Source organism: Amycolatopsis sp. NPDC104863 (genome assembly GCF_055582965.1).
The window spans coordinates 1-85,594 of record NZ_JBVJOW010000008.1 but is presented as its reverse complement, the minus strand read 5'-3'; the positions used below and the strand labels follow the sequence as shown (position 1 = coordinate 85,594).

Here is an 85,594-nt window from a genome sequence, read left to right as displayed (position 1 = left end):
TGACCCGGGTTTTTTTTTTTTTTTTTTCCCCCCCCCCCCCCAACCCCGGTGCCCCCCCTCGCCTCCCCCCTTTGTGCGGTGTCGCCCTGTTCCCCCCCCGCCGCGCTGGTCATCACGATCAGCGGCCGGATCACCGCCTGGCAGACCAACCCGCAGTGACCGCCGCTAGCGCGCCGCCGTCAGGCCGCCGTCGATGGTGACGATCGTTCCGCTGATATAGCCGGCCCGCTCGGACGCGAGGAACGCGACCAGGTCCGCGACCTCACCGGGCTCGGCGACCCGCCCCGAAGGCAGCGCGGCGAACTGGGCGTCGACGTCGGTGTTCGCGGCCCGCATGGCCGCGATCCGCTCGGTGGCCACGGGGCCGGGGTTCACGCCGACCACGCGTACGCCGTGACGCGGGCCTTCGCCGCCGAGCGCCTTGGTGAAGGCCATCAGCGCCGCGTTGCCCGCGCCACCGGCGATGTAGCCGGCGGTCGGCTGCTCACCGCCGGTGCCGATGACGTTGACGATCACCCCGCGGCCCCGGTCGCGCAGCCGCGGGTACACGAGCCGGAAGAGGTCGATGTAGCCGAAGACCTTGAGGTCCCACGCGTGCCGCCACCGCTCGGGCCCGACGTCCTCGAGCGTGCCGGCGGGGATGTCACCGGCGTTGTTGACGAGGACGTCGACGGCGCCGACCGCTTCGGCGAGCCGCGCGAGGTCGGCGGCGACCCGCAGGTCGACGGCGTGGGTGGTCACTTCGACACCGTGGTCCGCGCGCAGCGCCCGGGCGCGCTCTTCCAGCGCCTCGCCGTTGCGCGCGGCCAGCTGCAAAGCACAGCCTTCGGCGGCCAACGCCTCGGCGATCGCCGCGCCGATGCCTTTCGACGCGCCGGTGACCAGCGCTCGTTTGCCCGTGAGGTGGAGATCCATCCGGTCAGTCTGCTCGCCTGAACCGTCAGCTGTCTTCGCGGTAGAGAACCAGGTGCTCGTGATAGAGCACACCGTCGCGGATGTCGCCGGTTGCGGTGAAGCCGGTGTCGTCCACGTAGTCGAGGTGGGTGCCCGTGACCGTGTACCTGCCGGTGTAGGCGCTCTTCCGGGTGCCGCGCGCTTCGTCGTAGCGGCCGTCCGGGAGCAGTTCCTGGCGGATGTGGCCGTCAGCCGTCACCCACATTCCGACGACGGGAGTTCCTTCGTTGTCCATGCCTCCAGCGTCGCCGGTCCGCCGCGGGCGAACCAGGGAGAGCTACTCCCAGGTTCACTCCCCTCGACCGGGCCGCAGCGTCCCGGTCGCGGTCTGCCGTCCGTGGCGGTCGCGGACCGACGTCGTGGCGCCGTCGGCGCGGGCGATCAGGCCCTGGTGGTCGAACAGCGGTGCCACGAGCCGGTATTCGAAGTCCAGGTCGCCGGTGGCGCCCTTCGCCCGGGCCGCTTCCGCCATGGCGAGGGCCTGGAGCGGGCCGTGGGTGAGCAGGCCGGGGTAACCCTCGACGTCGCGGCTGTAGTCACGGTCGTAGTGGATGCGGTGCGCGTTGTACGTCAACGCCGAGAAGCGGAACAGCAGCGTCGGCGTCACGTCGATTGCCCACTCGCCCTCGGCGGGCGGGACCTCCGGGCCCTCGTCGGAGGCGGCCAAGGCACTCGACTCATCGCGGTAGACGACGTCCTGCCGCTCGTCGACCACAACCTGGCCGCGCTGCCGGATCCGGTGGGCGACCACAACGAATGTCAGCGCGCCCGACCGGCCGTGCTTCTCCGTCGCGGAAAGGACTTCCGAGTGCCGGGTGGCAGGCTCACCGCACCGCAGTGCCCCAGTCGTCCGGACCCGGCCGCCCGCCCACATGCGTCGCCGGCCCGGTCCCGGCGGGGCCAGGACGGTGCCCCGCACCGGATGGCCGTCCGGGCCGAGGTTCGCCTGCGCGGGCCGGTCGAGCAGGTACAGCCAGTGCCACAGCAGGGGAAGGCCCGCTTCGACGTCGGGCATCGGCACGCCGAGCAGCGCGGCGAGCGCCTCGGCGGGCTCGGGCTGGATCAGCTCCATGCTTGTCCTTCCGGCTCAGGACGGAATCGGGTGGCGTTTGACCAGCTGGCGCGCGATCACGGTCCGCTGGATCTCGTTCGTGCCCTCCCCGACGATCATCAGGGGCGCGTCGCGGAAGTACCGCTCGACGTCGAACTCCGTGGAGTAGCCGTAGCCGCCGTGGATCCGCACGGCGTCGAGCGCGATCTGCATCGCCGTCTCGGACGCGAAGAGCTTCGCCATGCCGGCCTCCAGGTCGGCGCGCTCGCCGGAGTCGTACCGGCGGGCGGCGTGGTGCACCAGCTGGCGCGCGGCCTCGAGCTTCGTGGCCATGTCGGCGAGCAGGTTGCCGACCGACTGGTGCTGCCAGATCGGCTTGCCGAAGCTCTCCCGTTCCTGGGCGTAACGCAGGGAATCTTCGAGAGCGGCACGCCCGACGCCCAGCGCACGGCAGGCGACCTGGATGCGGCCGATCTCGAGCCCGCGCATCATCTGTGTGAACCCGTGGCCCTCTTCCGCGCCGAGCAACGCCGTCGCCGGGACACGGAAGTCGTCGAAGGCCAGCTCGCAGCTCTCGACGCCCTTGTAGCCGAGCTTCGGCAGGTCGCGCGAGACGTGGAAGCCGGGGCCGGGCTCGGCGAGCAGGATGCTGATGCCGCCGTGCGCGGGTTCCGCGGCGGGATCGGTCTTGCACAGCAACGCGATCAGCTGCGACCGGCGGGCGTTCGTGATCCACGTCTTCGAGCCGTTGACGACGTAGGTGTCGCCGTCGCGGCGGGCCGTGGTGCGCAGGGCCTGCAGGTCGGAGCCGCCGCCGGGTTCGGTCAGGGCCATCGTCGCGCGGATCTCGCCGGTCGCCATCTTCGGCAGGTAGGCGTCTTTCTGTTCGGGTGTGCCGTGGTCGAGCAGGAGCTTCGCGACGACGGTGTGCCCGCCCATCGCCCCGGCGAGGCTCATCCAGCCGCGCGACAGCTCCTCGGTGACGGCGGCGTAGCACCGCGCGGAGACGTGCGCCTCACCCCACGGCTCGGGGATCGCGAGGCCGAAGATGCCCATCTCCTTCATCTGGCCGATGAGCTTCTCCGGGTAGACGTCGCCGTGGTCGAGCTCCTGCGCGACAGGCCGCACCTCCCGGTCGACAAACGCCCCCACCACGGCGACGATCGCCTCTTCCTCTTCGGTGAGCCCGTCCATGACGACTTCCTCTCTGCGGCCGGCCGGTCTGCTCACCCCATCATCGCCGGTGAACGACGCCGGCCCTCCGCGCAGCTCCAGACGCGGAGGGCCGATCCCACCTGACGAACGCCGTCGCTCAGGCCGGGCAGAACGTGTCGTGCGCCGGGCGCTTGCCGGTGGCCAGGTAGTCGCTCACCGCGGTGTTGCCGCACTGGTTCGCGCCGTTGAGGTACGCCACGTGGCCGCCCTGGTCAGCCGTCACCAAGCGGGCGCGGTCGCCGAACGCCGCGCGGAGACGCAATGCGCCGGGCATCGGCGTCGCCGGGTCGCGGAGGTTCTGCAGCATCAGCACGTTCGCCGGGCCGTGATCGGTGATCCGCACCCGCGGCTCGGCCGGTGACGGCCAGAACGCACACGGCCGGATGTTCGCCGCGTACGGGCCGTACATCGGGTAGCGGATCCGGTCGACCTCGACGTTGCGCTGGTAGGTCGCCACCGACTGCGGCCACCGCGAATCACCGCAGACCACCGCGAGGTACCCCGACGCGAAGTTGTCGGTATCCGCGGCGGCCGCCGTGGACGGCGACGTCCCGGTCCCGTCGAACTTGTGCCAGAACTTCGCGATGGCGGGCAACGTGACGTCCGCGCGGAGCAGGGCCGCGGTGAGCGTGCGGAACGTCGTGCCGTCGTACCCCTGCTCCGGCGCCCGGTCCAGGCGCTCGGCGAGCTCGAAATACTTCGCCTTCACGCCCGCCGGGCTCGTGCCCAGGCCGTACTGGCCCGGGTCGGCCGCGGCGATCTTCGCGAACTCCGGGAAGCGGGTTTCGAAGCCGAGACCCTGGCTCCGCAGCGCTTCGACGTCGTAGCCCTCCGGCCCGAGGCTGCTGTCCAGCACGATCCGGTCGCTGCGCTCGGGGAACAGCGTCGTGTACACCGCACCGAGGTACGTCCCGTAGGAATCGCCGTAGTACGACAGCTTCGGCTCACCCAGCGCCGTCCGGATCCGGTCCATGTCGCGCGCGGTGTTCGCGGTGGTGACGAACGGCAGCATGGACGCCGTTTTCGACGTCAGACACTGCTGAGCGACGGTTTTGGCGGCCTCGGCCGCCTTCGCGACGTCCGCCGGGCCGTGCGGGAAGGGCGGGTTCACGCTCGTCGTGCGCTGCTCGGGCGTCAGGTCGCAGGTCACCGGGGTGCTGTGGCCGATCCCGCGTGGGTCGAACCCGATCACGTCGTAGGCGTCGCGCACCTGCTGCGGCAGTCCCGATGCCACGAGCGTGCCCGGGAAGCTCAGGCCGTCGAGGCCGGGGCCACCCTGGTTGACCAGCAGGACACCGCGGCGCTGGGCGGGCTTCGCGCTCGCCAGCCGTGAGATCGCGACGCTGATCTTTCGCCCGTCCGGGTGACGGTAGTCCAGGGGCACGTCGAGGTTCGCGCACTGCAGGCCGGGCTTCGCGACGTCGGCCGGACACGGCCCCCACGCCACCGGAGCCGCGCTTGTCGCGTCCGCTGCGGACACACCCGAAACCACCGCGGCGACGGCGAGCGCCGCCGGCAAGATCTTCGTTTTCATCACCATGGTTTCACCGCACCACCGCGCGGCCGGAGCGCCCCGTGCCATCTGTCATAGGGCGTTCGCGGCCGGTCCTGCCTAGGGTGACGGGGTGAGCGAGCGTGATCCCGGCCGGTTTTCCGTGCGGCAGTGGCCGGACTGGAGTTTCTGGGCGAACCGGCGGCGCCGGGTCGCCCCCGTCGTGGTGAACGGTCTCGCGCTGCTGGTGCTGATCCCCCGGGTTTCGATGATCGTCCACGGATCGCACGGTACGGCGCGCACGGTGCTCGCGCTCGCCGCGATCACCTGTTACGGCGCCGACTACGTCTTCGCGCTGTGGACCGGGCCGGCGGCGCCCCGGCGGCAGCGGACGGTCCTGGTGGCCGTGGTGTTCGGCTTCGGCCTCACCCCCGCCCTGCTCCTCGGGTCGCCCGAGTACCTGACGGATCTGACCTTCGCCGTCGCGCTCGGCCTGATGCTGCTGCCGCTGTGCTACTCGGTCCCGCTCGGGTTCGCGACGGCGGCGGCCCAGCTCGTCTGGATGCGAGCCGGGCCGGGGCACGTGACCTGGAGCCAGGTCGCCGCGCTCGGCGGGGTCACCGCGGCGCTCGGGGTGGTCTTCGCGCTGACGTTCACCGCCGGGCACCTGCGGGTCGCCCGGGCGCAGATCCGGCGGCTGGCCGTGGACGCCGAACGCGAACGGGTCGCGCGTGAGCTGCACGACATCCTCGGCCACAACCTTTCGACGATGGCCGTCAAGCTCGGGCTCGCCCGGCGGATCCTGGAGTCCGCCGCCGACCCCGAGCTCGCGCTGAGCGAGGTCCGCGACCTGGAAACCCTGTGCCACCAGTCGCTCGCCGACGTCCGCGCCACCGTCTCGGGGTATCGGGAGGTGTCGCTCGCCGCCGAGCTCTCCGGCGCCCGCCTGGCCTTGCGGGCCGCGGGTGTCCAGGCCGAGCTGCCGTCGTCGGCCGACGACGTCGAACCCGAGTTGCGGGGCGTTTTCGGTTACGTCGTCAGGGAAGCGGTCACCAACGTGCTGCGCCACTCCGACGCCGGGCACTGCCGCGTCCGGCTCGGCCCCGGCTGGGTCGAGGTCACCGACGACGGCACGGTCACCACCGAACCGGCGGCCGGGCACGGCCTGACCGGGCTCGCCGAACGGCTGGCCGCGATCTCGGGCCGGCTCGAACACGGCCGCGGCCCGCGCGGCGGCTACCGGGTCTTCGCCGAGGCGGGCGCCGCGTGATCCGCGTCCTGCTGGCCGACGACCAGGCCCTCGTCCGCGGCGCGCTGGTGTCCATGCTCCGCCTGGAACCGGACATCGAGGTCGTCGCCGAGGTCGGCTCGGGCACCGAGGTCCTCCCGGCGGCCCAGCGCACGCAGCCCGACCTGGCCCTGCTCGACGTGCAGATGCCCGGTCGCGACGGCCTCGCCGTCACCGCCGAGCTCCGGCACGCGCTGCCGGCGTGCCGCGTCCTGATCTGCACGACCTTCAGCCGACCCGGGTACCTCGCCCGCGCGATGTCCGCGGGCGCGGCCGGGTTCGTCGTCAAGGATTCGCGGCCGGAGCAGCTGCTCAACGCGATCCGCCGGGTCCACGCCGGACTGCGCTTCATCGACCCGGCGCTCGCGGCCGAGTCCCTGGCCATCGGCACGAGCCCGCTGACGGACCGCGAAGCCGACGTCCTGCGCGCAACGGCCGAGGGCGGCACGGTGGCGGACATCGCGAAGACGCTCGGCCTCACCGCCGGAACGGTCCGCAACCACCTCTCCTCGGCGATCGGCAAGACCGAAGCCCGCACCCGCGCCGAAGCCGCCCGCCTCGCTGAGACCAACGGCTGGCTCTGAGCCCGGCTCAGGACAGGCGCCGCTCCGCGGAGACCGAATAGGCCTGGGGCCGGAACGCCGGCACCGGGTCGTCCGAGGCCGCGACGCCGTCCGGCAGGCGCATCGGGTCGAAGACCTCCCGCTCCCAGCGGTCCTGGTCCTCGGCCGGGGCCGTGACGACCACGCGGCCGGCCGGGACCAGCTGGCGGCTCTCCGGCCACGCCTTCGCCGGGTCGTCGGTCGGGTCGCCGGGCTCGGCGAACTGGAACGCCAAGGTGAACTCCACCGGCGCCGCGCGCAGCCGGTCGCGGAGATCGTCGGTCAGGAAGTGCGGGCCCAGCTCACGGGCCTGGTCCGCGGTCAGGTCCAGCTCCCCCAGCTGCGGCAGCAGCCGGTACCGGAACGCCGTCCGCTTCCCCTCGGCGTCGACCAGGTGGAACGCGTGCAGGCCGTCGTAGCGGCAGCGTGCGAAGCCCGCCGGGGCCTGGCGCTTCACGAAGGCCAGGAGCGGGCCGCGGCTCTCGGGGTGACGGCGCAGCAGTGACAGCAGCGTGCGGAGCGCCCCGGCGCGCGCGGCGGGTGGGCCGGCCAGCCCGGAGATGATCTCCACCAGCTCGACGAACCCCTCCGGGTCGCGGCTGGGGAACACCCGGAAGTTGGCCGCGACCAGGTCGGCGACGCCGGTGTCGCCGTCGAGGAACTTCACCGCCATGCCGCGGGCGCGGTCGTCGGCGTCCCGGCTGCCCGAACCGTTGGAGAAGCGCACCACCGCCTTCGTCCGTTCACGCAGGTGCTTCGCCGTGGTCAGCGCGGACACCAGCCCCGAGGGCTCGAAGACCGCGTTGTACACCTCGCCGCGGGCGTGCAGGCGCCGGTCGTGCGGGGCCGGGTGCACCGCGGCCTCGATCCGGTCGACGGCTTCCGCGGGAGTCGGGTTCATCTGTTCTCCAGGTGTGGTCAGCGGCGGGCGGCGGCTTCGAGCGCGCTCCCGAGGACCCGCAGCGCCCGTCCCGCGTCCGCGCGCTGGCGGTCCGTCAGAGCTTGGACGACTTCGGCCTCCAGCGCGAGCCGCCGCGGCATGGCGTCGTCGACCGCGGCCGCGCCCGCGTCGCTGATCGTGACCAGGAAACTGCGCTTGTCCGCGGGGTTGGCCACCCGTTCCACCAGGCCGCGCCGCTCCAGTTTGGTCAGTGCCTTGCTCAGCGCGGCCGCGGACTTGCCCATCGTCAGCGCCAGCCGGCGGGCGATCACCGGCTCCGGCGCGTGCCGGAGGTGGAAGAGCAGGTCGAACTCCGACGAGCTGATCGGCGAGGTCTCGAACACCGGCTCGAGCAGGAGCTCCAGCATGGCGTGCGCGTGGATGAGGCCGCCGAACAACGCCATCGACGCCAGGTCGAGATCGGGCCGTTCGGCTCGCCACTGCTCCCAGGCGACTGCGGCGCCCTCGCCGTCGGCCATGCTCTCCCCCGCTTCGTCAACCGGTGTACTACGGTTCACTCTATCGCGGGGTGAAGGTGTAGACGACCGTTTCGGCCGCGAAGCCCAGCCGGCCGTTGAGCCCGTTCGACACGACCAGCCGCCGGCCACCGTCGGGTCCGGTGACTTCGGCGACGTCGGTGCCGCCGGACGTGGCGAACTCGGCGACGACGCGGAAGGCGCCGTCTTCGACCCGGTAGATCAGCGACTTCAGCAGCGGATGCGGGTCCCGCGGGCCACCGGTGATGAAGTTGACCCGCACGAGGAACAGCCCTTCCGGCGTGTCGACGACCCGCAGCTCGCGTCCCCCGGTGCCGCCGTCCAAGACGGCGTGGCCGGCGAACCGCTCGCCGTCCCAGCGCAGGACGACCGAGTCGGCCTCGATGGTCGCGACCGCCAGGTAGTGGTCGCCGCCCGAGGTGAACGTCGCGAAGGCGCGGCCGCCGGCCGGCACCAGGTTCTGGTGCGGGACGAACTTGCCCTCCTCCCACCGGTACAGGTGTGACGGCAGGAGGTGGTCGGCGTGCGCGAGGAACGTGGTGCCGTCGACCTCGAAGGCGTGGAAGTTGTACCCGATGCGGGACGGGATGTCCTGCAGGTGCTCGAACTCGCTCCCGGTCCACCGGTACACGACCGAGGCCAGGTCCCGTTCCCCCGGCCGGCCCTGCGCGAGGGCGAGGTGGTGTTCGCCGTCGACGACGAAGTGCCGCCACTGCTTCGCCGCGTGGCCGAGCACCGTCTGGAACGGCTGCCACGCCTGCCCGTCCCAGCGGTAGATCGGCTGCCCGACGGAGAAGTTGTACGGGCCGCTGCCCATCCGGATGCAGGCACACGCGAGGAACGGCGTGCCGTCGATCTCGAAGTACTCGACGTCCTCGGCGCCGGTGCCGGGCAGCCGCCCGGCCGGGACGTACTCCCCGGCGTCGCTGCGGAACAGGAGGATGTCGGTGTTGGAGTTGCCGCCGTTCATGCCTTCCGGCGAGTCCGGCGCGTCGTAGGCCAGCTGGGGAATCGCCAGCCAGTCGGTGCCGCCGACGCTGAACGCCGCGACGCCGCGCGCGCCGGACGTCGGGATTCGCTGGACTTCACGGAGGTGTTCGGCGGCCACGGATCCGACGCTACCGCCGCCGGCGGGCCCGGCGCGTCAAAGATCCGGGCAGCCGGCGACGCCGGTGCTTACGGCCGGTCGAGGCCGAGCAGGCGGGTGATGCCGTAGTCGAACCGGGCGTCGAAGGTGTCGTCGAGCATCATCTCGGTGCCCACCTTCGCCAGGCCCGGGTACGCGCCGGTCGCCAGCAGCTCGGCGAACTGGTCCTGAGGTTTCCCCGCGGGCGTCTGCTGCTCCTGGGTCAGGCCGAGGGTGAAGTAGACGATCGACCAGCACAGCCGGACGGCGTCGGCTTCGGAGAACCCGGCCTCGAGAAGGCTGCCGACGATGACGTCGGCGACGCGCAGGGTCTTGCCGGTGCCGGTGAACGTGCCGGCGACCAGGCGCCCGCCGTCGCGGTGGGCGAGCATCGCCGTGCGGTAGCGGGTGGCGACGACCTGCACCCGGCGCAGCGGGTCGGCGGGCAGGTCGGCGGTGCCGACCGAGCCGACGATGAAGTCGGCCATCGTGTCGATCAGCGCCTGCTTGGTCTTGACCTGCCAGGAGACCGAGTTGAGGTGCGCGCCGAGCGTGCGCGCGACGCCGCGGAGGGAGAGCTTCTCCAGGCCTTCCTGCTCCAGCGTGGTGAAGGCGGCCTCGATGACGGCGTCCTGGGTCAGGCGCACCGGGCTCTCCCTTCCGCGGCGGTCGTTCGTGTCATCGTACGAGTCAGGCGCCGAAGGCGGCGCGCGAGACCTCGTCCCACGCCTCCCACTCCGCGAGGCGCCCGGCGTACTCCTTCTTGATGACCTCCAGCGGTCCCTGCCCGAAGAAGATCCGCAGCGGCGGCTCGTCGGCGTCGACGACCCGCAGGATCGCCTCCCGGGTGGCGGCCGGTTCGCCGCGCTTGCCGGCCGGGCGCGCCATCGCGTCGCGGAAGGCGTCGTAGACCGGCGAACGTTCCGCCTGCACCGCCGACGGCCCGGCCCAGTCGGTGGCGTACCCGGCCGGCTCGACGAGGGTGACCTTGACGCCGAAGTCCTTCACCTCGGCGGCCAAGCTGGCGGTGAAGCCTTCCAGCCCGAACTTCGACGCGTGGTAGAGGCCGAGGCCGGGCAGCGAGAACACCCCGGCGATGGACGACACCTGGACGATGTGCCCGCCGCCCTGGGCGCGCAGGTGCGGCAGCGCGGCCTGGGTGACCCAAAGCGGCCCGAACAGGTTGACCTCGATCTGGTCGCGCGCCTGCTGTTCGGTCACCTCTTCGACCATGCCGAAGAGGCCGTAACCGGCGTTGTTGACCACGACGTCGAGCCGGCCGAAGTGCTCGGCGGCCCGGTCGACGGCGGCGGTGACCGCGGCCCGGTCGGTGACGTCGACGGCCAGCGGCAGGACGTCGTCGCCGTACTTGGCGGCCAGGTCGTCGAAGGCGCCGGGGGTCCGGCTGAGCGCGGCGACGCGGTCACCCCGGTCGAGGGCGGCCTCCGTCCATTCGCGACCGAAGCCCTTCGACGCGCCGGTGATGAACCAGGTTTTTCCGGACATGGTGTGCTCCTGGGGTTGTGCCGGGGTGACGGTCACACCCGGCTGCGTTCGAACGGGGTGTAGTCGGGCAGGGTGACGGCGTTGGACATCCGGATCTGGTCGCGCAGCAGCACCGCGCTCAGCGGCAAGTGCTCCTGAAGCTGCACGACCCGGCGCCGGAACTCGATGCCCAGCGCGGTCTTCGGGGTCATGGACTTGCCGTTGCCCTGGCCGAAGCGCTGGATGCGCTCGATCCACGGCCGCAGGCGGGCTTCGTAGGCTCGCAGGCCCGCCGGGACGTCGCCCGCCGCGCGGGCCAGTTCGCCGGCGAGGACGTACGCCCCGACGAGGGCGATCGTCGTGCCGTGGCCGGACAGCGGGGACGCGCAGAACGCCGCGTCACCCACCAGGGCGATCCGCCCGCTCGACCACCGTGGCAGGAGGACCTGGCTGCACGAGTCGAAGTAGAAGTCGGGCGCCGCGTCGAGCTGGGCGACCAGATCCCCGGCCTGCCAGCCCATCCCGGCGGCCCGGGCGCGGACGACCGTCTTGAGCGCGTTCGTGTCCCGGTGGTCGAAGGCGAACTCCGGGGAGAGGAAGGAGAAGAACGCCATCACGGCCGTGCTGTCCCGGATCGCCCGCACGCCGATCGTCCGGCCGGGTTCGGAGTACGCCTCGGTCCAGTCCTTTACCCCGGCGGTGTTCTCGGCCGTCCAGAACGACAGGTAGGTGCCGAGGTGCCGCAGCTGCGCGGCGGCGGAGCCGAAGGCCAGGTCGCGGACGCCCGAGTGCAGGCCGTCGGCGCCGACGACCGCGTCGAACACCGCCGCCGGCGCGGTTTCGAACGTGACGTGGACACCGTCGGCGCGCTCCTCGAGCGCGGTGACGCGGTCGCCGAAGACGTACTCGGCGGTGTCGCCGGTCGCGTCGTGGAGGATCTTCGACAGGGCGCCGCGCAGGATCTCGATCTCGGTGACCGGCCCGTCGCCTCCGAACCCCTCGGTGCGCATGGTGGCCTGCCGCCGGCCTCGGGTGTCCACGAAGGACAACCCGTCGGCCGCGGTCCGCGCCGCCCGTACGGCTTCGGCGAGGCCGGTCCGGTCGAGCACAGCGCGGGCGGTCCCCCGGACGTCGACGAGCTGGCCGCCCGAGCGCAGGGCCGGCGCGGTCTCCACCACCGTCACCTCGGCGCCGTAGGGAGCCAGGCACACGGCCAGCGCGGGGCCGGCGATCCCGGCCCCGGCGATCAGCACTTTCACGGCGTGCCACCTCTCTTGTTCAGTGACCAAGTTCGCCATTCAGTTAACTTGGTCGGCGACCAAGTGTCAACCCCGGCCGTGCCGAGTACCACAGGCGGAGGCGACACCACCGTGCTATCGTCCAAATAGTTAACCGGTTGACAATCAATCAACCATCGGGAGGCAGACCGTGAAAGCAACCAGGGCATCCTTGGCCGTGCTGGCCGTCGTGAGCGCGCTCGTCGTGGCGGGGTGCTCGGACGCCTCGACCTCGGCCGCGCCGCCGGCCACTCCGGCGACCGCCTGTCCGAGCAGTCCCGCCCCCGCGGGCGGGCAGCCACCCGGGGGCGCGGCGATGCCCGCCGGGAAGCTGGCGGTGCCGGTGGACACCAGAACCAGCACCGTGCTCAAGGCCGACCAGGCCCCGAAGATCCAGTGTGGACAGACGCAGGTCGACACGAAGACCGATATCGCTTACGCCACACCGAAGCTCGCCAACGGCCAGACCAAGCAGCTCCTGATGGACGTCCAGGTGCCGCGGACACCGGAGCCGAAACCGCTGCTGGTCTACGTGCCCGGCGGCGGGTTCGTGCAGTCCGCGAAGGAGGGCAACCTGCCGCTGCGCACCTTCGCGGCGGACGCCGGGTATGTCGTGGCGAGCATCCAGTACCGCGTCCAGCCCGACGGCGCGACCTACACCGACAGCGTCGCCGACGTGAAGTCCGCCATCCGGTACCTGCGCGCGAACGCCGCCACCTACCAGATCGCCCCGGGCAAGGTCGGCGTCTGGGGCGACTCGGCCGGCGGCTACCTGGTCGCGATGGTCGGCGTGACCAACGGCGACAAGCAGTTCGACGTCGGGGACAACCTCGGCCAGAGCAGCGCGGTCCAGGCCGTCGTGGACAAGTTCGGCGCGTCCGACCTCTCCCGGCTCGGGTCGGACTACGACACCGCGTCGCAGCAGGCGATGGCCGGCTTGACCGCCCTCGTCACGAAGTACGTGGGCGCCGCCGGGTTCGCGGCGGCGAACCCGATCACCCACATCAAGGCCGACGACCCGCCGTTCGTGATCTTCCACGGCAGCGCCGACACGCTGATCTCGCCGAGCCAGACCCTCAACCTGCACAACGCGTTGCGCGCGGCCGGCGTCGACAGCACCCGCTACGTCGTCGAGGGTGGCGGCCACGGCGACCTGGCCTTCACCGGCGACACCAAGGCCGCCGCGGTCTGGACGACCACCACCGTCGCGGACCCGCTGGTCGACTTCCTGAACAAGACCCTCAAGAGCTGACGCGGCGGACCGGCAGGCGCACCGACGAGCCTGGGCACTCGACCAGGTAACGGCTCGCCTGCCGGTTGCGTTCGTAACGCGGGTACGCCCCGCCCGAGACCTGGAGCCGGATCCGGTGCCCCGCGCGGAACCGGTGCGCGCACGGGCTGCTGTCCAGGTCGACGGCCCCCGCGGCCACGCGGAACACCTCCGAGACGTTCCACGACCGGCCCTTCGGGTCGACGTCGCAGATGCGCACGAAGACCCCGCGTTCCCCGGCGGGCGCCAGGTCCAGCCGGACCCGGGGCGAGCCGAAGACCTCCAGGCCGGCGGGCAGCGGGTCCGAGGTGAAGGTGACGACGTCGGCACGCGCCTCCAGCTTCCGGTTGTCCCGGCTGCCCGCGCCGGGTGACATGTCGTGGCCGCCGACCACCGGCGTCGGGTCCTCGGGGTCGTAGCGGAACTCGACCCGGCCCTCGCCCGCGGACTCGGCCAGGCGTCCGCTCTCGTCCGGGTGGAGCGTCCAGTCCGCCGTTTTCGGTGGCCAGCTCGGCAGGTCGCGCCACTCGCCCGCGCCGGTCACGTGGACCCGCACGCCGGGCTGGTCGCCGCGGCCGCCGAGCTGCCGGTCGAACCACGCGAGCGCCTGCGTGTCGACCACTTTGGACGCTTTGAGCGCGGTGTCGAGGTGGGTCCAGGGGCCGATGGTCAGCGCGACTTCGGGGTTGTGCGCCGACAGCGCGTGGTACTGCTCGATCGTCTGCTCGACGAAGACGTCCCGCCAGCCGCCGATCAGCAGCGTCGGGACGTCGGTGCGCAGGGCGGCCGACGCGTTGTACGGCGCCCAGAACGGGTCTTCGAGGTCGTCGTGGTCGAGCCAGTCCTGGAACCACGCGCCCCGGCCGTTCAGCGCGTCCGCCGGCGGCAGGCGCTTCTCGAGCACCGAGGCCGTCCTTTTCCGTGCGGCGATCAGCTGCCGGATCCCGCGGTCTTCGACGGTCGCGCTCCAGCCCAGGAAGTCGGCCAAGGCCGGCGAGCCAGTGCCGCGGATCGCGCGGCCGAAGTCGTGCGGGCCCACCACGATCACGCTCGCCTTCAGCTCGGGCGGCGGGTCCCGCAGCAGCGCCCACTGCGCCCAGCCGAGGTAGGACCCGCCCAGCGTCGCGAGACGGCCGTCGAACCAGGGCTGCCCGCGCAGCCAGGCGACGGTGTCCTGGCCGTCCGCCGCCTCCTGCACGATGGGCCGGAACTCACCGGTCGAGCCGCCGGTGCCGCGGACGCTCTGCACGAGCACGTGGTAGCCGCGGGCCGCCAGCATCCGGCCGTGGAAAAGGCTTTCGGGGAACCCGCGGCCGTACGGACTCCGGACGAGGACAGTCCCCAGCGCGCCGGTCACCGGGGCGTAGTGGTCGGTGAGAAGGACAGTGCCGTCGCGGGTGGGCACGCGGAGGCCGCGCTCGACGGTGTGCCGGTTGCGCGCCGGGGGCAGGCCGAAGATCCGGCTCTGGAGGCGGTCGAGGACGGACATGGGTGCTCCTTGTGTCAGGCGGGTTGCCGGACTTCGGCCGTCCGGCGCGGATACAGGACGGCCGCGACGACGGCCGCGGCCAGCAGCGAGGCCGCGGCGCCCCAGAACGCCGCGTGGTACCCCACGATCTCACCACCGTCCCGGCCGGCCGACAGCGAAAGGCCGGTCAGTACGGCGATTCCGACGGAGCCGCCGACCTGCTGGGTGGTGTTCACCGCCGCGGACGCGACCCCCGACTGCGCGGGCGGCACCCCCGCGGCGGCCGAGCTCATCGCCGAACCGAACACGACGCCCAGGCCGAGCCCGGCGGCCACCAGCCCGGGCAGCACGGAACCGGCGTACCGGTCGGTGGCGCCGACCCCGGTGAGGAGGGCGAACCCGGCGGCCGCGACCGCCGACCCGGCGGCGACGGTGAGCCGCAGCCCGAACCGGGGGATCAGCACGGTGCCGGACGCGGTCGAGCCGACGGCCACGCAGACCGCCATCGGCAGGAACGCCACCCCGGCGAGCACCGGCGAGTAGTGCAGCGTCCGCTGCAGGTAGTACGCGAGGAAGAGGTAGATGGTGAACATCCCGGCCGCGGCCAGGAGCATGACCAGGCAGGACGTGCCCCGCGTGCGCGAGCGCAGGATGGACAGCGGCAGCAGCGGGTCGCGCACCCGGGCCTCGACGAGGACGAACAGGACCAGCAGCAGCACCCCGCCGAGCGTGCCCAGGGGCGCCGACTGCCCCAGGCCCAGGACGACCGCGGACACCCCGGCGACGACCAGGAGCGCACCGCCGACGTCGGCCCGCTGCCGGGACCGTTCGCCACCCCGCGGCAGCGCCACCACGGCGCCGGCGACCACGGCCGCGGCGATGACGACGTTGACGAACAGGCACCAGCGCCAGGAGGCGTAACCGGTCAGCAGGCCGCCGAGCAGCAGCCCGACGGCTCCCCCGCCGCCGGCGACCGCGCCGTAGACGCCGAACGCGCGGCCTTGGTCCTTGGTGCCCCGGAAGGTCAGCGACAGCACCGAAAGCGCCGCGGGGGCCAGCAGGGCACCGAACGCTCCTTGGACGGCGCGGGCGACGACCAGGACGGTGAACCCGGGGGCCCAGCCACCGACCGCCGAAGCGGCGGCGAAGCCGACGAGACCCACGATGAACCCGGCCCGCGCGCCGAACCGGTCGTTGAGCCGCCCGCCGATCAGCAGCAGGCAGCCGACGGCGACGGAGTAGGCGGTGACGACCCACTGCCGCTCGGCGTCCCCGAAGCCGAGCTCGGCCTGCGCGGCGGGCAGGGCGATGTTCACGATCGTCGCGTCCAGCACGACCATGAGCTGCGCCAGAGCGACGACGGCGAGGACCAGCCAGCGGCGAGAACCCATGTGCACCTCCGGATCCGGGTCATCGTTCAGCCGATAGTATACCGGTTAACGATCTGTCGGGCGGTGAACTTCGTCGATCGGGCGCGGAACAGCAGAAAGGGGCGCCTCGAGGTAGCAGGCCACCAAGCCGATCGCGGCCGCGGTCCCGAGCGGCCGGCGGCGCCGGCTCGGACGCGGCGAGCCACCGGATCCGCCCGCCCGGGAATCCCACGGCAGAGCGGAAGCGGACGACGTCCACAACAGACCCGGATCAGTCCGCGTAGAACAGCCGCCGCGGCGCCTCCACCAGGATCTGCCGCCGGTCCTCCTCCCGCGGCGCCCAATCCGCCAGCACGTCGAGCAGCTCCCCCGTGTCGCGCTGCCCGTTCGGCAGGTGCGGCCAGTCCGACCCCCACACGAGCCGGTCCGGCTGGGCCTCGACCAGCGCGCGGCCGAGATGCGCCACCGTCGACAGCGGTTCGTCCCCCGCGATCCGGTACGGCCCGGACAGCTTGACGTACCCGCTGCCGCCGCGCAGAACACCGAGCAGCGCGGCAAAATCTCCCTCGGTCAAGCCGTCCGACGCCTTCATGTACCCCATGTGGTCGATCACGAACGGGTCTTCGAGATCGGCCAGGAAGGGCAGCAGCGCGCGGACCACCGTGCCGGGGCTGTAGAACTGCAGGTGCCAGCCGCGCGGGCGGGCCACGTCCGCCATCACCCGGACGTAGCCGATCAGGTCCTCGACCGGCCAGTCCGCCCGGGCGAACAGGTCGAGCCGCACCGCGCGGACCCCCGCCTCGTGCAGCTGGTCCAGCGAAGCGCCCGAGGCGTCCGGATCGATCCGCGCGACGCCCCGGCAGCGCGGGCCGATCTTCCGCAGCGCGTCGAGGAGCAGGCTGTTGTCGGTGCCGTAGTAGGTCGGCTGGACCAGCACCATCCGGGAGATCCCGAGCCGCTCGGCGGCCGCCAGGTACGCCTCGATCGTGGCGTCGGGGAACGTGTAGAGCGGCTTCGGCACCGCGGGATACCCCGGCTCGAACACGTGGAAGTGCGTGTCGCAGACGTCCTCGGGGAGCCGGTACCGGGGCCGGGTGAGCGTGGCGGCCGGGCGCATGGGCAGGGTGTGCGCGAACTTCGGAGGCATGACGTCGTCCTAGGGGGCGAGGGCTTCGGTGAGCTGGGCCGCCCGGCGGGCGGCGGCGTCGTGGAGCAAGCCGTGGTCGTTGCCGGTCATCACCAGCGGGCAGGCGCCGAGCGCCATGAGCTGCCGTTGCCGGCCCGGGTCGCCGACCCCGCCGACCATCAGCAGCTTTCCGTGGCCGCGGCACGCTTCGGCGAGCGTGCGCACCGCGTCGTCGACCCGCGGGTCCGCGTACTGGCCGGGAACACCCAGCTCCGCGGTGAAGTCGTTGGCGCCGAACGCGATCAGGTCGACCCCGTCGACGGCGGCGATCTCCGCCGCGTTGGCCACCCCGGCCGGCGTCTCGACCAGGATCTGGACGACCACGCGCGCGTCCAGCGTTCCGTTGAGCTCCCGGGCGGGCACGGGCCGCATGCCGGTCTGCGGGACCATCGTGGTCGCCGAACGCTGCCCCCGCGGCGGGAACCGGCACGCCCGCGCGACGTCCCGCGCCTGCGCCGCCGTTTCGATGCGGGGCGCGACGATCCCGTTCGCACCGCCGTCCAGGAGCCGGCCGATCATGCCGTACTCCCGTTCGGGCACCCGGACGAAGTCCATCAGCCCGGCCAGGGCGGCGGTGCGGCAGAGCTCCGCCGCGGTGTCCACGGACATCGTCGAGTGCTCGAGGTCGACCATGACGCAGTGGTGCCCGGTCGACGCGGCGATCAGCACCGCCTCGCCCGTGCGCGCGCCGCGCAGGGCCAGCATCAGGGTCAGCTCACCGGCCCTGAGCCGGCCGAGGAAGTCGTTGGCCGCCATGGCTCCTTCAGAGATCGGTCGGGTAGGTGACCCCGGTGAGCCCGGGGACGTCGACGCGCCGGGGGTCCCAGCCCGCCGCCGCCAACGCCTCGACGGCGACGTCGATGACCGCGCCCGACAGCAGCTGCCGGGGGTCCTCCATGACGATCCGCAGCCGCGTGACCAGGGCCCGCATGTCGGCGGCGGACGCCACAACCGGCATTTCGCCGATCTCGGTCACCGCCGGGTCGGTCACGTCGGGGAACACCACGCCCGCCGGGCTGTAGCGCGGGTAGCCGTCGAACATCAGGCCGCCGAGCTCGACGGTCGCCCGGGTGGCGCACCACATGCTCCGCAACGGTTCTTCGAGGGCGACCACTTCGGACAGGTCGCCGTCGACCGGCGTCGCGAACGTGGGGGCGTGCGGCGCGAGGTACATCCGCTCCAGCGGCAGCCGGTGCTCGGACGCGCCGAGGATCATCGTCGCCACGCTGCTGGTGGTCCACGTGACACCCGCGGTCGCGCGGCCCTGCCGCCCGGCGATGACCACCATCGCCTCGGCCCAGTCGATCCGCTGCGCGCGCAGCCAGCGGGAGATGCGGAAGCTGATGTCGAGCCCGGCCAGGAAGAACGTCGCCACCATCATGTGGTTGACCGGCACCGGCAGCTCGACGTCCCCGCCGCCCTCGAGGTAGTCCGTCCGCAGGGTGTCCCAGGTGAGGTAGTCCTCGTCGGCGAGCGCGGTGGCGAGATAGCGGGCGGTCACCGCGCACGAGTAGTCGACCAGGTCGGCGATCTCCTGTTCGCGGCCCTGGTAGGCCTCGACGGCGAGGTGGTCGCGCCACAGCCCGGCGGTGTTGGCCGCGCGGGTGTTCTTGGTCTCGGCGAGCAGCCGCTCGGCTTCGGACCGCCAGGCGGCGTCGCCGAGGACCGTGCGCAGGTAGACCAGGCTGGCCACCGCCGGGCCCAGGTGCGAAACCGCGGTCAGCTCCTTGAACCCGCGCGGGGACAACCGATAACCCTCCACCACCGGCGGCCGCCCGCCGCCCGGGTACAGCGCGAAGTCCGCCCCGGTCGCGACGACCAGCGGGGTGTCGCGGGTGTGCTCGGCGAAGGACCGCGCGAGGCGCCGGCCGATGCCGTCCGGGTGGGAGGTGTAGGTGGTGAACAGCCTGACCAGTTCAGGACTCTGCCGCGCGGTCATCCGGCGGCCACGGCACTGACGGTTGCCACATCAACCTCCCGAGGAGAATTCCCTTTCCGAATCCCTATCGAAGTCCCGTTTCCGGGGTGAAGCAAGTAAGGTGCCGTTACCATTCGCCGTTGTCACCGTCAGCAATCGTGACACCGGCGAGGGGAGGCCGCCGCACGGCGGGTAACTTTGGCGGCATGGCCGCTGGACTCACCGCCGACGAGACCCACATCTGGCGCTCGCTGCTCCGGCTCTCCGACCTGCTCCGGTTCCGCGTCTCGACGGACATGCGCGAGGCGTCCGACCTCTCCCCGGCCGACCACAGCGTGCTGCTGCACCTCGCCGAGGTCGGCGGCCGGCTGCTGCAGCAGGAGCTGGCGTCGGCGATGTACTGGTCCAAGAGCCGGCTGTCGCACCAGCTGGCCCGGATGGCGGACCGGGGCCTGGTGACCCGCGCGCCGGACCCGGCGTCGCGCCAGGTCGCGGTCTCGATCACCGAAGCGGGCCGGGCGGCGAACGAGGCCGTGGCGGCGGTGCACGCCGACGCCGTCCGGCGGCACTTCCTCCAGCGCGCGACCCCGGAAGAGCTGACCGTGCTGGTGCGGCTGGCCCAGCGGATCAAGGACGACGTCGAGGCCGGCGTCCCCTACTGACGACCTTCGCGCTCGAGGCGGCTGCTCGCGGCGCGCACGGCCGACACCACGGCGGCGATGGCGGGTGAGTCCTCATCTCCGTCCCGCATCAGCAGCACGCTGTGCCGGAACGCGTCCACGTCCCGCAGCGCCACCCGGCTGAGCCCGTCCGGACCCCGGCCCGTCGGGGTCAGCTCGGGCGCGATCGTGATCCCCCAGTCCGCCTCGACCAGCCCGAGCGCCGCCGCGACATCATGGACCGTCGCGCCGATCGACGGCTGGAAGCCGGCGCTCGAGCACAGGCCCAGCGTGAGGCGGCCCAGCGGCGTGGTCGGGCTGATGATCCACGACTCGGCCGCGAGGTCCGCGATCCGGCAAGCCGGCTCCGCGGCCAGCCGGTGGCGCGGGGACACGCAGAGCCGCAGCGGGTCGCGGCCGAGCACGCACTGGCGCAGCCCCGGCTCGGCCGCGCCGGGCACCGGCCCGAACTTCGAGACCATCACCAGGTCCAGCGCGCCGCGGCGAACCTCCTCCGCGCCCGTTCCGTCGGTCGTCGACGCGAGGGTCAGCTCGAGCTTCGGGTGCCGCTGCCGGACCCGCGTCAGCGCGCTGCTCATCAGCGGCGGCCCCTCGCGGAACGGCACGCCGACCCGCAGCTCGCCGGCGATCTCCCCGGCCCTGCGTTGCAAGGTCGCCTGCGCGGCGCGCAGCTCGACGAGGATCCGCTCGGTGTGGTCGAGCAGGGACCGGCCCACCGGCGTCACCGTGACGCTGTTGCCGCTGCGCAGCAGCAGCGTTGTGCCCGCCGCCCGTTCCAGCGCCGAAACCTGCTGGGAAACCGCTGAGCGCGTGTAGCCCAGCTCGCGCGCGGCGGCGGCGATGGTCCCGTGCGCGGCGACCGCACGCAAGGCGAGGAGCTTCTCGACGTCGAGCATGCGTCACATCCATTTACGGCGGTTGACGTAAAGCGTCACGCGAGTTTACTTGTCAACCAAACTCGCGTCGAGTTGAGTCTCAGCCAATGGCCGACGTCGCTCAGGAGGAGTCCGCACATGGCACGGAAAATCATTCGGCTCCGCGCCGCCGCGGCGGCGGTGGCCGCCCTTCTGCTCACGTCCGCGTGCGGCCTTTCCGGTGAGTCGTCGTCGGCCACCGGCCCGCTGGTCATCGGCATGTCGCTGCCGCTGACCGGCCCGGTGGCCGACCGCTCGAAGCCCGGCATGGAGGGGTACCAGTACTGGGCCGACGAGCTCAACGCCGCCGGCGGGCTGCTCGGCCGGCAGGTGCAGCTGAAGGTGCTCGACGACTCCTTCGACCAGCAGACCGCCATCTCCGACTACAACCGGCTCATCTCCCAGGACAAGGTCGACCTCCTGCTGGGCACGTTCTCCTCCGACCTCAACGTCGCCGTCGCGCCGGTCGCCGAGCGGTACAAGTACCTCTACGTCCAGCCTTCCGGCGGCGCCGACGAGATCTTCGAACGCAACTTCACCCACCTCTTCTTCGCCCAGCCCGCGACGACGCAGCGGCTGCCCAACCAGTTCGTCGACCTGGTCGCGAAGATGTCCGCCACCGAGCGGCCGAAGACCGTCGCGCTCGTCCAGGTCGACGACCCCAACACGACCCAGGCCGCCGGGATCTTCGAAAGCCGGCTCGCCGCGCTCGGCGTCAAGAGCGTCTACAACCAGACGTATTCGCCGGACACGAACAACTTCGACACCATCGCCAACTCGATCAAGCAGGCCGCACCGGACCTGGTGATCAGCGGGGCGGTGGCCGCCGACGGCTCGGCGCTCGTGCGCGCGTTCCAGAAGATCGGGTTCTCGCCGAAGATGCTGTACCAGGAGAACTCGCCGACCGAGCCGTCGTACCCGCAGACCGTCGGCGCGGCCAACACCGAGGGCATCCTGACCCCGATCGCCTACAGCACCGAGGCCGGCTTCCCGGGCAACAAGTCCTTCGTGGACGGTTATACGCGCAAGTACGGCGCGCCACCCGTCGAGGACGCCGCGAACTCCTACACCGCCGGTCAGGTGCTCGCCGCCGCGGTCAAGGCCGTGGGCCGGATCGACCAGGACGCGCTGGCGAGCTGGCTGCACGGCAACGCCGTCCCGACGATCTCCGGCGAGCTGCGCTGGGACGCGACCGGCCGCCCGCAGGGCGAGCTGCTGCTCGGGCAGTTCCAGGGCGGCGCGATCAAGATCGTCGCCCCCGTCCAGGCCGCGACCGCGCAACCGCTGCTCGCCAAGCCCGGCTGGCGCTGAAGGGACCACCGTGATCCTCCTCGTCCAGACGCTCGTGCTCGGCCTGCTGGCCGGCGGGGTGTACGCGCTGATGTCCTCGGGCTTCACCCTGATCTTCGGGGTGATGAAGGTGCTCAACCTCGCCCACGCCGCGACGATCGTGCTCGCCGCGTTCCTCACCTGGTGGGTGTGGCAGCGCACCGGTCTCGACCCGCTGCTCGTCGGCGTCTTCGTCGGGCCGGTGATGTACGGCGTCGGCTGGCTGCTCTACCGCGGGGTGGTCGCCCGGGTCCAGCGGATCGACCACGAGCTGACCCTCGTCGCCTCCTTCGGCGTGGCGACCGCCCTCGGCGGGGTCATGGCCCTGGTGTGGGGCACCGACGCGCGAGCGGCGACACCGTCCTACTTCACCAGCTCGTTCCACCTGGGACAGGTCGTGGTGCCGACCGCGCAGCTGTACGCCTGCGCCGGCGCGGTGGTGCTCCTGCTCGGCCTGTACGCCCTGCTGCGCGGGACGTTCGTGGGCAAGGCGATCCGCGCCTGCGCCGTCAACCGCGACGGCGCGGCGCTCGTGGGCATCGACGTGGAGCGCACCATGACACGGATGTTCGCGATCGGCGTCGCGACGACCGGGTTCGCCGGCGCCGCGTTGTCGGTGCTCTACCAGTTCGTCCCGGACTCGCACTACGTCTGGATCGGCCGCATCCTGTGCGTCGTCATCCTCGGCGGCCTCGGCAGCTTCGCGGGCGCCGCCCTCGGCGCGGCGATCCTCGGCGTGAGCGAAGCGCTGACGGCGTCCTATGTGGACACCCGGTGGGCGACGACGGTGCCGTACCTGCTGATCGTCGTGCTGCTCCTGGTCCGGCCGCAGGGCCTGCTGGGCGGGCGCACGCGCGCGGACGGGGCACTGGCGTGACCGGCCAGCTCCGCGGGCTGCTGCTCGCCGCGGCGATCCTGCTCGTCGCCCTCGTCCCGCTGCTCACCCCGGACGCGTATGTCCACAACGTCCTCATCCTGACGTTCCTGGTCGCGGTCGTCGCGTCCGGCTGGAACATCATGGCCGGGCTGACCGGCTACATCAGCCTCGGCCACGGGATGTTCGTCGGCGTCGGCGCCTACACCGGCGGCATCCTCGCCACCACCTGGGACGTCTCGCCGTTCCTGGTGGCGCCGCTCGGCGGGGTGACGGCGGCCCTGCTGGCCGTCGCGCTGGGCCTGGTCACCCGCCGCACGCGCGGGCCGGCGTTCGTCATCGTCAGCTTCGCGGTGCTGGAGCTGCTCGGCCTGCTCACCCGGAACTGGGTCTCGGTCACCGGCGGCAGCCAGGGCCTCCCGATGCCGCTGCCGACCTGGGACGTCCGGTTCCACAACTGGCCGTTCTACTACGCCCTGTTCGCGCTCGTGCTGCTGAGTGTCGGGCTGACCGTCGCCATCCGGCGCTCGAAGCTCGGGCTCGGCCTGTTGGCCATCAAGGACGACGAGGACAAAGCGGCCGGCATCGGCATCGTCACACCTGTCTACAAAGGACTCGCGTTCGTGGCGAGCGCGGCCTTCGTCGGGGTCGCGGGCGCGGTCTACGGTTACTACGTCAGCTCCCTTTCGGTGAACACGATGTTCGACGTCGTGCTCAGCATGCAGGTCGTGCTGGCCGCGCTCCTCGGCGAGCGCGGCACCGTCTGGGGTCCCGTGCTCGGCGCGTTCCTCGTGGTGCCGCTGACCGAGCTGACGAACACGACCCTGGGCGGCGCCGACGCGGGCGCGATCCGGCTCATCCTGTTCGGCGGGCTCGTGCTCGGCGTCGCCCTGCTGCTCCCCCGCGGCATCCTGCCGACCGTGCGGGACGCGCTCGCCCGGCGGCGCGGCGGTACCGGCCTGACCGGCGCACGCCCGGAAGACACGCCGATCCCCGACGCGCCACCGCGCCGGCGGCCGCCGTCGACCACCCCGGACGCCTTGCGCGTCTCCGGCGTCACGATGCGGTTCGGCGGCCTGAACGCGGTCGACGCCGTGACGCTGACCGTCCCGCGCGACTCGACCACGGCTCTGATCGGCCCCAACGGCTCCGGGAAGACCACCCTGTTCAACGTGGTCGACGGGACCTACGCGCCGACCTCGGGAGACGTCGAACTCGGCGGGGTGCCGATCACGCGGGCCGGGCGGCCGCGGCGGGCGTTCCTCGGCCTCGGTCGCACCTACCAGCTGCCGCGCCTGTTCGGCGGGCTGACGGTGTTGGAAAACGTGGCCGCGGCCTGCGGCGAGTTCCGGCTCCGGCGGCTCGCCCGCAGCGCGATCTCGGGCTCGGAAGCGGCGCGGGCGCGGGAGCTGCTGGAGTTCGTCGGGCTCGGCCGGTACGCCGACGCGAAGGCCACCGACCTGTCCTACGGGCAGCGCAAGCTCGTCGAGCTGGCCCAGGTGCTGATGCTCGACCCGGACGTCATCCTGCTGGACGAGCCGGCCGCGGGCATCAACCCGACCCTGCTGCGCCGGCTCGCCGGCCTGGTCCGGGCGCTGAACGCTTCGGGGAGGACCTTCGTGATCGTCGAACACGACATGCAGTTCGTGCTTTCGCTCGCCGACCGGGCCGTGGTGCTGGCTCGCGGCCGGGTGCTCGCCACCGGGTCACCCGCCGACGTCAGCGCCGACCCGGCGGTGCTGGAGGCCTACCTCGGGGACGACTTCGTCCTCGAAGCGGACGTGACGGGAGCCGGCCGGTGATCCGCCTGGAGTCGGTCTACGCGGGTTACGGCGGCGGCGACGTCCTGCGGGGCACCGACCTCGAGATCCGGCCGGGTGCCATCACCTGCGTCGTCGGCCCCAACGGCGCCGGCAAGTCGACGGTCCTGCGCACGATCAGCGGGCTGCTGGCCCCGCGAGAAGGCCGGATCCGCCTCGGCGACCGGACGCTGAGCGGGCGCAGCCCGGCGGCGGTCATCGAGGCCGGCGTCGTGCAGGTGCCCCAGCAGGGCGGCCTGTTCGGGCGGCTTTCGGTGCGCGACAACCTGTTGCTGGGCGGGTACCCGATCCGGCGGGACAAGGCCCGGCTGCGCCGTCGCCTCGCCGAGCTGGGCGAGGCTTTCCCGATCGTCGGGGAACGCGCGCGGGACAAGGCCGCCGACCTCTCCGGCGGCCAGCGGCGGATCGTCGAGTTCGCCCGCGCGCTGGTGACCGAGCCCCGGGTGGTCCTGCTCGACGAGCCGACGCTCGGCCTCGACCCGAAAACGTGCGAGACGGTGTTCGACACGACCCGGCTGCTGCGCGAGCTGGGTGTCACGGTGCTGATGGTCGAGCAGAACGTCCGGTTCGGCCTGCGGCTGGCCGACGACGGGATCGTGCTGGAGAGCGGGCGGGTCCTGCTCGCCGAGCCCGCCGCGGACCTGCTGGCCCGGCCCGACATGGCCGAGCTGTTCTTCGGCTCCGGACCCCGCACGGCGGCCGGATGAGCGGACCCACGACGGTTCTCGTCGTCGACGACCACCCGGTGGTGCGCGACGGCGTCCGGCTGCTGCTGCGCTCGGACCCGACGCTGTGCGTGACGGCGTCGGCGGAGTCCGGCCGCGCGGCGATCACCCGCGTGCGCGAGCTGAACCCCGACCTCGTCCTGCTGGACCTGCGGCTGCCGGACCTGCGGGCGGCGGAGGTGATCACCCGGATCCGCCAGGTCTCCACCACCACGCGGATCGTGGTCTTCACCGCCTACCCCGACCACGTCGCGCTGAAGAGCGCCCTGGACGCGGGCGCCGACGGCGCGCTGCTCAAGGACATCGCCGGGATCGGCCTGTCGTCGGCGCTGCGGCGCATCCTGCGGGGCGAGCGGGTCGTCGACCCGCGGATCACCGACGCCGCGGCGCGCCGGACGAGCGCGATGGCACGGCTGGGGCTGACCCGGCGCGAGTGCGAGGTGCTGCGCGTGGCCGCCGAAGGCAAGACGAACCCCGAGATCGCCGAGGCCACCGGGCTGACCCGCAACACCGTCAAGACCTACCTGCAGTCGGCGTTGCACAAGCTCGGCGCCCGCAACCGCGTCGAGGCGATCACCAAGGCGAGTGAGGTGGGTTTGTGGTGACCGGCCGGTGGAAGCCTGCGCACGAGCGCGTCCAGGAGCAGTTCACCGCCCTCGACGCGCTGGTGCGCGAACGCGGCGGCCTGCTCGCGGTGCTGGACCGCATCGCGGTGCTGCACGGCACCGCCCGGCTCGTCCGCGTCGAGGTGGGCGCCAGCTCGGGGTTCGTGGCCGGCCTCGAAGTGCCCGGCCGCGCGGTGGTCCGCTGGATGTCGGGCGCGCGCACCGGGCAGCTGCGCGACCTGATCGTCCCGCTCGGCCACGGCATCGGCGGCAAGGCGATGGCGCTCGGGAACGTCGTGCGGGTCAACGACTACCTCGCGTCGCCGTCGATCACCCACCACTTCGACGCCCAGGTCCGCGACGAAGGCCTCGGCGCGATGCTCGCGGCCCCGGTCGTGGACCGCAGCGGCCCGGAGCCCCGCACGATCGCGATCGCCTACGCCGGCATGCACGACTCGGGGCCGTTCGGTGACATCGCCGTCGACCGGATGCGCTCGGTGGCCGAACACGCGGCGGAGGCGGTCCGGATCGCGGACGCGGCAGAACTGTCCAAAACGGACGCGGTGGCCGCGGAACGACAGCGCGTCCAGGACGCCCTGCACGACTCGGTGGGCGCGATGCTCTTCTCCATCGGCGCGCGGGTCCAAGCCCTCCAGGACGCGCTGGCCGGCCGGCCGGACCTGGCGAAAAGCCTGCGGCACCTCGAATCCGACGTCTCCGCGGCCTGTTCGGCGTTGCGCGAGTCCATTCTCGCGCTGGCGGACGCGACACCGCGGCGTGCGCTGCAGATCGAGATCAGGGAGCACACGCGGTCGTTCGAACGCCGGACCGGCGTGTCCGCGCGGTTCGTCGAGCTGTGCGACGTGGCACCGCTCGATCCGGAACGCTCGGCGCTGCTGCTGGCGGTGGTCCGGGAAGGACTCGTCAACGTCGAGAAGCACGCCGAGGCCCACTCGGTGATCGTGACGCTCGGCGCGTCGGACGACGGTGTCCACCTCGCGATCGCCGACGACGGAACGGGTTCCGGCGAGCCGGGGACCCGGCTGGGCCTGCGGTCGCTCGCGCGGCGCGCCGCGCGGGTCGGCGCCGAAGTGCAGTTGCTGCACAACGAAGACGAAGGCCGTACCCTGCGCGCCTGGCTCCCGGAAGCCGGGCTCGTTGACTCTCCATCCGGAGATGTCCGCGCCACTCGCGCACGCCCATAATCGCCGGGACGGCACGGTGTTCCGATTCTCTGCTGAGGACAAGGGAGTTCGCATGGGGAAAGCCACGTCCGCCCGCCGTTCGCGACGGCCGAGGCCCGGCCGGATCCTGGCGGCCGCGGTGCTCGCGCTGGCCGCCGTCACCGCCGGCCCGGCGCCGGCCGAGGCGAGCTGGCTGCCTTCGCCCGCCCCCGCCACCTACGGCCGCAGTCAGCCGGTGGCCGCCTCCGTCACGATGGACGACGGTGCCGTCCTGTCCGTGCAAGTGGTTTACCCGGCCGATCTCGCGACGGGCGCGCGGGCGGCCGGGACGTTCCCCGTCCTGCTCACCCAGAACCCCTACGGCGCCTTCCGGGACCCGACCGCCGCCGGGACCTACTTCGTCGAGCGCGGATACATCTACGTCGCCGCGTCGATCCGGGGGACCGGGGCTTCGGGCGGTCAGACCGACTGGTTCGGCGCGCGGCAGGGCCGGGACGGCGCCACCCTCGTCGACTGGGCCGCGCACGCCCTTTCCGGCTCCGACGGCAAAGTGGGCCTCGACGGCTGCTCCTACCTCGGCGTCGACCAGTGGTACACCGCCGCCGAGGTCGGGCCGCGCTCGGCGTTGAAGGCCATCGCGCCGTTCTGCACCGACTCCGATATGTACAACGACCTCGCGACCGTCGGCGGGGTGCCGACCACCTTCGTCCCGTCGATCGCCCAGGCCCTCCCCCGCGGCCCGCAGGACGACCCGCTGACCGATCCCCTTTCCGTCACGGTCAACGACCTGAAGAACGGCGGCGCCCGGTCGTACGACAACGCCTACTGGCACGGGATCGACGTCCAGGAGCTGATGCCGCGCATCGTCGCGAACGGCGTCCCGGCGCTCAGCGAAGCGGGCTGGAAGGACCTGTTCCCCGGCGGCAACCTCGGCGCCTACACGGCCGCGCAGAACGTCTACGCGGGCCGCCCGGTGACCGCGCCCGTCGTGGCGGGCCAGCGGGTGACCGGCCGGTACCAGGCGATCGTGGGCCCGTGGACGCACGGCGCGCACGTGAACGAAGACGTCCTGGCGAACATCCGCAAGGAATGGTTCGACACGTGGCTGAAGGGCCGCCCGACCGGGATGGCCGACACCACCCGGCCCTTGCACGTCTTCCAGAACGGCGGTGACCGCTGGGTCGACACCGCCGCCTGGCCGCCGTCGACGACCACCGGCACGTACTACCTGGGCACGGCGGGCACTTTGACGGAAACGCCGCCCACTGCCGCCGGAACCGACACGGCCGACCCCACGCTGGGCCTCACCTACACGACCGCGCCGCTGACCCGGGCGAGCGTGCTCGACGGCCCGATCAACGTCAGCCTCTCCCTGAAGTCGACAACGCGCGACGCGTACGTGGCCGCGACCGTGAACCTCGTCTCGCCGACCGGGGCGACGACCAAGCTCTCCGACGGCGGGCTCCTCGCGAGCCTGCGCCGGCTCGACCCGGCGCAGAGCTGGTACGGCCGCGGCAACGCCCTGATCAAGCCGAGCCACCTGTTCACCCAGGCGAGCCAACGCCTTCTCACACCGGGGGAAACCGTCCGGCTGGACATCGCCGCGCTGCCGAACTTCACCCTCGTCCCGGCCGGCTACCGGCTCCAGGTCGTGCTGACCGGCCACGCGCCGGCGAACTTCCACCTCGCGCTCGCCCCGACCCCGCAGCAGGCCAGCAACCTGAGCGGGGGGACGTTCAGCGTCGACCACGCACCGCGGGCGGTTTCGTCGATCACCCTGCCGCTGGCCGCACCCGGCTCGTTCACGACCAGCCCCGTCGACTGGGGGCCGTCGTCCTGAGCCCGTCCCACCCCACCCGCACGCGAAACCCGAGAAGGACCACGATGACAACTCGCCCCGCCGCCACCCCGCCCGCGCTGAGACCCGGCGACCACGACCGCCGTCTGCGCCGCGTCGTCTCCGCCAGCCTCGTCGGCACGACCATCGAGTGGTACGACTTCTTCGTCTACGCCTCGGCCGCCGGCCTGGTGTTCGGTTCGCAGTTCTTTCCGGCGCTGGACGGCGCGAACGCGCTCCTGGCGTCGTTCGCCACCCTCGGCGTCAGTTTTGTCGCCCGGCCGATCGGCGGGGTGGTCGCGGGCCACCTCGGCGACCGCTTCGGCCGCAAGGCAGTCCTGGTGGCCACGCTCATCCTGATGGGCGTCTCCACGGTCGGCGTCGGCCTGCTCCCGGGGTACGGCTCGATCGGCGTCGCCGCCCCGATCCTGCTCGTGGTGCTGCGGCTCCTGCAGGGGTTTTCGGCCGGCGGCGAGTGGGGCGGCGCGGCGCTGATGTCCGTCGAGCACGCCCCTCCCGGCCGCCGTGGCTACTTCGGCTCGTTCCCGCAGATCGGGGTGCCGATCGGGTTGCTGCTGGCCAACCTCGCGTTCTTCGCGGTGTCGGCGTCGACCACGAAGGAGCAGTTCCAGGCGTGGGGCTGGCGGATCCCGTTCCTGCTCTCGGTCGTCCTCATCGGGGTCGGGTTCTTCGTGCGCGCGCGGGTTTCGGAAAGCCCGGTGTTCACGGAGCTGCAGGAACGCCGCGGCCGCCGCTCGGCGCCGTTGAAGGTGCTGTTCCGCACCGACTCCCGCGAGCTGCTCGTCGCGATCGGACTGTTCGTCGCGAACAACATGATCGGCTACATCCTGATCGCGTTCATCAACTCCTACGGCACCCGAACGCTGAAGCTGTCCAGCACGACGATGCTGCTGGTCGGCATGGTGGGCGCGGTCGCGTGGGGTGTCTTCACGCTGCTGGCCGGCCGCTGGTCGGACACCTGGGGCCGGCGCCGGACCTACCTGGTCGGCACCCTCGCCCTGGCGGCCTGGACGTTCCCGTTCTTCCTGCTGTTCGACACCCGGTCGGTCCCGCTGCTGCTCGTGGCGGTGGTGGTGCTGGCGTTCGGCCTCGGCCTGACCTACGGCCCCCAGGCGGCGGCGTACGCAGAACTGTTCCCGACGGCGATCCGCTACAGCGGCGTGTCGTTCGCGTACGCGTTCGGCGCCGTCCTCGGCGGCGGGTTCGCCCCGCTGGTGGCGGCCTGGCTGGTCGGGCTCACCGGGACATCGTTGTCGGTGTCGGCGTACATGCTGCTGGCGTGTTTGGTGACGCTGGGCGCGGTGCTCGCACTCCGGGAGGGGACGGCGGAGGAGCGAGAGGCGTTTGTCGTCGCGACCGACTGACAGCCACCTCGGGCCGGTCCGGTGTCTTCGTGGTGACGCCGGACCGGCTCGGCCCTCGGCGTGGGTGACCAGCGGCACCTCACGCCGCTCGGCATGCGCAGGCCGGCGCCGCGACCAGCACGACTCTTCGTCCGCCGCGGGACCGACGGCAATGCATGGCCGCGGGCCGCCCGGTCACGATGCCGCGGTCGTGCGCAGCTTATTGAGCAGCAGGTCAGTCTGGCTCCGTGACGCGCAGGTGCAGCCCGTCGGCGACCAGCGGTGCCGGGGCGGTGCGCAGCAGCAGCCAGCGCGACCAAAGTCGCGCACACGCACTGCACCCACCGTGATACCCGACCGATCTCGGTCTTTGGCTCCGTCATGAAGCACTGCCTCGACGACGTCACTGAACCGAAAATCTGCAGTTCACGACCCCCTTGGACCCCGTGAGGTCGCTGTGTGAACCGCCGGGGCACAGACAGCCACATCACAAGGGCACCCCATGGGCCCTCCCGACGAGGAGATCTCCTCGGTGATCCTTTTCGCTGCGTCGGAGACTTTTGACAGCTGATCTTCGGGAAGTGCGATCCGGTCCCGCTGCCTTATCGACCAGGTCCTTGATGCCGCAGTCAGGGGCGATCGGACTGTCGAGGCGGTCGTAGTGGTCACCGCAGCCTAGGCGCTCGAGCTCCATCCGGCCCGGCTCGACGTCGTAGCGGTGCGCGACGGGCGTCATGTAGCCGACCGCCGTCGTCGGCCCGGTACCGGCCCGAGGCGAACTGCTGGTCCTGGTCCCCCGTTCGGGCGACGCTGGAGCGCGGCTCGAACTTCTACTACCTCACTTCCCGGTGCAAGAAGACGATCGCCCCACCGGCACTCAGCAGACCAGCCAAAATGGCTGCCGGCGCGTTGCTCCCGGCAAAAAAGGTCAATACGCCTACGGCGGTCCCGCACACGAGACCCAGCAGCAGAACAACGGCAGCACGGACGGTGAGCAGCGGAGTAGGTGGCTTGGACATCGACACTCCTACCGGTGGTAGCGGATCGCACAGCGCCGATCGCCAGGCCCGAACTGCACCTGGAGGGTGAGCGCCGGCCGGCTCACCCGGCCGACAGCGTCGAGTATGTTCCGTTTCCGCACAAGATCACAAGGGTGTGCTAAATTCGACCACGGACGGACGAGCGAATCCAGACGGGCCACGGATGCACGACACAACGGGTACCAGTCCAACGCAGGACACGACGGGTACCAGCACGGCAGCCGAACGCATCCGGCTACTCCGTAGCGCCCGGAATTGGACGGCAAAACGCCTGGCCGACGAGTGCAAGCGCGCCGGCTTCCCAGACCTGACTCGCGCCACGATCGCCAAGATCGAAACCGGCGTCCGCAAGCACCTCACGGCCGACGAACTGGCAGTCCTGGCGCACGTCCTGGCCGTGAGCGTCGACGCCCTTCTCGACTCCACGTCCGCATCGGGCAGGTTCACCCGAGAACAGATCGTCACCACCCTCGACGAGCTGGAGCCGCAGGACCTGCTGCGCAGCGAGCTCCGCACCGTGGTGCCCGAAATCGTCCTGCCGTCGAAATCCTCCCTCAGCCCCCGCGAGCAACTCGTGGAGATAGTCACTCAGCTCGAGCGACTGCCCGGTGGACTCACGAACCTGGCTGACGTCGTCGAATTCCTCCGGCCGGGCAGCAAGGCAGCACAGGAGTTGCGTGAGCTCACGGCTTCTGCCGCGATGTCATCCTCGGCCCGCCTCGAAAGCCTGCGCACGATCGTCGAGCGCGAGGACATCCCCGACGTCGACGAACTGGCTCGACAGGCGGCAGGCGGCGCCATCCCTTGGTCCGGCCAGGACGTCGTCAGCACGTATCGGCTCCTGACCGACCTCCCTGGCTCCGACGATCTTGCGGCGCTGATCTTCGTGGAGCTGATCGCCGATCGAACACCGGCTCTCCGCGCCGCACTGCGTGCCTGGAACGACGAAAACGAGCTACCGCTTGAAGCGAGAGCACGCCTGGCCCGACACCGCGGCCACTCCGCCGAACTCGACGAGGACCACTTCGTCCACCTGACCATCTGCATCACCCCGTCGCTATCAGACGACGAGTATCTCGTGAACCACTGGCTCCAGGCCGACCCCGCCGAATGGCCACCACGACGAGGACCGACCGTGACATCGACTCGTCACGACCTCGAACGCACAGTCGACACCATTATCGGCGAGGCCGAAGACCACGCTTGGTCCGAGTTCACCGGACAGGTCCGGCTCGAGTTCGTCCTCCCCCGAACCCTGATGAACCTTCCCATCCAGTCCTGGCACCAGGAACCGTCTTCGCCGGACCCCCGGCCACTGGCCTTGACGTACCCGATAGCCATTCGCTCGTTCGACCGAATGAGTTCACCACGTTGGCACCGGGTATGGCGGCGTCGTGCGTATCGACCGGACGACACTCTGTCGAACACCGAAATCTACTTCGTTTCGGACGACGACGACCCTCGGCGCACAGCTGCCGTGCTCTCGAGTGAGCAGTGGCGGGCCGTGGTCCTCAGCCGTCCACCTCAGCCGACTTACGAAACACAGACGCAGGCAGACCCGCTGACCTCCGCGCTGCGGTCCGGAATCCCGATCATCATCTGGCCCGTCGATGATCAACTGGAAGGCGATGAGCTCCGTGCCGTGGTTGCCTTCCTTGACGGCACGCCCATGAAGGATCTTCCGGAACGAATCGCCGAGTTCCGCCGGGCAAGATTCTCCACACGCGAGGCCTCCCCTCTCCCGGACCTGGTGCTCCTCTGGGACGACCCGACCCGCATCATCCCCCCGGAAGAACTGCGGGGGCGACTGTCGTCAGCGCCGGAGTGATCTTTGGGGCGATCCGCCGTACATCTTGAGTAAGCGAAGAAATCCCGGTAGTACGGTCACATGGCTTCACCCGAGAAGGATCCGGACTTCGCGCAACGACTGCTCGATCAGCTCACATGGGTGGAACTGCTCGTGAAGAACCACGCGAACCTCGTGGGCGCCGACGAAACCGACCCAGGCACCGTGGACTGGTGGGCCGAAGCCACAGTGCGCGTACTCCCGGACGACGACGGCCATTGAGCACCCCGAGTGCCGCCGCCGTGACCGTCCTGTGCAGGCTTCCGGCGACCACGACGGGCGCTGACGTCGATCGACGTCAGCGCCCCTGCGCACTCACCGTCAGTCGGCGCCGTCTTGGCGTGACGCAGAGAGCACGCGCCACGCCGCCGCGACGACCGGCTCGGGCTCCCACAAGCCGTCCTGCGGGCGCTCCACCAGGACATCCAGGTTCCGCAGAACATTCATCGTCGCGGCTCCACCGTGGTCGTCGAAGAGTGCCAGGAGATCTTCGGTCGTCAGGGCGTCCTCATAGTTCACAAACTCGTCGAACGCGTCCGCCCACGCGGGCACCGCCGTCAAACCGACTTCGTCGAGCAGCTGCGCCGCGCCTTCCGGCTCGGCGAGCTGCCGGCGGATCCTTTCGCAAACCAAGCGGGCACTCCGTGCCTCTCCAGCGGCCAACCCCGCAGCCTCGTTCAGCAGGCTCGTCCAGCCTCCGGTGATCTTCAGCAGCTCCCCCTGGCTGACCGCGTCGCTGAACGACGTCGTCAGGTTGTCCGCGCCGAACCAGGAGCGGAGACCGTCCGCCGAGACACGGCGCAGCGGCACGACGAGGTCGGCGAGATCCGGACGTTCTGAGCCGCAGATCTCGGAAAACACCTCATTCGCGTCGGCGCTCACGAGCGCGACCACCGTACGGGTCACTCCCGCCTCGGGAAAGAGCTCGAGTGCCTGCTCGATGGCCGTCCAGGCACTGACGACCTTCATCGTGCCCAAGTTGCAGAACACGATCCGGTGCGGGTCGCCGGGCTTTCCTCCGCGCAGCTCGCGGCGATAATTCTCCGGAGACGTCGACTTCACCAGCTTGCACCGGGCACCGATCCGACTGTCCTCCTCCTGAAGCAGCTGCCGCACCTGGTCGATGCCCGTCGCCCTGCTGCCCAGCACCAGCCGCAGGCGGTTGCTGCGCTCGATCAGGGTGGCGAACTGCTTCTCGGTGAGCGGGGCGGCCAAGCCGTCGGCGACCGTCCGGCGGGCGTTCTCGGCGGCGAGCCTGGTCGGCGGCCGCCATTCCGAACCGAACAGCTCGTCCTCGATGTCCTGGGCCGAGCCCAGCAGCCGCAGGACATTGCTCGAACGCAGCCGCCAGCCGCCGTCCGCGGCGGCGAGCACACCGAGCCCGCTCATCTCTTCCAGGAGCGACCGGAACTCGTCAGCTCCCTGCCCGGTGAAGCCTTCCGGCCACCAGGCAAGACATTCGTCGCGCAGCTTGCCCGTCGTCACCGTCTGGTCGGCACCGTTTTCCAAGGCGGACAGGGCCACCACCAGAGCGATGAGCTTGTAGCGCGAGTCGAGGTTCAGCGTCAGGTGCACGGCTTCACGGACCTTCTGCCGGACCGCTTCGGAACCGATGACCCGTTCGAGGTCGTCGTCGCCGATCACATAACGCGGACTGTCCTCCCGCCGCTCGTGCGCGGACCGCACGAGTGCTTCCCCGACGAGCTGCAAGAGCTTGGGCTGGTAGTTGCAGTACGCCAGGACACGGTGGATGAGCTCGTCAGAGGCGAACGAGATGCCCAGGGTCTCCATCGGCGTGAACATCAGCTGGTAGGCGGGTTCCGGGGCCAGCGGGCCGATGGCCAACGCGTCACCGAAGTGGGCGGCGGCGAGCGGCTGGTTCGGCAGCTGCGCGAACCGCTGCACCTGGTGCAGGCCGGCGAACACCGGCTTGAACCGGCGATCGGTCGAGTTCATCAGGTCACGCAGCCGCGTGGTCGTGGCGAACCCGGTCGCGGCGTCCGCGTCGAAGAACAGGTCGCTCTCGTCGAGCAGCAGCACCAGCCGTCGCTGCGCGTCCGCCGCCAGCCAGGTCTTCACCACCCGTTCGGCGTGCTTGGCGGCGTCTCGTCCGCGCTGTTTCGGGGCGGTGATCTCCCGTTCGGCGAGCCCGGCGACGATCATGTCCCACAGCGCGTCCGGCTTCAGGGTCACCCCGAAGGCGGGCAACGAGAGGTACACCGCGACGCTTCCCGGAGTGACCTCGAATCGGCGTGCGGCGGCTTGCAGCACCGCCGACTTGCCGAGCTGCCGACCGCCGTAGAGCAGGCTGGCCCCATGCCGATCGAGGATCTCGGAACGCTCCTTGTACCGGCCTTTGAACATCTCGCTCGGGACGTTGCCCGTCGCGTGCGGATAGTACGGGTTGGTCGTCGCGAAGGGCAGGAGAATCCGTTCCGTGGCGGCGAACCGCCCACCGCCGTAGGCGGCGAGATAGGCCAGCGCCAGGTCGTCGAGCATGATCACCGGCTTCTCCGGCCGGGCCGCGGTGACCTTGCTCAGCGCTCGCCGCTGGCCCGCGGACAGCGTGCCGAAGACAGCCACCAGGACGGGTGCGTCGGTCGTGTCCTGGGCCACCCAGGCGAACAGCGTCCGGACATCGGGTGCGTTCCAGCACAGCATGAGCCGCAGCTGGTCACCGGCGAGCGAACCGAACGCCGGGATCAGCGCGTCGCCGACCCGCTTCACACCGCTCAGCTCAACCCAGCGCCGGCTCGACCCTGCAGACAGCCCCGCCGGCTGCTCGGCGGCGAACTCGAGACCGGCCAGCCGCAGCGCCTGCGCCAGCGCGGACTTGAACGCCCCGTGCTGCCGGTCGGCACCGAGGTCGAGCCACGCCTGCAACCCCTCGGCGGCCGCAGTGCGTTCCGCCGGGGACAACGGCTCGAAGTCCAGGCAATCCGCGAGAACGGAACCGTTTTCGGCGGCCTTCAACGCGTCTCGCGCCACCGTGGCGGGGAGGGTGTCGAGTGCGGTGAGGAACCGGTGCAGGTCGGTGGATCCCGAAGCGCTCGGAGGTTCTTCACCACTGAGCGCGACGAGCAGGTACTCCTCCGCCGTGGCGAGATCTCCGGCGTCGATCCGCGCGCGGATGCCCGCCGCCGCGTTCTCAGGGACGCGCTGCCCAGCCCGGTTCAGCTCGAAGGTCACCCGCTCCCAGAGTTCCTCTTTGGCCTTCGCCGCGTACTCGGGCAGCCGGCGGTCGATCTCGGCGAGGAGCCGGCGCACCTGGTCCAGGTCGTCACGCTCGGGGCGGGCGGCTTCGAGCTGCGCCAGCACGTCGGACCGCGCCGATTCCAGCAGCTGGCCCAGCCGGGCCGCCTTCTGGACCCGGCCTTCGATGTCCGTGGCCAGCACGCGCACGTCGGCCCGTGATCGGGCGACCGCCTGTTCGAGCCGGTCGAGCAGCGGCGTCATGTCTCGCCCGGCTTCCTCGGAGACCGCGTCGACGATCGTCCGGGCGGCGACGAAGTCCTCGATGGCGAGCCGCTCGTCGAACGCGGTCTCCCAGCTGGTGCGGTCGGCGAGCCGGATGTCCTCGAGCGTCACCGGCCGATCGGGGACGAGGTCGGCACTCAGCCGCAGCGCCACGCTGCGCAGCAGATCGCGGTTCAGCGCCGCGTGCGGGTCAGCCTCGGCGCCCGTCAGGCTTTCGCCGTCAAGCATGTCGACGCTCTGCTCGAGCAGGACCAGGCAAGCGGCCGCTGCAGCCGCCAGCAGCGGGTCGGCGCTCCCGTGGCGCAGTGCGTCGAGCTCGCCGGCCGCCGCCGTCCGTTCCTCGCGCACCTGGGAACGTAGTTCGGTCACCTGCGCGGAGGCCGGCTGGGGTCCGCGGGCCGTGCTGGCCTCCGCTCGCACGGCATCGATCCACGCCCGCACCAGGTCGAGTGACTCGTTGGCCTGCTCCAAGATCCGCCTGCGGGACGCTCCTTCGAGAGAGCGTGACCCCGGGCTGCGCAAGCCGTCGTCGATGCTCTTGAGCTCGCCGATAAGATCCTGGCGCTTGCCGAGCCTGCGCAGCGTCCCGGCCGCGGTTTCGATGTCTTCTCTCCGGTCGGCCGCCGCGATGGCCACCGCGCGGCCGATCAGCCCGGTGGGAGCCCACCACTTTTCCGCGATCTGGTTGGCCCGCGGGAACCGCAGGTTCCGACTCCGGTCACGGTCGGCGGCCGCCGCCTCGGCCGCGGCGGAGATGTCGTTGTCGGCGATCGCGATCGGTGCCAGCTCGGCCAGGATGGCCTGGTCGTAGAGCTGTCCGCGCGCCGAGGCCGTGCCGATCGCCGAGGTCAGCGCCACCAGGTGGGGCTGCCGGCCGAAATGCCCGCTCAGGCTGCCGACCAGCTCCCCGGCATGAGGGTCGGCTGTCACGAGCGCGGCACGGACAGCCGCCATCAGCAAGGCGAGCTGGGCGGGCTGGTGGCCGTCGAATCGAGGCAGCTCGAGCCTTTCGAGCGAGTATCGGAGCTCCTTGGCGGTGGCGCCCTCTTCGGTCCGGACGGCCGTCGCCAAGGTGAGCAGCCGGATCGCCTCGGCGAGCCGGCCGTCCTCGGAGATGGCCGCGGCGTGATGGGCCAGCGCAAGCTTGCCCGCGTCCAGCAATGTCGCGGTCAGCTGCCGGGCCTCGGCGTCTTCATCCGGTTCGTCGGCGGGAGGCGGTACTTCGGCAGCGATCACCTCTTCCTCGGTGGGAGGCGCGACCGTGAGCGGTACGGGCTGTGCTTCAGGCTCCCGCTCCGCCACGATCGTGGCGCGCGATTCCAACCGGTCTTCCGAACGGAAGCTCAGGCGGCCGAGCAGCGCGATCACGAGCAACGGATGGAGATCGTCGGGCAGTGCCGCCTGCGCGATCTGGTGGAGTTCGACTGCGGCTCCGGCCTCCCCCGTGGCCGTGACGTCGACCAGGCGGACCAACGCGGTCAAGCTCTCCGCCCGGCTTCGCTCAGCGTCGTCCCAACTTGCGCCGGAGAGCAGCTCACCCGCGGCGCGGCGGACGCTCGCGATCATCTCGCCGTACTCCAGCGGGCCCGCCAAGCCCTCGAGGCGTTCGAGTTCCGGGTGCTCGGCCGGCCGGCTCGCCCGCTCCGCGGCGGCTTCCAAGCGCGCGGCCAGCGCGAGGCAGTCCGCGGACGCCGAGTCCTCGTGGAGAAGCGCTTGTGCCGATTCGGCCAGCTGCCCGAGCGCCCCGATCACCGCGAGATCTTCCGGCGCCGCCGGCCGGGAGTCCGCCAGCAGCGCGGAGGCCCTCGCCGCTGCCCGCTGGGCCTCCGCGAGGGCCTCCCGCAACTGCTCGGCCGTCTTGGCGAGCTCGTCCAACGCGGGCTCGACGTCGGGACAAGCCGTTGCCGCGGGTGCGCTGCTCAACCCCTCCAGCCGCTGGCAGGCATCGACGACGGTGTCGACGAGCTCGCTCGGCCAAGTGGGCAAGGCGAGCTTGCTGCGCAGGGCGATCCGCAGCGCGGCGACCGAGGCGGATTCTCGCTGCCAATCAGCGAAGACCGTCAACCGGACGGTGTTCGCTTGGGCCGGGTCGTTCGTCAGGGCCAGCCGCAAGCCGTCGTCGTCGTGGCTCTGGCGCCATTCGGTCAAGGCCGGGGCTAGCGCGCGGCGCACCGGAGACACGAGACGCCGCACCGCGTGCGTGCGCCGCTCCCGCGGCCACGCGCGAAGACGAGCGAGCCCGTCGCGCGCTGCCATGGGCGTCGGCCGTTTCGCGGGCGGGACGCGCAGTTCGCGCAGGAAGTTCGTCCGGTCGGGGTTGGGCAGCCGCCAGACCAGCCGGGAGAACTCCTCCGCCGTCACGAGGTCGAGCGCGGTTTCGACGACGTCGCCGAGCCGGTCCAGCATTCCGGCCAGCTCGGCCCGGGCCCGCAGCCGGGCGGCCTTGTGCAGGTCGGTTTCCACTGCGGCCTGTGCCATGAGGCCGGTGGTGTCGAGCGGTCCGCCGGGGATCGTGTCGTGGCGGTGACGCCGGTGTGGAGCGGCCATGGCCGATCGTCCTTTCTTTACCCGGTTCAGTCGGAAGTCGCGTCGAGCCAAAACGGGCCCGGCTCGTCACCGCGACGATGTCCTCGGACGAAGGTGAAGCCCGGTGGCAGCTCCACGGACGCCTGCGGTCCCTTCAGCTCACGGACGTACTTCGCGTAGTTCGTCTTCGCCTGCTCGCTGGCCCGGAACCCCTCCGGGAGCTGACGCATGCCGGGCGGCACCCAGTGCTCTTTGACCCGCCCGGCCAGCCCGCCCGGGCGGCGGGCCTGCGTGGGGACACGGGGCGCACCGTCGGGCCACCAGACGAAGACGTCCGGCGCGCCCTCGCCCGGCTCGCAGGTCAGCTTGTCCGCGGCCACGAGGTCCTCACAGGTGTGGATCACCTGCCAAAGCAGCGCCGGATTGGTCAGTTCCGGCCCGAAGAGGGCCGTCATCAGCTGGGGGCCGGTGAGCTGCCGGGCGCCGAACGGTCCCGCCTCGCCGTGTCTGCGCAGCGCGTTGACGACGAACTTCCTCAGCGGGTCCACTCCCCGGCCAGGTGCGACGACCCGGGCGGTCGCGGGAGCGGCTGCCGGAGCCAGGCAGAGATCGGCGGCGACGAGCTTTTCGTCGGCGGCCCACCGGTATTCGTCGCCGTAAGGCAGGGGTTCGTCGAGGAGTTTGGTCGAGAGTGCCACCCGGCGGGCCCCGCGCGCGGCGGCGACGGTGACCTTGATCCCGGGGTAGAACCCGAACGGCCAGGTGATCCCGGTCAGCCGGCGGTCCGTCAAGACCACGTCCTGGACGCGCAGCGCGTCGTCGAGCGGCTCGCCGTCGTGGAACAGGTCGATGACCATGTCTTCGTGCGGGAGCAGCTCTGTGACGTCGGAGGGAAGCGGGAGCACGCCGTTGTCGATGTGGGTGGCGCGGAGCGCAACCGTGACGACCGTGAGTGTGTTGTCGAGATGCTCCACGACGACGTCGTCGTGGATGGGCTCGTCGTCCCCGGCGGAGCACGGCGCAGCCCGCCACACGCCGCCCGCCTGCCACAGGTCGTCGATCCACACCTCGAACCCGACGAGCCCGGCGGCCGTGTCGCCGATCGCGAGATTGGCGTGCACGACGGCTTCGACCGCGTCGGCGAACGCGAGCGGATCAGGCATGTCGTCGCGGTGCGCCCTCGCCAGCAGCGGCCAGACGCCGGTGTAGCGGGTCTCGTTCGTCGGCCGGGTGACGGTCCTGACGAGTTCGCCCAGGTCGTCTCCGCCCAGCACACCGGACGAGGCGAGGCGTTCGGTGAACCGATCGACGGGGGTCGCATACAGGCCCCAGCGGCGCAGCAGCTCCGACCGCGCGAGGAGCTTGTCGATCGTGGTCAAGGCCGCCTCGAGCGCGGCGGCCAGCGCGCTGTCATCGTGAGGATCGTTCAGCAAACCGCCCAGCGGGCCGCTGAGCAGCAGCGGTTTCGCGCTGATCAGCAGCCACTCCGTGTACCGGCCGATACCGTGCGGTCGCGTCATCTCCGGATCCGTGCCGAGCACGTGGCCTCGCGCGTCGAGAACCGTCCCGCGGCGCCGCAGCCGAGCGAGCTCCGCCCGGTCTCGGTCGTTGAGCCCGGCGCCGAACGCCTCGAAGTCGAGAACGGCGCGGACCGCTGAATCCTCCCGCCCGGACGTGCTCGACAGCTCGGGCGGAACCCAGCCGTCGGCCTCGACACCCGGATGAGCGCCGAACTGCCCGACCGTCTCGGCCCACAGGGTGTGGCCGCCTCGCTCGACGCGGACGAACATGCCCACCTCGGGAACCGCGTTCGTCCCGGCGTCGAGGCGGAAGAACAGCTCCGGGTCGAGCAGCTCGCCGCGATAGCCCGACCCGTCGGTACCGAAGCCGAAGTGCACGGCGTTGAACGCCGTCGCGACGTGCAGCGGAGTCCGCCGTGCCAGGGCCACCTGTTCCAGGTAGGCGACAACCCGTTCGTGCGGCGCGTCCGGTTCGACCAGGAGCTCCGCGGTGAACAGCGGGTCGTCCTGGAGTGGCCGCCAGATCTCGATCGCACTGGCTGTCATGTCCCCACCTCTGCGGTCTGTCCCGCCGTGGCACGCTCACGGCGTTCATCTGCTTCCGCGTACCGGCGTAACCGCCAGAGTCCGCCGTCGGTCCGGATGACCTGCTCCGCGACGGTCAACCGCTCCAGCGCGGCACGCACGTCGTCGATCCGGACGCCCGGATCACAACCGCGGAGGCGGTGATACAGCAGCTTCGGCCACAACGGGCGTTGCCGTCCGGTGCGCGTCTCCAAGTAGGTCTCGTCGCCGTGGAGCACCCGGTGGATCATCGCGTCGGCCAGTCCGCGGTAGTTGTCCCAGAGGAGGCTGCGGACGTTGCGATCGGTCACCGTCCGGTACGGCAGGCCGTCCCGCCGGACCGACGGCCGGGGACGTGGCGTGTCGAACGCGCGGAGCAGGTCCGGCCGCGGGGCCCGGTCCGTTGCCCGTTGCCAGCAGGTCGAACAACGGCAAGCTGCTGTCGTGCAGACGTCCTCGGGCAGGTTTTGCTCCGGCACACCGAAGTACCCGGCCATGCCGGCGTTGGCGCAGCGGCGGTCTTCGTTGTACCAGGCGCGAAGCTCAGCCAGTTCGCTGTCACGTCGAGCGCGATGTCCGTTGGCGGGGACTACCACCGCTCCTGCCGAGGTTCGCCGGACCGAGATCAGCGTCCGGTAGTTGCCTGCCTGGGACACATCGACGCAACCCCGGTCGTGCAGTGTCGAGAGAATCGCCCAGGTTCCGGCGACGTCACCGGCCACCTCGTCGTATCCGGGCACCTCCCGCACCAACTGTTCGTGGAGTTCGGTGGTCGGATACCGGTCCGGCTTCGCCGAGGCGATCCGCTGCAGCCGCTTCGCCACCTCCGCCAGCTCGTCATCGCCCGGGTCGAGCGGCTCGTCGACGGGAGTCAGCAGCACGGTCGCGGGGAAGTCGCCGAGATCTTCCAGAACACCGCTGTTGGACAAGACGGCCACCGACCGGACAACGGCCGTCCGAAATGCGTCCATTGTAGACGAACGGCGCGCTTCGGCTTGCCGCACGCGACCCGCGGTGACCTCCGATTGGAGGCAGGTGTCCGCGAGCTCGTCGGGATCCAGCACACCGCGCCCGGACGCGGTTTCGAGCAGGAACCTTTCGATCTGACGCTCGGTCGCGGACGACATGCCTTGGGCGAGCATCCACTCCAGGGTGCGGAAGCCTCGTCCCGTCCCCAGGGCCAGACCGTAGGACGGTGCGGTGATTTCCGCCGCGGGCTTTCCGGCCTGGTCACGCCCGGCCCGGCCCAGCTGCTGGTACAACGCGGCTAGGTCGGGCGGCGGCGACACGACGAACACACATCGGATGTCCGCTCGGTTGACACCGAGCCCGAAGGCGCTGGTGGCCACGATGATCAGCGGAACGAAACCGGGGTCACCCTTGTCCGGCGCTTCGCGGAACTCGGTCAGCACGGCCGCCTTCTCCGCTTCGGAGAGCCGGCCGTGGAAGCGCCGGACCTGGCGGATACCGGCCTCTCCCAGGAACTGGCGGAGATGGGCGTGCAGGGCCTCGACCTCTTTCACCGTCAGGCAGTAGAAGATGGCGTGGTCGTCGCACGCGGTCGCGATCTCCTCGGCGAGCCCCGCGACCGTGGCCGGCCCGGCGTTGCGGATCACCCGCTGGTACAAGGCCAGCTCGGGGCGCAGCGGACTGGCCCTCACCGTGACAAGCGGCTCGCTCGGGCCGGGCTCTTCCGCCAGGCCGAACAGCCCGGTCCGCAGTCCGATGTGGACCGACCGGTTCGCGGTGGCGGTCACCGCCGTCACCCGGACCCGGTGGTTGTTCCTGAGCTCGGTGACGAGCCGCTCGGCGCGGCGGAAGCTCGGACGGAAGTCGTCACCCCACTGCACGAACGTGTGCGCTTCGTCCACCGCGATCCGCCGGAGGATGCCCTTCTTCGCCGCGTCGCGCAGTAGCTCCTGGAAGCGGCGGTTGGCCAGACGTTCCGGCGAAACGTAGACGAGCCGGATGCCGTGTTCGGCGGCACCGGTCAGCTGTTCGGCGACTTCGGTTTTCCCGCGCCGGCTGTTCGACTCCGGCATCGGGCCGACCAGCGCCCGCACCGCACCACCGACCGTGGCGTTCAGCTGGAGGGCCTGGTCCGCCATCAAGGCGACCAGCGGCGAGACGACGACCGTAACCCCCGAAAGCGCCAGCGCGGGCAACTGGAAGGCGTACGACTTCCCGTACCCGGTCGGCAACAGGGCCAGGACGTCGGCGTCTTCGGCGACCGCGCGGATGACTGCCTCCTGCTGTGTCCGCAGCCGAAGCGGATCGCCGGAGAAGCGGAGCAGACCGGCGATCCGGCTGCACCGCTCGACCAGCAGGTCGCCGAGGGTCCCGGAGGCACTGGCGGCCGCTTCTTCCTCCGGGCCGATGGTCGCATCGAGGATCTGGCGGGTGGCCGGCAGCAAGGTGTGCGCCCGCAGCGCATCCGGCTTGCAGAGCTCGGCAGCCCGTTCCCGGGTGATGAGCCCGTTGTCACCGAGAAACCCCCAGATCGTCCGCCAGCCCTCGGCCATGGACATCACGTTGCCGCCCGCGGGCTCGCCGGTCTCCCCGTCCGGGACGAGCAGTCCGGGATCGAGCGATTCGAGAAACACCCCGCGGTAGCTCCGGCGCTGCGCGGTCCGGCCGGCCAGCCGGCGATCGCTGATCACCACGATGCCCCGGTGCTCGGTCGAGCGAACCAGCCTGCCGACGGCCTGCCGGAGATCCATCGCGGCCAACGGCAGGTAGTAGCCCTCGTTCGCCGCGCGCTCCGGGTCGCGATCACCGGCGGCAGCGGCTCGGCGCGCTGCTGCCGCACGCCGCGCGGCGACGAGTGGGTCGGCGAAGGGAGCGAACGGCAGCTTGTTGATCCACACGAGCGAGACGCGGTCCGCCGCGAAGTCCACGCCCTGCCACATCCCCCGCGTCGCGACGCAGAAGCCGCCGGTGTCGGCGAACGTGCGCGCGGCACGCGTGTTGCCCAGCAGCGGGGCCACCGTGACCGGTGTTCCCGGCGCCCGCCCGGAGAGCTCACCGATCAGCCCTTCGGCGATGGCGGACGCCGCCTTCTTCGCGGTCGTCAGGACCAGACCGCCCCCGCAGAACGCTTCGCCGTCGCGGCGGATGACCTCTTCCGCATAGCCGGCCAGCTGGTGCGCCGTCGTCCGCACCGCGCCATCGGCTTGCTCACCCCAGCTCGGGAAGTCGGAGAGGCAGACCAGACGAGCCTGGCCGGCCAGGTCGAACGGACCCGGCAGCGCGAACGCGTCGACGTCGACCCCGAGGCCGAGCCGCGAGCGGATGTAGGTCCAGCTGCCGGCCACCCGGAGCGTGGCGGAGACGTAGAAGATCCGGCCGAACCGCTGGCGCACCTCGGCCCACGTCACCTCGCGGCTCAGCTCGATCGGGGCGGACACGACCGCGAAGGCGTACCGGCGAGCCGAGACGCTGATTCCCTCGCTCTCGAGTTCGGCGGCGTAGACGACACGGTTGCCGTCTTCGGGCGGCGGATCATCCGGCCGCCCGTCCAGGATCTGCCGAGCGTCTTCGGTGATCCGGCCGGCCGAGTCCGCGAGCACCTCGACCCGCGCGGCAAGCGAGGCGGTGCGCTCGTACTCCCACCAGGCGTCGGTCCGGGTTCGAGCCCCCAGATACCCGGCCAGTGCCCCGGCGACGGCGGCCGACGAACCGGCTAGGCGGTCGAGCCGGGTGAGCAGCTGCCGGGACGGGGCCTCGCCGCCGACTCCGCCGAACGGGCTGGCCAAGGTGGCTACGCGGGTACCCACCGTGCCACCGGACCGGTCGAAGACAGCCTGGGCCGCTCGCGGCAGCGTCTCGGTGTCCAGCAGCGACTCCAGATCCGAAACGGCTTCCGCCAGTCGATCGGGCACTTCGCGCGCGCGGGTGCACCAGCGGCGCAGCTCGCCGGTGAGATTCTCCACCGAGCGGTAGTCGGCCTCGGCGCTCGCCGCGGCGGTCGCGGCCTGCTCGAGCGAATGAGCCTCGTCGATGACGAGCAGCGTCTTGTCCGAACCCACGTCCGGCTGGCTCATGAGAAGCGCGTGGTTGGCGACGACCAGCTGGTGCCCGGCGAAGGCTTCCCCCGCGGTCTCGGTCATCCGGCCGAGGGGCGACGACGAGCTGCGCCGGTAGTCGCCGGTTTCCTGACTGAGTCCGGTCAGCCAGAGCGAAAGCAGACCGCGGGAACCCGATTCGAAGTACTCGGCGACGAAGGCCGGGAGATCGGCTGGGTCAACACTGCGTGACGACCAACGCTGGTCCAGCGTCCCAGCTTCGCCCAAGCGTCGGAGCAGGTAGACCAGGAGTTCCTGGTAGCCCGGGTCGGCGGCAAACCGAATGCGCTGCTCCGGCTGCCCGCTGCCGGTGGCGTCGGCCAGAGCGGTGACGAGTGCCCGCAGGGAGAGGCGGTTCCGCTTGCCTTTGACCAGGGTGGCGACGTCCTCGATCCCGGACACCACCGTGGCCAGCCTGGTGATGTCCTCCGCGAGCTGGGACTGGAGCTGCTTGGTGTGGGTCGAGAGCACGACCTGCCGGCCCGGAGCACCGGCGAGCCAGTCGAGGCCGGCAGCGAGGACGGCGAGGCTCTTGCCGGTCCCGGTGGGAGCCTCGCACAGAGCATCCCGTCCGGCCTGCACTTGAGCGGCCATCCGGGCGGCCATCTCCTGCTGCGCGGGTCGGCGCTCCACCCGGCCCGCGGCCATGGCGAGGCGGTGCGGGTCGACCCCGCCCGATTCGTCGCGCAGTTCGGCCGGGACGACCAGGCGGGCGCTCCGGCGGCCCGGTTCCCACGCCGGGAGCAGGCCCGCCAAGACCTGCGCGACCGCAGCGTCATCGTGCTCGTTCAGAGCCGAACCAGCGCCGAACAGCGAGATCATCAGGTCCCAGGCGGCCGTTCCCGCCCCCACGCCCAGCACCAGATCGCGTTCGGCCCGCGGCCACGCGGCCACCGTTTCGGCCGCGAGCCTCAGCATGCGGGCGGTCAGTACCGCGTCGTCGGTGGCATCGTGCCACCGCATCCCGGAACGGTCGATCCCCAGCTCGGTGGCGAGCTCGGCAAGACGGTGTGAACGCGCGGCCGGCCAGACGGCATGGGCGAGGTAGAGCGCGTCGACCCGGCGGTGACCACCGAAGCCCTGGACGTCCGCTTGAGCGCTTGCTTCGTCGAGCAACGGGAAGTCGGCCTGCGTGCCGTTGTAGGCGACCAAGGTGTCCGCGTCGGCGCAGAATTGCCGCAGCGCCTCGAAAGCTTCCGCCGGGCTGATCGCTTGACTATCGTAAAAGGTTTTGACGCGTTCCGATCTGATGTCCGCTTGCCAGCTCTCGTCCGGTAAGTGGACCCAAGCCGTGAACCGCTCGCCTTGGCCGACCCAGTCGGAGTCCCCGGACAAACGGACGGCGCCGATCTGGTAGACCCGGCGGTCGCCGTCCGGGCGTTCCGAACTGGGGCGTACCACGGATTCCAAATCCACGACAACCGCGCGCAGGAACTCGAGGTGTTCCCCGTGAGGGTGGGACGCCGCTTTCGGAACGGCCGAGAGAATTTCCCCATCGGCCAGAACCAGTCCGGCCCGGATCGCCGCCATGACAACTGGGCGCAGACGCCGGGCGGTCAGCAACGGCCAGCGGCGCTGCGCTTCCTTCAAAAGCGCGTTTCCGTCGACGGGCCCGATCCGGTCGAGGATCTCGACGACTTCTTCGGACTGGCACACTTCTGCGGCCATGGGCACCTCCGACGAAGTTGTTGCAGCCACAAGGTCGTGGCACTTTTTCACCTTTGCCAGGCCAAGGGTGAAACGTCAACACCAGGTCGCCGAGACAGCCTAGTGAATACCCCTCCCCGCCGGACAAGATCGACGATCACCATCGCGCATGGTTGGTGGATCGGCAGGCGGGCATCGCCCGTTACAACTTGAATCGATTAGATCTATGATGCGGCCCCAGCCGCTTCAAGCTCTCACCTGTTGTCGCGACTCGAAACGACCGGACACGCGCCCGACGATCGCCAGGGCCGGACCAGCACGTTCGCCTCCTGCTCTCTGACGACTGGCAAGCTGAATCGGTGCCAAGCGTTCACGAGCGGCGTCGATCTCCGTGCGAGGTGCTCAGGTACAAGGAATCGCCGCTGTCGGCTTCAGGCTGGACGGTCTCTCAGGCGAGCAGTGCAACGGCACCGTGGCCCGGACGCTCCTCATTCGACCTCAGACGCAGGTCTGCGACGAAGCGACCTCGGTCGTGTCATCTCGGACTGCACGATCACCATTGGCCGCCTCGACCTCGGCGGCGTCTTCATCGTGAGTATCGGCGCTGTGCCGAATCGACCACAACCGAAACGACGACCAACCGCAGCACTTCACGCCAGGGCACCGCGGGCAGGCGAAGGCAGCAACGAGTATCGTTCGAGCAGGAGCTGAGCAAGACTCCTGCGCCGGTCGCTTCGAGCTCGAAGACATCAACATCTCCGGTGACGCCACAACTCAAGGCATGCAATCGATTCGCCAGAACAAGAGTTCACTCGCGCACGGCCTCGTTGCCCTGAGCAGGAGAGGTTCGCTCGTTCTCGGCGGCAATCGGCCTGGACTACTCACCGGGGAAGTCGGGCCCCTAAGCCTCTTCACCAACGCCTGCCTGATCTTGACGCGCATCGGCGACGAACGCATCCGGAGCCGAGACGCCGCCGACCAAGCTGGACTTCGTTATGTCACCCCACGCGCACAGCAGTTCACTCCTGGGTGCCGGGCTCGGTCAGCATGTGCCAAATCTTAGTCCGGATCGGCTTACCCAACGCTGTCCTGGGCACCGACGAGACGAATCCGGCCTTCGCGAACGTCGGCTCGAACGAGGCCAGCACAGCCCGGATCTCGTCGAGTTTGCTGGGGTGGTCGACCACGACGCAGACACCCAGCCGGTCCCACTCGCCGGTGCTGTCGAGCATCACGACACCGCAGTCGCGAACGAACGGGACCTCGAGCAAGCGCTCCTCGACAGTGTCAGCCATGAGCCCGCTCGTGATCACGGCCATCATCCGGCCGTTGCCGAGCACTCCGGGAGCTGGTGCCCATCCCGGTCGGCTTTGTCGAGGTAGATCACCGAGACGAAACCGCCGCGGCCGCCCTGGTCGTGCACGTGGTACCAGAGCGTGGAGCTGAACCGCTCCGGGTTCGCGCCTTCGGGCGACACCCGCTCGGTCAGGTTGTAGTTGACCATGGGGGTGCCGTTGTGCTTTTCGCAGTCGGCCGGCAACTGTTGCCCGGGGAGCAGGTCGGAGTCCGGGACCCGGCACGACGGCACCGCTTTCGCGCACGAGGGAGCGTCCTTCGTCGACAGGTAGGCCGGACCGGCGGGGTCCGGCGCCAGCCCGCTCGGCCCGATCGCCAGCTGATTGCGGACAGTCACCATCGCTGTCGGCGTGTACGGCGGCGCAACCTCCTGCCGGGTGATCACGACCAGGAAGACGACCAGTGCGACGGCACCGGCGAGCACCGCGAAGGGCACCCAAGACGGGGTTGATCGCTCCCCGGAGCCCCCACCGGCCGGAACCGCCGAGCGTACGCCGTTCGATGTGGCCGACAACTTGCCGTGGCGAGCAAGCAGTGCATCGGCCTCGTCCTGGGCGATCCTCCCCCGAGCCACCCCGGCCTTCAACACCTTCCGCAGCTTGCTGCCGTTCGGTAGCGAGTCGTCCTCCTTCCGCAGGTCGGAAACGACGTTTTTGTCGATGCGCTCTTCCTTGAAGGTCCGTACCGTGATTCCGCTCTTGTCGAACAACTTGGCGATGCTCGCGCGAAGCTTCAACACCGTGTCTTCGCCCTCGTCGGGTTCCTTCATGTCCGTGATGTGCCCCGCGGTGTCCGCGATGACACATCTTGTCCAGTCCGAACGCCCAGAGCTCCCTGAGGCCACCGTTGTCCCAGCTCAAGACATGTCCCGCTGGACAAAAAGGACAGCCGCGGGACACATGGGACACCTGCCGGGCGGGCATTCGACCGGTCCAGAGGTTCCCGAGCAAGGAGAGATCCGATGAAGTCCACCAGGAAGCCGGCCCGCCACGGGAAGAGCCGCCGCCGCGCGGCGAAGGTGGCCATCACGTCGGGCTGCGCGGCGTGCGCCATCGTGTTCGCCGCGCCTGCGCAGGCCGACGGGTTCACCGTCAGCACGCCGGACGGCAACGGCGCCCAGCTGCTGACCGGGCCTTCGACGAACGCCGTGATGAGCGGTAATCGCCTGAACGAGAACGCTCCGGTGAGCATCATGTGCCAGGGCTGGTCCGGCGAGGCCGTCGGCCCGCACTCCAACCACGTCTTCGACAAGGTCTCGCTGCCGCCGCTCGACATCGCACACATGCCGTGGCTCCCTGACGCGTACGTCTCCGGCACCGCGGCAGCGAACCAGTTCACGCCGGGCATCGGCCAGTGCGACGCGGCGAGCACGGCCATCGGCTGGGCCCTCGGTCAGCTGGGAACGAACAATGACGACGAATGGTGCCAGCTGTTCGTCCACGACGCGTACCTGGCCGCGGGGGTCGACATCGGCCCCGGCGACGCCGCCGCTTTCGCCGAGGCCCATCGGGACAACCTCCACACGACCGGGACGCCGCCAGTCGGAGCCCTGGTCTACTGGTGGGGCACGTCCGACAACAAATATGGTCACGTAGCGTTGTCACTAGGGGACGGCACCGCCGTGTCGACCGGAGAGCGCGGCGACCACAGCGTCCACATCCTGACGATCGACGACCGGAGTGCGACCCGGCCCTACGCGGGCTGGCTGACCGTCGCCTGATCTCGGCTCCGGTTGCCCCTCACCACCGGACGAACCCTGTGGTGAGGGCAACCGCCAGGGTCAGTCTGCCGCGTTCAGCTCGGCCGGCCGGTTCCGACGCCCCCCTGTTGCCGCGGAACGCGTAGAACTGCGACGAAACGGGCCCGTCCGTGCCCGGCGAAGAAGCGCAGCGTCTCTCCTGACGGGATTCCGGGCAGCTGCGCGAACTACGTCCAAACCGGCGCCGATTCGACGGGCCGGCCCGGGTAAAGTCACCCGATGCCGATCATGTGGTCGCGGATCCACGCGGAACTCGGGCTCACCCCGGCCCCGCTGACGCACGCCATGGTGGTCCAGGCGGTCGACGCCGGTGTCGCCGAGGCGATCGACCTGGACTGGAAGCAGGCGCTGCCCGCGGACGTCGAGAAGAAGCGCTGGGAGTTCGCCAAGGACGTCGCGATGCTGGCGAACACCCGCGGCGGTCTGATCGTGTTCGGCGTCGCCGAGGAGAACGAGCGTGCGACGAAGCTCATCCCGGTGGCCAACGGCGAGCGAGAGCGCCAGCGGTTGCGTGCGCTGGCCTACGGCCGCATCCGGCCGCTGGTCGACGGGCTTCTGATCGAGGCGCTCGACGACGAGAACGGCGAGCAGGGGTTGATCGTGGTGTCGGTGCCGCTGAGTCCCAACGCGCCGCACGTGGTCGGCGAGAAGAACGAGATGGGTGTTCCTTACCGGGACGGGACCGACACCCGCTGGATGACCGAGAACTTGATCGAGCGGGCGTACCGTGACCGCTTCGCTCGCCGAGCCGATGATCGGAAGGCGCTGGTCACGCTGATCGAGGGCCTGAAACCCGATCTCGACCAGCGCCAGCCGATCTGGGTTTCCGTCGCGATGCGCCCCGCCACACCGATGCCACCCTCTCTCGGCCGCCCGGAGCGCAACCAGATGGTCGAGATCCTGCGGAACTCGCACGATCTGGCCAAAGAGATCATGGGTCCGGGCTTCCATCCGCAGGAGGTGCTCCACCAGCTTCCGGCCGACGCGCTTCTCAATCCACGGAGCGGGTTGAGAAGGTGGGTCATCCGATCGGACCACCTCGCGACAAGTCCGCATGAGCTGGTCGACTGGGCCGCTGCGGAACTCCACGACGACGGGGCCGTCGTGCTGGCGATCGCACCGGGAAAGTTCATTCCCGCGGAGAACTCCACATTTTGGCGCCTGCCTTACCGCCTGGTCGACGCCTTGCTGGCCGAGGCAGTCGCGCTGGCGGCGGCGCACGTTCGCACGCTCGGCGGGGCCGGAGCGATCCTGGTACGAGCTCAGGTCTTGCTCAAGCACGCCGGCCGGCCTTTGGTGGCGGTCGACAACCGGCTGGGCGGGGGCGGGTTACCGTCGTCCGCCTTTCATCAGGTTGCCGGTTCGAGAGGGGTCCGCAGGATGTTGCCCGTGGAGGGCCAGTTCTCGGCCGACGACAACGTCGACGCCCTGCGCGCGGCCACCCGCCAGCTCGCCGACGACGTCGACCAGCAGTTCGGCCTCCGCAGTTCGTCCATTCCCGGCTGAACTCAGCTGGACCGGCTCCGGCTCCCCCACGGCCCGGGACCGCCCCCTGACGGAGGCTTCCTGCGTTCACCCGGCCGGGTACGGCCGAGGTCGTTGGCGGTACCGACGAACACCGGCCAGTACATGTCCACCGTGTCCTCGTCCGGCGAACGATCGAGCTTGCGCTGCGCGTTGGGATGCACCAGATTGCGGAAATCACGCACCGCGCTGGCGATGCGGTAGGCGTCTGTGTCTATCCACTTGAGACGGTGCGCGACATAGATCAACGACTGGAGCGAAAGCTTGTCGGCCCGGTTGGCCGGCCGGATGTTCTCGGCCTTCGCCTCCGGCTCGTCCCAGATGGTCGCGGGGATCGGCCGATTCTCCGCGGCGTCGAGCAGCAGACCCTCGAGCAAACTGCCCAGCAGGATCATCGCAGCCAGGTGGCAGCCGGTCGCCCGGCACCGCTCGACCTCGACCACTCGCTGCTCGAGAACGGCCACCAGTCGCTGGTCCGTGACGATCTCGCTGATCGAGTACTGCAGCTTCTGCCGGCTGATGTCCACCGGCAAGTCCCGCGCCGCCGCACGCCCGGTCCGCACAACCGGACGCAGATCGGCGTCGAGTTCGACGTGCAGGTTCTCGACCTCCAGGAGGTGGTTGAGGGCTTCGAGCACCTCGTCGGCGGACTCCCGGTCCTGCTGGTACTCGCGGGGATCGGCCATCCGCTTCAGCACCTGTTCGATGGCAGCGGCATCATCACGACGGCCCAGCAGCTGAGCGATCGTCCACGCCTTCCGGCTCTCGCCGTCGTAAACACCCACGTCCCAGCCGGCCCGCCCGAAGAACCCGACGAGCCCCTTCACGCTCCGGTAGTACTGCTTGCCGTCCGCGCAGATGAGCTCCGCGACCGCGACCAGGGTCTGCTCGTCGATCGGCTCCACTACTGCTCCTCTCCCGGTTGCACCTCGGGCTCGGCCAAGGTGCGCCAGACGGGGGCCATCGCCTCGTCAGGGTTCAGGACGAACTGGCTGTGCGCGACCCGGCAGAACGGCCAGCCCGCCCGGCGCAGTTCGCGCAAAGCCTCGTCGGCCTTCCGGCGGCGTTCAGGTGGGAGCCCGGTGTATTCGTCGCACAGCACGGCGACGGACCGGTTCCGCAGGCGCACGACGATGTCGAGCTCACGCCCGCCGATGTCCACCCCGACGTCGGCGTCGTGGCCGCGAGCCCGGACGCGCAGGTACACCTGCTGCACGAACAGCGACCGGAACGGATCGACACGGCGGGCGGGCGGGATCCGGGCGGGGTCGAGCTCCCGGCGTTCGAGCACTTCCGGTTCTCCGTAGGCGCTCAGCATGCGGTGGCGGATGTCGTCGCTGTCCAGCTCGGGGCCGAGGGAGGTGATGATCCAGAGCTGATCCTTCGCCCGGCTCACCGCGACGTTCAGCCGCTGCTCGTACCGTTGGTCGCTGCGAATGGCCCGCACCCGGCCGGCGGCCACGGTCGCGACCAGCATGACGTCCCGTTCGTCACCTTGGAAGTTCTTGGCGTCACCGACCCGGATGTCCCGGCTTTCGATCTCGGACACCCCGATCCGCTTCCCGAGGATGCCGCGGATCATTTCGATCTGGCGGGCGCTCTGCAGGGTGACGATCCCGAACGACTTGCCCGCATAGGCCGGGTCCTTCAGACAGCGGTCCAGGATCTCGATGACCCGCTCGGCCTCCGGGCGGTTGGTCAGGTTCTCCGACGATCCAGTGGTACGGCCGTCGGCGACGACCTCGACCAGGACCGGCTCCAACCGGTCGGCGCCGTGCTGCCGAAGGGGTACCAGGTGTCCGTCGTAGAACTGCTTAGAGGGCCAGGCGATGATCTCCGGCATGCACCGGAAGTGCTCCCTCAACCGGATGACGGCAGGAAACGCGCTGCTCAGGATGTTGTACAGGTTCCCGGTCGGAAGGAGCATCTCGCGCACGTGCGGGGGCAGGTCCGGGAAGTCGGCTCGCAGCCGCTCGCTGACTCCCTCCAGCAGCCGCGGACTGGAGAACGGCGTGCACTGCTTGTCGTCGCCGACCACGATGACCCGCGGCGCGAGCCACAGCAGGAACAAGGCAGTCGGTTCCGCCTGACTCGCCTCGTCGACGATGACGACGTCGAAGCTGTTGGCCTGCGCGGGCAGCAGCTCCGCGACCTGGCCGATGGTCATCACCCAGGCCGGCACAGCCGCCTTGGCGGCATTCATCGCCGATCGCGCGGACTTCCGGTGCTGCCCGGCGTGCCCGCCCTTGCCGTGCTGCCGCTTCGAGAAGAATTCGAAGGACTTCAGCCCGCGATTCTCCCCTCCCGTCATCCTCTCCAGGCAGTGCGCCCAGGCCTTGGCCGTCGCGAGCTCCGCCGTCGCGGTGAGCAGCTGAGCCTTGGCGTCGGCCAGGTCGGTCTCCCTCTCGTCGTCCAGTCCCGGCTGGTGCCGGGCACGCAGAAACCGGTCGGCGACCGCCCACGCCCAGGCCCCGTCGACCGAAAGCAGCCACTCTGCCCACGCTTCGTCATGCGAAGTCGTTTCCAGCGACTTCAAGAGTTGCCCGTGCCCCTCCGCCAGCGGGGTGCGCAGCTGCAGCAACCGCTGCTGAGACTCGATGGTCCGCCGCGCCTTCTCGACCGCGGCGACGGCGATGCCGAACCCCGGGCCGTCTCGACGCTCCAGAGCGTCCGAGAGAGCCCGCAGCTCCGGTACGGCGTCCGGCAACACGGCGGTCTCGGCCAGCCAAGTGCCCAGTTGCGCGAGATAGGCATCGTGCGGGGCGGCCTCGATGCGGTGCCGGGCGAGGGCTGTCGCGTCCCGGAAGCTCAGCCACTGCTCGTGCGTCGTCAAGACCGCGAGGATGCCACGTTGGCCGAGAGCGTTCCGCAGCCCCGAGGTGAGCTGGCCGAGCTCTCGCAGCACCGGAAGGGCGCCTTCGGCCTCGCTCAGCCAGCGGAGGCGGTCAGAAGCGCGGGTCGCCGGCTCCGGGATCTCCGCGACGAAGCTCCACGCGTGCTCAACCTCGGTGAGGCTCACCACGATGTCCAGGACGTCGTGGACCGCGGCGGCGCCTTCTTCGGTCAACGGTTCACGGTGCCGGTACGCGCACCGTTCCCGCACCGCCTGCGTGCCTCGGCCGAGGCCGGTCAACCGCCGGAGCCAGGGAGAACGGACAGCCTGGCGGTTGCGCAGCCCGTGGAGCAGGACCGCTGCCTGGTCCCGGAGGTCCCGCAGGGCCGGCTTGTCGTGCTCGGGGAACTGCACGTCCATCAGCAACGGGTTCCGGGACCGCGTCGAAAGACCTTCCGCCACGGCGGGTCCGGCCATGACGTCTTGCCAGGCACTCAGGTTGGTGCCGGCGAGCAAGTCATTGACGGCGCCCTCGAGCCATCGCCGGCCGCCCGGAACGGCGGCGCGCTGGTGGAGGTGCCGGACGATCTCGGCCATCCGGTCCAGTGCACCGAGCCATCGGCTCAGTTCGGCGGAGTCCACGACGCCGCAGCGGTCCGCCAGATCGCGAGCTTCCTCTCCGACCTCGGGCGGGACCAGTTCGCCGAACAGCCGCGCGGCCTGCACCACCGCGTCGATCTGCGCGCGCGGCGGGAGGAATTCGGCCGCTCGCACCGGGCCTCCGGGATGCGCCTGGATCAACGCGCGCAGCTCGGCGAGCTCCGCCGAGGTGAGCGGGCAGTGCACAGGTGAATCCACGCTCAGTGGTGGGAACCACTCGAAGCCGTCGCGCCGCTGGTGAACCAGCGAGGCGATCTTCGCCAGCCGCCCGTCGTACCCGTCGGAGACGGGTGGATGGTAAATGTGCTCGGCTTCGCGCGCGTGTGCGAGGCCGGCCTCGGCGTCCGCCACTCGCTTCCGGGCCACGGTCCACCGCTCGTGCGCTTCGTCGACGCGCTCGCGCGCTTGGCCGGCGTCCGTGCCGCTGACGTACTCCGACATCGCCCGGACGCTTGCCTCCAGGTCCCCTTTGCCTTCCTTTGCCCCGGCGAGGGAGACGCACAGGTTCTGCATGTCCGGGGGCAGCTTCCCGCGCAGCACGCGCAGTGGCTGCTCGCGCTGGCTGACGACCAGCACCCGCATCCCCTCGGCCAGCATCGCGGTCAGGAAGTTTGCGATGGTGTGGGTTTTGCCGGTCCCCGGCGGGCCCTGGACAACAGCTCCGTTGTCCTGCCGCACCCGGTCGAGAACCAGCCTCTGCTCCCAGTTGTGCTCGCGGGAGAAGAGCGGATCGGCGCTGAGCGTCTTGCCCTTTCCGCCCGCCGCCGTCAGCCACGCTTCCTGTTCAGCCGGGGTCAGGTCGCGGAGGATCTGGACCAGCGCCTGCGGCACCACGACCGCGGGATCACGCAGTTTGCCCAGCACATCGTCGAGGAAGCCGGCGACGCTGGTGCGATCCCGTCGGCGGAGCACGATCGCCGGGGCGGCCGACACCGTCAGCTTCCCCTCGCGATCGCCGTCCGGTGGCCGCGTCTCCTCGCTGTAGGGCAGCGAGTCCGGCAGCAACCGTCGGCTCCAGTCGGCGAGCCACTTCCCGGTGCCCTCGTCGGTGGGCAGTAGGTCCGAGTTTTCGACGTCACCCCGGATGTCGTCGACCTGCCCCAGCCGCTGCCCCAGCGCCGGAACCAGGAACCGGCGGTCCTCCATCACCAGGACCGCGTTCTCGTCGGCGCCGACGGTCACCCCGGAGTAGCGCTCGTCCACCCGGGCGAACAACCGCCTGACCAGCAAATGGCGCCGGACACGACGGCCGGCGTCGTCCGTGCCGCATACGAGGCCGGCGCAGAGGACGAGCTCGAACTCGTCGTCCTGGTTCGCGAGCTGCTCAGCGATCTCGCGGAACCTTTCGTACAGGTCACGACGCGGCTGCTCGGCCTCGATCTGGGCCAGCCAGGCGGTGCGTTCGGCCAGCGCCGCGCGGTAGACGGCGACGAGCGGGTCGTCGGTCTCCATCCAGTCGGCCAGGAAGGCCGGTACGTCAGGCTCGGGGACCTCGTGGTCCGCCCACTGCCGGGGCGGGACGTGGCCGGCCAGCTGCGGCGGGAGCGCGGGAGGGACAGGCAACGGAATCTGATCGACGGCGAGGAACCCGCCGTCGGAGCCCGGCTGCGTCAGGGGTACGACACCCCCGGGCAGCGCCGCGAGCCACCACTTGTCTTCGAAGTCCTCGAGATCGCAGGTGTCGGCCTTGGTGGTCGCCGCCATGTCACGGAGGTACTCCACCAGCTTGGTCGCCTCACGGCGGACGTTCGGGTCGTTCGGACGCATCCAGTCCCCATCGCCACACCCGTCCCCTCTCGACGGGCAGTAAGCCAGAATCCGGCAGCGTCGGCCGCCAGATCAAGGCAAGATCGGAAACGGGCCCGGAATGTACTACCGGCAGGCACGATCGGTAGCCGGTTCAAGCGTGGAACCACCGCACCGGACGACTTGCACACGACCTGGATGCGGGTGGTGCCGGGAGCTTGTTTCCCCATGTCTGCCCGATCCGCGGAAGGTTGCCGCCTCGCCCATGATCCGTTCACGACGCAAGACGTCCGCCATGCTCCGGCTGAGAACGCCCGACTGGGGCGACCGGAACCTGCAGCGGTTCCGCCGGCACCACCGCGGATTGACCGGCTTCATGGTCGGCATCGTGCTCGTCGTGGCGGTCGCCGGAGGCATCGACAACGGCGATCCGCTGTTCGCCCTCTCGCTGGCAATCGTTTGCGTCCCGCCGGTGCTGATCCTCATCGTCGGGCTGCTCGCGGACATCGGACGCCTGCCCGCCGACGTCCGCAGACAGGTCGGACTCCTGTTGAGAAAAATTCTGGCGATCGGAGCGCTCGGCCTTCTGATGACCCTCGTGCAGGCGGTCGCGGGCACGACTGTCTTCAACTCGGCCCGCGCTTTGGAGCTCACGATCGCGACCGTCGCCGGCGTCAGCACGTGGCCGCACGCCATCGAGGCACATTTCCTGGTGAAACGCCATCTCCCGAACCGACGGCGACGAGCTTCACGACAAGCGAGAGGTTTACGCACCACGAAGCAGCTGACTGGCTCGGGCGTTGCACTAAAGCGTCGGAAAAGGCGCCCCGCGCGCCCGCAGCAAGACGCTTGACGACACGCCGAGCGGTTCACTTCCACGCGTCAATTACTGCCTTCGCGTAGATTACGACCCTATGAGCGAGGAAGACGACGTCCTCACGGCCCTCCGCGGCCGCGGCGTGCTCGACGGGATCGCGTGGGCGCACCGGTCGGCGTACGGCCAGTTGCGCGAGGACTACAACCCGGCGAGCGGGCACAAGCAGTCCTGGATCGGGTTCAACGCTCACATCTACCTCGTCGACCGTCTCGACCGCGTCTTCCAATGCGGCGACTTCGCCGTCCCGCCCGGTCAGGACTCGGTCGGCCGTGACGTGCTCGCCGACGGCATCGCCGACCGCGACTCGCGGAGCATGCCACTGCTGCCGGCCGGAACCGTCGTGCGTCGTGATCTCAACGGGTCGCCTGGCTGGTTCGTCGCCGGCTGGCGGTGGCTGCTCGCGTCCTATGAGTTCGGCCAGGTCGACAAGATCGCCTGGACCGAGCGCAGCGAGACCAAACAGCTGGTCGCGAAGCAACCCCACGCCGAAGAAGACGGCGGACTGTTCCCCCTCTCCGGCCTGCCCGGTCTCCCACCTCTCGGCGACCTGCCCGACGAGCAGAGGGAGCTCCGGCGCACCCTGGTGCTAGCCCACGCGATGGACCCGACGACCGCCGAAGTTGAGCTGTCCTTCGGGCGCATCCGCTGGAACCTCGACCACGGCGACGCCTGGGTCTGGCGGACCGAACTGGCGGCCGGGAACGGCCCGAATGGAGGAAGCACCGCGTCCCGGCGACCCGCGAGCCCGTCCGAGCCGGGCGGCGGCACCGTGGCGGACGCCGACGTGCGTGTCCGTCGCCCGGCGCGCGACCACGACGGTCCCCGTGCTATTGGTGAGGCATGAGTGATCGGCTGGGCGACGTCGCCACCTTCTTCGACGGCGGACGCCTGACTTTAGCGCGCCAGCTGGCGGGCCTGCGCAAGAACGGCCTGGCAGACCGCGTCCACAAGACACCGACCGCCGTCGCGGCCTACGAGAGCGGGCTCAAGCGCCCCGCGGCGGCCACCGTCGCCGCACTGGCCCTCGCTCTCGACGTGAGCCCGGACTTCTTCCTCACGCGCGCGCACGAGCTGCCCACCGCAACGACTGCGCCGCACTTCCGGTCCCTGCGGTCCACCAGCCAGATCTCCCGGGACCAGGCTCACGCGTACGGGTGCATGGCCGTCGACGTCGCCACGACGATCGAACGCCACGCCGAGTTCCCCGAGCGGAACCTGCCCAGCCACCCCGTCGCCGTCGACGCACCGGCGAGCGACGCGCCGGAAGAAGCCGCACGGCTACTCCGGAAGCAGTGGAACCTTCCGCCGGGCCCGGTCGGCCACCTGGTCAGGCTGGCCGAGAACCACGGCTGCCTCGTGGTGTTCAGCCCACTCGGCAACGCGAGCGTCGACGCGTACTCGTTCGACACGCCGCTGCGGCCGATCGTCATCCTTAACCCGGCGAAGGACGACTACTACCGCCAGCGCTTCGACGTCGCCCACGAGCTCGGGCACCTCGTCATGCACCTCGACGCTGAGCCGGGCAGCCGCGCAGTCGAAGACCAGGCTCACCGGTTCGCCGCCGAATTCCTCACGCCGGCCGAGGAAATCGCGGACGAGCTGCCCACGAACGCGGACTGGCGCCGGCTTGGCCAGCTCAAGCAGCATTGGAACATCAGCCTGCAAGCCTTGCTGTATCGGGCACGCAGCCTCAAGGTGATGAGCGATGTGACCTACCGGAACGCGATGACCACTGTGTCCAATCGCGGCTGGCGACGCCGTGAACCGGGCCCGATGCCGCTCCTCGAGCAACCGTCACTGCTGCCCCGGGCCATCGAACTCCTCAAGGCCGAAGCCGATGTCGACGAGCTCGCACTGGCGTCGGAGTGCCAGGCGCCGCTGAGTCTCTTCCGGACGATCACGGCCCGTGCACCACAGCCCGATCGGGGAGTCGAAGCGTTGTCCCGAAACTAGCTGGACGTCAGGGGCATCATAGACGACATGGCCGATTCCGCCGCCGTGCCGCCCTCCGCTTCGCCTCCGACAGCACATTTCTACTCCGCCGAAACGCCTCGAGGCGAAGTGGTCGTCTATCGTGGCGCGCTCGACGGGCAGTCCGGCACCCGGCCGTTCAAAGCCGAAGGTGCCGTCTCCCTGCGATGGAGTCCGTCGCCGATGATGCAGTGGTCCGCCGGGTCCCCTGAATTCGACATCGGCTTCGACCCTGCGACCGGACACCTGGCGCTCGAGGAGATCCGCATAACGGTCCCGGGGAACCCCCCTCCTTCCCAGGTACCCCGAATGCCACTCTCAAGCAGGACGATGCCCGCTGGACGGGACGCGGGCCGCAACCGAGAACTGTCGTGGGCAATCCGGACGCCGGAGACCTAACACACGCGACCTTCCTCTTGGCGAACCTGCCGGCCATGCTGGTCGCCGGTACATTACGCGCCAAATCCTCGTGGTACGCGGGCCGGACCGTTCTTACTGGTGCCGGGTGGAAGGTGACGCTCGACGCTCCCGAGGATCACCGGGAAACCGAACGAGACTTGAAGGAGAACGGCGGGCACGCAGCAACGCACATCGGCCGCATCGAACGAGATGACGGCTCAGTTTTCGACGCCGGGAGCCTTCAAGACGTCGTCCACATCCTGCGACACGTACTGAGTCTCGCTTGCGGTCGCTGGACCACGCCCATCCTGCCGGTGGCGTACGATGCCGCGGGCGGGCCGGTCTGGTCGAAATGGGGCTCTCCGCTCGTCTCTCCGTGGCGCAATTCGCATGGACTCGTCGACAGCCACCATCCTGAACAACTCCAGGAACTTTTCGAATGCATCGCGAAGACCTGGGTCGATCCGCTGAAGCAGGAAGTCGTTCAGCGGGCCATCTATTACCTGATCGACGCGAATGACCCAAATCCACTCGAAATCGCTGTCACGTCTGCACAGTCCGGGCTGGAACTGCTGGCCTGGTCGGAACTCGTCGAAAATCGTCAAGCCCATAGCTCACGGAGCTACAAGCACCTGAAGGCATCCGAGTCCATGCGCGAACTGCTGGCCCTGCACTCGATCGACCCGGACCTGCCGAAAAGTCTCCCCGAGCTGGCGTCAGTCGTCCCGAAGCACACCGACCTCGCGGTGGGCGACGGCCCAGAAGTTCGAACGCGCATGCGCAACGGGGTCATGCACCCGACCCGCACGAAACCGAAGTTCACGAGAGCGGAGTGGTACGACGCGTGGTACCTGTCCCGGCACTACCTCCAGCTCGCCCTCCTCGGGTACCAGGGCACCCACCGCGATCCCGCGGTGAAGATGCACTGGACCGGACAGGTCGAAAACGTGCCCTGGAACCCGTCGGCCGGTGTCACCGGAGCGCCGTGAGGACGTAGTCGTCGCCGGACTGCCAGACGTTCCGACTTCGGCGAAGCCCGCTTCACGCAGCAACTTCGCGTGCGCCGGCGGGCTGAGCCGGTTGCCGTAGCCGGTCGAGGTGCCGCGAAGCTCGTCGGCGGTGAAGACGGGTTTGCAGGCCCGGATCGGCGGCGGCCGCCGCCCACCAGCTCTTCGCGCGGTGAGCGCGAGCAGATCCGCGTGCGCCAGTCACGTCCACGTCAGCTGCTCAACACCGCTTCTGCTCCATGTGGGTGAAGTCCGGATCGGGATGAAGTCCCCGGAGCGAATCCCCGCACACTTGGAGTGTGTCCGGTAGCGCTCCTCCGGGGAAGGACAGCAGCAGCGACGACTCGGTCCACACCGAGGTGCCTCGTCAGCTGCCGTTGTCAATCCGTAAGTTCACAGGTCGCGCAGATCAACTGGCTGCGCTGGACAAGCTGATCGACCAGGGAGCGGACGCAGGTACCTCACCGGCCGTCGTCATCTCGGCTGTCGACGGCGCGGCGGGAATCGGGAAGACAGCGCTCGCAGTTCACTGGGCCCATCGTGTGCAGCACCGCTTCGCGGACGGCACTTTGTACATGAACCTCCGAGGCTACGGCCCGGCTGAGCCAGCACTGCCAGCAGAGGTTCTCGACAGCTTCCTGCGTGCTCTGGGCGTCAGGGCCGACGCGATGCCGCAGAGCGTCGACGCACTCGCCGCCCGCTATCGATCACTGCTTGCCGGCCGGAAAATGCTCATCATCCTGGATAACGCCAACGGTGCCGAGCAGGTTCGTCCGCTCCTACCAGGAGCAGCGGGGTGCGTAGTAGTAGTGACCAGCCGGGAAAGCCTCACCGGCCTGGTCGTGACCGAGTCCGCCACACGCCTCACCCTCGATCTTCTCTCCCCCGGCGAATCGGTGGCTTTGGTGCAGGACATCATCGACTCCCAGCGCGGCGTCGCCGAGCCCAAAGCCATCCATGAACTGGTCCGGCTATGCGCGCGGTTGCCGCTGGCATTGCGCATCGCAGCAAGCAGGGTGTCGGCGATGACGGCGACTAGCGTCGCGGATGTTGTCGCCGAGCTGACGGACAACCGGTACCGTCTGGATGCGCTGAGCTGGGACAATGACGAACGAGCACGGATACGCTCCGTCTTCGACTGGTCGTACGAGCGACTGCCCCACGGGGAGGCCCGGCTATTCCGGCGTCTCGGTCTGCACGTGGGCCCAGACTTCAGCCTGCACGCCGCAGCCACGATCGCCGGATTGGACCTCTCCGGCACCCGTCGGCTCTTGCGACACCTCACATCCGTCCACCTGCTCGAACCCGGCAGCGGAGACCGCTACCGTTTCCACGACTTGCTACACTCCTACGCCGCCGAAAAAGCCCATCAGCAAGCGGACTCCGCGGAGCGCGACGACGTCATAAAGGCACTGATCAACTGGTACGCGCACACGGCGAAGGCCTGTGATGGGCTGGTGTTCCCGGGCTTCAGCCGGCTTCCGAAAACGCCACGGATTTCGCCCACCACACCGACATTTGCGGACCGAACGTCCGCGTTCGCCTGGCTCGAGACCGAGCGGAACAATCTGCTGGCCGCATTGCACCAAGCGGCAGCGCACGAACTGAACGCCCTTGCTGTCTTGATCACCGACAGCATCGGGTTCCTGAGCGCACGCGGCCACCGCCGCGAGTGGCTCGACGCCGTCAAGGTCGGCCTGTCGGCCGCGCAGCGATGCGGCGATCGTCCTGCAGAGTGCTTGTTCCACTTTTATCGTGGTGAGGGCTTCATGTTCCTCCAGCAGTGGGATGACGCACTCGCCGACTACCACACAGGCGTAGCCATTGCCCGCGACATCGATCATCGTCTATACGAAGCTTTTGGCTTAAACGGCCTGGGCCTCCTCTTTCACAGACGCCAACTTTATCGAGAGTCTTTGCAGTATCTGCAGAAAGCTCTCCCCTTGGTGCAGGGGTCCGACAGCGGACGTCTCGAGGCCGTTGTCTTCGGCAACCTCAGCACCGCATTCCATGGCCTTGGCGACTATCAGCAGGCACTGACCTGCGGCGAACGCGACCTGGCCATTCGCCGACGAGTAGGTGACACCGACGGCGAAGTCGGCGGCCTCCACAAGATCGGACGCGCGAAGCAGGGACTGGACTGCCATGAGCAGGCTATCGAACTGTGTCGTGAGGCGATCGACCTCGGTCGGCGCTTCGACATGAATCTCGACCTCAACGTGGCCGAGCCACTCGACACACTGGCCCAGTCCCTGCTCCACTTGGGCCAGACCGCCGAAGCGATCGATTACTGGAGCGAAGCAGTCGTGATCTTCAGCGAATACGGATCATCCCGACGCGCTGCGGAAATCCGAGCCAAGATGGAATCCCTTCGGACCAATCAACAACAAGGCTCGAGTTGAACAGCGGACGCCTGCCCGAGCACGACCGGTTTACCGCACTCGAAAGTCGAGGCGGCGACGACACGTTCACGGCGAGTTCATAATCTGCTGAACTGACATCGAAGTCTCGTCGTCCGCCTTCGCCTCGAAAGGCTGACCATCCTTCTGGCAGCACACCAGCGGTCTCGGAGGCAGTCTCGCGAGACCGTTGCTTCAACGACCTGTTCAACAGCTCGACCGCCAGCAGCAAGACCAGCGGGGGGGGGCACGGCGCAACAGTCACCTGCAACACGCACCAACGTTGTGCGGGCATGTTACACCCATAGTGATAGCTCATCACTCTTCGAGTTGATGGACCTCACGACTCAGCACCTCTCCGGTTCCGCTCGATCGTCGCTACACCAGAAACCTCAGCTCACAAGCCTTTTCGAGCCGTTGGGTTCTGGACGGAACCGCGCCGGTGATTCGAACTCACATCGACGGCCCGGCCCTACTGTTCAACCGCGCGCCTGATGTCAGCGGTCAAATACCCACGGACCTGCTGCGTTCCGCCGTGCTCTCCCTGCACCCGGTACCGCGTCGGCCGGCAGCCCACTTCGGACATCGCCTGGGCAAACGCCTTCGCGTCGATGTTCAGTACTTCGACCAGCTCAGCGGTAGGAACGAACTCCCTGCCTCCAGACTCCAGTTCGTTGCCGAGATAGTCGATGACCGCCTGAAGAAGCCGGGCCGTCGCGTCATTCGAGCAACTGCCGGTCAGACCGACCGATTCCTCCAGCAGCTGAACCTCACCCGCCGCATGGCCGCTCAACGTGCCTGCCGTCCGGCGCAAATCTCGACCTCGACGGCAGATCGCCTGCCAGTCCTCGTTCGGCATGTAGTCCGTGCGCACCGTCAACGCGACCTCATCCACGTCACCGTCCGGACGCAGGATCCCAACTCCCTTGTGCGAAGCCAGCAATCGGCTGCTGTCGAATCCCCTCGTGTTCATCTGGTCCCCCAGCACGATGTTGCTGTCCCGCCAATCCATCACCCGCAACGCGAACCGCGTGCCCAGCACCGCCCGCAACCCTGACGGGATCGTCTGGGAGTCCGGCCGCTGCGTCGCCAGCGCCAGCACGATCCCCGCCGCCGGGCCCTTCTTCGCCAGCCACGTCAGTGCCTCCCCGACGCACTCCCCCGCCGGCAACCGCCGGTCGCCGTCCTTGACCGGTGTGCGGTCCTCCAGCGGGACCTGGACCTCGTCGATGAACACCGCCGTGATCGGCATTTTCAGCGCCGGATCACGCGAAATCGCCGGTGTCACCTTCGACTCCGGGCACACGACGTCGTCCAGGTCGCGCATCCGCCGGTACCGTCCCTGCACCTCGGTGATCAGCTCGCGCAGCCAGTCCAGCAGCTCCAGGACGTGCTCCGGTTCGTCACCGGCCACAAAACGGTGGGCGACCTGTGCGGCCGCGGCCCAGTCCTTTCCCGCCTTGAAGTCGGCGACGTACAACCGCACGTACGGGTCGAGGATCAACCCCGCGGCAGCCAGCCTCGCCGCGAACGTCTTGCCCTGCCTCGGGATCGCCGCCACCAGGAGCGACGTCCCCACGACGGGGAGATCGACCCGCCGCCCGCGCGCGTCCCGGCCGAAGGGCAACGGCTGCCAGGCGTCCCACCGCGAGACGTTCAGCAACGGCGTCCGGACAGCCGGCGTCGAGTACGGATCGCAGTCCGCGACCCACAGCGCGACACGTCCGGCGTGGCCGCCCGCACCACGGACACGGTCCACGATCAGCTGAACCTCGTCGACGGCGAGCGCGGACGCCAGCGCGTCCCGGTTCTTGATCACGTCCGTGGCTTTGCGCGTCGCCGGCAGGTCGACCGTCAGCGCCCAGCCGCCACTCACTCGCGTCGCCCGTTCGACCAGGCGCAACGTCTCGTCCTTGCCGATCAGCTTCGCCCCGCGGAACGCCTCCACCATGACGTCCGGATCCATCGTCCAGGTCGCCGTCCGCGAGCCGGACAACGCCGCCTTGCGACCCGGGCTGCCCTCCTTCCGACGTCCGAAGAGCGCGAGAACCACAGCGGCCAGACCACCGGCGAGCCAGAGGACGAGAGCGCCGTAGAGGAGGTCGAGGACCGCGAGCCCGATCGAGGTCACGGCCAGCACCACGCCGGTCACCTTCCAGCGGAACAGCGTCAGGGCGCGGATGTCGGCGAACTTGTCCGCCAGCTTCTCGGCCTGCTCGGCCGCCTCGCGGTAGTCGCGCACACTCACCCAGCGCCGCCACAGCCTGCCCGCCGCCAGAGCTCCCCGGAACACTGCACCGAGAAGCCGCAGCGGCGAGCGCACTGCCGCGGCCACGAAGTCCTTGGCCGCCTGCTGCCTTCGGGGTTCCGTTCGTTCTCGACGCCGAGGCTGGGGCAACGTGTCGTCGATCAGCTCCCCTTCCAGCACCGGGTCGGCCTTGACCGGCAACGAGTCAGTCATCGGCCACCTCCGCCCGGAGTGCCCGCGCCAGCCGCGGCGACAGCCCGCGCGAACAGCCGGTGGCTCGCCGCACCCAAGCGGGCGTGATGTCGACCTCCGATGTCCAGTTCTCCCGGGCGATCGCGAGGTAGTCGGCGAACAGCACCCGCCGGCCGGACGGCTCCTGCTGGTCGGGGCGCCGTTCGGCGGCGACGAGCACGGCGTCCGTCAGCTTGTCGCGCAGGTCGGTGATCGCTTCGACGGCGACGAACACGACCAGCGGCGGCACCGAGTGCAGCACGATCGCTGCCGGTTCCCCGGCCATGAACGACGTCCAGGTGTTCATGACGTACGTGGCCGCGAGCGTGAACCACTTCGCCCGCCGCACCCAGCCGCCGGTGCGGACCTGGTACCGCGCGGTCACCTGCTCGGCGCGCAGGATCGCCAGCAAGACGAGCGAGACGGTCGGGTCCAGCACCCACGCCGCCAGCCACATCAGCGATCCCGGCCGTGTCCCCGAAGACGCGAACTCCTGGACGTTGGTCATCGTGAAGGCCAGCCCGAGCACGATGCCGGACCAGCACATCCAGTCGACCTGCCGCCGCACCCGCTCGATCCGCAGCGCGACGACGTCCGGATCGGTCTGGTAGGCGCGCACTTCCGCGGCATCCGCCGCGTCCTTGGCGAGCCGTTGGGCCCGGTTCATCTCCGACCACCTCGCCTCGAGGTGTCGACCGTGGTCACCGTCATCGCTCGGGTCAGCGCATGGGAGGCGAACAGCGCGGGCAGCCCGAGAACGGCGAAGAGCAGCCACGGCCGGCCCGGGTGCGCGATCACCACCCACTGGACGGCGACGATCAGCCCGGCGTTGAACAGCACCCGGCCGACCAGTGAGACGAGCCGTGCGCCGCTCCGAGCGGCTTCGGCCGCCGCTTTCGCCCGGCGGGCACCGGCCCGCCAGACCCAGAGCAGCACGAGTAACACGCCGACGCCGGCGAGGATCTGCGTGGGTGTCACGGTGAGGCCGTTCATCGGGAGCCCCGGTCGATCCGCTCACCGCGGCGCAGCCAGTAGGAGTGCAGCGCGCGCCGGTCGTCGTCGGTCATCGCGCCCCGGACGCCGGCCGTCTCGGCACCGGACGTCCGGAGCTCCAGTTCGAGGCACTCGTCTTGGACCGGGCAGCCGCCGCACAGCAGCTTCGCGAACTCACGATCGTCCCGGGCGTCCGGCGGAGCGTCCTCGCGCGGGTTCGTCGAGGCGCCGTCGCAGGTCACGACGTCGGCCAGGGTCTCCGTGGGCACCCAGCGCAGACGGTCCAGCCGCCACGCGACGCCGATCAGCCAGAGGTCGTCCATGCCGCACCTCCGTCCTGAAGCGCTTTGGTCAGCTCGGCTGAGCAGACACGCAGCCCCGCTCGGCACCGAGTGGCGCGCAACGCGCCAATCCGGATCGCGCGACTGACCGCGGCGCGAGAGACGCCGAGGATCCATGCGGACTCGGGAACGGTGTGAAAGGTCGATTTGCTGTTCATGAAGAAACCAATCTGATGATTTCAAGACTATGTTATTGATTTCAGCTGTCACAAAGACGCGTCTGCCCGACGCGCCAGCGCAATACGCCGCCGTGACGCGGACAAGGGCTTAAGAAGCGCTAATCTCGGCGCTGAGGCGGACCGCGGAGGAATACGTGACGGAGGACTGGACGGCGGTCGCGAAGGCGATCGACATGCGAGTGCGCGAACTCGGCTGGCGGCAACGCGAGCTGGCGGAGCGCTCGCACGTGTCGCAGGCGATCGTGCGCGAGCTGCAGCACCACACGGTCGAACGCCGCCGAAGCGCGCGAACGCTCGAAGCCCTTTCCACGACGCTGGGCTGGCACCCCCAGCACCTGCGAGCCGTCCTGCAGAACCGCACGCCGCCGCACCCGGACGAGCCGTCGGACGACGGGCACGAGCTCTGGTCCCGCTTGGACGCGCTCGAACAGCGGCTGGCCGAGATCACCGACCGGCTGGAAGACGTCCAGACCAGTCTGGCGACGGTCGTGGAGCACGTCCGACCGAAGCGTTAGCGATGTCTTTTCCATGCCTTCAATTCAAGGCCGGAACGACCTCGCACCCCATGCACAAGCACCGCAGCACCACTGCACGACCACCGCAGATCGCCGACATTCGGGAGCGCGATGAATCCGGCCGGGGGATGGACGGGACGCACGGCGGCCGCATTGCAGGCGGCATTGCGGCTCAGCCAGGAACGGTTCGCCGAACACCTCGGAATCGGCGCGCGCACAGTCGCCTCCTGGCACCAGAAGCCCGGCCTCCGGCCGCAGTCGGACATGCAACAGGTGCTCGACGCCGCGTTGGAGCGGGCGACGGAGGCCGAGCAGGCCCGGTTCGCGGAGCTGACCGGCGCCAAGCCCGCCGTCGAGCCTGACGATCGCCTCGACGACGACCCGGACATCAAGGCCGCCCTGGACTGGCTGGCGCAGCGCGCCCACTGGTCACCCGGTCGAGCGCGGCAAGCCGTCGCCGAGCGGGCCGCCGCGATCGACCCGCAGGCGCTCCGGGACCGCGGGACGCGCCGCGGCCGGGTCAGCCAGCGTGAACTCGCCGATGCGCTCACGGAGTACTACGGCGGCTGGGACGGTGAACACGGCCTCTTCACCGCGCGAGTCGGCGACGTCCTCGTGCACACCAGCGTCCTGACCTGCGCGGACTGGCTGGACTTGAACTCCGGGCTCCGGCTTCCCCACGACCGCCCCACCGTGGTGAGCGCCCGGCCGGACCCGGGGTCCGAACTGGACCGGCACGCGGCGGACCGGGCCGTTCAGCGGATCGCCGAGACGCTGACCATGAACACCCGGCTGGTGAACAGCCCGATCTACCGTCTGCTGGACACCCAGGTTCGCGCCGGCGAGATCGCGCCGTCGTTCGGTGTGGACCACTTCGTCCATTACGCCCTGACCGGCGACCTGCTCGAAGGCGAACTGACCGACGCGGTCTCCGCCGGGACCAAGACGATGCCGCTGCGCGACCACTACCTCCCGGACCTGGCGTCCGTACTCGACGTCGGCGGACGCCTGTGCGCCGGAGGCGTCCTGGCGTTGACCGCCATCGCGCGTCCGGCCGACCCGTACCGCGGCGACGCGGACTACCTGCTGCTGGTCCAGGAACGATCCGGCAGCGTGCTCAACGCGGCCCGCCGGCTCGCGGTCATCCCGAAGGGTTTCCACCAACCGCTCTCCGACGTCCGGCGAGACGCGCAGATCGGCGCGACGCTCCGCCGCGAGATGGAAGAGGAGCTGTTCGGCCGTCCGGAGACCGACAACACGCTGGGCGATCCGCTGTCCGCTGACCCCATGCACCCGATGCGGCTGACCGAGCCGATGCGCTGGCTGCTGGCCGAGCCCGGCCGGATGCGGATGGAGTGCACCGGTTTCGGCCTGAACCTGGTCAGCGGGAACTACGAGTTCGCCAGCCTGGTCGTCATCGACGATGAGGAATTCTGGGCACGGTACGGCGGAGTGGTCGAAGCCAACTGGGAATCCGCGACACTTCGCCAGTATTCGACAACGGACACGGAGCTCGTCACCGAGTTGTTGAGTGAGGTAGCTTGGAGCAACGAAGGTTTGTTCGCCATGACGCAGGGGCTCCGCCGCCTCGCGCAAATCGGCGGCGAGCGTGTCACGTTACCCGCGATCGAATGGGAGATCGGCCAGTGAGCGACGGTTGGACCGCCGGCAACGCCACCGAGGACGCGGCGGACACCCGCGGCTGGCTGGTCGGCCACTTCATCGATCCGTCGCGAGGTGTCCGTTCGTCTGAAGACGTCGAAGTCAAGTGGGCCAACCACCCCGCAGGTGACAAACGTCCCGAATGGACTTCCGATGACCAGCGGACCACTCTGGTGATGCTGGTGTCCGGCGAGTTCCGCGTCGAGGTCACCGGCGGGAGCAAGGTCCTGAACAGGCAAGGCGACTACATGATGTGGGGTCCGGGGATCGACCATTCCTGGGAGGCTTTGGCCGCTTCGGTCGTCCTGACCGTCCGCTGGCCGTCAGCCGTTTGATTCGACCACCGGAATCCGCACGCGGTCACCGCCGATTCCGGTCAGCCGGCGCAATCCTTGGAGAAAGGCGAACAGGCCTTCATTGCTCCAGTTCTCGTCGCCGACCAGCTCACCGATCAGATCACCGTCGAGCGTCGAGTACTGGCGCAGCCCGGCGGCCTCCCAGTTCGCCTCGATCTCGCCGCCGAACCGTGGCCAGAACCCTTCGTCCTCGATCACGACCAGGCTCGCGAACTCGTAGTTTCCGCTGACCAGGTTGAACCCGAACCCGGTGCACTCCATCCGCAGCCGGCCGGGCTCCTCGGCGAGCCAGCGCATCGGCGCGGAAAGCCTGGTGGGGTGCATCGGGTCGGCGACCCGGCGATGCCTGGCAGTCCGGTCCACGTCGGTGCGTCCGAACAACTCCTCCTCCAGCTCGCGCCGCAGCGTCGCGCCGATGCGCGCGTCCGCTCGCCGGTCGGCCATCGGGCCGTGGAAGCTCTTCGGGATCACCGAGAGGCGGTGCGCCGCGTTCACGACGTGAGCGGACCGTTCCTGAACGAGCAGGAGGTAGTCGGCGTCACCACGCAAAGGGTCCGCGGGTCGAGCTATCGCCGTCAGCGCCAGGACACCACCGGCGCACAGCCGCTTCGGCAGGTCGAGCACGGAGGCCACATCGGGCAGGTACTTGTCGCGCAGGGGCAGTGACCCCGCCCGCACGGCACGGCCGGCCACCAGCCGGTCGAACAGCTCTCCTTCGAGCAAATCCGGTCCGAGGGCGTAGTCGGCGAAGGACGCGACGCCCACCTCGCCGACCAGGCCGCTCGATCGGGGATCGACCTCGATCAACCGGTAGAGCGGGACGTCCTCGATCCGAATGCCGGACGAGGCCGCCTCCGCGAGCCGCTTGACCGCCGCGCGCTCGTCGACCTGGGCCGACGGCGGCCGGGTGACCGTGACCAGCGCGAGGCGATCGGTCGCCGAGTCCAACGGGCAAGCGAGATCCACCCACTCGGGCCGGGTAAGGACGCTGGTGTTCACCGTGCTCTGCCCGAAGCGTGCGGTGTACTGGCTGAAACCCGGCACCGGAGGCTCGTAGTACCCGGCCAGTGAGTCCGCGATCAGACTCCGTCCGATCCGCGTCCCCGCGCGAGCCGACGCGGGGACGACCGCGCTCACGTGCCCGCGCGACGACCCCGGTGGCCACCTGGCGCGGCGGTCGAGCCAGTCGAAGACCGAGTCGAGCTCAGTGCCCACCTCGGTCGGTGACACCGCCGAGCCGATCAAGGTGCGCAGCTCGTCACGCGAACGACCGAGCACAGCGGCGAGCCTGGGCCAGAGGTAAGGCAGAGGCACGTGGTCACCGGCTTCCCAGCGAACGACCGTCGATCGATCGACGTTCAGAGCGGCCGCCAAGCCTTCCTGCGTGTAGCCGGCGAGTCGGCGAGCTGAGATCAGCCCGTCGCGTCGACGACTTTTGAGCATCGTGGGCTCCCTCCCTGTCCTGCCGGATCCACGATAGCACCATCGTTGCAGCTCATTAGCCACAGTGCCACACTCCTGCACCCTTGTGCGCCATCCTTGCCCTGGCCCGTGACCCATCTTGCCGATCTGATGATTTCAGCAATTCGAGGTCCGAGGAGGGTGCCGTGCGCTACGTCGGCTGGTACCGATGCGCCGATGATCGACTCGCCCACGCCGTCACGGACGAAGACTTCGCTAGCGGCGTCCACGCTCAGCAGGGCCGCTACGCGTCCGTCTGCGGCCACGAGCTCCTGATCGACTCCTGCCTGGCGCCGGTCAACCGAGCGTGCGAAGCATGCCGGGTTCTCGTGGCCGGCCGTCCGTCTCCGCCCACTGGCCACGCCGGACGGCCACGCCGCCCGCTCCCGCGGTGTCTTGCGGCGTTCCGCCGGACGAGGACGGCGAAGCGATGACGGAAGCGATCTCCGGCACACCGCAGGGCGACCTCGACCCGGTGCTGCTCCAGCCGGTCCGCCTCTTCGTCGCCTGCCTCCTGGCCGACACGCGCTGGCACCACCGGCCCGAGATCGAGCAGGCGCTCGGGCTTCCCCGCCCGGATCTCGACCTCCACCTCCAGTTCCTTCGAGCTTCGGGCTACCTGAGCTCGCGCGGCCAGGACGAGCTCCGCCTCACCACGGTGGGCCTGGACCGGCTCACGGCCCACGTCATCGCCTTGCAGGCAGTCGCGGCCACCGCGGCCGAGCTGGTCGCGGGGCGGCGTGACAGGTCGGGACGCGACTCACCGCCTGGCCGCGGAGGCCCGCGATCCGGGCCGGAAACGACCCGCTCGTGACGCCGTCACAGCCGTCTTGCGATGCGTTTCCCCAGTTCAGCGAGTTCTCAGCCGGTCACAGAGCTGGTGACGGCGTGACGGGTTCCAGCACCTCATGTGACAGCGACGAAGGGACGAACATGGCCAGGAATGCGAAGACCCGCCGGAGACGCTGGCTGCTTCCCCTGGTCTTCACGGCACTGGCCTTGCGTGCCGTCGGCCAGCTGATCGCCACCCATCCCGTCGCCTCGGCAGTCGCGGGATCACTGCTCGTCTGCTCCGTCCTCTTCGGACTTCTGCTCGATCGGCAGCGGAGGCAGCGAACTTGGCGCAGACAGCTGATGCGAGCCGAGGAGGCCGACCGCTACCGCGCGATGAAGCCGGACGAATTCGAGAACGCCCTGGCGGTGCTGTGCATCCGAGACGGCTGTATAGCTGTCGACACCACCGGGAAGTCCGGCGACCTCGGCGCCGACGTGATCGGCTACTCCCCCGACGGTGCCAAGATCGTGCTCCAGGCCAAGCGCTACTCGATCACGAACAAGGTCACCAGCCCGGACCTGCAACGCTTCGGTGGCACGTGTTTCACGGTCCACCGCGCCGACGTCGCCGCCGTCGTCACCACTTCCACGTTCACCAGGGCGGCCCACGAATACGCCCGGCTCGCCGGCATCCGGCTCCTCGACGCGGTCGCCCTCGCGGCCTGGGCCAGCCGAACCGGCCCGCCGCCCTGGCACCGGGCCGCCGCGGCTTGAACACGACCTTTCCGCTCGCCGAGGGAACCACCATGACGACATCCGGACCTGCGCTGCTGGCACTCAGCGCCGGCCTGCGCGACGCCCGCGAACGACGCAGGATCAGCCTGCGCAAGCTGGCCCGCACACTGGGCATTCATCCCGCAAGCCTGTCGAACTGGGAGCTCGGCGCGACCGCCCCGGCTGCCACGATCGTCGCACGCATTCTCGGCTGCCTGCAGGTCAGAGGAACCGAGTACCAGCAGATGATGGCGCTGGCCGAGCACGTCGGCATCGCGAACTGGGTCGACCACTCCACGTCGCCGCTGATCGACCTGCTGGGAACCTACGAGCGGCTTTCCACCCGGATCGTGGAGTGGGCGCCGTTCAGCGTCCCCGACCTGCTTCTGGCACCGGCCGCAATGCTCCCGGGCGAAGCCACGGAACGCTCGGACCAGGAGACGTTCCACCGCCAGCTCCGGCTGCAGACCATGAACGACGGCCGGTGCCGCTACGTGTTCATGGTCGGCGACCACGCCCTGGACACGACCGGCGGTGAACTCCTTCGCGACGATCACCGCCAAGCGGCCCACATCGACATCCGCGTCCTGCCGTCCTCAACTGCACTCGAACCGTTCACCGTCTTCGAATCGGACGCCACGCCCATCGCCGTCGCGCTCAAGCACACCCACTGCATCACCTACCTGACCGACCAGGCCCTCCTGACCAGCTATCACCGCCGAGCAAAAGCACTTCTGCGCAAGGCACCGGCCATCGCGAACCGGGTACCGGCGACATGACAGCCGCCGTGATCTACCTCGACCCGCTCCCCAGCCCGGCCAAACCATCACCATGCTCTGCGGCGCCTCTGGCACAGCCGCCTTTGACGCACCGGCTGTGGGCGAGCAGCTCTGCTCGTGTCTCCCCGCACCCGCGGACCATTCCGGACTCGCGGTCGAGCTGGCGGTGAGCTCGACCGCGCCGCCCACTCCGCAGCGGTCAGGAGCAACAGCCTTCGGGCTGAGCGGCTTTGTCGACCTGGCCGGTCTCCGCGTCGGGCGTGCAGCACGTGGCCGGAGTGGCGACGCTGTCGGTGCCGAAGGCCTGCGAATCGGCCTTCACGGTGTAGACCTCCCACGGCTCCTGGCCGGGGCCGTGCACCCACACCTTGTCCTGCACGGCGTAGCAGCACGTCGTGTTGTCCTCGGGCAACGTCTCCAGCCCCTCCCCCGTCAGGCGCTTGCCGGCCTCGCTGACCTGGTCGGTCGACTCGACCTCGACGCCGAGGTGGTCCATGACCGTCGCCTGGCCCGGCTCCCCCTCCAGCAGCACGAGCTTGAGCGCGGGCTCGGCGATCGCGAAGTTCGCGTAACCGGGCCGGAGCTTGGCCGGCTCGGCGCCGAACAGCTTCGAGTAGAAGTCGATCGAGCCTTCGAGGTCTCCGACCCGCAGCGCGAGCTGTACCCGTGACATCCCATCCTCCTTGGATAGACGTTCATCAAATCAGGATGCGACTTAGATTGCTCTCTAGATAGACACCTGTCAACATAGACGTATGCCGAAACAGCTCCCGATCGTCGCGCCGGACGAGTGCTGCTCCCCGCTGACCCGCGAACCCTTGTCCGCCGACCAGGCGGCCGAGCTGGCGAAGCTGTTCAAGGCGATGTCCGACCCGGTCCGGCTGCGCCTGCTGTCGCTGATCGCCTCCCACGCGGGCGGCGAAGCGTGCGTGTGCGACCTGACCGACGCGTTCGACCTGACCGGCCCGACCATCTCCCACCACCTCAAGGTGCTGCGCGAATCCGGGCTGATCACCGGCGAGCGCCGCGGGACCTGGGTGTACTACCGCGTCCACCCCGAGGTGCTGGCCCGCCTCTCGGCCGTGCTCGTCCCCGGCGACTCCCCGGTTCCGGCATGACCGACGCACCGACGGGCCCGGTCGGCAAGCTGTCCACCTTGGACCGGTTCCTGGCCGTCTGGATCGCCGCCGCGATGGTCGCCGGGCTGCTGGCCGGCCGCGGGGTTCCCGGGCTGAACACGGCGTTGTCCGCGGTGCAGGTCGACGGGATCTCGCTGCCGATCGCGCTCGGCCTGCTGGTGATGATGTACCCGGTGCTGGCGAAGGTCCGCTACGACCGGCTCGGCGCCGTCACCCGCGACCGGCGGCTGTTGTGGCCGTCCCTGGTGCTCAACTGGGTTGTCGGCCCGGCACTGATGTTCGCCCTCGCCTGGCTGCTGCTGCCGGACCTGCCGGAGTACCGGACCGGGCTGATCATCGTCGGCCTCGCCCGCTGCATCGCCATGGTGGTCATCTGGAACGACCTCGCCTGCGGCGACCGGGAAGCCGCCGCCGTGCTGGTCGCGCTGAACTCGGTGTTCCAGGTGATCGCGTTCGGCGTGCTCGGCTGGTTCTACCTTGCGGTTCTGCCGGGCTGGCTGGGCCTCCCGCAGGCCGATCTCGCGGTGTCCGGGTGGCAGATCGCCAAGAGCGTGCTGATCTTCCTCGGCATCCCCCTGGTGGCGGGCTACCTGACCCGCCGGCTCGGCGAGCGCGCCAGGGGCCGGACGTGGTACGAGACGCGGTTCCTGCCGAGGATCGGCCCGGCCGCGCTCTACGGGCTGCTGTTCACCATCGTGATCCTCTTTGCGCTGCAAGGAGACCAGATCACCGCGCGGCCGCTGGACGTGGTCCGGATCGCGGTGCCGTTGCTCGTCTACTTCGGACTGATGTGGGCCGGGTCCTACGCGTTCGGCAAAGCCGTTGGCCTGTCGTACGAACGGACCACGACGCTCGCGTTCACCGCCGCGGGCAACAACTTCGAGCTCGCCATCGCCGTCGCCATCGCGACGTTCGGCGCCACGAGCGGGCAGGCGCTGGCCGGGGTCGTCGGGCCGCTGATCGAAGTGCCCGTGCTCGTCGCGCTGGTCTACGTCTCGCTCGCGCTGCGCCGCCGGTTCGTCCCCGCTCCCGTGGAGGTTGTCTCGTGAGTACCCCGGAAGTGCTGTTCGTCTGCGTCCACAACGCCGGCCGGTCGCAGATGGCCGCCGCCCTGCTGCACCACCACGCCCGCGGCGCGGTGCTCGTCCGCTCGGCCGGATCGGCACCCGCGGGCTCGATCAACCCGGCGGTGACCGCGGCGATGGCCGAGCTGGGCCTGGACCTGTCGCGGGAGTTCCCCAAGCCACTGACGACCGAAGCCGTGCGGGCCGCCGACGTCGTGATCACCATGGGTTGCGGCGACGCCTGCCCGATCTTTCCCGGCAAGCGCTACCTGGACTGGCAGCTCGACGACCCGGCCGGCCTCCCGGTCGACCAGGTCCGCCCGATCTGCGACGAGATCGACCGCCGCGTCCGGGAGCTGCTCGCCGAGCTGGTTCCCGCCTGAGTCTTCCTCGCGCCTCGTTCATCGTCTATCGTCGATGAACGATGGAAGGGTCGCCGTGCTCGATCGCCACACCGCCGAGACCTACGCCGGGTGGTTCCGCGCGCTCGCGGACCCGACCCGGGTGCAGATCCTGAACCTGCTGGCTTCCGCCGGCGAGCCGATGACCGTCGGTGAGGTCGTCGAGCAGGTCAGCGTGAGCCAGTCCACCGTGTCCGCGCACCTGAAGATCCTCACCGAAGCCCGTTTCGTGCTGGTCGAACCACGCGGGACGGCCCGGCTCTACCGGGTCAACCAGGCGTGCATGTCCTGCTTCCCGACCGCCGCCGACGTCGTCATGGGGCGCAGCGTCCTGCCGTTCGCGGCGGTCACGCGATGAACCCCATCGGCGACCGCTACGCCGCCGCGGCCCGCCGCGCCTGGCGGGCAGGGGGAACCGGTCTGCCGACCCGCACCCCCGGGGAGACGCTCCTCGACCTCGGCTCGGGTGGCAGCGTGACCAACGCCGCGCACGCCGAGCAGGTCAGGGACCAGGCCGGGAACGCCTCGGCCGCCACCACGACCGATGGCGCGACGTGATCATGATCGAGCGCCGCCGCCCGGCCGCCGGCTGCCGATGACCGGTTCGTTCTGGTGGGACCTCCTCATCGGCATCGCAGCCGCGCTGCTCCTGACCTGGCTCGCCCTCGTCGCGGCCCTCCTGGTCGTCCGACCGCGGCGGGGAGCGCTTCGCGAAGCACTACGCCTGCTCCCCGACGTCCTCCGGCTGATCCGCCGGCTCGCCGGCGACCGGACCCTGCCCCGCGGCGTCCGGATCCGGCTCGGCCTGCTCCTGGCCTACCTCGCGATGCCGATCGACCTGGTGCCGGACTTCATCCCGGTGCTCGGCTACGCCGACGACGCCATCATCGTCGTCGCCGTCCTGCGCGGTGTGGTGCGCCGCGCCGGCCTCGAAGCGGTTCGCGCCCATTGGCCCGGCACCGACGACGGATTCACCGCTCTCGTACGCCTGACCGGTCAGAACCGTTCATGACACGGGAATTCCTGCCACGGCCAGCGCCTGCCGTTCATCTCCCATTCACCCTATAGTTGCTTTACCGGGCATTCGAACCCAACCGGCATGGCCGACGGGAAGGATCGCGATGAGCAGCCCAACCCTGGACACGCTCGCCTCCGAACAGCTCGACTCCCACCTCGCCCAGCTCGAAGACCGCCTGAGCCACGAATACGCCCAGGTGGCCCCGACCCGGCTGCACGACCTCATCAGCCACGAACGCGCCCGGTTCACCGGCGCCCGCGTCCACGCCTTCGTGCCGATCCTGATCGAACGGGCCGTCCGCACGACGCTGACCGAGAACCACCGGACCTAGCCGGTCAAGGGATGTCGAGCAGCCACAGGTCGCCCGCCGCGGTGATCGCGTGGTGGCTGTCGGGTGTCGTCGCGATGCGGTACGAGTAGGGCATCGTGATCACCCCCGTGCCGCGCCGGGTCGCCGGGTCGATGACGTACAGCAGTGGCGCCGGGTCCATGGTCGGGCTGGCGCGGCTGACGAGCAGCCGCCGGCCGTCCGGGGTGAGGGCGAGCGACGTCGCTCCGCTGGTCCCGGGCGGGGGCGGGCCGAGGTCGACCGGCGTGGTCTTCAGGGTCGCCGTGTCGATCACCGTCAGCGCGCTGCGTGCGTCGGACTCGGTCTGGTTGACGACCCACACGCTGTGCCGCAGCGGGTCCGCCACCAGGTTCCCCGGCCCCGCTCCGGTGTCCACAGTGGACATAGCGGTGTGCCGGACGGTGTCGACGACCGAGACCGTGTTCTCGTCGAAGTTGGCCACGTACGCGCGATCGCCGTCGAGCGTGATCCCGTCCGGATCGACCCCGACCGGGACCGAGGCGACGACCGTGCCCTTCTCGACGTCGACCGCGACCGCGGAACCCTTGTCGTAGGCGCTCGGGCCGGAGATGACGGCCCACGCCGTGCGCCCGTCCGCCGACACGGCGACGTCGAGCGGCGGCCCGGCCAGCCGGACCGTCGAACGGACCTGCGCCGTCACCGGATCGAGGATCGTGAGCGCGCCCGCCGGGGTCTTGGCCGGCCCGGTGCTCGCCACGACGAGACGGCGGCCGTCGCGGGTGAGGGCCAGGGCCATCGGGTGCGGCGCGACCGGAAGCGTCGTGGTCACCGTGCCGGTGCTCAGGTCGACCACCGCGACGTCGCTGCCGGGCCGGTCGGCCGGGCCGGCGTTGCCGACGTAGACGTGCTTGCCGTCCGGGGTGACGGCCACCCCCGACGCCCAGTTCACCGGCGCCCCGATCTTCCGGCCGGCCAGCTGCAGCGCAGGTGTGGAGAGGTCCGGCGCCGCGGCAGGTTCGGGGTAGCTCACGGCCACGCTCGAGAAGCCGACCGCGGCCAGGAGAACCACCGCGATCACCGGAAGCACGGCGAACGGCCAGCCCCGCGGCCCCAACGGCGCCAAGTGCGTGCGCTCGGCGCCCGGCGCGGGCGCGTCGTACAGCGCCGTGTCGCGGTGCCGCCGCTGTGCGCCGGTGAGGTTGGCTTTCGTGACGCCCAGCCGCCCGGCCGCGACCGCCGTCACCTCGAGGGCGACCTGGGCGCCGCAGGACAGGACGGCGACCAGCAGGCGAATCCCCCAGCCAGCCGGCCAGGACGCGCCGAGCACGCCGAACGTCGCGGCGAGCCCACCACCGAACCCGGCCACGGCCACGAGCGCCCCGGTCAGCTGCCGCCGGGTGCGGCGCCGGTCGTCGCGGGCGTCGTCGAGGTCGTCGAGCTGCCGCTGCCGGTCCCGGACGTCCTCGGCCTCCCAGCCGGCCAGCTCGTGGGCGCGGTGCAGGCGGACCGCCAGCCGCAGCCGTCCGGCGTCGTCCTCGTGCTCCCTCAGCCGGGTGAACGTCGTGCCGGCGACGCCCTGGCCCACCGCCAGCAGGACCGCCAGCCCCGCGCCGGACCAGAACGGCTGCGCGGCCAGCACCGCCTGGTCGGCCACCACGGCGAGCACGGTCAGCACCACCAGCGCCGCGAGCACCCACGCCGCCAGCCGGAGCGTCCCCCGCACGCGGTTCGCGCGGCCGCGGGCGCGCTCGTCCTCGACCCGGTCGAGCAGGACCCGCAACTGGGCTTCGCGGTCGATCACGCTGCCTCCCCGGGGCCGGATCTGGGACCATGGTCACCGAGCACCACCGGGAAACGCAACCACCCGGGGAGGACCCGATGGACGGACCCGACGCGCAGGTCACCGCGTTGCCCTCCATGATCCGCACGGAGTCCGGCTACCGCGTCTTCGATCCGCAGCTGCTGGCCGCGGGGCACACCCTGACCCCGGCCGGCGGGGTGACCCACCGCCGTGACGAGCTCCTCGGGCTCGTCGCCATCGTGCTCGTCCTGGCCCCGGCCATCGCCTTCCCGTTCTTCTTCTCCAGCGGCGCCTTCTGGTCGGTCGTGCTGTGGGTTGTCCTCGGCGTCGGCGCCGGCCTGGTCCTCGTCGGGTTCGAACTGGCCTTCGACGCCGGCGACGTCGTGGAAAAACACCGCAAGCGGACGGGCGGTGATCCGTCGGTCCAGGTGAGCGACGGCCAGGACCAGGCGATGCGCATCTGCGCGCTGGGCGAGCGAATCGCGAAGACGACCGCGTGGCGCACCGGCGCGTTCGACACCGACCGGCGGCTGGCGCACGTCGTGTGGAACGCGGCGCGCCGGGCGCTCCAGCTCGAGTCCGCGAGAACGGAACAGGCCGAAGACAAGCGGCGCGGAGTCGATGCGGCGAGCCGCGCCGAAGCCGGCCGCGGCATCACCGCCGGCGAACGCGAACTCGGATCGCTCGAAGAACAGCTCCGCACGATCAAGGGGGCGGCCGACGCGATCGAGTTCAAAGTGGACCCGAACCGGCCCGCGCCCCGGCCGTCCGCCACCGCGACCCGCTGGGCCGACCCGCTGCAGGACGCGGAGCTGATGGTCCTGGAAGTCAGCGCGCTGCGCGACTACCTGTGACGACCCCGCCGCCGGATTGCAGTTCTGTGACGTACCGAACGCGGCGCCCGTTCATGTTTGTGCGCACCTCGGTCGTGGGTACCTCCGCCGCGACGACAGGAGAACGCATGCCAGCGCGCAGCGTGACCGAGCTCTTCCCCGCCGGACCAGGATCGCGCCGTTGACCGGCGCCGCGCCGACGCTGGAGCGTCCGGCCCCGCCGACGACGAACGAGGTCCGCGAGCCCGCGCCACGCGATCGCCGCAGTTCTCGCCCGAGGGACGACTACGCCCGCTGCCGGCCGTTGTTCGACGAGCTCGCCGCGCTCCCCGACGGTCACCCGGGCCGGGCGCGGCTGCGTGAGCGGCTGATCCTCGAGCACCTGCCCCTCGCCGAGCACGTCGCCATGCGGTTCGGCGGACGCGGCCAGCCGCACGACGACCTGGTGCAGATCGCCCGCGTCGGGCTGGTGAAGGCCGTCGACCGGTTCGATCCCGCGCAGGGAGCGGATTTCCTGCCCTTCGCGGTGCCGACCGTGATGGGTGAGGTCCGCCGGTTCTTCCGCGACACCGGCTGGTCGATGCGGGTCCCCCGTGCGTTGAAGGAGCTGAGCGCCCAGCTCGCCCAGGGGACCACGCAGCTCGCGCAAACCCTCGGCCGCGCCCCGACGCCGAGTGAGCTCGCCGGTCACCTCGGCATCGACGTCGAGACCGTCCGCGAAGGGCTGCTCGCGGCGAACTGCTACGAGACGTCGTCGCTGGACCGCCCGATCGGCGACGGCGAGGGCACCGCGGCCCTGGCCGACTCGATGGGTGAGCTCGACGCGCGGATCGAGCTCGTCGACGACCACGAAACCATGGCGCCCTTGCTGCGGCGGCTGCCGGAGCGGGAACGCGCCATCGTCACGATGCGGTTCTTCGACGAGCTGAGCCAGTCGCAGATCGCGGCCCGGATCGGTGTTTCGCAGATGCAGGTTTCCCGGCTGCTCACCAAGATCCTCCGCGAGCTGCGCGAACAGCTCGCGGAGTGAAACCGCGAACTCGGCAGTCCAAACCTTCAACCGGCGAGAGATGCCCCACGTCCTCCGGCTCGTGACGTTCTCCGGCCGGCCGGGTCCATCAGGTGTCCAGGCGAGCGGGACCCGCCCGCGCCGGACCCGAAGGAGCCCCCATGACGAACCCGGCCGGCACCACCACCAAGACCTCCGACGCCACCGTCGTCGAGCGCGAAACCGGCGCCCTGTCCTCCGCGCACGGCGTCACGACCATCTCCGACGTCGTCGTCCAGAAGGTCGCCGGCCTCGCCACCCGCGAGGTCGCCGGCGTCCACGCTCTCGGTGGCGGCGCTTCGCGGGCGTTCAACGCCCTGCGTGAGCGGATCCCCGGCGCGACCGCCTCGGCCGGCCAGGGTGTGGCCGTCGAGGTCGGCGAGCGGCAAGCCGCGATCGACCTGCAGATCCTCGTCGAATACGGCGTCTCCATCACCGACCTCGCCCGCGCCGTGCGGCGCAACGTCATCACCGCGGTCGAGGCGATGACCGGGCTCGAGGTCGTCGAGGTCAACATCGGGATCGCCGACGTCCACCTCCCGGGTGACGACGAGGGCGCGGACCTGTCCGAGAGCGGCCGGGTCCGGTGACCGGCGGCGTCGCGAACGCCGCCGCCCTCGCCACGCTCGTGACGGCGCTCCCGCAGGTGGCGGCCCTGCACAGCGGCCACTTCGGCGAGATCGCCACGCTCTTGCCGGGCCGCCGCGTCCCCGGCGTCCGGATCCGGCCCGGGGAGATCACTGTCGGTGTCACCGGCCGGTACCCGGCCACCGCCGCCGAGATCGGCGCGGCGGTCCGCCTCGCCCTCGGGCCGGTCGACCGGCCGGTGCACGTCCACATCGGCGACATCGCCGGACCGGCCGCGACCGTGGTCGCCGCCGCTGTGAAGGAGATCCCGTGAACCACACCCTGATCGGCCTGTTGACCGGCCTCGTCCTGGGCCTCGCCGCCGCTTTCGGTGGCTTCGGCGCCTTCCTCGTGGTCCTCGTCCTCGGCGGGCTCGGCCTGCTGGTGGGCCGGTTCCTCGACGGCAAGCTCGACATCTCGGCGCTCTCGGGCCGGGACCGGGGGTGACGGCCATGACCCGGCCCGCTCCGGCCGACCGTGGCGCGCTGACCCTCTCGGACAGCGCCGTCGAACGGATCGCCGCCCACGCCGTCACCGAGGTGGCCGGCGTGGGTGGGGCCGCGACCCGTGTCCTGGGCGTGGCGGTCGGCGGCGAGACCTCCGAGCGCGGCGCCAAGGTGACCGCGACCGTCTCCGCCGAGAGCGCCACCCTGGCGGTCCGGCTGTCGATCGGCTACCCGCAGTCGGTGCGGAAAACCACCGAGACCGCGCGCGACCACCTCGTTCGCCGGGTCGAAGAGCTCACCGGGCTGAGCGTCGAGCGCGTCGACATCACCGTGACGGCGCTGCCCACTGCGTCCGCCGAGAGCCGGAGGGTGCTGTGAAACGCCGACCTCGCCGCAGCACGCCCGCCGTGCTCGTCGCGGTGGTCCTGCTCGCCGGCTGCGTGCTGGCCGCCGTCGTCGCGTTCCAGCTGATCCTCGGTCAGACACCGTGGATCAGCTACGCCGACGTCGCCGGCTGGCTGCACCGAACCCGCTGGAACGAGCTCGTCCCCGTCCTTGTGGGAGCAGTCGCGGGGCTCATCGGCCTGGCGCTGCTCGCCGCGGCGGTGCTGCCGGGCAAGCTCGTCGTCTTCCCGTTGCAGGGCGAGACCGACTCCGGCGCTTCCCGGCGCAGCTACCGCTCGACACTGCGCGCGGCGGCGTCCGATGTGGACGGTGTGACCGCGGCGACGCTGAAAGTCAAGCGCCGCAAGGTGACCGCCCGGATCCGCACGGCACGAACGAACGTCGAAGGACTGCCCGAGGCCGTGCGCTCGGCGATCGAACGGCGGCTCGCCCAGATCGCGCCGGTCACGACACCCGCGGTCAAGGTCCGGGTCAAGTCCACCAGGAGCCCGTCATGAGCCTCAACCGCCCGGCCCGGCTCAACCGCACCCTGCTCGGTCTCCTGGGCCTGGTGCTGCTGGCGGTCGGCGGGTTCGCTGTCGCCACGCACTTCGGCAAGCTCACGCTGCTGGCCCCGGACGCCCCGCTCGCGCCCGGCACCGCGGATCCGCCGGCCTGGGTCTGGTACGTGGTCGCCGCGGGCGCGATCGTCCTTGGCCTGCTCCTGCTGCGCTGGCTGGCGGCGCAGCTGACCCGGAAGCCGAAGACCCACACCTGGCGCTTCGAGAGTGACCGCGGCCGGACCGAACTGGCCGCCGCCACCGCCGTCGCGCCGTTCCTGACCGAGGTCGAGACCTACCCCGGTGTCCACGCCGCCCACGCGACCCTCGCGGGCACCAGCACCGATCCGGCGCTCGCGGTCGTGCTCGGTGTTGAACAGGACGGCGACCCGACGGCCATCCGCGAGCAGCTCGAGAACCACGGCCTGCCGCGCCTGCGGCAAGCTCTGGACCTGGAAACCCTGCCGGCGAGCATCGAGTTCCGCTTCACCACCAAAGCCGGCGCTCGAGCCCGCTGACGTCTCACCGTCGGGCAAAAGGCCGGCCGCCGCCACGACCCTGGAGTGATCCGGCGGTGGCGACGACCGGCGGACGCCGCCGCTTCGGCGTCCCCGGCGGCGGATCTCCTGCAACCCGCCGCCAGACTGTGGTCCCTCTCCGAGCCCGGACAGGAAAGGACGGCCGCCCCGGGCTCCAGAAGGTCCGTGGAGTCCGGGGCAGCCGCCCGGTGCCGGCCACCCGTCGGTGGCCAAGCCGGTGTTACTTGTTGGTGCCCGGGGTGAGCACCTTGTCGATCACGAAGACGGTCGCGTTCTTGGTGGGGATGTTGCCGCAGAGGATCTTCGCGCCGTTGACGGTCATGTTCTCGCCCGAGCCCTCGATCTTCAGCGGACCACCGGCGGCGTTGAGGCTGTCGAGCGTGCCGGCGCCCTCGAGGCCCTTGGCGTCGTAACGCTTGCCGACGACGTGGTACTGCAGGATCGGCGACAGCTCGGCCGGCTTGCCCGCCAGCTCGGCGAACTTCGCGTCACCCAGCGCGGCGAACGCCGGGTCGGCCGGCGCGAACACGGTGATCGACGGCGCGCTGTTGAGCGTGTCGACCAGGTTGGTGGCCTTCACCGCGGCGACCAGCTTGGTCAGCAGCGGGTTCGTCGACGCAGCCGAAGCGACCGGCTGCGGGCCCATCGAGTCCAGCGAACCCGGGGCGGAACCCTGCGGCAGCTGGCCGCACGCCGGGCCGAAGACGTCGGCGTTGGTCGTCATGCCATCACCGGCGGCGGCAGCGCTGGACGACGGGGCGGCCATCGAGGACGAGGGAGCCGGGGCGCTGGAGGAACCCGAGGAAGCGGTGTCGCTGCTGCCACAGGCGGTCAGGGTCAGCGCGGCGGCCGCGGTCAGGCCGATTCCGGCAATACGAAGGTTACGCACGAAAAATCACTCCAATTGATTACGCGGCTGAGGCTGCCAGAGGTGGCGAAAACCTCTCGTTGCTTACTATTCGGCGCCCGACGGGAACCGGATTGGTGGATCGGAAGAAATTCTCAGGCGGCGGTGAAGGTGACGTTGTGCCAGCCGGTCGCGCCGTTGGGCACGGTGCCCGCGCGCTGGTCGGTCTGGGTGTAGCCGGACTTGTCCGTGGCGCGGCAGAACACCTGGTGCACCCCGGCGGACAGGTCGATCTCCGTCCACCACATCCGCCACGTGTTGAGGTTCACCTGCTGGGACAAGGTGGTCGGCTGCCAGGGACCCTGGTCGATCCGGACCTCGACCTTGTCGATCCCGGTGTGCTGGGCCCACGCCACCCCGGCGACGCGGACCTTTCCTTTTTGGACGTTGGCGAAGCCGCGGTGCGAGTCGATCCGCGACTCCGTCTTGATCGGCGCTTCCCGGCTCCAGCTCCGCTTGAGCCAGTAGGCCTGCCGTGCCGCCCAGGTGGTGACTTCGATGTCCACGACCCACTTCGT

Annotated in this window: 75 protein-coding genes; 42 read left to right on the top strand and 33 right to left on the bottom strand. The window is 70.3% G+C overall.

What is annotated here, in order from left to right; translation table 11 throughout:
- Window positions 1–165: 165 nt before the first annotated feature.
- From ACZ63J_RS36505 to ACZ63J_RS36485, 5 genes are all read right to left on the bottom strand, one after another.
- On the bottom strand, window positions 166–915 hold the full coding sequence (locus ACZ63J_RS36505; protein ID WP_465407871.1) for a short-chain dehydrogenase/reductase: 750 nt from the start codon (window positions 913–915) through the stop codon (window positions 166–168).
- A 25-nt stretch (window positions 916–940) separates the two neighbouring features.
- Window positions 941–1,189, bottom strand: coding sequence for an Atu4866 domain-containing protein (locus ACZ63J_RS36500; RefSeq protein ID WP_465439786.1), 249 nt, complete (start codon window positions 1,187–1,189; stop codon window positions 941–943).
- A gap of 54 nt (window positions 1,190–1,243) precedes the next feature.
- On the bottom strand, window positions 1,244–2,026 hold the full coding sequence (locus tag ACZ63J_RS36495) for an HTD2 family dehydratase (protein ID WP_465439784.1): 783 nt from the start codon (window positions 2,024–2,026) through the stop codon (window positions 1,244–1,246).
- A gap of 15 nt (window positions 2,027–2,041) precedes the next feature.
- Window positions 2,042–3,199 carry an acyl-CoA dehydrogenase family protein gene (locus tag ACZ63J_RS36490; protein ID WP_465439782.1) on the bottom strand — a complete coding sequence of 386 codons (1,158 nt, stop codon included), beginning with the start codon at window positions 3,197–3,199 and terminating at the stop codon, window positions 2,042–2,044.
- Window positions 3,200–3,317: 118 nt separating this feature from the next.
- On the bottom strand, window positions 3,318–4,760 hold the full coding sequence (locus ACZ63J_RS36485) for an alpha/beta hydrolase (protein WP_465439780.1): 1,443 nt from the start codon (window positions 4,758–4,760) through the stop codon (window positions 3,318–3,320).
- An 85-nt stretch (window positions 4,761–4,845) separates the two neighbouring features.
- Here ACZ63J_RS36485 and ACZ63J_RS36480 point away from each other — a divergent pair, with 85 nt between their 5' ends.
- Together ACZ63J_RS36480 and ACZ63J_RS36475 are read left to right on the top strand one after the other, a co-directional pair.
- Entirely contained in the window at window positions 4,846–5,982 is a 1,137-nt protein-coding gene (locus ACZ63J_RS36480) for a sensor histidine kinase (RefSeq protein ID WP_465439778.1), read from the top strand.
- Window positions 5,979–6,584, top strand: a complete 606-nt coding sequence (locus ACZ63J_RS36475) for a response regulator (protein WP_465407859.1) — start codon at window positions 5,979–5,981, stop codon at window positions 6,582–6,584. Before ACZ63J_RS36480 ends, ACZ63J_RS36475 begins: the two co-directional genes overlap by 4 nt.
- A 7-nt stretch (window positions 6,585–6,591) precedes the next feature.
- Here the strand turns inward: ACZ63J_RS36475 and ACZ63J_RS36470 are convergent, their stop codons facing one another.
- The 6 genes from ACZ63J_RS36470 to ACZ63J_RS36445 all read right to left on the bottom strand — a co-directional run bounded on the left by ACZ63J_RS36470 (window position 6,592) and on the right by ACZ63J_RS36445 (window position 11,909).
- Window positions 6,592–7,503, bottom strand: a complete 912-nt coding sequence (locus ACZ63J_RS36470; protein ID WP_465439776.1) for a catalase — start codon at window positions 7,501–7,503, stop codon at window positions 6,592–6,594.
- A 17-nt stretch (window positions 7,504–7,520) separates the two neighbouring features.
- A complete protein-coding gene (locus tag ACZ63J_RS36465) occupies window positions 7,521–8,021 on the bottom strand; it encodes a MarR family winged helix-turn-helix transcriptional regulator (protein WP_465407855.1) in 501 nt (166 codons plus the stop codon).
- Window positions 8,022–8,061: 40 nt separating this feature from the next.
- On the bottom strand, window positions 8,062–9,147 hold the full coding sequence (locus ACZ63J_RS36460; protein ID WP_465407853.1) for a hypothetical protein: 1,086 nt from the start codon (window positions 9,145–9,147) through the stop codon (window positions 8,062–8,064).
- A gap of 68 nt (window positions 9,148–9,215) precedes the next feature.
- Window positions 9,216–9,812 (bottom strand): TetR/AcrR family transcriptional regulator C-terminal domain-containing protein, encoded by a 597-nt coding sequence (locus ACZ63J_RS36455; RefSeq protein ID WP_465407851.1) that lies wholly within the window; start codon window positions 9,810–9,812, stop codon window positions 9,216–9,218.
- Between the two features lie 43 nt (window positions 9,813–9,855).
- Complete coding sequence (locus ACZ63J_RS36450; protein WP_465407849.1) at window positions 9,856–10,671, bottom strand: SDR family oxidoreductase; 816 nt, start codon at window positions 10,669–10,671, stop codon at window positions 9,856–9,858.
- A 32-nt stretch (window positions 10,672–10,703) separates the two neighbouring features.
- On the bottom strand, window positions 10,704–11,909 hold the full coding sequence (locus ACZ63J_RS36445) for an FAD-dependent monooxygenase (RefSeq protein ID WP_465407847.1): 1,206 nt from the start codon (window positions 11,907–11,909) through the stop codon (window positions 10,704–10,706).
- 169 nt (window positions 11,910–12,078) lie between these two features.
- On the opposite strand from ACZ63J_RS36445, the gene ACZ63J_RS36440 reads away from it, so the two are divergent.
- Complete coding sequence (locus tag ACZ63J_RS36440; protein ID WP_465407844.1) at window positions 12,079–13,179, top strand: alpha/beta hydrolase fold domain-containing protein; 1,101 nt, start codon at window positions 12,079–12,081, stop codon at window positions 13,177–13,179.
- On the opposite strand, the gene ACZ63J_RS36435 is transcribed toward ACZ63J_RS36440, so the two are convergent.
- From ACZ63J_RS36435 to ACZ63J_RS36415, 5 genes are all read right to left on the bottom strand, one after another.
- Window positions 13,169–14,686, bottom strand: a complete 1,518-nt coding sequence (locus ACZ63J_RS36435) for a CocE/NonD family hydrolase (RefSeq protein ID WP_465407842.1) — start codon at window positions 14,684–14,686, stop codon at window positions 13,169–13,171. The genes ACZ63J_RS36440 and ACZ63J_RS36435 overlap by 11 nt on opposite strands.
- Before the next feature lie 14 nt (window positions 14,687–14,700).
- The gene (locus ACZ63J_RS36430; protein WP_465407840.1) at window positions 14,701–16,056 is read right to left on the bottom strand and encodes an MFS transporter; all 1,356 of its coding nucleotides are present in this window, start codon (window positions 16,054–16,056) and stop codon (window positions 14,701–14,703) included.
- A gap of 250 nt (window positions 16,057–16,306) precedes the next feature.
- The gene (locus ACZ63J_RS36425) at window positions 16,307–17,182 is read right to left on the bottom strand and encodes an amidohydrolase family protein (protein WP_465407838.1); all 876 of its coding nucleotides are present in this window, start codon (window positions 17,180–17,182) and stop codon (window positions 16,307–16,309) included.
- 9 nt (window positions 17,183–17,191) lie between these two features.
- Entirely contained in the window at window positions 17,192–17,977 is a 786-nt protein-coding gene (locus tag ACZ63J_RS36420; protein ID WP_465407836.1) for an HpcH/HpaI aldolase family protein, read from the bottom strand.
- A gap of 7 nt (window positions 17,978–17,984) precedes the next feature.
- Window positions 17,985–19,160 (bottom strand): DUF5624 domain-containing protein, encoded by a 1,176-nt coding sequence (locus tag ACZ63J_RS36415; protein WP_465407834.1) that lies wholly within the window; start codon window positions 19,158–19,160, stop codon window positions 17,985–17,987.
- A gap of 185 nt (window positions 19,161–19,345) precedes the next feature.
- On the opposite strand from ACZ63J_RS36415, the gene ACZ63J_RS36410 reads away from it, so the two are divergent.
- Window positions 19,346–19,801, top strand: a complete 456-nt coding sequence (locus tag ACZ63J_RS36410) for a MarR family winged helix-turn-helix transcriptional regulator (RefSeq protein WP_465407832.1) — start codon at window positions 19,346–19,348, stop codon at window positions 19,799–19,801.
- On the opposite strand, the gene ACZ63J_RS36405 is transcribed toward ACZ63J_RS36410, so the two are convergent.
- Window positions 19,795–20,715 (bottom strand): LysR family transcriptional regulator, encoded by a 921-nt coding sequence (locus tag ACZ63J_RS36405; RefSeq protein WP_465407830.1) that lies wholly within the window; start codon window positions 20,713–20,715, stop codon window positions 19,795–19,797. The genes ACZ63J_RS36410 and ACZ63J_RS36405 overlap by 7 nt on opposite strands.
- Window positions 20,716–20,832: 117 nt before the next feature.
- On the opposite strand from ACZ63J_RS36405, the gene ACZ63J_RS36400 reads away from it, so the two are divergent.
- From ACZ63J_RS36400 to ACZ63J_RS36355, 10 genes are all read left to right on the top strand, one after another.
- The gene (locus ACZ63J_RS36400) at window positions 20,833–22,044 is read left to right on the top strand and encodes an amino acid ABC transporter substrate-binding protein (RefSeq protein WP_465407828.1); all 1,212 of its coding nucleotides are present in this window, start codon (window positions 20,833–20,835) and stop codon (window positions 22,042–22,044) included.
- Between the two features lie 10 nt (window positions 22,045–22,054).
- Window positions 22,055–22,939, top strand: a complete 885-nt coding sequence (locus ACZ63J_RS36395) for a branched-chain amino acid ABC transporter permease (RefSeq protein ID WP_465407826.1) — start codon at window positions 22,055–22,057, stop codon at window positions 22,937–22,939.
- Window positions 22,936–24,738 carry a branched-chain amino acid ABC transporter ATP-binding protein/permease gene (locus ACZ63J_RS36390; RefSeq protein WP_465407824.1) on the top strand — a complete coding sequence of 601 codons (1,803 nt, stop codon included), beginning with the start codon at window positions 22,936–22,938 and terminating at the stop codon, window positions 24,736–24,738. The genes ACZ63J_RS36395 and ACZ63J_RS36390 overlap by 4 nt, the downstream gene beginning before the upstream one ends.
- Window positions 24,735–25,463 (top strand): ABC transporter ATP-binding protein, encoded by a 729-nt coding sequence (locus ACZ63J_RS36385; RefSeq protein WP_465407822.1) that lies wholly within the window; start codon window positions 24,735–24,737, stop codon window positions 25,461–25,463. The genes ACZ63J_RS36390 and ACZ63J_RS36385 overlap by 4 nt, the downstream gene beginning before the upstream one ends.
- Entirely contained in the window at window positions 25,460–26,086 is a 627-nt protein-coding gene (locus ACZ63J_RS36380; protein WP_465407820.1) for a response regulator, read from the top strand. The genes ACZ63J_RS36385 and ACZ63J_RS36380 overlap by 4 nt, the downstream gene beginning before the upstream one ends.
- Window positions 26,083–27,291, top strand: coding sequence for a GAF domain-containing sensor histidine kinase (locus ACZ63J_RS36375; RefSeq protein WP_465407818.1), 1,209 nt, complete (start codon window positions 26,083–26,085; stop codon window positions 27,289–27,291). Before ACZ63J_RS36380 ends, ACZ63J_RS36375 begins: the two co-directional genes overlap by 4 nt.
- Window positions 27,292–27,343: 52 nt before the next feature.
- The gene (locus tag ACZ63J_RS36370; RefSeq protein ID WP_465407815.1) at window positions 27,344–29,110 is read left to right on the top strand and encodes a CocE/NonD family hydrolase; all 1,767 of its coding nucleotides are present in this window, start codon (window positions 27,344–27,346) and stop codon (window positions 29,108–29,110) included.
- A 44-nt stretch (window positions 29,111–29,154) separates the two neighbouring features.
- Window positions 29,155–30,492, top strand: coding sequence for an MFS transporter (locus ACZ63J_RS36365; RefSeq protein WP_465407813.1), 1,338 nt, complete (start codon window positions 29,155–29,157; stop codon window positions 30,490–30,492).
- Window positions 30,493–31,674: 1,182 nt separating this feature from the next.
- Window positions 31,675–33,339, top strand: a complete 1,665-nt coding sequence (locus ACZ63J_RS36360; RefSeq protein WP_465407811.1) for a VMAP-C domain-containing protein — start codon at window positions 31,675–31,677, stop codon at window positions 33,337–33,339.
- A gap of 60 nt (window positions 33,340–33,399) precedes the next feature.
- Entirely contained in the window at window positions 33,400–33,579 is a 180-nt protein-coding gene (locus ACZ63J_RS36355; protein WP_465407809.1) for a hypothetical protein, read from the top strand.
- Window positions 33,580–33,678: 99 nt separating this feature from the next.
- On the opposite strand, the gene ACZ63J_RS36350 is transcribed toward ACZ63J_RS36355, so the two are convergent.
- The 5 genes from ACZ63J_RS36350 to ACZ63J_RS36330 all read right to left on the bottom strand — a co-directional run bounded on the left by ACZ63J_RS36350 (window position 33,679) and on the right by ACZ63J_RS36330 (window position 49,280).
- Complete coding sequence (locus tag ACZ63J_RS36350; protein WP_465407807.1) at window positions 33,679–39,432, bottom strand: hypothetical protein; 5,754 nt, start codon at window positions 39,430–39,432, stop codon at window positions 33,679–33,681.
- Entirely contained in the window at window positions 39,408–41,426 is a 2,019-nt protein-coding gene (locus ACZ63J_RS36345) for a hypothetical protein (protein WP_465407805.1), read from the bottom strand. The genes ACZ63J_RS36350 and ACZ63J_RS36345 overlap by 25 nt, the downstream gene beginning before the upstream one ends.
- Window positions 41,423–47,176, bottom strand: coding sequence for a DEAD/DEAH box helicase (locus ACZ63J_RS36340; RefSeq protein ID WP_465407803.1), 5,754 nt, complete (start codon window positions 47,174–47,176; stop codon window positions 41,423–41,425). The genes ACZ63J_RS36345 and ACZ63J_RS36340 overlap by 4 nt, the downstream gene beginning before the upstream one ends.
- Window positions 47,177–48,174: 998 nt before the next feature.
- Window positions 48,175–48,450: a hypothetical protein gene (locus ACZ63J_RS36335; RefSeq protein WP_465407801.1), complete on the bottom strand. Its 276-nt coding sequence runs from the start codon at window positions 48,448–48,450 to the stop codon at window positions 48,175–48,177.
- A 23-nt stretch (window positions 48,451–48,473) separates the two neighbouring features.
- Window positions 48,474–49,280 carry a hypothetical protein gene (locus ACZ63J_RS36330; RefSeq protein WP_465407799.1) on the bottom strand — a complete coding sequence of 269 codons (807 nt, stop codon included), beginning with the start codon at window positions 49,278–49,280 and terminating at the stop codon, window positions 48,474–48,476.
- Between the two features lie 192 nt (window positions 49,281–49,472).
- On the opposite strand from ACZ63J_RS36330, the gene ACZ63J_RS36325 reads away from it, so the two are divergent.
- Both ACZ63J_RS36325 and ACZ63J_RS36320 read left to right on the top strand, forming a co-directional pair.
- Window positions 49,473–50,231: an NlpC/P60 family protein gene (locus ACZ63J_RS36325; protein WP_465407797.1), complete on the top strand. Its 759-nt coding sequence runs from the start codon at window positions 49,473–49,475 to the stop codon at window positions 50,229–50,231.
- A 258-nt stretch (window positions 50,232–50,489) separates the two neighbouring features.
- Window positions 50,490–51,776, top strand: coding sequence for an AlbA family DNA-binding domain-containing protein (locus tag ACZ63J_RS36320; RefSeq protein ID WP_465407795.1), 1,287 nt, complete (start codon window positions 50,490–50,492; stop codon window positions 51,774–51,776).
- Window positions 51,777–51,778: 2 nt separating this feature from the next.
- Here the strand turns inward: ACZ63J_RS36320 and ACZ63J_RS36315 are convergent, their stop codons facing one another.
- Together ACZ63J_RS36315 and ACZ63J_RS36310 are read right to left on the bottom strand one after the other, a co-directional pair.
- Window positions 51,779–52,699 carry a hypothetical protein gene (locus tag ACZ63J_RS36315; RefSeq protein WP_465407793.1) on the bottom strand — a complete coding sequence of 307 codons (921 nt, stop codon included), beginning with the start codon at window positions 52,697–52,699 and terminating at the stop codon, window positions 51,779–51,781.
- Window positions 52,699–57,054 carry an AAA domain-containing protein gene (locus tag ACZ63J_RS36310; RefSeq protein ID WP_465407791.1) on the bottom strand — a complete coding sequence of 1,452 codons (4,356 nt, stop codon included), beginning with the start codon at window positions 57,052–57,054 and terminating at the stop codon, window positions 52,699–52,701. Before ACZ63J_RS36310 ends, ACZ63J_RS36315 begins: the two co-directional genes overlap by 1 nt.
- A gap of 244 nt (window positions 57,055–57,298) precedes the next feature.
- On the opposite strand from ACZ63J_RS36310, the gene ACZ63J_RS36305 reads away from it, so the two are divergent.
- From ACZ63J_RS36305 to ACZ63J_RS36285, 5 genes are all read left to right on the top strand, one after another.
- The gene (locus ACZ63J_RS36305) at window positions 57,299–57,886 is read left to right on the top strand and encodes a hypothetical protein (RefSeq protein WP_465407789.1); all 588 of its coding nucleotides are present in this window, start codon (window positions 57,299–57,301) and stop codon (window positions 57,884–57,886) included.
- 61 nt (window positions 57,887–57,947) lie between these two features.
- Window positions 57,948–58,754 (top strand): hypothetical protein, encoded by an 807-nt coding sequence (locus ACZ63J_RS36300; RefSeq protein WP_465407787.1) that lies wholly within the window; start codon window positions 57,948–57,950, stop codon window positions 58,752–58,754.
- Complete coding sequence (locus ACZ63J_RS36295) at window positions 58,751–59,863, top strand: ImmA/IrrE family metallo-endopeptidase (protein WP_465407786.1); 1,113 nt, start codon at window positions 58,751–58,753, stop codon at window positions 59,861–59,863. Before ACZ63J_RS36300 ends, ACZ63J_RS36295 begins: the two co-directional genes overlap by 4 nt.
- Before the next feature lie 389 nt (window positions 59,864–60,252).
- Entirely contained in the window at window positions 60,253–61,269 is a 1,017-nt protein-coding gene (locus tag ACZ63J_RS36290; RefSeq protein ID WP_465407784.1) for a hypothetical protein, read from the top strand.
- A gap of 317 nt (window positions 61,270–61,586) precedes the next feature.
- Complete coding sequence (locus ACZ63J_RS36285) at window positions 61,587–63,689, top strand: ATP-binding protein (protein WP_465407782.1); 2,103 nt, start codon at window positions 61,587–61,589, stop codon at window positions 63,687–63,689.
- Window positions 63,690–64,158: 469 nt separating this feature from the next.
- On the opposite strand, the gene ACZ63J_RS36280 is transcribed toward ACZ63J_RS36285, so the two are convergent.
- From ACZ63J_RS36280 to ACZ63J_RS36265, 4 genes are read right to left on the bottom strand one after another with little or no spacing between them, the layout of a single operon-like run.
- On the bottom strand, window positions 64,159–66,147 hold the full coding sequence (locus tag ACZ63J_RS36280; protein ID WP_465407780.1) for a cell division protein FtsK: 1,989 nt from the start codon (window positions 66,145–66,147) through the stop codon (window positions 64,159–64,161).
- Window positions 66,140–66,832 (bottom strand): hypothetical protein, encoded by a 693-nt coding sequence (locus tag ACZ63J_RS36275; RefSeq protein ID WP_465407778.1) that lies wholly within the window; start codon window positions 66,830–66,832, stop codon window positions 66,140–66,142. The genes ACZ63J_RS36280 and ACZ63J_RS36275 overlap by 8 nt, the downstream gene beginning before the upstream one ends.
- Entirely contained in the window at window positions 66,829–67,158 is a 330-nt protein-coding gene (locus ACZ63J_RS36270) for a hypothetical protein (RefSeq protein WP_465407777.1), read from the bottom strand. Before ACZ63J_RS36270 ends, ACZ63J_RS36275 begins: the two co-directional genes overlap by 4 nt.
- Entirely contained in the window at window positions 67,155–67,481 is a 327-nt protein-coding gene (locus tag ACZ63J_RS36265; RefSeq protein ID WP_465407775.1) for a WhiB family transcriptional regulator, read from the bottom strand. The genes ACZ63J_RS36270 and ACZ63J_RS36265 overlap by 4 nt, the downstream gene beginning before the upstream one ends.
- A 331-nt stretch (window positions 67,482–67,812) precedes the next feature.
- On the opposite strand from ACZ63J_RS36265, the gene ACZ63J_RS36260 reads away from it, so the two are divergent.
- From ACZ63J_RS36260 to ACZ63J_RS36250, 3 genes are all read left to right on the top strand, one after another.
- On the top strand, window positions 67,813–68,193 hold the full coding sequence (locus ACZ63J_RS36260; protein ID WP_465407773.1) for an XRE family transcriptional regulator: 381 nt from the start codon (window positions 67,813–67,815) through the stop codon (window positions 68,191–68,193).
- A gap of 111 nt (window positions 68,194–68,304) precedes the next feature.
- Window positions 68,305–69,843, top strand: a complete 1,539-nt coding sequence (locus tag ACZ63J_RS36255) for a transcriptional regulator (RefSeq protein ID WP_465407771.1) — start codon at window positions 68,305–68,307, stop codon at window positions 69,841–69,843.
- Complete coding sequence (locus tag ACZ63J_RS36250) at window positions 69,840–70,190, top strand: cupin domain-containing protein (RefSeq protein ID WP_465407769.1); 351 nt, start codon at window positions 69,840–69,842, stop codon at window positions 70,188–70,190. Before ACZ63J_RS36255 ends, ACZ63J_RS36250 begins: the two co-directional genes overlap by 4 nt.
- Here the strand turns inward: ACZ63J_RS36250 and ACZ63J_RS36245 are convergent.
- Window positions 70,179–71,735: a helix-turn-helix transcriptional regulator gene (locus tag ACZ63J_RS36245; protein WP_465407767.1), complete on the bottom strand. Its 1,557-nt coding sequence runs from the start codon at window positions 71,733–71,735 to the stop codon at window positions 70,179–70,181. The two genes, ACZ63J_RS36250 and ACZ63J_RS36245, sit on opposite strands and share 12 nt — an antisense overlap.
- Before the next feature lie 367 nt (window positions 71,736–72,102).
- On the opposite strand from ACZ63J_RS36245, the gene ACZ63J_RS36240 reads away from it, so the two are divergent.
- The 3 genes from ACZ63J_RS36240 to ACZ63J_RS36230 all read left to right on the top strand — a co-directional run bounded on the left by ACZ63J_RS36240 (window position 72,103) and on the right by ACZ63J_RS36230 (window position 73,999).
- Window positions 72,103–72,486 (top strand): MarR family transcriptional regulator, encoded by a 384-nt coding sequence (locus ACZ63J_RS36240; RefSeq protein WP_465407765.1) that lies wholly within the window; start codon window positions 72,103–72,105, stop codon window positions 72,484–72,486.
- A gap of 119 nt (window positions 72,487–72,605) precedes the next feature.
- Entirely contained in the window at window positions 72,606–73,220 is a 615-nt protein-coding gene (locus ACZ63J_RS36235; RefSeq protein ID WP_465407763.1) for a restriction endonuclease, read from the top strand.
- Between the two features lie 32 nt (window positions 73,221–73,252).
- On the top strand, window positions 73,253–73,999 hold the full coding sequence (locus ACZ63J_RS36230; protein ID WP_465407761.1) for a Scr1 family TA system antitoxin-like transcriptional regulator: 747 nt from the start codon (window positions 73,253–73,255) through the stop codon (window positions 73,997–73,999).
- A 199-nt stretch (window positions 74,000–74,198) separates the two neighbouring features.
- On the opposite strand, the gene ACZ63J_RS36225 is transcribed toward ACZ63J_RS36230, so the two are convergent.
- The gene (locus ACZ63J_RS36225) at window positions 74,199–74,672 is read right to left on the bottom strand and encodes an ArsI/CadI family heavy metal resistance metalloenzyme (RefSeq protein WP_465407759.1); all 474 of its coding nucleotides are present in this window, start codon (window positions 74,670–74,672) and stop codon (window positions 74,199–74,201) included.
- A gap of 82 nt (window positions 74,673–74,754) precedes the next feature.
- On the opposite strand from ACZ63J_RS36225, the gene ACZ63J_RS36220 reads away from it, so the two are divergent.
- The 7 genes from ACZ63J_RS36220 to ACZ63J_RS36190 all read left to right on the top strand — a co-directional run bounded on the left by ACZ63J_RS36220 (window position 74,755) and on the right by ACZ63J_RS36190 (window position 77,952).
- Window positions 74,755–75,117: an ArsR/SmtB family transcription factor gene (locus ACZ63J_RS36220; RefSeq protein ID WP_465407757.1), complete on the top strand. Its 363-nt coding sequence runs from the start codon at window positions 74,755–74,757 to the stop codon at window positions 75,115–75,117.
- Complete coding sequence (gene arsB, locus ACZ63J_RS36215; protein ID WP_465407755.1) at window positions 75,114–76,187, top strand: ACR3 family arsenite efflux transporter; 1,074 nt, start codon at window positions 75,114–75,116, stop codon at window positions 76,185–76,187. The genes ACZ63J_RS36220 and arsB overlap by 4 nt, the downstream gene beginning before the upstream one ends.
- Window positions 76,184–76,585, top strand: a complete 402-nt coding sequence (locus ACZ63J_RS36210; RefSeq protein WP_465407753.1) for an arsenate reductase ArsC — start codon at window positions 76,184–76,186, stop codon at window positions 76,583–76,585. Before arsB ends, ACZ63J_RS36210 begins: the two co-directional genes overlap by 4 nt.
- A gap of 34 nt (window positions 76,586–76,619) precedes the next feature.
- Window positions 76,620–76,961, top strand: a complete 342-nt coding sequence (locus ACZ63J_RS36205) for an ArsR/SmtB family transcription factor (RefSeq protein ID WP_465407751.1) — start codon at window positions 76,620–76,622, stop codon at window positions 76,959–76,961.
- Window positions 76,958–77,161 carry a hypothetical protein gene (locus tag ACZ63J_RS36200; protein WP_465407749.1) on the top strand — a complete coding sequence of 68 codons (204 nt, stop codon included), beginning with the start codon at window positions 76,958–76,960 and terminating at the stop codon, window positions 77,159–77,161. Before ACZ63J_RS36205 ends, ACZ63J_RS36200 begins: the two co-directional genes overlap by 4 nt.
- 37 nt (window positions 77,162–77,198) lie before the next feature.
- Window positions 77,199–77,615, top strand: coding sequence for a YkvA family protein (locus tag ACZ63J_RS36195; RefSeq protein ID WP_465407747.1), 417 nt, complete (start codon window positions 77,199–77,201; stop codon window positions 77,613–77,615).
- A 109-nt stretch (window positions 77,616–77,724) separates the two neighbouring features.
- A complete protein-coding gene (locus ACZ63J_RS36190) occupies window positions 77,725–77,952 on the top strand; it encodes a three-helix bundle dimerization domain-containing protein (protein WP_465407745.1) in 228 nt (75 codons plus the stop codon).
- A gap of 4 nt (window positions 77,953–77,956) precedes the next feature.
- Here ACZ63J_RS36190 and ACZ63J_RS36185 read toward each other — a convergent pair whose 3' ends face one another.
- Entirely contained in the window at window positions 77,957–79,732 is a 1,776-nt protein-coding gene (locus tag ACZ63J_RS36185; RefSeq protein WP_465407741.1) for a hypothetical protein, read from the bottom strand.
- Between the two features lie 77 nt (window positions 79,733–79,809).
- Between ACZ63J_RS36185 and ACZ63J_RS36180 the strand changes: the two genes are divergently transcribed.
- From ACZ63J_RS36180 to ACZ63J_RS36145, 8 genes are all read left to right on the top strand, one after another.
- Window positions 79,810–80,586: a hypothetical protein gene (locus tag ACZ63J_RS36180; protein WP_465407739.1), complete on the top strand. Its 777-nt coding sequence runs from the start codon at window positions 79,810–79,812 to the stop codon at window positions 80,584–80,586.
- Between the two features lie 283 nt (window positions 80,587–80,869).
- Window positions 80,870–81,595: a SigB/SigF/SigG family RNA polymerase sigma factor gene (locus ACZ63J_RS36175; RefSeq protein ID WP_465407873.1), complete on the top strand. Its 726-nt coding sequence runs from the start codon at window positions 80,870–80,872 to the stop codon at window positions 81,593–81,595.
- 140 nt (window positions 81,596–81,735) lie between these two features.
- Window positions 81,736–82,203, top strand: coding sequence for an Asp23/Gls24 family envelope stress response protein (locus ACZ63J_RS36170; RefSeq protein ID WP_465407737.1), 468 nt, complete (start codon window positions 81,736–81,738; stop codon window positions 82,201–82,203).
- The gene (locus tag ACZ63J_RS36165; protein ID WP_465407735.1) at window positions 82,200–82,514 is read left to right on the top strand and encodes a hypothetical protein; all 315 of its coding nucleotides are present in this window, start codon (window positions 82,200–82,202) and stop codon (window positions 82,512–82,514) included. Before ACZ63J_RS36170 ends, ACZ63J_RS36165 begins: the two co-directional genes overlap by 4 nt.
- The gene (locus ACZ63J_RS36160; RefSeq protein WP_465407733.1) at window positions 82,511–82,687 is read left to right on the top strand and encodes a hypothetical protein; all 177 of its coding nucleotides are present in this window, start codon (window positions 82,511–82,513) and stop codon (window positions 82,685–82,687) included. Before ACZ63J_RS36165 ends, ACZ63J_RS36160 begins: the two co-directional genes overlap by 4 nt.
- Window positions 82,684–83,064: an Asp23/Gls24 family envelope stress response protein gene (locus tag ACZ63J_RS36155; protein WP_465407732.1), complete on the top strand. Its 381-nt coding sequence runs from the start codon at window positions 82,684–82,686 to the stop codon at window positions 83,062–83,064. Before ACZ63J_RS36160 ends, ACZ63J_RS36155 begins: the two co-directional genes overlap by 4 nt.
- Complete coding sequence (locus ACZ63J_RS36150; RefSeq protein WP_465407730.1) at window positions 83,061–83,588, top strand: DUF6286 domain-containing protein; 528 nt, start codon at window positions 83,061–83,063, stop codon at window positions 83,586–83,588. Before ACZ63J_RS36155 ends, ACZ63J_RS36150 begins: the two co-directional genes overlap by 4 nt.
- The gene (locus ACZ63J_RS36145) at window positions 83,585–84,148 is read left to right on the top strand and encodes an alkaline shock response membrane anchor protein AmaP (RefSeq protein WP_465407728.1); all 564 of its coding nucleotides are present in this window, start codon (window positions 83,585–83,587) and stop codon (window positions 84,146–84,148) included. The genes ACZ63J_RS36150 and ACZ63J_RS36145 overlap by 4 nt, the downstream gene beginning before the upstream one ends.
- A 241-nt stretch (window positions 84,149–84,389) precedes the next feature.
- On the opposite strand, the gene ACZ63J_RS36140 is transcribed toward ACZ63J_RS36145, so the two are convergent.
- On the bottom strand, window positions 84,390–85,058 hold the full coding sequence (locus ACZ63J_RS36140; RefSeq protein ID WP_465407726.1) for a fasciclin domain-containing protein: 669 nt from the start codon (window positions 85,056–85,058) through the stop codon (window positions 84,390–84,392).
- Between the two features lie 113 nt (window positions 85,059–85,171).
- Window positions 85,172–85,594: molybdopterin-binding protein (locus ACZ63J_RS36135; RefSeq protein ID WP_465407724.1), on the bottom strand; the 423-nt coding region annotated here is incomplete at its 5' end.

What these genes read in the sequence shown, in the direction of transcription:
- ACZ63J_RS36505 (WP_465407871.1), bottom strand. Translation starts at nt 915, where the DNA reads ATGGATCTCCACCTCACGGGCAAACGAGCGCTGGTCACCGGCGCGTCG.
- ACZ63J_RS36500 (WP_465439786.1), bottom strand. Translation starts at nt 1,189, where the DNA reads ATGGACAACGAAGGAACTCCCGTCGTCGGAATGTGGGTGACGGCTGAC.
- ACZ63J_RS36495 (WP_465439784.1), bottom strand. Translation starts at nt 2,026, where the DNA reads ATGGAGCTGATCCAGCCCGAGCCCGCCGAGGCGCTCGCCGCGCTGCTC.
- ACZ63J_RS36490 (WP_465439782.1), bottom strand. Translation starts at nt 3,199, where the DNA reads ATGGACGGGCTCACCGAAGAGGAAGAGGCGATCGTCGCCGTGGTGGGG.
- ACZ63J_RS36485 (WP_465439780.1), bottom strand. Translation starts at nt 4,760, where the DNA reads ATGGTGATGAAAACGAAGATCTTGCCGGCGGCGCTCGCCGTCGCCGCG.
- ACZ63J_RS36470 (WP_465439776.1), bottom strand. Translation starts at nt 7,503, where the DNA reads ATGAACCCGACTCCCGCGGAAGCCGTCGACCGGATCGAGGCCGCGGTG.
- ACZ63J_RS36465 (WP_465407855.1), bottom strand. Translation starts at nt 8,021, where the DNA reads ATGGCCGACGGCGAGGGCGCCGCAGTCGCCTGGGAGCAGTGGCGAGCC.
- ACZ63J_RS36450 (WP_465407849.1), bottom strand. Translation starts at nt 10,671, where the DNA reads ATGTCCGGAAAAACCTGGTTCATCACCGGCGCGTCGAAGGGCTTCGGT.
- ACZ63J_RS36435 (WP_465407842.1), bottom strand. Translation starts at nt 14,686, where the DNA reads ATGTCCGTCCTCGACCGCCTCCAGAGCCGGATCTTCGGCCTGCCCCCG.
- ACZ63J_RS36430 (WP_465407840.1), bottom strand. Translation starts at nt 16,056, where the DNA reads ATGGGTTCTCGCCGCTGGCTGGTCCTCGCCGTCGTCGCTCTGGCGCAG.
- ACZ63J_RS36425 (WP_465407838.1), bottom strand. Translation starts at nt 17,182, where the DNA reads ATGCCTCCGAAGTTCGCGCACACCCTGCCCATGCGCCCGGCCGCCACG.
- ACZ63J_RS36420 (WP_465407836.1), bottom strand. Translation starts at nt 17,977, where the DNA reads ATGGCGGCCAACGACTTCCTCGGCCGGCTCAGGGCCGGTGAGCTGACC.
- ACZ63J_RS36415 (WP_465407834.1), bottom strand. Translation starts at nt 19,160, where the DNA reads ATGACCGCGCGGCAGAGTCCTGAACTGGTCAGGCTGTTCACCACCTAC.
- ACZ63J_RS36410 (WP_465407832.1), top strand. Translation starts at nt 19,346, where the DNA reads ATGGCCGCTGGACTCACCGCCGACGAGACCCACATCTGGCGCTCGCTG.
- ACZ63J_RS36405 (WP_465407830.1), bottom strand. Translation starts at nt 20,715, where the DNA reads ATGCTCGACGTCGAGAAGCTCCTCGCCTTGCGTGCGGTCGCCGCGCAC.
- ACZ63J_RS36400 (WP_465407828.1), top strand. Translation starts at nt 20,833, where the DNA reads ATGGCACGGAAAATCATTCGGCTCCGCGCCGCCGCGGCGGCGGTGGCC.
- ACZ63J_RS36380 (WP_465407820.1), top strand. Translation starts at nt 25,460, where the DNA reads ATGAGCGGACCCACGACGGTTCTCGTCGTCGACGACCACCCGGTGGTG.
- ACZ63J_RS36370 (WP_465407815.1), top strand. Translation starts at nt 27,344, where the DNA reads ATGGGGAAAGCCACGTCCGCCCGCCGTTCGCGACGGCCGAGGCCCGGC.
- ACZ63J_RS36365 (WP_465407813.1), top strand. Translation starts at nt 29,155, where the DNA reads ATGACAACTCGCCCCGCCGCCACCCCGCCCGCGCTGAGACCCGGCGAC.
- ACZ63J_RS36360 (WP_465407811.1), top strand. Translation starts at nt 31,675, where the DNA reads ATGCACGACACAACGGGTACCAGTCCAACGCAGGACACGACGGGTACC.
- ACZ63J_RS36355 (WP_465407809.1), top strand. Translation starts at nt 33,400, where the DNA reads ATGGCTTCACCCGAGAAGGATCCGGACTTCGCGCAACGACTGCTCGAT.
- ACZ63J_RS36345 (WP_465407805.1), bottom strand. Translation starts at nt 41,426, where the DNA reads ATGACAGCCAGTGCGATCGAGATCTGGCGGCCACTCCAGGACGACCCG.
- ACZ63J_RS36340 (WP_465407803.1), bottom strand. Translation starts at nt 47,176, where the DNA reads ATGGCCGCAGAAGTGTGCCAGTCCGAAGAAGTCGTCGAGATCCTCGAC.
- ACZ63J_RS36335 (WP_465407801.1), bottom strand. Translation starts at nt 48,450, where the DNA reads ATGGCTGACACTGTCGAGGAGCGCTTGCTCGAGGTCCCGTTCGTTCGC.
- ACZ63J_RS36330 (WP_465407799.1), bottom strand. Translation starts at nt 49,280, where the DNA reads ATGAAGGAACCCGACGAGGGCGAAGACACGGTGTTGAAGCTTCGCGCG.
- ACZ63J_RS36325 (WP_465407797.1), top strand. Translation starts at nt 49,473, where the DNA reads ATGAAGTCCACCAGGAAGCCGGCCCGCCACGGGAAGAGCCGCCGCCGC.
- ACZ63J_RS36320 (WP_465407795.1), top strand. Translation starts at nt 50,490, where the DNA reads ATGCCGATCATGTGGTCGCGGATCCACGCGGAACTCGGGCTCACCCCG.
- ACZ63J_RS36310 (WP_465407791.1), bottom strand. Translation starts at nt 57,054, where the DNA reads ATGCGTCCGAACGACCCGAACGTCCGCCGTGAGGCGACCAAGCTGGTG.
- ACZ63J_RS36305 (WP_465407789.1), top strand. Translation starts at nt 57,299, where the DNA reads ATGATCCGTTCACGACGCAAGACGTCCGCCATGCTCCGGCTGAGAACG.
- ACZ63J_RS36300 (WP_465407787.1), top strand. Translation starts at nt 57,948, where the DNA reads ATGAGCGAGGAAGACGACGTCCTCACGGCCCTCCGCGGCCGCGGCGTG.
- ACZ63J_RS36295 (WP_465407786.1), top strand. Translation starts at nt 58,751, where the DNA reads ATGAGTGATCGGCTGGGCGACGTCGCCACCTTCTTCGACGGCGGACGC.
- ACZ63J_RS36280 (WP_465407780.1), bottom strand. Translation starts at nt 66,147, where the DNA reads ATGACTGACTCGTTGCCGGTCAAGGCCGACCCGGTGCTGGAAGGGGAG.
- ACZ63J_RS36275 (WP_465407778.1), bottom strand. Translation starts at nt 66,832, where the DNA reads ATGAACCGGGCCCAACGGCTCGCCAAGGACGCGGCGGATGCCGCGGAA.
- ACZ63J_RS36270 (WP_465407777.1), bottom strand. Translation starts at nt 67,158, where the DNA reads ATGAACGGCCTCACCGTGACACCCACGCAGATCCTCGCCGGCGTCGGC.
- ACZ63J_RS36265 (WP_465407775.1), bottom strand. Translation starts at nt 67,481, where the DNA reads ATGGACGACCTCTGGCTGATCGGCGTCGCGTGGCGGCTGGACCGTCTG.
- ACZ63J_RS36255 (WP_465407771.1), top strand. Translation starts at nt 68,305, where the DNA reads ATGAATCCGGCCGGGGGATGGACGGGACGCACGGCGGCCGCATTGCAG.
- ACZ63J_RS36240 (WP_465407765.1), top strand. Translation starts at nt 72,103, where the DNA reads ATGACGGAAGCGATCTCCGGCACACCGCAGGGCGACCTCGACCCGGTG.
- ACZ63J_RS36235 (WP_465407763.1), top strand. Translation starts at nt 72,606, where the DNA reads ATGGCCAGGAATGCGAAGACCCGCCGGAGACGCTGGCTGCTTCCCCTG.
- ACZ63J_RS36230 (WP_465407761.1), top strand. Translation starts at nt 73,253, where the DNA reads ATGACGACATCCGGACCTGCGCTGCTGGCACTCAGCGCCGGCCTGCGC.
- ACZ63J_RS36225 (WP_465407759.1), bottom strand. Translation starts at nt 74,672, where the DNA reads ATGTCACGGGTACAGCTCGCGCTGCGGGTCGGAGACCTCGAAGGCTCG.
- ACZ63J_RS36220 (WP_465407757.1), top strand. Translation starts at nt 74,755, where the DNA reads ATGCCGAAACAGCTCCCGATCGTCGCGCCGGACGAGTGCTGCTCCCCG.
- arsB (WP_465407755.1), top strand. Translation starts at nt 75,114, where the DNA reads ATGACCGACGCACCGACGGGCCCGGTCGGCAAGCTGTCCACCTTGGAC.
- ACZ63J_RS36205 (WP_465407751.1), top strand. Translation starts at nt 76,620, where the DNA reads ATGAACGATGGAAGGGTCGCCGTGCTCGATCGCCACACCGCCGAGACC.
- ACZ63J_RS36200 (WP_465407749.1), top strand. Translation starts at nt 76,958, where the DNA reads ATGAACCCCATCGGCGACCGCTACGCCGCCGCGGCCCGCCGCGCCTGG.
- ACZ63J_RS36195 (WP_465407747.1), top strand. Translation starts at nt 77,199, where the DNA reads ATGACCGGTTCGTTCTGGTGGGACCTCCTCATCGGCATCGCAGCCGCG.
- ACZ63J_RS36190 (WP_465407745.1), top strand. Translation starts at nt 77,725, where the DNA reads ATGAGCAGCCCAACCCTGGACACGCTCGCCTCCGAACAGCTCGACTCC.
- ACZ63J_RS36180 (WP_465407739.1), top strand. Translation starts at nt 79,810, where the DNA reads ATGGACGGACCCGACGCGCAGGTCACCGCGTTGCCCTCCATGATCCGC.
- ACZ63J_RS36170 (WP_465407737.1), top strand. Translation starts at nt 81,736, where the DNA reads ATGACGAACCCGGCCGGCACCACCACCAAGACCTCCGACGCCACCGTC.
- ACZ63J_RS36145 (WP_465407728.1), top strand. Translation starts at nt 83,585, where the DNA reads ATGAGCCTCAACCGCCCGGCCCGGCTCAACCGCACCCTGCTCGGTCTC.